At 65.1% G+C, this 105,865-nt stretch carries 125 protein-coding genes and 2 tRNA genes (1 of these 127 cut by a window edge); 64 read left to right on the forward strand and 63 right to left on the reverse strand.

Features of this window, described 5'->3' with window-relative positions; all coding sequences use genetic code 11:
- Window positions 1-45: 45 nt before the first annotated feature.
- On the reverse strand, window positions 46-825 hold the full coding sequence (locus tag AC1DNE_RS02430) for an SDR family oxidoreductase (RefSeq protein WP_476840901.1): 780 nt from the start codon (window positions 823-825) through the stop codon (window positions 46-48).
- Window positions 826-966: 141 nt separating this feature from the next.
- Here AC1DNE_RS02430 and AC1DNE_RS02435 point away from each other — a divergent pair, with 141 nt between their 5' ends.
- Both AC1DNE_RS02435 and AC1DNE_RS02440 read left to right on the forward strand, forming a co-directional pair.
- Window positions 967-1,872, forward strand: a complete 906-nt coding sequence (locus tag AC1DNE_RS02435; protein ID WP_441469570.1) for a UDP-2,3-diacylglucosamine diphosphatase — start codon at window positions 967-969, stop codon at window positions 1,870-1,872.
- Complete coding sequence (locus tag AC1DNE_RS02440) at window positions 1,872-2,975, forward strand: glycosyltransferase family 4 protein (protein WP_476840902.1); 1,104 nt, start codon at window positions 1,872-1,874, stop codon at window positions 2,973-2,975. Before AC1DNE_RS02435 ends, AC1DNE_RS02440 begins: the two co-directional genes overlap by 1 nt.
- On the opposite strand, the gene AC1DNE_RS02445 is transcribed toward AC1DNE_RS02440, so the two are convergent.
- On the reverse strand, window positions 2,911-4,704 hold the full coding sequence (locus AC1DNE_RS02445; RefSeq protein ID WP_441469568.1) for a cation:proton antiporter domain-containing protein: 1,794 nt from the start codon (window positions 4,702-4,704) through the stop codon (window positions 2,911-2,913). The genes AC1DNE_RS02440 and AC1DNE_RS02445 overlap by 65 nt on opposite strands.
- 213 nt (window positions 4,705-4,917) lie before the next feature.
- Between AC1DNE_RS02445 and AC1DNE_RS02450 the strand changes: the two genes are divergently transcribed.
- The gene (locus AC1DNE_RS02450) at window positions 4,918-5,763 is read left to right on the forward strand and encodes an AAA family ATPase (RefSeq protein WP_476765508.1); all 846 of its coding nucleotides are present in this window, start codon (window positions 4,918-4,920) and stop codon (window positions 5,761-5,763) included.
- On the opposite strand, the gene AC1DNE_RS02455 is transcribed toward AC1DNE_RS02450, so the two are convergent.
- Window positions 5,738-6,364, reverse strand: a complete 627-nt coding sequence (locus tag AC1DNE_RS02455; RefSeq protein WP_441469566.1) for a hypothetical protein — start codon at window positions 6,362-6,364, stop codon at window positions 5,738-5,740. The genes AC1DNE_RS02450 and AC1DNE_RS02455 overlap by 26 nt on opposite strands.
- Window positions 6,365-6,460: 96 nt before the next feature.
- Here AC1DNE_RS02455 and AC1DNE_RS02460 point away from each other — a divergent pair, with 96 nt between their 5' ends.
- From AC1DNE_RS02460 to AC1DNE_RS02495, 8 genes are all read left to right on the forward strand, one after another.
- Window positions 6,461-7,018 (forward strand): DUF2975 domain-containing protein, encoded by a 558-nt coding sequence (locus AC1DNE_RS02460; RefSeq protein ID WP_476803721.1) that lies wholly within the window; start codon window positions 6,461-6,463, stop codon window positions 7,016-7,018.
- A 9-nt stretch (window positions 7,019-7,027) separates the two neighbouring features.
- The gene (locus AC1DNE_RS02465; RefSeq protein ID WP_441469564.1) at window positions 7,028-7,252 is read left to right on the forward strand and encodes a helix-turn-helix domain-containing protein; all 225 of its coding nucleotides are present in this window, start codon (window positions 7,028-7,030) and stop codon (window positions 7,250-7,252) included.
- Between the two features lie 38 nt (window positions 7,253-7,290).
- Window positions 7,291-7,818: a SixA phosphatase family protein gene (locus AC1DNE_RS02470; protein WP_441469563.1), complete on the forward strand. Its 528-nt coding sequence runs from the start codon at window positions 7,291-7,293 to the stop codon at window positions 7,816-7,818.
- Between the two features lie 157 nt (window positions 7,819-7,975).
- Window positions 7,976-9,421, forward strand: coding sequence for a YcjX family GTP-binding protein (locus AC1DNE_RS02475; protein ID WP_441469562.1), 1,446 nt, complete (start codon window positions 7,976-7,978; stop codon window positions 9,419-9,421).
- A gap of 27 nt (window positions 9,422-9,448) precedes the next feature.
- Entirely contained in the window at window positions 9,449-10,462 is a 1,014-nt protein-coding gene (locus tag AC1DNE_RS02480; RefSeq protein ID WP_441469561.1) for a YcjF family protein, read from the forward strand.
- Window positions 10,463-10,637: 175 nt separating this feature from the next.
- Window positions 10,638-12,035, forward strand: a complete 1,398-nt coding sequence (locus tag AC1DNE_RS02485; protein WP_441469560.1) for a flagellar hook protein FlgE — start codon at window positions 10,638-10,640, stop codon at window positions 12,033-12,035.
- A 59-nt stretch (window positions 12,036-12,094) separates the two neighbouring features.
- Window positions 12,095-13,966 carry a flagellar hook-associated protein FlgK gene (flgK, locus tag AC1DNE_RS02490; RefSeq protein ID WP_476765505.1) on the forward strand — a complete coding sequence of 624 codons (1,872 nt, stop codon included), beginning with the start codon at window positions 12,095-12,097 and terminating at the stop codon, window positions 13,964-13,966.
- 7 nt (window positions 13,967-13,973) lie between these two features.
- Window positions 13,974-15,491 (forward strand): flagellin, encoded by a 1,518-nt coding sequence (locus tag AC1DNE_RS02495; RefSeq protein ID WP_441469558.1) that lies wholly within the window; start codon window positions 13,974-13,976, stop codon window positions 15,489-15,491.
- Between the two features lie 89 nt (window positions 15,492-15,580).
- Here AC1DNE_RS02495 and flaF read toward each other — a convergent pair whose 3' ends face one another.
- From flaF to AC1DNE_RS02535, 8 genes are all read right to left on the reverse strand, one after another.
- A complete protein-coding gene (gene flaF, locus AC1DNE_RS02500; protein ID WP_441469557.1) occupies window positions 15,581-15,952 on the reverse strand; it encodes a flagellar biosynthesis regulator FlaF in 372 nt (123 codons plus the stop codon).
- Complete coding sequence (gene flbT / locus AC1DNE_RS02505; protein ID WP_441469556.1) at window positions 15,936-16,328, reverse strand: flagellar biosynthesis repressor FlbT; 393 nt, start codon at window positions 16,326-16,328, stop codon at window positions 15,936-15,938. Before flbT ends, flaF begins: the two co-directional genes overlap by 17 nt.
- A gap of 52 nt (window positions 16,329-16,380) precedes the next feature.
- Window positions 16,381-17,772, reverse strand: a complete 1,392-nt coding sequence (locus AC1DNE_RS02510; protein WP_441469555.1) for a flagellin N-terminal helical domain-containing protein — start codon at window positions 17,770-17,772, stop codon at window positions 16,381-16,383.
- Between the two features lie 201 nt (window positions 17,773-17,973).
- Entirely contained in the window at window positions 17,974-19,356 is a 1,383-nt protein-coding gene (locus tag AC1DNE_RS02515) for a flagellin N-terminal helical domain-containing protein (RefSeq protein ID WP_441469554.1), read from the reverse strand.
- Window positions 19,357-19,615: 259 nt separating this feature from the next.
- Complete coding sequence (locus tag AC1DNE_RS02520; protein WP_441469553.1) at window positions 19,616-20,068, reverse strand: hypothetical protein; 453 nt, start codon at window positions 20,066-20,068, stop codon at window positions 19,616-19,618.
- A gap of 199 nt (window positions 20,069-20,267) precedes the next feature.
- The gene (locus AC1DNE_RS02525; protein WP_441469552.1) at window positions 20,268-20,756 is read right to left on the reverse strand and encodes a hypothetical protein; all 489 of its coding nucleotides are present in this window, start codon (window positions 20,754-20,756) and stop codon (window positions 20,268-20,270) included.
- Window positions 20,743-21,099, reverse strand: a complete 357-nt coding sequence (locus AC1DNE_RS02530) for a rod-binding protein (protein WP_441469551.1) — start codon at window positions 21,097-21,099, stop codon at window positions 20,743-20,745. Before AC1DNE_RS02530 ends, AC1DNE_RS02525 begins: the two co-directional genes overlap by 14 nt.
- Window positions 21,099-22,232 (reverse strand): flagellar basal body P-ring protein FlgI, encoded by a 1,134-nt coding sequence (locus tag AC1DNE_RS02535; protein ID WP_441469550.1) that lies wholly within the window; start codon window positions 22,230-22,232, stop codon window positions 21,099-21,101. Before AC1DNE_RS02535 ends, AC1DNE_RS02530 begins: the two co-directional genes overlap by 1 nt.
- A gap of 228 nt (window positions 22,233-22,460) precedes the next feature.
- On the opposite strand from AC1DNE_RS02535, the gene AC1DNE_RS02540 reads away from it, so the two are divergent.
- Complete coding sequence (locus tag AC1DNE_RS02540; RefSeq protein ID WP_441469549.1) at window positions 22,461-22,868, forward strand: flagellar assembly protein FliX; 408 nt, start codon at window positions 22,461-22,463, stop codon at window positions 22,866-22,868.
- Window positions 22,869-22,919: 51 nt separating this feature from the next.
- Here the strand turns inward: AC1DNE_RS02540 and AC1DNE_RS02545 are convergent, their stop codons facing one another.
- The 4 genes from AC1DNE_RS02545 to AC1DNE_RS02560 all read right to left on the reverse strand — a co-directional run bounded on the left by AC1DNE_RS02545 (window position 22,920) and on the right by AC1DNE_RS02560 (window position 26,477).
- A complete protein-coding gene (locus AC1DNE_RS02545; protein ID WP_441469548.1) occupies window positions 22,920-24,092 on the reverse strand; it encodes an alpha/beta fold hydrolase in 1,173 nt (390 codons plus the stop codon).
- Between the two features lie 115 nt (window positions 24,093-24,207).
- Window positions 24,208-24,753: a 2,4'-dihydroxyacetophenone dioxygenase family protein gene (locus AC1DNE_RS02550; RefSeq protein ID WP_441469547.1), complete on the reverse strand. Its 546-nt coding sequence runs from the start codon at window positions 24,751-24,753 to the stop codon at window positions 24,208-24,210.
- Window positions 24,754-24,842: 89 nt separating this feature from the next.
- Window positions 24,843-25,580: an SDR family NAD(P)-dependent oxidoreductase gene (locus tag AC1DNE_RS02555; RefSeq protein ID WP_441469546.1), complete on the reverse strand. Its 738-nt coding sequence runs from the start codon at window positions 25,578-25,580 to the stop codon at window positions 24,843-24,845.
- A 78-nt stretch (window positions 25,581-25,658) separates the two neighbouring features.
- The gene (locus AC1DNE_RS02560) at window positions 25,659-26,477 is read right to left on the reverse strand and encodes a hypothetical protein (RefSeq protein WP_476765503.1); all 819 of its coding nucleotides are present in this window, start codon (window positions 26,475-26,477) and stop codon (window positions 25,659-25,661) included.
- A 217-nt stretch (window positions 26,478-26,694) separates the two neighbouring features.
- Here AC1DNE_RS02560 and AC1DNE_RS02565 point away from each other — a divergent pair, with 217 nt between their 5' ends.
- Together AC1DNE_RS02565 and AC1DNE_RS02570 are read left to right on the forward strand one after the other, a co-directional pair.
- Window positions 26,695-27,909, forward strand: a complete 1,215-nt coding sequence (locus tag AC1DNE_RS02565; RefSeq protein ID WP_441469544.1) for an NADP-dependent isocitrate dehydrogenase — start codon at window positions 26,695-26,697, stop codon at window positions 27,907-27,909.
- Window positions 27,910-28,169: 260 nt separating this feature from the next.
- Window positions 28,170-28,358, forward strand: a complete 189-nt coding sequence (locus tag AC1DNE_RS02570) for a hypothetical protein (RefSeq protein WP_055728979.1) — start codon at window positions 28,170-28,172, stop codon at window positions 28,356-28,358.
- Window positions 28,359-28,407: 49 nt separating this feature from the next.
- On the opposite strand, the gene AC1DNE_RS02575 is transcribed toward AC1DNE_RS02570, so the two are convergent.
- The 3 genes from AC1DNE_RS02575 to recA form a co-directional block, all read right to left on the reverse strand.
- Entirely contained in the window at window positions 28,408-29,052 is a 645-nt protein-coding gene (locus AC1DNE_RS02575; protein WP_476765502.1) for a hypothetical protein, read from the reverse strand.
- Entirely contained in the window at window positions 29,052-31,694 is a 2,643-nt protein-coding gene (gene alaS / locus AC1DNE_RS02580) for an alanine--tRNA ligase (RefSeq protein ID WP_441469542.1), read from the reverse strand. Before alaS ends, AC1DNE_RS02575 begins: the two co-directional genes overlap by 1 nt.
- Before the next feature lie 187 nt (window positions 31,695-31,881).
- Entirely contained in the window at window positions 31,882-32,928 is a 1,047-nt protein-coding gene (gene recA / locus AC1DNE_RS02585; protein WP_441470024.1) for a recombinase RecA, read from the reverse strand.
- Window positions 32,929-33,251: 323 nt separating this feature from the next.
- On the opposite strand from recA, the gene AC1DNE_RS02590 reads away from it, so the two are divergent.
- Complete coding sequence (locus AC1DNE_RS02590) at window positions 33,252-34,565, forward strand: MFS transporter (protein WP_441469541.1); 1,314 nt, start codon at window positions 33,252-33,254, stop codon at window positions 34,563-34,565.
- 165 nt (window positions 34,566-34,730) lie between these two features.
- On the opposite strand, the gene cckA is transcribed toward AC1DNE_RS02590, so the two are convergent.
- The 7 genes from cckA to flgB form a co-directional block, all read right to left on the reverse strand.
- On the reverse strand, window positions 34,731-37,232 hold the full coding sequence (cckA, locus tag AC1DNE_RS02595; protein WP_441469540.1) for a cell cycle histidine kinase CckA: 2,502 nt from the start codon (window positions 37,230-37,232) through the stop codon (window positions 34,731-34,733).
- Between the two features lie 71 nt (window positions 37,233-37,303).
- Entirely contained in the window at window positions 37,304-38,371 is a 1,068-nt protein-coding gene (gene flhB, locus AC1DNE_RS02600; RefSeq protein WP_441469539.1) for a flagellar biosynthesis protein FlhB, read from the reverse strand.
- Between the two features lie 7 nt (window positions 38,372-38,378).
- The gene (gene fliR, locus AC1DNE_RS02605; RefSeq protein ID WP_441470023.1) at window positions 38,379-39,137 is read right to left on the reverse strand and encodes a flagellar biosynthetic protein FliR; all 759 of its coding nucleotides are present in this window, start codon (window positions 39,135-39,137) and stop codon (window positions 38,379-38,381) included.
- 77 nt (window positions 39,138-39,214) lie between these two features.
- Window positions 39,215-39,481 carry a flagellar biosynthesis protein FliQ gene (gene fliQ / locus AC1DNE_RS02610; protein ID WP_441469538.1) on the reverse strand — a complete coding sequence of 89 codons (267 nt, stop codon included), beginning with the start codon at window positions 39,479-39,481 and terminating at the stop codon, window positions 39,215-39,217.
- Between the two features lie 24 nt (window positions 39,482-39,505).
- A complete protein-coding gene (gene fliE, locus AC1DNE_RS02615; protein WP_441469537.1) occupies window positions 39,506-39,829 on the reverse strand; it encodes a flagellar hook-basal body complex protein FliE in 324 nt (107 codons plus the stop codon).
- 32 nt (window positions 39,830-39,861) lie between these two features.
- Window positions 39,862-40,272: a flagellar basal body rod protein FlgC gene (gene flgC, locus AC1DNE_RS02620; RefSeq protein WP_400508392.1), complete on the reverse strand. Its 411-nt coding sequence runs from the start codon at window positions 40,270-40,272 to the stop codon at window positions 39,862-39,864.
- A 17-nt stretch (window positions 40,273-40,289) separates the two neighbouring features.
- Complete coding sequence (gene flgB, locus AC1DNE_RS02625) at window positions 40,290-40,691, reverse strand: flagellar basal body rod protein FlgB (protein WP_441469536.1); 402 nt, start codon at window positions 40,689-40,691, stop codon at window positions 40,290-40,292.
- A gap of 209 nt (window positions 40,692-40,900) precedes the next feature.
- On the opposite strand from flgB, the gene AC1DNE_RS02630 reads away from it, so the two are divergent.
- Together AC1DNE_RS02630 and fliP are read left to right on the forward strand one after the other, a co-directional pair.
- The gene (locus AC1DNE_RS02630) at window positions 40,901-42,289 is read left to right on the forward strand and encodes a hypothetical protein (RefSeq protein ID WP_476840903.1); all 1,389 of its coding nucleotides are present in this window, start codon (window positions 40,901-40,903) and stop codon (window positions 42,287-42,289) included.
- A 148-nt stretch (window positions 42,290-42,437) separates the two neighbouring features.
- Complete coding sequence (fliP, locus tag AC1DNE_RS02635) at window positions 42,438-43,208, forward strand: flagellar type III secretion system pore protein FliP (RefSeq protein WP_441469534.1); 771 nt, start codon at window positions 42,438-42,440, stop codon at window positions 43,206-43,208.
- Between the two features lie 132 nt (window positions 43,209-43,340).
- Here fliP and rnd read toward each other — a convergent pair whose 3' ends face one another.
- On the reverse strand, window positions 43,341-44,480 hold the full coding sequence (rnd, locus tag AC1DNE_RS02640; RefSeq protein WP_441469533.1) for a ribonuclease D: 1,140 nt from the start codon (window positions 44,478-44,480) through the stop codon (window positions 43,341-43,343).
- A gap of 138 nt (window positions 44,481-44,618) precedes the next feature.
- Between rnd and aspS the strand changes: the two genes are divergently transcribed.
- The 5 genes from aspS to AC1DNE_RS02665 all read left to right on the forward strand — a co-directional run bounded on the left by aspS (window position 44,619) and on the right by AC1DNE_RS02665 (window position 49,172).
- On the forward strand, window positions 44,619-46,403 hold the full coding sequence (gene aspS / locus AC1DNE_RS02645; protein WP_441469532.1) for an aspartate--tRNA ligase: 1,785 nt from the start codon (window positions 44,619-44,621) through the stop codon (window positions 46,401-46,403).
- 5 nt (window positions 46,404-46,408) lie between these two features.
- Window positions 46,409-46,780 (forward strand): hypothetical protein, encoded by a 372-nt coding sequence (locus tag AC1DNE_RS02650; protein ID WP_441469531.1) that lies wholly within the window; start codon window positions 46,409-46,411, stop codon window positions 46,778-46,780.
- A 15-nt stretch (window positions 46,781-46,795) separates the two neighbouring features.
- Window positions 46,796-47,098, forward strand: coding sequence for a hypothetical protein (locus AC1DNE_RS02655; protein ID WP_441469530.1), 303 nt, complete (start codon window positions 46,796-46,798; stop codon window positions 47,096-47,098).
- Window positions 47,099-47,241: 143 nt separating this feature from the next.
- Entirely contained in the window at window positions 47,242-48,123 is an 882-nt protein-coding gene (locus AC1DNE_RS02660) for a glycosyltransferase family 2 protein (protein ID WP_441469529.1), read from the forward strand.
- Entirely contained in the window at window positions 48,120-49,172 is a 1,053-nt protein-coding gene (locus tag AC1DNE_RS02665) for an acyltransferase family protein (protein WP_441469528.1), read from the forward strand. Before AC1DNE_RS02660 ends, AC1DNE_RS02665 begins: the two co-directional genes overlap by 4 nt.
- Here the strand turns inward: AC1DNE_RS02665 and AC1DNE_RS02670 are convergent.
- Window positions 49,144-49,857, reverse strand: a complete 714-nt coding sequence (locus AC1DNE_RS02670; protein ID WP_441469527.1) for a CatB-related O-acetyltransferase — start codon at window positions 49,855-49,857, stop codon at window positions 49,144-49,146. The two genes, AC1DNE_RS02665 and AC1DNE_RS02670, sit on opposite strands and share 29 nt — an antisense overlap.
- The gene (locus AC1DNE_RS02675; RefSeq protein WP_476765500.1) at window positions 49,847-51,694 is read right to left on the reverse strand and encodes a hypothetical protein; all 1,848 of its coding nucleotides are present in this window, start codon (window positions 51,692-51,694) and stop codon (window positions 49,847-49,849) included. Before AC1DNE_RS02675 ends, AC1DNE_RS02670 begins: the two co-directional genes overlap by 11 nt.
- A 207-nt stretch (window positions 51,695-51,901) precedes the next feature.
- Between AC1DNE_RS02675 and AC1DNE_RS02680 the strand changes: the two genes are divergently transcribed.
- A complete protein-coding gene (locus AC1DNE_RS02680; RefSeq protein ID WP_441469525.1) occupies window positions 51,902-52,375 on the forward strand; it encodes a DUF192 domain-containing protein in 474 nt (157 codons plus the stop codon).
- Window positions 52,376-52,469: 94 nt separating this feature from the next.
- Here the strand turns inward: AC1DNE_RS02680 and AC1DNE_RS02685 are convergent, their stop codons facing one another.
- Window positions 52,470-52,769: a hypothetical protein gene (locus AC1DNE_RS02685; RefSeq protein ID WP_441469524.1), complete on the reverse strand. Its 300-nt coding sequence runs from the start codon at window positions 52,767-52,769 to the stop codon at window positions 52,470-52,472.
- 491 nt (window positions 52,770-53,260) lie between these two features.
- On the opposite strand from AC1DNE_RS02685, the gene AC1DNE_RS02690 reads away from it, so the two are divergent.
- The 3 genes from AC1DNE_RS02690 (at window position 53,261) to AC1DNE_RS02700 (ending at window position 53,826) form a co-directional block, all read left to right on the forward strand.
- Window positions 53,261-53,337: transfer RNA gene (locus AC1DNE_RS02690), tRNA-Pro, on the forward strand.
- A gap of 68 nt (window positions 53,338-53,405) precedes the next feature.
- Window positions 53,406-53,711 carry an ETC complex I subunit gene (locus tag AC1DNE_RS02695; RefSeq protein ID WP_476765499.1) on the forward strand — a complete coding sequence of 102 codons (306 nt, stop codon included), beginning with the start codon at window positions 53,406-53,408 and terminating at the stop codon, window positions 53,709-53,711.
- A 38-nt stretch (window positions 53,712-53,749) separates the two neighbouring features.
- A tRNA-Arg gene (locus AC1DNE_RS02700) sits at window positions 53,750-53,826 on the forward strand.
- A 394-nt stretch (window positions 53,827-54,220) separates the two neighbouring features.
- On the opposite strand, the gene AC1DNE_RS02705 is transcribed toward AC1DNE_RS02700, so the two are convergent.
- Window positions 54,221-54,442, reverse strand: coding sequence for a hypothetical protein (locus AC1DNE_RS02705; protein ID WP_441471602.1), 222 nt, complete (start codon window positions 54,440-54,442; stop codon window positions 54,221-54,223).
- Between the two features lie 400 nt (window positions 54,443-54,842).
- On the opposite strand from AC1DNE_RS02705, the gene AC1DNE_RS02710 reads away from it, so the two are divergent.
- Window positions 54,843-55,049: a hypothetical protein gene (locus AC1DNE_RS02710; protein WP_476840904.1), complete on the forward strand. Its 207-nt coding sequence runs from the start codon at window positions 54,843-54,845 to the stop codon at window positions 55,047-55,049.
- Window positions 55,050-55,085: 36 nt separating this feature from the next.
- Window positions 55,086-55,193, forward strand: coding sequence for a DUF7696 family protein (locus tag AC1DNE_RS02715; RefSeq protein WP_476765498.1), 108 nt, complete (start codon window positions 55,086-55,088; stop codon window positions 55,191-55,193).
- Between the two features lie 117 nt (window positions 55,194-55,310).
- Here AC1DNE_RS02715 and AC1DNE_RS02720 read toward each other — a convergent pair whose 3' ends face one another.
- Together AC1DNE_RS02720 and AC1DNE_RS02725 are read right to left on the reverse strand one after the other, a co-directional pair.
- Complete coding sequence (locus AC1DNE_RS02720; RefSeq protein WP_441471605.1) at window positions 55,311-55,748, reverse strand: hypothetical protein; 438 nt, start codon at window positions 55,746-55,748, stop codon at window positions 55,311-55,313.
- Window positions 55,749-55,778: 30 nt separating this feature from the next.
- Entirely contained in the window at window positions 55,779-55,955 is a 177-nt protein-coding gene (locus tag AC1DNE_RS02725; RefSeq protein WP_441471606.1) for a DUF4118 domain-containing protein, read from the reverse strand.
- A gap of 238 nt (window positions 55,956-56,193) precedes the next feature.
- Between AC1DNE_RS02725 and AC1DNE_RS02730 the strand changes: the two genes are divergently transcribed.
- From AC1DNE_RS02730 to AC1DNE_RS02740, 3 genes are all read left to right on the forward strand, one after another.
- Window positions 56,194-57,885: an ArnT family glycosyltransferase gene (locus AC1DNE_RS02730; RefSeq protein ID WP_441471607.1), complete on the forward strand. Its 1,692-nt coding sequence runs from the start codon at window positions 56,194-56,196 to the stop codon at window positions 57,883-57,885.
- A 181-nt stretch (window positions 57,886-58,066) separates the two neighbouring features.
- Window positions 58,067-58,810 (forward strand): glycosyltransferase family 2 protein, encoded by a 744-nt coding sequence (locus tag AC1DNE_RS02735; RefSeq protein WP_441471608.1) that lies wholly within the window; start codon window positions 58,067-58,069, stop codon window positions 58,808-58,810.
- Window positions 58,810-59,154 (forward strand): lipid-A-disaccharide synthase N-terminal domain-containing protein, encoded by a 345-nt coding sequence (locus AC1DNE_RS02740; protein ID WP_441471609.1) that lies wholly within the window; start codon window positions 58,810-58,812, stop codon window positions 59,152-59,154. The genes AC1DNE_RS02735 and AC1DNE_RS02740 overlap by 1 nt, the downstream gene beginning before the upstream one ends.
- A 107-nt stretch (window positions 59,155-59,261) precedes the next feature.
- Here AC1DNE_RS02740 and AC1DNE_RS02745 read toward each other — a convergent pair whose 3' ends face one another.
- From AC1DNE_RS02745 to AC1DNE_RS02755, 3 genes are all read right to left on the reverse strand, one after another.
- Window positions 59,262-62,666 (reverse strand): hypothetical protein, encoded by a 3,405-nt coding sequence (locus AC1DNE_RS02745; RefSeq protein ID WP_476765496.1) that lies wholly within the window; start codon window positions 62,664-62,666, stop codon window positions 59,262-59,264.
- A 148-nt stretch (window positions 62,667-62,814) separates the two neighbouring features.
- Window positions 62,815-63,867 (reverse strand): site-specific integrase, encoded by a 1,053-nt coding sequence (locus AC1DNE_RS02750; protein WP_476804177.1) that lies wholly within the window; start codon window positions 63,865-63,867, stop codon window positions 62,815-62,817.
- Window positions 63,833-64,099: a hypothetical protein gene (locus tag AC1DNE_RS02755; protein ID WP_476765494.1), complete on the reverse strand. Its 267-nt coding sequence runs from the start codon at window positions 64,097-64,099 to the stop codon at window positions 63,833-63,835. Before AC1DNE_RS02755 ends, AC1DNE_RS02750 begins: the two co-directional genes overlap by 35 nt.
- 350 nt (window positions 64,100-64,449) lie before the next feature.
- On the opposite strand from AC1DNE_RS02755, the gene AC1DNE_RS02760 reads away from it, so the two are divergent.
- Window positions 64,450-64,728: a DUF1488 family protein gene (locus AC1DNE_RS02760; RefSeq protein WP_476765493.1), complete on the forward strand. Its 279-nt coding sequence runs from the start codon at window positions 64,450-64,452 to the stop codon at window positions 64,726-64,728.
- A 20-nt stretch (window positions 64,729-64,748) separates the two neighbouring features.
- On the opposite strand, the gene AC1DNE_RS02765 is transcribed toward AC1DNE_RS02760, so the two are convergent.
- Complete coding sequence (locus tag AC1DNE_RS02765; RefSeq protein WP_476765492.1) at window positions 64,749-65,015, reverse strand: hypothetical protein; 267 nt, start codon at window positions 65,013-65,015, stop codon at window positions 64,749-64,751.
- An 83-nt stretch (window positions 65,016-65,098) separates the two neighbouring features.
- Here AC1DNE_RS02765 and AC1DNE_RS02770 point away from each other — a divergent pair, with 83 nt between their 5' ends.
- Window positions 65,099-65,377: a DUF1488 family protein gene (locus tag AC1DNE_RS02770; protein WP_476765491.1), complete on the forward strand. Its 279-nt coding sequence runs from the start codon at window positions 65,099-65,101 to the stop codon at window positions 65,375-65,377.
- A 3-nt stretch (window positions 65,378-65,380) separates the two neighbouring features.
- On the opposite strand, the gene AC1DNE_RS02775 is transcribed toward AC1DNE_RS02770, so the two are convergent.
- From AC1DNE_RS02775 to AC1DNE_RS02805, 7 genes are read right to left on the reverse strand one after another with little or no spacing between them, the layout of a single operon-like run.
- A complete protein-coding gene (locus AC1DNE_RS02775) occupies window positions 65,381-65,557 on the reverse strand; it encodes a hypothetical protein (protein WP_476765490.1) in 177 nt (58 codons plus the stop codon).
- A 50-nt stretch (window positions 65,558-65,607) separates the two neighbouring features.
- Complete coding sequence (locus AC1DNE_RS02780) at window positions 65,608-65,757, reverse strand: hypothetical protein (RefSeq protein WP_476765489.1); 150 nt, start codon at window positions 65,755-65,757, stop codon at window positions 65,608-65,610.
- On the reverse strand, window positions 65,754-66,092 hold the full coding sequence (locus AC1DNE_RS02785; RefSeq protein ID WP_476765488.1) for an HNH endonuclease: 339 nt from the start codon (window positions 66,090-66,092) through the stop codon (window positions 65,754-65,756). The genes AC1DNE_RS02780 and AC1DNE_RS02785 overlap by 4 nt, the downstream gene beginning before the upstream one ends.
- Window positions 66,089-66,592 (reverse strand): hypothetical protein, encoded by a 504-nt coding sequence (locus AC1DNE_RS02790; RefSeq protein WP_476765487.1) that lies wholly within the window; start codon window positions 66,590-66,592, stop codon window positions 66,089-66,091. Before AC1DNE_RS02790 ends, AC1DNE_RS02785 begins: the two co-directional genes overlap by 4 nt.
- Window positions 66,592-67,569 (reverse strand): phage recombination protein Bet, encoded by a 978-nt coding sequence (gene bet, locus AC1DNE_RS02795; protein WP_476765486.1) that lies wholly within the window; start codon window positions 67,567-67,569, stop codon window positions 66,592-66,594. The genes AC1DNE_RS02790 and bet overlap by 1 nt, the downstream gene beginning before the upstream one ends.
- Before the next feature lie 2 nt (window positions 67,570-67,571).
- Entirely contained in the window at window positions 67,572-68,087 is a 516-nt protein-coding gene (locus AC1DNE_RS02800; RefSeq protein WP_476765485.1) for a siphovirus Gp157 family protein, read from the reverse strand.
- Complete coding sequence (locus AC1DNE_RS02805; RefSeq protein ID WP_476765484.1) at window positions 68,084-68,344, reverse strand: hypothetical protein; 261 nt, start codon at window positions 68,342-68,344, stop codon at window positions 68,084-68,086. The genes AC1DNE_RS02800 and AC1DNE_RS02805 overlap by 4 nt, the downstream gene beginning before the upstream one ends.
- A gap of 252 nt (window positions 68,345-68,596) precedes the next feature.
- Between AC1DNE_RS02805 and AC1DNE_RS02810 the strand changes: the two genes are divergently transcribed.
- The 4 genes from AC1DNE_RS02810 to AC1DNE_RS02825 all read left to right on the forward strand — a co-directional run bounded on the left by AC1DNE_RS02810 (window position 68,597) and on the right by AC1DNE_RS02825 (window position 70,620).
- The gene (locus AC1DNE_RS02810; protein WP_476765474.1) at window positions 68,597-69,322 is read left to right on the forward strand and encodes a DUF2312 domain-containing protein; all 726 of its coding nucleotides are present in this window, start codon (window positions 68,597-68,599) and stop codon (window positions 69,320-69,322) included.
- A complete protein-coding gene (locus AC1DNE_RS02815; protein WP_476765473.1) occupies window positions 69,319-69,858 on the forward strand; it encodes a GcrA family cell cycle regulator in 540 nt (179 codons plus the stop codon). The genes AC1DNE_RS02810 and AC1DNE_RS02815 overlap by 4 nt, the downstream gene beginning before the upstream one ends.
- 271 nt (window positions 69,859-70,129) lie before the next feature.
- A complete protein-coding gene (locus AC1DNE_RS02820; protein ID WP_476765472.1) occupies window positions 70,130-70,396 on the forward strand; it encodes a hypothetical protein in 267 nt (88 codons plus the stop codon).
- On the forward strand, window positions 70,396-70,620 hold the full coding sequence (locus AC1DNE_RS02825) for a hypothetical protein (RefSeq protein WP_476765471.1): 225 nt from the start codon (window positions 70,396-70,398) through the stop codon (window positions 70,618-70,620). Before AC1DNE_RS02820 ends, AC1DNE_RS02825 begins: the two co-directional genes overlap by 1 nt.
- 11 nt (window positions 70,621-70,631) lie before the next feature.
- On the opposite strand, the gene AC1DNE_RS02830 is transcribed toward AC1DNE_RS02825, so the two are convergent.
- Window positions 70,632-71,360 carry a hypothetical protein gene (locus AC1DNE_RS02830; RefSeq protein ID WP_476765470.1) on the reverse strand — a complete coding sequence of 243 codons (729 nt, stop codon included), beginning with the start codon at window positions 71,358-71,360 and terminating at the stop codon, window positions 70,632-70,634.
- Window positions 71,361-71,434: 74 nt separating this feature from the next.
- Between AC1DNE_RS02830 and AC1DNE_RS02835 the strand changes: the two genes are divergently transcribed.
- The 4 genes from AC1DNE_RS02835 to AC1DNE_RS02850 all read left to right on the forward strand — a co-directional run bounded on the left by AC1DNE_RS02835 (window position 71,435) and on the right by AC1DNE_RS02850 (window position 74,078).
- Window positions 71,435-71,971, forward strand: coding sequence for an HNH endonuclease (locus tag AC1DNE_RS02835; RefSeq protein ID WP_476765469.1), 537 nt, complete (start codon window positions 71,435-71,437; stop codon window positions 71,969-71,971).
- A gap of 29 nt (window positions 71,972-72,000) precedes the next feature.
- Window positions 72,001-72,873 (forward strand): hypothetical protein, encoded by an 873-nt coding sequence (locus AC1DNE_RS02840; RefSeq protein WP_476765468.1) that lies wholly within the window; start codon window positions 72,001-72,003, stop codon window positions 72,871-72,873.
- Window positions 72,870-73,547, forward strand: a complete 678-nt coding sequence (nusG, locus tag AC1DNE_RS02845) for a transcription termination/antitermination protein NusG (protein WP_476765467.1) — start codon at window positions 72,870-72,872, stop codon at window positions 73,545-73,547. Before AC1DNE_RS02840 ends, nusG begins: the two co-directional genes overlap by 4 nt.
- 177 nt (window positions 73,548-73,724) lie before the next feature.
- Window positions 73,725-74,078: a hypothetical protein gene (locus AC1DNE_RS02850; RefSeq protein ID WP_476765466.1), complete on the forward strand. Its 354-nt coding sequence runs from the start codon at window positions 73,725-73,727 to the stop codon at window positions 74,076-74,078.
- Window positions 74,079-74,424: 346 nt separating this feature from the next.
- On the opposite strand, the gene AC1DNE_RS02855 is transcribed toward AC1DNE_RS02850, so the two are convergent.
- Complete coding sequence (locus AC1DNE_RS02855; protein WP_476765465.1) at window positions 74,425-74,754, reverse strand: nucleotidyltransferase family protein; 330 nt, start codon at window positions 74,752-74,754, stop codon at window positions 74,425-74,427.
- A 37-nt stretch (window positions 74,755-74,791) separates the two neighbouring features.
- On the opposite strand from AC1DNE_RS02855, the gene AC1DNE_RS02860 reads away from it, so the two are divergent.
- Genes AC1DNE_RS02860 through AC1DNE_RS02875 form a run of 4 tightly spaced genes read left to right on the forward strand, consistent with a single transcriptional unit; the run spans window position 74,792 to window position 78,889 of the window.
- The gene (locus AC1DNE_RS02860; RefSeq protein WP_476765464.1) at window positions 74,792-75,337 is read left to right on the forward strand and encodes a terminase small subunit; all 546 of its coding nucleotides are present in this window, start codon (window positions 74,792-74,794) and stop codon (window positions 75,335-75,337) included.
- The gene (gene terL / locus AC1DNE_RS02865) at window positions 75,324-76,742 is read left to right on the forward strand and encodes a phage terminase large subunit (RefSeq protein WP_476840905.1); all 1,419 of its coding nucleotides are present in this window, start codon (window positions 75,324-75,326) and stop codon (window positions 76,740-76,742) included. The genes AC1DNE_RS02860 and terL overlap by 14 nt, the downstream gene beginning before the upstream one ends.
- The gene (locus AC1DNE_RS02870) at window positions 76,735-78,228 is read left to right on the forward strand and encodes a DUF1073 domain-containing protein (RefSeq protein ID WP_476840906.1); all 1,494 of its coding nucleotides are present in this window, start codon (window positions 76,735-76,737) and stop codon (window positions 78,226-78,228) included. The genes terL and AC1DNE_RS02870 overlap by 8 nt, the downstream gene beginning before the upstream one ends.
- Window positions 78,149-78,889: a phage head morphogenesis protein gene (locus AC1DNE_RS02875; RefSeq protein ID WP_476765462.1), complete on the forward strand. Its 741-nt coding sequence runs from the start codon at window positions 78,149-78,151 to the stop codon at window positions 78,887-78,889. Before AC1DNE_RS02870 ends, AC1DNE_RS02875 begins: the two co-directional genes overlap by 80 nt.
- Here AC1DNE_RS02875 and AC1DNE_RS02880 read toward each other — a convergent pair.
- On the reverse strand, window positions 78,886-79,110 hold the full coding sequence (locus tag AC1DNE_RS02880; RefSeq protein WP_476765461.1) for a hypothetical protein: 225 nt from the start codon (window positions 79,108-79,110) through the stop codon (window positions 78,886-78,888). The genes AC1DNE_RS02875 and AC1DNE_RS02880 overlap by 4 nt on opposite strands.
- A 55-nt stretch (window positions 79,111-79,165) precedes the next feature.
- Between AC1DNE_RS02880 and AC1DNE_RS02885 the strand changes: the two genes are divergently transcribed.
- The 5 genes from AC1DNE_RS02885 to AC1DNE_RS02905 all read left to right on the forward strand — a co-directional run bounded on the left by AC1DNE_RS02885 (window position 79,166) and on the right by AC1DNE_RS02905 (window position 82,902).
- On the forward strand, window positions 79,166-79,540 hold the full coding sequence (locus AC1DNE_RS02885) for a hypothetical protein (RefSeq protein ID WP_476765460.1): 375 nt from the start codon (window positions 79,166-79,168) through the stop codon (window positions 79,538-79,540).
- Window positions 79,524-80,843: a DUF2213 domain-containing protein gene (locus tag AC1DNE_RS02890; protein ID WP_476765459.1), complete on the forward strand. Its 1,320-nt coding sequence runs from the start codon at window positions 79,524-79,526 to the stop codon at window positions 80,841-80,843. The genes AC1DNE_RS02885 and AC1DNE_RS02890 overlap by 17 nt, the downstream gene beginning before the upstream one ends.
- 30 nt (window positions 80,844-80,873) lie before the next feature.
- Window positions 80,874-81,365: a structural cement protein Gp24 gene (locus AC1DNE_RS02895; protein ID WP_476765458.1), complete on the forward strand. Its 492-nt coding sequence runs from the start codon at window positions 80,874-80,876 to the stop codon at window positions 81,363-81,365.
- Between the two features lie 234 nt (window positions 81,366-81,599).
- Window positions 81,600-81,857: a hypothetical protein gene (locus tag AC1DNE_RS02900; protein ID WP_476840907.1), complete on the forward strand. Its 258-nt coding sequence runs from the start codon at window positions 81,600-81,602 to the stop codon at window positions 81,855-81,857.
- A gap of 31 nt (window positions 81,858-81,888) precedes the next feature.
- A complete protein-coding gene (locus tag AC1DNE_RS02905) occupies window positions 81,889-82,902 on the forward strand; it encodes an acyltransferase family protein (protein WP_476765431.1) in 1,014 nt (337 codons plus the stop codon).
- A 60-nt stretch (window positions 82,903-82,962) separates the two neighbouring features.
- On the opposite strand, the gene AC1DNE_RS02910 is transcribed toward AC1DNE_RS02905, so the two are convergent.
- Complete coding sequence (locus AC1DNE_RS02910; RefSeq protein WP_476765430.1) at window positions 82,963-84,771, reverse strand: acyltransferase family protein; 1,809 nt, start codon at window positions 84,769-84,771, stop codon at window positions 82,963-82,965.
- Window positions 84,772-84,855: 84 nt separating this feature from the next.
- Between AC1DNE_RS02910 and AC1DNE_RS02915 the strand changes: the two genes are divergently transcribed.
- From AC1DNE_RS02915 to AC1DNE_RS02930, 4 genes are read left to right on the forward strand one after another with little or no spacing between them, the layout of a single operon-like run.
- Window positions 84,856-85,656, forward strand: a complete 801-nt coding sequence (locus AC1DNE_RS02915) for a peptidoglycan-binding protein (RefSeq protein WP_476765429.1) — start codon at window positions 84,856-84,858, stop codon at window positions 85,654-85,656.
- A 47-nt stretch (window positions 85,657-85,703) separates the two neighbouring features.
- The gene (locus tag AC1DNE_RS02920; protein ID WP_476765428.1) at window positions 85,704-86,066 is read left to right on the forward strand and encodes a hypothetical protein; all 363 of its coding nucleotides are present in this window, start codon (window positions 85,704-85,706) and stop codon (window positions 86,064-86,066) included.
- A gap of 26 nt (window positions 86,067-86,092) precedes the next feature.
- Entirely contained in the window at window positions 86,093-86,266 is a 174-nt protein-coding gene (locus AC1DNE_RS02925) for a Pam3-gp28 family putative phage holin (protein WP_476765427.1), read from the forward strand.
- 28 nt (window positions 86,267-86,294) lie between these two features.
- Window positions 86,295-86,633, forward strand: coding sequence for a hypothetical protein (locus tag AC1DNE_RS02930; protein ID WP_476765426.1), 339 nt, complete (start codon window positions 86,295-86,297; stop codon window positions 86,631-86,633).
- A gap of 183 nt (window positions 86,634-86,816) precedes the next feature.
- On the opposite strand, the gene AC1DNE_RS02935 is transcribed toward AC1DNE_RS02930, so the two are convergent.
- The 3 genes from AC1DNE_RS02935 to ku (AC1DNE_RS02945) all read right to left on the reverse strand — a co-directional run bounded on the left by AC1DNE_RS02935 (window position 86,817) and on the right by ku (AC1DNE_RS02945) (window position 89,216).
- The gene (locus tag AC1DNE_RS02935) at window positions 86,817-87,197 is read right to left on the reverse strand and encodes an SHOCT domain-containing protein (protein WP_441469518.1); all 381 of its coding nucleotides are present in this window, start codon (window positions 87,195-87,197) and stop codon (window positions 86,817-86,819) included.
- A 668-nt stretch (window positions 87,198-87,865) separates the two neighbouring features.
- Window positions 87,866-88,204 (reverse strand): DUF7696 family protein, encoded by a 339-nt coding sequence (locus AC1DNE_RS02940; protein ID WP_476767370.1) that lies wholly within the window; start codon window positions 88,202-88,204, stop codon window positions 87,866-87,868.
- Between the two features lie 211 nt (window positions 88,205-88,415).
- Window positions 88,416-89,216, reverse strand: coding sequence for a non-homologous end joining protein Ku (gene ku, locus AC1DNE_RS02945; RefSeq protein WP_441473987.1), 801 nt, complete (start codon window positions 89,214-89,216; stop codon window positions 88,416-88,418).
- A gap of 122 nt (window positions 89,217-89,338) precedes the next feature.
- On the opposite strand from ku (AC1DNE_RS02945), the gene ku (AC1DNE_RS02950) reads away from it, so the two are divergent.
- On the forward strand, window positions 89,339-90,160 hold the full coding sequence (gene ku, locus AC1DNE_RS02950) for a non-homologous end joining protein Ku (RefSeq protein WP_476804193.1): 822 nt from the start codon (window positions 89,339-89,341) through the stop codon (window positions 90,158-90,160).
- A gap of 324 nt (window positions 90,161-90,484) precedes the next feature.
- Here the strand turns inward: ku (AC1DNE_RS02950) and AC1DNE_RS02955 are convergent, their stop codons facing one another.
- Window positions 90,485-90,727 carry a hypothetical protein gene (locus AC1DNE_RS02955; protein WP_441473983.1) on the reverse strand — a complete coding sequence of 81 codons (243 nt, stop codon included), beginning with the start codon at window positions 90,725-90,727 and terminating at the stop codon, window positions 90,485-90,487.
- A gap of 276 nt (window positions 90,728-91,003) precedes the next feature.
- Here AC1DNE_RS02955 and AC1DNE_RS02960 point away from each other — a divergent pair, with 276 nt between their 5' ends.
- The 6 genes from AC1DNE_RS02960 (at window position 91,004) to AC1DNE_RS02985 (ending at window position 95,062) form a co-directional block, all read left to right on the forward strand.
- Complete coding sequence (locus tag AC1DNE_RS02960) at window positions 91,004-92,041, forward strand: hypothetical protein (RefSeq protein ID WP_476767369.1); 1,038 nt, start codon at window positions 91,004-91,006, stop codon at window positions 92,039-92,041.
- A 239-nt stretch (window positions 92,042-92,280) separates the two neighbouring features.
- On the forward strand, window positions 92,281-92,556 hold the full coding sequence (locus AC1DNE_RS02965) for a type II toxin-antitoxin system HicB family antitoxin (RefSeq protein WP_441473981.1): 276 nt from the start codon (window positions 92,281-92,283) through the stop codon (window positions 92,554-92,556).
- Between the two features lie 869 nt (window positions 92,557-93,425).
- Complete coding sequence (locus tag AC1DNE_RS02970; protein WP_441473979.1) at window positions 93,426-93,635, forward strand: hypothetical protein; 210 nt, start codon at window positions 93,426-93,428, stop codon at window positions 93,633-93,635.
- 57 nt (window positions 93,636-93,692) lie between these two features.
- Window positions 93,693-93,914 carry a hypothetical protein gene (locus AC1DNE_RS02975; RefSeq protein WP_441473978.1) on the forward strand — a complete coding sequence of 74 codons (222 nt, stop codon included), beginning with the start codon at window positions 93,693-93,695 and terminating at the stop codon, window positions 93,912-93,914.
- A gap of 42 nt (window positions 93,915-93,956) precedes the next feature.
- Window positions 93,957-94,715, forward strand: a complete 759-nt coding sequence (locus tag AC1DNE_RS02980) for an SOS response-associated peptidase family protein (RefSeq protein WP_441471592.1) — start codon at window positions 93,957-93,959, stop codon at window positions 94,713-94,715.
- 182 nt (window positions 94,716-94,897) lie between these two features.
- Entirely contained in the window at window positions 94,898-95,062 is a 165-nt protein-coding gene (locus AC1DNE_RS02985) for a hypothetical protein (protein ID WP_441471593.1), read from the forward strand.
- Window positions 95,063-95,335: 273 nt separating this feature from the next.
- On the opposite strand, the gene AC1DNE_RS02990 is transcribed toward AC1DNE_RS02985, so the two are convergent.
- Together AC1DNE_RS02990 and AC1DNE_RS02995 are read right to left on the reverse strand one after the other, a co-directional pair.
- Entirely contained in the window at window positions 95,336-95,785 is a 450-nt protein-coding gene (locus tag AC1DNE_RS02990; RefSeq protein ID WP_441471594.1) for an NUDIX domain-containing protein, read from the reverse strand.
- A 37-nt stretch (window positions 95,786-95,822) separates the two neighbouring features.
- Window positions 95,823-96,005: a hypothetical protein gene (locus AC1DNE_RS02995; protein ID WP_441471595.1), complete on the reverse strand. Its 183-nt coding sequence runs from the start codon at window positions 96,003-96,005 to the stop codon at window positions 95,823-95,825.
- A gap of 319 nt (window positions 96,006-96,324) precedes the next feature.
- Between AC1DNE_RS02995 and AC1DNE_RS03000 the strand changes: the two genes are divergently transcribed.
- Entirely contained in the window at window positions 96,325-96,687 is a 363-nt protein-coding gene (locus tag AC1DNE_RS03000; protein WP_441471596.1) for a hypothetical protein, read from the forward strand.
- A 209-nt stretch (window positions 96,688-96,896) separates the two neighbouring features.
- Here AC1DNE_RS03000 and AC1DNE_RS03005 read toward each other — a convergent pair whose 3' ends face one another.
- From AC1DNE_RS03005 to AC1DNE_RS03050, 10 genes are all read right to left on the reverse strand, one after another.
- On the reverse strand, window positions 96,897-97,142 hold the full coding sequence (locus tag AC1DNE_RS03005) for a hypothetical protein (RefSeq protein ID WP_476766862.1): 246 nt from the start codon (window positions 97,140-97,142) through the stop codon (window positions 96,897-96,899).
- Window positions 97,143-97,662: 520 nt separating this feature from the next.
- The gene (locus AC1DNE_RS03010) at window positions 97,663-98,145 is read right to left on the reverse strand and encodes a hypothetical protein (RefSeq protein WP_476766861.1); all 483 of its coding nucleotides are present in this window, start codon (window positions 98,143-98,145) and stop codon (window positions 97,663-97,665) included.
- Window positions 98,142-98,378, reverse strand: coding sequence for a hypothetical protein (locus AC1DNE_RS03015; RefSeq protein ID WP_476766860.1), 237 nt, complete (start codon window positions 98,376-98,378; stop codon window positions 98,142-98,144). The genes AC1DNE_RS03010 and AC1DNE_RS03015 overlap by 4 nt, the downstream gene beginning before the upstream one ends.
- Window positions 98,375-98,851, reverse strand: coding sequence for a hypothetical protein (locus AC1DNE_RS03020; RefSeq protein WP_476766859.1), 477 nt, complete (start codon window positions 98,849-98,851; stop codon window positions 98,375-98,377). The genes AC1DNE_RS03015 and AC1DNE_RS03020 overlap by 4 nt, the downstream gene beginning before the upstream one ends.
- Before the next feature lie 2 nt (window positions 98,852-98,853).
- Window positions 98,854-99,684, reverse strand: coding sequence for a phosphoadenosine phosphosulfate reductase domain-containing protein (locus AC1DNE_RS03025; protein WP_476766858.1), 831 nt, complete (start codon window positions 99,682-99,684; stop codon window positions 98,854-98,856).
- Between the two features lie 708 nt (window positions 99,685-100,392).
- The gene (locus AC1DNE_RS03030) at window positions 100,393-100,728 is read right to left on the reverse strand and encodes a hypothetical protein (RefSeq protein ID WP_476766857.1); all 336 of its coding nucleotides are present in this window, start codon (window positions 100,726-100,728) and stop codon (window positions 100,393-100,395) included.
- A gap of 335 nt (window positions 100,729-101,063) precedes the next feature.
- Window positions 101,064-101,897, reverse strand: a complete 834-nt coding sequence (locus tag AC1DNE_RS03035) for a MotE family protein (RefSeq protein WP_441471611.1) — start codon at window positions 101,895-101,897, stop codon at window positions 101,064-101,066.
- Window positions 101,894-102,355, reverse strand: coding sequence for a DUF6468 domain-containing protein (locus tag AC1DNE_RS03040; RefSeq protein WP_441471612.1), 462 nt, complete (start codon window positions 102,353-102,355; stop codon window positions 101,894-101,896). The genes AC1DNE_RS03035 and AC1DNE_RS03040 overlap by 4 nt, the downstream gene beginning before the upstream one ends.
- 11 nt (window positions 102,356-102,366) lie before the next feature.
- Window positions 102,367-103,494, reverse strand: coding sequence for a flagellar motor switch protein FliM (gene fliM / locus AC1DNE_RS03045; RefSeq protein ID WP_441471613.1), 1,128 nt, complete (start codon window positions 103,492-103,494; stop codon window positions 102,367-102,369).
- A 43-nt stretch (window positions 103,495-103,537) separates the two neighbouring features.
- On the reverse strand, window positions 103,538-104,035 hold the full coding sequence (locus AC1DNE_RS03050) for a flagellar basal body-associated FliL family protein (RefSeq protein WP_441471614.1): 498 nt from the start codon (window positions 104,033-104,035) through the stop codon (window positions 103,538-103,540).
- A gap of 283 nt (window positions 104,036-104,318) precedes the next feature.
- Here AC1DNE_RS03050 and flgF point away from each other — a divergent pair, with 283 nt between their 5' ends.
- Both flgF and flgG read left to right on the forward strand, forming a co-directional pair.
- Complete coding sequence (flgF, locus tag AC1DNE_RS03055; RefSeq protein ID WP_441471615.1) at window positions 104,319-105,062, forward strand: flagellar basal-body rod protein FlgF; 744 nt, start codon at window positions 104,319-104,321, stop codon at window positions 105,060-105,062.
- A gap of 21 nt (window positions 105,063-105,083) precedes the next feature.
- Window positions 105,084-105,865, forward strand: the 5' portion of a protein-coding gene (gene flgG / locus AC1DNE_RS03060) for a flagellar basal-body rod protein FlgG (RefSeq protein WP_441471616.1). Its footprint extends 10 nt past the window's final position; the window shows 782 of its 792 coding nt (coding positions 1-782); its start codon is at window positions 105,084-105,086; its stop codon lies off the right edge, out of view.

A 105,865-nucleotide genomic window follows, 5' to 3' on the forward strand; every position in this document is an offset into this window, starting at 1 on the left:
GCGAAGCGTGAACTCTGCAACCCCGTCAGGCCGGCGACGCGCGGCTCAGAAGGTGCCGCGGAAGGCTCCGCCGTCGATCAGGAAATTCTGGCCGGTGATGTAGCCGGCAGAGGTGCTGGCGAGGAAGGCGCAGAGCTTGCCGAACTCGTCGGGCGTGCCGAGGCGGCCGGCGGGCACGGCGGCGAGCCGCCGTTTGGTCGCTTCCTCGATGCTGATGCCCTGCATTTCGGCGACCTTGTTGGTCGCTGTCTTGATCCGGTCGGTGTCGAACACACCCGGCAGGATGTTGTTGATGGTGACGTTGGCATGCGCCACCTCGCGGGCCACGCCCGAGAGGAAGGCGGTGAGGCCCGCGCGCGCGGCCGAGGAAACGTCGAGGCCGGTCAGTGGCGTGACGACGCTCGCCGAGGTGATGTTGATGATGCGGCCGAAGCGACGCTCGATCATGCCGTCGATGACGCGCTGAACCAGCTCCAGCGGCGTCGCCATGTTCTGCACCACGCCTTCCAGCAGGCCTTCACGCGTCACCTGGCGGAAGGGCTTCGGCGGCGGGCCGCCATTGTTGTTGACGAGAATGTCGGGATTGGGAGCGGCCGCCAGCAGAGCGTCCTGCCCGGCCTTGGTCGAAACGTCGGCGACGACGGCGATGACCGTTGCGCCCGTGGCCGCGCGGATGGCGCTGGCGGTGGCCTCGAGCGTCGTGGCGTCGCGGCCGTTGATGACGACGGTGCAGCCGGCCTTGGCCAGGGCCTCGGCGCAGCCGCGGCCAAGCCCCTTGCTGGAGGCGCAGACGATGGCGGTGCGGCCGGAAATTCCAAGATCCATCACGTTTCTCCGTAAGCTCGGCAAGGCGCCTTCGGCCCATGCGTATCGGCAAGCCTGACCATGGATTGGACGCGCCGTCATCAAAGCGCAACGCAAATCAGACACACGCCCGGAGCATCGCAACAGCGGGGGCTCTCCGGAATGGCCGACGAGGACGACGCGAAGCAGGTTCGCAGCATCTTCATCTCGGATCTGCATCTGGGGACGCGCGGAGCGCAGGCCGACCTCGTCCTGGAGTTCCTGCGCGCCTATGATGCGCCGACCATCTACCTCGTCGGCGATATTATCGACGGCTGGCGGCTGAAGAGCGGCTGGTACTTCCCGCAGGCGCATAACGACGTGGTCCAGAAGCTGCTGCGCAAGGTGCGCAAGGGCTCAAAGCTGATCTACGTCACCGGAAATCACGATGATTTCCTGCGGGACTTCACGGGGCTGCAGTTCGGCGGCATCACGCTGGTCGACGACATCGTCCATGAGACGGCGGACGGCAAGCGGCTGGTCGTCATCCATGGCGACCTGTTCGATCTCGTGGTGCGCAACGCCAAATGGCTCGCCCTGCTCGGCGACTGGGCCTACACGGTCGCGCTCGGGCTCAACATGGTGATCAACAAGGTCCGGCGCTTCCTGCGGCTGCCGCACTGGTCGCTCTCGGCCTGGGCCAAGCACAAGGTCAAGAACGCCGTGAACTATATCGGCGAGTTCGAGACCTGCCTTGCCAGCGAAGCGCGACGGCACAATGCCGACGGTGTGATCTGCGGCCACATCCACCATGCTGCCTATCGCGAGATCGAGGGGCTGACCTATATCAACACCGGCGACTGGGTCGAAAGCTGCACGGCCTTCGTCGAGCACCATGACGGGCGCTTCGAGTTGATCCGCTGGCCGCAAGGCCGCCTGAAGGGCGAAACGGCGGTGCCGGTCGTCGTGCCTACCCACCCAGTCGCCGTGCCGGAACTGGCCGAGGCGGCCCGGAGCAAGCTCCGGCCCTTTGAGCTGGCGCGCATTCTTGGCGTTCAGCCGGAAACGGCTGAGCGGAAAGCGCACTGATGCGCGTCCTCGTCGCAACGGATGCCTGGCGCCCGCAGATCAACGGGGTCGTGCGCTCGCTGGAGCGGATGATCGCGGCGGCGCCGGATTTCGGCGTGACCGCACAGGCGCTGACGCCGGAAGGTTTCCACCAGATCGGCCTGCCGAGCTATCCGGATATCCGCCTGGCTCTGGCGACGCGCCGTGCGCTGGCGGCGCGCGTTGCCGAATTCGGGCCGGACCATATCCATATCGCGACGGAAGGGCCGATCGGCTGGCTGACGCGCGCCGTCTGCCTTGCCCAGAAGCGCCCGTTCACGACCAGCTATCATACGCGCTTCCCGCAATATATCGCCGCCCGCTGGCCGATTCCGGAGAGCTGGAGCTATCGGCTGCTGCGCCGCTTCCATGATCCTGCCGCCGCCGTGATGGTCTCCACGGCGACAGTGGAGGACGAACTGCGCCAGCATGGCTTCCAGAATCTGGTGCGCTGGGGGCGCGGCGTCGACCTCGGCCTGTTTCATCCGCGCCCGCAGAGCGTGCTCGATCTGCCGCGGCCGATCTTTCTCAGCGTCGGGCGCGTAGCGGTGGAGAAGAATCTCGACGCCTTCCTGTCGCTGCGGCTGCCGGGCAGCAAGGTCGTGGTCGGCGATGGGCCGGCGCGCAGCGATCTCCAGCGCGCCTATCCCGACGTTCATTTTCTGGGGGTGAAGGAAGGCGAGGAACTGGCGGCGATCTATGCCTCTTCGGATGTCTTCATCTTCCCGAGCCTGACGGACACCTTCGGCATCGTGCTGCTGGAAGCGGCGGCGAGCGGCCTGCCGGTCGCCGCCTTCCCCGTTCAGGGACCGCGCGATGTCTTCGCCGGCAGTGGCGCGGCGGTGCTCGACGACGATTTACGCAGCGCCGCCATGCAGGCGCTCAGGGTGCCGCACGAGACCTGCCTCGAACTGGCTGGCCGGCACAGCTGGGCGAGCAGCGCGGCGCAGTTCTACGGCCATATCAGGCGCGTGGCGCAGCAGGCCGGCTATCTGCCGCGCGAGGCGGGAGCCGCCAGCTTCACAACCTTCGCGAGCGGGCGTGGCGCGGAACGGCAGGGGCTTTCGCGGCGCCTGCCGGCTTGAGCTGAGCGCGGAAGCCGTCGCGCCGCTCATGGACCGAGGCGATGACGAGACCCATCGGCACGCCGAGACCGACCAGCGCCGCTTCCGATAACTGCAGGCTCGCCTCGATCGTCTCAGGCACGGCATCGTTGACGCCGATCTCGTAGAGATGGCGGGCATGGGCCGCATCGCGGGCGCGGGCGACAATGACGATATCGTGGCTTAGCGTGCGGGCGGCCTGGACGATGGCGTCGACAGCGCGCGAATTGTCGATCGTCACGATCAAGGCCGTTGCTTCCTCCAGGCCGCAGAGACGCAGGAATTCCGGCTTGCTCGCATCGCCGTAGAAGGCCGGGCGGCCGGCGCGGCGCTGGGCGGTGATCAGCGCGGCATCCGAATCGACGACGATGTGGGACTTGCCGTGCTCGTCGAGCATCGAGGCGACGAGCCGGCCGACGCGCCCGCCGCCGACCACGATCGCGCGTGGTGCATGGTCGGTGGGAGGCAGCACCGCCGCCTCGTCGGGCAAGATGACGGGGGGCGCCAGCTTCTGCGCGAGATGGCGGGCTACCCGGGCAAGCAGCGGCAATGCGACCATGGTCAGCGACACGGCGGCGAGCACAATGCTGGTTGCCCGATGGTCGATGAGCCCCGTGCCGGTCGCGGCATTGAGCAGGACGAAGGCGAACTCGCCGCCTGGCGCGACCATGATCGCGGTTTCGAGCGCCGTCGCGGCCGACAGCCGGAAGCGGCGGGCGAGGATGAAGATGATCGCGGCCTTGGCCAGCAGCAGCCCGACCGCGACAGCGATGATGGCGCCGGGATTGGCCGCGATCTCGGCCGGGTTCACGCCCATGCCGACGGTGAGGAAGAAGACGCCGATCAGCAGCGACTTGAACGGGTCGATGGTGACCTCGATGGCGCGGCGGAATTCCGTCTCGGCGAGCAGCAGCCCGGCGATGAAGGCGCCGAGCCCCATCGACAAGCCGGCCGCCGCCGCGATCAGCCCAGTGCCGAGCGCGGTCAAAAGCGTCGCTGCCATGAAGCTCTCGGTCGACTCGGTCGAGGCGACCAGGCGGAAGAGCGGGCGCAGCGCCAACCGGCCGATGACGATGATGGTGGCGATGGCGGCGAAAGCCTGGACGAAGGCCTGCGCCAGGCCCACGAGCAGCGAGCCTGAGCCGTTCTGCGCGTCGAGCACGCTGATCAGGAAAAGCAGAGGGATGACCGCGAGGTCCTGGCACAGCAGGATCGCGAAGCTGGTGCGGCCCGCCGAGGTCGTCATGCGCCTCTTGGCGGCGAGCAGCTCGACCACCATCGCGGTCGAGGAGAGAGCGAGGCCAAAGCCGATGATGAGGGAGGCCGCCGCCGGCTGGCCGGCGGCATAGGCGGCAAGGCCGATGGCTGCGGCGCTCAGCCCGACCTGGCCGAGGCCGAGCCCGAAGACGAGGCGCTTCATCGTCATCAGGCGCTCGAAGGAGAGTTCGAGCCCGATGACGAAGAGCAGGAAGGCGACGCCGAGCTCCGCCGGGCCGGCCAGCGCCTCGGCATTCGAGACCGTGACCGTGCTCAGCAGGGGAAGCTTGGCCGCGAGGCCGCCCAGACCATAGGGGCCGACCAGGGCTCCGCAGGCGATGAAGGCGATGATCGAATTGACCTTCAGGCTCTTGGCCAGCGGCACGATCACCCCTGCCGTCGCGAGCACGACGACGGCGTCCTTGTAGAAGGAGGGATCGACTGTTCCGGCCAAAGGGCGATCCTGCGATTCGAGCGAGCGGAATTGGTCCGGCAATTCTTGCGTTTCGCCGCGGCGCAACACAACCTTGGAATCGCTATGGCGGTGAGGAATTTGCCTTACCTGCCGAGCCCTTACGCAAGAGGGTTCAGGTCGCCCCGCGAAAAGCCGTTTCCGCCGCCGACTGGGATGGGGTAGCGTCCGCCGGTTCGTTTAGAAGGACTGTCCATGCGCTTTGCCGGCACCGAGAACTATGTCGCGACCGAGGATCTCACCGTCGCGGTCAATGCCGCGATCCGGCTCGAGCGCCCGCTGCTGGTGAAGGGTGAGCCGGGAACCGGCAAGACCGTGCTGGCGGAGGAGGTGGCGGCGGCGCTCGGGGCGCCGCTCATCACCTGGCACATCAAGTCGACGACCAAGGCGCAGCAGGGTCTTTACGAATACGATGCGGTGAGCCGCCTGCGCGACAGCCAGCTCGGCGACAGCAGGGTCTCGGACATCGCCAACTACATCAAGCGCGGCAAGCTCTGGGAAGCTTTCGTCTCGCCGGCCAGGCCCGTGTTGCTGATCGACGAGATCGATAAAGCCGACATCGAGTTCCCGAACGACCTCTTGCTCGAGCTCGATCGCATGGAGTTCCATGTCTACGAGACGGGCGAGACCATCAGGGCGGCGCAGCGGCCGGTGATGATCATCACCTCCAACAACGAGAAGGAGCTGCCGGACGCCTTCCTGCGGCGCTGCTTCTTCCACTACATCCGCTTCCCCGATGCCGAGACGATGCAGGCGATCGTCGAGGTGCATTTCCCTGGCATCAAGAAGCGGCTGATGGAGGAGGCGCTGCGCCTGTTCTTCGAGGTGCGCGAGGTGCCCGGTATCAAGAAGAAGCCCTCGACCTCGGAACTGCTCGACTGGCTGAAGCTGCTCGTCGCCGAGGATATCGGGCCGGAGGTGCTGCGCGAGCGCGACCCGCGCAAGCTGATCCCGCCGCTGCACGGCGCGCTGCTCAAGAACGAGCAGGACGTCTCGCTGTTCGAGAAACTCGCCTTCATGGCGCGGCGCGAGAGCCGCTGAGGCCGGCGACCGCATCGCAGGGCGGGATCGCCGTCGCCAGATCGAGCTTGGGATCGACCGAGCGGACGGCCTCGCCCAGATCGACATCGCGGGTCAGCAGGACATAGTCCTGCGTCTCGGATGTCTTCAGATAGCTCGTCATCGGGATCGGCTTGCCCAAGAGGTCGCCGAGCCGGCAGGCCTTTTCGGCCATCAGGGCCAGGCTGCCGCGATTGCCGCTGTTCTGCGGTCCGACGAACATTTCCTCCCGGAATGCACTGATGCGGGCGGCGTCGCCGTCGCTCAGCCTGAACACGGTGAAGCGGCGCCCGGGAGCCGCTAGGACCGGTAGCTTCGCGAGCTCGTTCGCGTCCCGCACTTCCTCCAGTACGACCTTGCGTTCATGACGGCCGCCGTCCTTGGGCAAGGCGACAATCGTCATGGTGACGCCGCCCGGAAGCGGACGGATGTCGGCGGGCAGGCTGATACCGGCGCGCAGGTCGGTGAGTTGCGTCGTCCGGATATCGATCTTCGACAGTTTCGGCAGCGACGTCAGCGGGACGTGGCCGCAGGCGGCCAGCAGGCCTGCAAGGACGAGGCAGACGGGCGGGGCGATACGCATGATGTCCTTCTGATATTGGCTTTGACATTCAAAAATTCATCTATTAGTTTAATTTTGTCAATCGAGGGAATAATCGTGCCGACATCATCCCTGCCTATGACCGCATTTTCCCGGCAGGCGGCCGGCCGCCTGCGCAGTGTCAGCCTGTGGGCACGCGCCTTCAGCTATGCCGCAGGATTGCTCATGCTCTTCGGTCTCATCTGGCTGTGGACCGATGCGGAAGCGCTCACTCGCCATGCCCGGAGTACGATCGGGATCGGGATCGACAATGCTCCGGTCGCCCCTTCGGCGAGAGGCTACTGGACGGCGTTCGCTCTCGCCTGGATCCCGGCCGGGCTCTTCATTCTGGCGATGCTGCGGCTGGGGAGGCTGTTTCGGGCGTTCGGCGAGGGGAGGGTTCTCGTCGAGGAGAACGCTGCAGGGCTGCTGAGCGTCGGCTGGCTTCTGGCTGGCTTCGGCGCCGCGACCCCGATCGTCCGCGCGGTGCAGAGCATGGCGCTCACCTTCGACAACCCCGCAGGCCACAGGCAGATTGCGGTCATGCTCGATCCCGGCATCTTCGCCGCGCTGGCTGCTGGAGCAACGCTCATCGCCTTCGGCCATGTGCTGCGGGAAGCGATCCGGCTGTCGGACGAGAATCAAAGTTTCGTGTAAGCCGGCGCCATGCCCGTCGTCGTCGAACTCGATGTCATGCTGGCGCGTCGCAAGATGCGCTCGAAGGAACTCGCCCAGCGGATCGGCCTGACCGAGCAGCAGGTCTCGCAGCTGAAATCGGGAAAGGTCCGCGGCATGCGCTTCGATACGCTGTCGCGCATCTGCGCCGTGCTGCAATGCCAGCCGGGCGATCTGCTGCGCTACGAGCCGGGAGAGGAAATCGAGGGCGATTGACCCTCGCAAATCATCGACGGCATCGCTAGGTTCTTCCCATGCGACGCCTCATGCTTCTGCGCCACGCCAAGTCCAACTGGCCCGCCGGTGTGGCCGACCGCGACCGCCCCCTTGCTGCGCGCGGCCGGGAGGCCGCCCCCGTGATGGGGCGCTATCTCGCCGATGAGCTGCTGCTGCCGGACCTCGTGCTGATCTCACCTGCCAAGCGCACGGTCGAGACCTGGGAGCTGGTGGCGCCGATGCTGCCGGAGAAGCCTGCGACGCACTACGAGCCGCGCATTTACGAAGCCAAGGTGGAGCGCCTCCTCGATGTCGTGCAGGACGTCGAAGGCGATGTCCGCACTCTGCTGATGGTCGGTCACAATCCTGGCTTCGCCGAACTTGCGACGCTTCTGACCGGCCATGGCGACCGCTATGCAGCGGCGCGGATGAGCCAGAAATACCCGACCTGCGGCCTTGCCGTGCTCGACTTCGCCGTCGAGGATTGGCGCGACGTGGCCGAGCGCGGCGGCAGGCTCGACCGCTTTGTCACTCCGGCCTCGCTCGGCGAAGGTCCCGACGAGTGAGAGAATACCCGGTACTTCTACTGACGCGACCGTACAGCGCGGCTGCCTGTGTTTCCTGTGCCCGCGGACTCATGTCCGTTCCGCTCCGGCACTCGGCAACCGCGCCGGCCGGCTTGCCTCGGCGAAGCCTCGGGCGCTCTCTCCGCGCCTCCTCTTCATGAGCGAAACCTCCTATCTCGACAGTGCCCGCAATGCGGCGCTCGCCTTTGGCGACAGCCTGCTCGGGCTGGCGCGGCCGCGTTTGCGGATCGGCGTCACCGGCCTGTCGCGCTCGGGCAAGACGGTCTTCACCACGGCGCTGATCCAGAACCTGATGGAAGGGGCAAGGCTGCCGGTACTGAAGGCAGCCTCGGAAGGCCGCATCGCCCGCGTGCGCCTGGTGCCGCAGCCCGACCCGGACGTGCCGCGCTTTCCTTACGAGGCGCATCGCGCCGCTATGACCGGGGCCGACAGGCGCTGGCCGGACTCGACGAAGCGCATCGCGGAGCTGCGCGTCGAGATCGACTATGAGCGCGCCTCCGGGTGGTTCAAAGGCCCGGCGACGCTGACGCTCGACATCGTCGACTATCCCGGCGAGTGGCTGCTCGACCTTGCCCTGATCGGACAGGACTACAAGACATGGTCGGCGCAGGCCGTGGCGGATGCGCGCAAGGCGCACCGGCGCGCTGCCGCCGAGGCCTGGCTCACCGATCTCCCGGCGCGCGATCCGGACGGGCCGCCGGACGAGCTCGTGGCCGAGGCGGCGAGCGACCTGTTCAAAAGCTATCTCGCGCGCCTCCGGGCCGATCCCGAGGCGGTGGCGGTGACGCCGCCGGGGCGCTTCCTGATGCCGGGCGATCTCGAAGGCTCGCCGGCGCTGACCTTCGCGCCGCTCGATCTCGGTCATGATCGCGAGCCCAGGGCCGGCACGCTCGCCGGCCTGATGGCGGAGCGTTTCGAGGCCTATAAGCGCGTCGTCGTCACCCCATTCTTCCGCGATCACTTCGCCCGGCTCGACCGGCAGATCGTGCTGGTCGACGTGCTGGCGGCGCTCGATGCCGGCGCCCCCGCGCTGGCCGATCTCGAGACCGCGTTGGGGCAGGCGCTCGCCGCCTTCTCGGTCGGCCGCAATTCCTGGCTGTCGAGCCTGTTCGCGCCGCGCATCGAGCGCGTGCTCTTCGCTGCGACCAAGGCAGACCACATCCATCACAGCAGTCATGACCGGCTGGCGGCGGTGATGGCGCATCTGGTCGGGCGGGCGCTTTCGCGGGCGCAGGGTGCGGGCGCAAGGGTCGAGTCGATGGCGCTTGCGGCGGTGCGCGCGACGGACGAGGTCAGGATCAAGCAGGGCCGCGAGGAGCTGCCGGCGATCGCCGGCGTGCCGGAGGCGGGCGAGGAGATCGACGGACAGGTTTTCGACGGCGTCGCGGAAGCGGCGATCTTTCCGGGCGATCTGCCGGAGCGGCCGGAGGCGATCTTCGACCCCAAGGCGCATTGGCAGGTGAGGGCGCCCCGCTTCCGGCCCCCGCTGGTCGCGCCCGATGCGGGCGGGCGATCGAAGCCGCCGCCGCAGATTCGCCTCGACCGCGCGCTGGAATTCCTGATCGGCGACAGGCTGGCATAGGGAGGCTGTCATGAGCAGATTCCGGCCATGACCAAGGCACCGCGCGCGATCCGCCTCGACCAACCGGGGCAGGAGCAAGTCGTCGGCGAGAGCGCCATTCGGCGCGGCGATGTCGCGATCCTGCCGGAGAGCGAGCCGATCGACACCATCGTGCCGGTGGCCGCCCCGGCGGCGAAGCGCGGCTTCTCCTGGGGCTCGCTGTTCGTCGCGGGGCTCTCCGGCTTCCTGGCATTGGCGGCGGGCGTCTGGGTCGAGAACACGATCTCGGCGCTGATGAGCCAGAATCCGGTGCTCGGCTATGCGGCGCTGGTCTGCGCCGCCATCGCCGCGCTGGCGCTGCTCGTCATGCTGGCGCGGGTTCTGCGCGACATCCTGCGCGAACGGAAGGTCGAGGCCCTGCGCGAGCGCGCGACACTGGCGCTCGCGGGCGGGACTCCGGACGAGGGCCGAGCAATCACGGAAGAGCTCGTTGGTCTCTACAAGGCCCGGCCGCAGACGGCGCAGGGCCGGGCGGCGCTGCAGGAGGCGCTGCCGCAGCTCTTCGCGGCGCGCGACATGCTGACGGTGGCGGAACGCAACCTGCTCGTGCCGCTCGACGCGATGGCCCAGGCGCAGATTGCGCAGGCAGCGCGGCGGGTTTCGCTGGTCACGGCGGTCAGCCCGCGGGCGCTGGTCGATGTCGTCTTCGTGCTGGTCGCCTGCGCCCGCCTGCTGCGTTCGATCGCCGGCATCTATGCGGGGCGGCCCGGCACGCTCGGCCTGCTCAGGCTGGCGCGGCAGGTGATGAACCATCTCGTCCTGACCGGCGGCATCGCAGCGGGCGATGCGGTGATTCAGCAGGTCGTCGGGCAGGGGCTCGCGGCGCGGCTCTCGGCCAAGCTCGGCGAGGGCGTGATCAACGGCATGCTGACCGCCCGCATCGGGCTTGCTGCGCTCGAGGTCTGTCGGCCGCTGCCCTTCGTCGAGGCGAAGCCGCCGACGCTCGCCGAAGTTGCGGGCGATCTCGCTTCCTGGCGCGCTGGCAAGAACAACGAGGCCTGAGCCCGGCAAATTCTGCCGGCCGCAGGCGAATCTGCCCGGTCAGGACTGCCGGAAAACCCTTCGTAAACGATGTAACCCTCTGAAATAAAACGAATACACCTATGGCATGCGCCATGCAGATCAAGCCTCGAGTTGTGGGCTGCCCTTGGGGGGCGCCGGTCGAGGTGAGGGTTCCATGGGTGTTTTCAGTGCGCTGACGACAGCGGTTTCGGGGATGACGGCGCAGTCCTATGCGCTCGAGAACATCTCCGGAAACATCGCCAATTCGCGGACGGCTGGCTACAAGCGCGTCGATACCAGCTTCGCCGATCTGGTGCCCGATGCTGCGCTCAACCGGCAGATCGCCGGTTCGGTCGCGGCCTACAGCCGGGCGACCAACTCGATCCAGGGCGACCTGAACCCGACCCGCATCGACACTAACGTCGCCATCAACGGCGATGGCTTCTTCGTGGTCGATCAACGCTCGAGCGGCGTGGGCGCCAACACGCAGTTCGCCAACAAGAACCTCTATACCCGCCGCGGCGACTTCGACTTCGACGCCAACGGCTATCTGGTCAACGGCGCGGGCTACTACCTCAAGGGCCTGAAGATCGACCAGGTGACCGGCCAGCTCATCGGCACCCAGCCGGACGTGCTGCGCATCACCAAGGAGCAGTTCCCGGCCAAGGCGACGACTTCGATCGAGTATCGCGCCAACATCCCGGCCTATCCGAAGACCAACAAGGCCGACAGCACGGTTCCGGGCTCGGAGTTGCTGAGCCCGGCGGGTTTCACGTCCAACCCACTCTCGACCACCCAGGGCGGCGCCGGCGTCGTCATCGGCAGCGACATGACGAGCTTCCTGAGCCAGTCGATCCCTGGCGGGTCCGTGACGGTCTACGACACGCTCGGCAAGGCGACGAGCGTGGAGCTGCGCTGGGCCAAGACCACGAATGCTTCGGCCGGCCCGCCGGCGACGACCGATACCTGGAACCTGTTCGTCGCCGAGAACACCGGGGCGGCCGGCGCCGCAGTCGCCTATCGCAACGCCAACACCTCGATCACCTTCGATGCGACAGGGCAGATGACGAATCCGGCCGGTGGCAATATCGCGCTGCCGACGATGACGATCGGCGGGACGACCGTCACCGGCATCAACCTCACCACCGGTGGCAACGGCCTGACACAGAACGGCGACGTCAGCGGCCAGATCGATGCGCGCAGCATCCGTCAGGACGGCTACACCGCCGGCACGCTGGATCGCGTCTCGGTTTCGGCCGAGGGGCAGGTGATCGGGACGTTCAGCAACGGTCAGGTCGTTGCGCTCGCCCAGCTCTCGGTGGCGCGCTTCAACGCCGACAACTCCCTGAAGCGGCTCGATGGCGGTGCCTTCGAGGAGACGATCGAATCCGGCCCGCCGATCATCGGCCTCGGCACTTCGCAGCTCGTTGGCGGCTCGGTCGAGCAGTCCAACACGGACATCGCCGATGAGTTCTCGAAGATGATCGTCACCCAGCAGGCCTATTCGGCCAACACCAAGGTCATCACCACCGCGCAGGAGATGCTGACCTCCGTGTTCAACATCATCCGGTGAGCAGCACATCCGGGTTGAGAGCGGCCCAGAAGGGCCGCGGCTAGCGACAGGAGTTGGCGATGGGTCTGAGTACTTCCCTCAACACGGCGATCGGCGGGCTCAATGCCACGCAGGTCGGCATCGGCGTCGTCTCGCAAAACGTCGCCAATGCCGGGACGACGGGCTATGTCCGGCGGTCGGTATCGACTGCCGACAGCCTGTCCGGGCTCACGATCGGTGTGCAGAACACGCAGGTCCAGCGCCTGCTCGACAAGATCGTCCAGCATCAGCTCTGGCAGGAAGCCTCGGGCGCCGCCTACACCTCAACGCGGGCGAGCGCGCTATCGAACCTCGACAAGCTCTACGGCGCGCCGGGCAGCTCGACAGCGCTCGACACGATCTTCAGCAAGTTCACCGGCGCGCTGCAGTCGTTGCAGAACGACCCGTCATCCTACAGCCTGCGCTCGCAGGTGATCGACAATGCGACGCAGCTGGCCCGGCAGCTCAACACGCTCTCGAACGGCGTGCAGGCCCTGCGCGCCCAGGCCGAGAACGGCATCGCCAATGCCGTCACCAAGGTGAACGACCTGCTCGGCGCGCTGACCAAGGTCAACTCCCGCATCGTCGCGGCGCCGAACAACAGCTCGACGGCCACTCTGAAAGATCAGCGCGATCTGATCCTGTCCGAGCTCTCGCAATACGTCGACATCAAGACGACGGAGGATGCGCGGGGCTCGGTCTCGGTCGTCACCGGATCGGGCACGCAGCTCTTCGACGGCCAGCCCTCCGTCACCTTCGGCTTCGACGAGCATAGCGGGCTCGGCCCTGATGACCAGTGGAACGCCGACCCGGCAAAGCGCGGCGTCGGCACGATCACGATGAAGGATTCGTCCGGCAACGTCTCGGACGCGATCGCCAACCGCATCTTCCGCTCGGGCGAGATCGCGGCGAACATCGAATTGCGCGACAAGACGCTGGTGCAGGCGCAGGCCCAGCTCGACGAGATCGCGGCGCAGATGTCGAAGGCGCTCTCGGACCGCGAGATCGCCGGCACGGCCGTGACGGCCGGCGCGGCCTCCGGCCTCGAGGTCGACATGGCCGGGTTGCAGTCCGGCAACACGATGACGCTCGACTACAAGGTGACGCCGGGCGGCCAGACCCAGCGTTTCACCTTCGTTCGCGTCGATTCCGCCTCCTCGCTGCCTTTGCCGGCCTCGGCTGGTGGCGATGCCAACAACCGCGTGGTCGGCATCGATTTCTCCGGCGGTCCGGCCTCGGTCGCGGCTCAGATCCAGGCGGCCGTCGGCCCCGGCTTCACGGTCTCCAACACCGGCTCGGTGCTGAGCATCGTCGACGATGGTGCTGCGGGCACGCGTGACGTGATCGGCCTGACGTCGCGGCCGACCAACACGGCGCTGTCCTCGGCAGGCGGCACGCCGGAACTGCCCTTCTTCGTCGATGGCTCGGCGGGCGTCCCCTTCACCGGCTCTTATGAAGGCGGCTCGCAGACCGTCGGCTTCGCATCGCGGATCGCGGTCAATCCGGCGCTCGTCGCGGATCGCTCGCTGCTCGCGGTCTACAGCACGTCGCCGGCGACGGCGCAGGGCGATGTCACCCGGCCGAAGCTGATGCTGGACCGGCTGACGCAGAGCCAGCGTTCCTTCACCAACACGGTCGGTCTCGACGGCAACGGCGCGACCTCGAACACGACGATCGGCAATTTCGTTCAGCGCGTGGTCTCGTCCCAGGGACAGGCTGTCGAGGCCGCCAAGCGCCTCGATGAAGGCCAGCAGGTCGCGCTCGCCTCGATCCAGAGTCGCTTCCAGGAGACCGCACAGGTCAATGTCGATCAGGAAATGTCGATGCTGATCGAGCTGCAGACCGCCTACGCCGCCAATGCCCGCATCATCTCCACCGTGAAGGAGATGATGGACGTGCTGCTGAGAGTGTGAGCCCGCCATGACCATCACCGCCTATGGAACCGGTGCCTATCGCGCGGCCAAGCCCAACGAATTCGTCTCGACCCGCGCCCAGTTCGACGATCTCCAGCGCCAGCTCGACACCAAGCAGCGCAGCACGAGCTATGGCGACCTCGGCATCGATCGGCGCGTCAGCCTCGATCTCAATGCCAAGATCTCCACCCTCAACTCCTGGCTGAGCGGCATCGATCTGAGCAATGTGAACGTGAAGCTGCAGACGACGTCGGTCGAGAACTTCGCGAAACTCACCAGCGAGACGCGCAACGACACGCGCTCCAACAGCTATGTGCCGAGCGCCAGCGGGCGGTCCTCGCCGCAGGTGCTGGCGGAGGAGAAGTTCAAGCAGACGCTCGACCTGCTGAACATTTCGGTCAACGGCCGCTACCTCTTCTCCGGCAAGACCTCGGACACGCAGCCCGCCGCCGGCTTCGACGAGATCATCAATGGCGACGGTGCCGGCAAGGCCGGGCTGAAGCAGCTGATCGACGAGCGCCGGCAGGCCGATTTCGGTTCCGGGCTCGGGCGGCTGACGGCCGGCGGCGCCGGCACGACGGCGACCATCGCCGAAGAGGCGACCGTTCATCCCTATGGTTTCAAGATCGCCGGCATTTCCGGCAGCTCCGCAGCGCTGGCGACGACGTTCAATCCCGGGCCGCCGGCGGATGTCTCCGTCAACGTCGCGTCGCAGCCGGTGGCGGGCGACACGGTGCGGCTCAAGCTCAACCTGCCGGACGGGACGCAGGAGGAAATCGTCCTCACGGCCCGCGCCACGGGAACGACCGGCTCGGATACCGATTCCTTCGAGATCGGCGCCGATCCCAACGCCACAGCGGCCAATCTGCGCAACTCGATCAACGCGGCTCTCGGCAAGGAGGCGAAGACGACGCTCTCGGCCGCCTCCTCGCAGGTTGCGGCCCAGGATTTCTTCGCGGGCAGCCTCAACAATCCGCCCAAGCGGGTACCGGGACCGCCCTTCGACACGGCCACAGCTGCGCCGACCAATGCGGGTGCCGCGGCGACGACCGTGATCTGGTATCGCGGCGATGACGGCGCTGATCCGGCGCGCAGCACCTCGACGGTCCAGATCGACCAGGGGCAAACGGTCGGGACAGGCGCCCGGGCGAATGAGGAGGCGTTCCGCGTCGGCCTCGCGCAGTTCGCGATCATGGCGGTCGAGAACTTCCCGGCCGGCGACGCCAATTCGCAGGCGCGCTACGAGGCGATGACGTCCCGCGTCAGCGAGAAGCTGGGTTTTGGGGGCAGCACCCAGAAGCCGGCGGAGATCATCACCGAGCTGGGCTCCGCCCAGACGGCGCTCGCCAGCGCCAAGGAGCGCCACCAGAGCACGAAGGATTACCTGACGACGACGCTCTCGGGCATCGAGAACGTCTCGACCGAGGACGTCGCGACGCAGATCCTGTCGCTGCAGACGCAGCTTCAGGCGAGCTATCAGGTGACCTCGATGCTCTCGAAGCTGTCGCTCACGAACTTCCTCTGAACGCCGCACTCGCCTGGCTACAAGCGAAAACGCCGCCCCTTCGGGCGGCGTTTTCGCTTGCGATCTCGTGAGCTGCTTTGGGTAACCCGTCAGCGGCCGCGCAGGCCGGCCGCGATGTCGCGGTTGATGTTGATCAGGATGCCGACACCTTGAGGCTGCGGATCGGCCGCGAGCTTGAAGGTGTGGTTGAAGATGAAATTGGCGAGGCTGAGGATGTTCTGCTTGATGCCGACCGGCAGCGGATTGTCCTCTGCGATCACGGCCGAGACGAGCAGCGTCCAGAGCCTGCGGTTATAGGTCAGGGCTTCGTCGAGCTCGCGCTCGCGCGCGGCCCAGTCGTCGGCGACGATCTGGAGGCGGGTAGCGGCCTTGATCAGGAGGGAGGCTTCGAGCTCGCGGGGTGAAACGACGGATTGGGCGGTCTTGGCGGCGGCGGCGTAGGCGTTAAACCCGTTTTGCATGCTCGATCAGTTCCGCTTCGTAGGCGATCAGCTTCTTGGCTGCCTTGAGAGCCTTATAGAGATCCCCGCTTAAGATGCAGTTATTGATCTCGTGAATATGCGGCAGAGCGCTGGGTGCGGCCTGGGCGAAATCGCGCACGAGCTCGAAGAAGATCTCGTGCTGGTGCGTCGGGTCTTGCGCCAGATACATCAGCTGGATGGCGAAGTAGATCTTCTTGGCCGGGCTGTCGGCGGTTGCTGCGGTCAGGATGTCCTTCTCCCGCAGGATCGGCGCGTCGCCTTCGATGAAGAAGCGCGTGCGCTGCTCGTCGTTGCGGATCACCACCTGTCCGATGATGATCCGTTCGCGCGGCTTGAGCTCGACCTTGAGAGCCATGTCTGTCCTGCCTTCTGGCGGAGGGGAGGGGGGCGAACCTGACCCGAAGGCGTCAGCCGAAGAGGCGCAGCACGCCCTGGTCGGCCTGGTTCGCCAGCGAGAGCGCGGTCTGCGAGAGCTGCTGGCGGGTGTTGAGCGCCAGGAGGCTCGCGCCTTCCTCGTTCGGGTCGGCCAGGACGAGGTTCCCCGCACCGGTCGTCAGAAGGTTGGACAGCTCCTTGGTGAAGTCCTGCCGGGTCTGCGCGACCGAGAGGTTGGAGCCCAGCGTCGAGGAGAGCGACTTCAGCGAGGTGAGGGCGCCGGTCAGGGACTGGGTGGCCTTGTCCAGGTCGGCATCGTTCTGGAAATTGACGAAGCCCGTGAGCTGTGTGTTGACGGCCTTCGGAATGCCGAGATTGTCCGAGGTCAGGTTGGAGCCCTGGATGTCGAGCTTGGTCTGGTTCTTGCCGGTCTTCTCGTTGAACTGGATGGTCAGACGGTCGCCGGCCAGCAGGTTGATGCCGTTGAAGCTCGAGTCCTTGGCGAGGTCGTCGATCTTGTTACGCAGGTCGTTGAACTGATCGATCAGGTTCGAGCGCACCGCGGAGGTGATGCTGGCTCCGACGATCGTGGTGCCGGCGGCGGTATTGTCGGTCAGCGCGAAGCCGAAATCGGTGTTGTCGCTGGCGACGCCGGAGGCCGTGGTCAGGGCTGTGGCGCCGGCCCCGGCGATTTCAGCCGCGGTCGGGGCGCCGGGCGCGGCCGGTGTGAAGGTCGCGGTGCCGATACCGAACTGAACCTTTTCGGAGCCAACGCCCTTGACGTTGAGCTGGCCCTTCTCGTCGACGAAGGCGGTCGCGATGCCCGACTTGTTGATCTCGTTGACGACGTCGCGAACGGTGGCGTTCGTGCTGAGGAAGCTGGCGGTATAGGTCGTCGAGCCCGAGGTCAGCGTGATTGAGGTCGTCGCCTCGTCGCCCGCGGCGAGAACCGGACCGCCGACATTACCGGAATACGTAGCGGTTGCGGCATTGGCGCCGGCGCCGTTGTCGTCGACCACGCGCTTGTCGAGGGCGATGTCCTTGAGGCTCTTGCTCGTCACCGCCGCTTCGGTCGCCGTGGCGAGAGTCGTGCCGGCCTTCGTCGGACGGTTCTGCGCGGCATCGGCCTGGGCCTGCTTGACCGTAGACTGCAGCGACTGGACGAGCTTGGTGATGCCGTCGATGCCCTTGGAGGCTGCCTGGATGGTCTGAATGCCGTTCGAGATGCCGTCGAGCAAGCCGGTGAGCTGGCTGGAGCGATCGTTCAGTGACAGGGCGGTGAAGTAGTTCACCGGGTTGTCGATCGCCGAGTTGACCTTCTTGCCGGTGGCGAGGCGGTTCTGGATGACGCTCTGCTGGGCCGTGGTCTGCTGCAGCGTCAGCAGGTTGTTGCGGACACCGCTGGAAAGGATCGTGCTGGCCATCTTCGGTCCCCTGAACGCGCGACTCCGGCGCGATGCAACCTGATTTCAGGGGTGATCATCCCGCGTTAGGGATAACAAAAGGTTAATCGCGGCGCCGATCCCGTTGCCGCGCCCAAACGAAAAAGCGGCGGAGCCGAAGCTCCGCCGCTCTTTGACTTCGCCCCGCGTTCTGCGGGCTGATCCGCTTCTGCGGACCGAAGATCAGAACAGGCGCAGGACCGCCTGGTCGCTCTGGTTCGAAAGCGACAGCGCCGTCTGCGAGAGCTGCTGACGGGTCTGCAGCGCGAGCAGGTTGGCGGCTTCCGAGTTGGCGTCGACGTTAACCAGATTGGAGGCGCCGGTGCTCAGCACGTCCGCCATGTCCTTGGTGAAGTCCTGACGGGTCTGCGCGACCGAGAGGCTGGCACCGAGGCTGGACGACAGCGACTTCAGCGAGGTCAGGGCGCCGGTGAGAGCCTTGGTCGCGGATTCGAGGTCGGAGTCGTTCTGGAAGTTGACCTGGCCGGCGAGCTGGGTGTTGCCAGCCTGGGCGATACCCAGGTTGTCGGAGGTGACGTCCGACCCCTGAATGTCGAGCTTGGTCTGGTTCTTGCCGGCCTTCTCGTTGAACTGGATCGACAGACGGTCACCCTTCAGCAGGTTGATGCCGTTGAAGCTCGAGTCCTTGGCGAGATCGTCGATCTTGCCGCGCAGGTCGTTGTACTGGTCGATCAGGTTCGAGCGCACCGCCGAGGTGATGCTCTGCCCCTTGATCGCGCCGGCGGTGGTGGCGTCAGCGGCCAGGAAGCCGATGGCGGTGTTGCTGGTGCCGGTACCGGCGGCGGTGATAGCGGCAGTGTTGGCCGTATCGATTTCCGCCGACGTGGGATTACCAGCGGAAGCCGCCGTCACGGCGGCGGTGCCGAAGCCGAACTCGACATCATCCGAGCCGGTGCCCTTGACGTTGAGCTGGCCCTTCTCGTCGACGAAGGCGGTGGCGACGCCCGACTTGTTGATCTCGTTGACGACGTCACGAACCGAGGCGTTCTTGGCGTCGAAGGAGGCGGTGTAGGTCGTAGACCCCGCCTTGATCGAGATAGCAGCGCGCACGCCGTCGGCGTCGTCGGCGATGCCCACGTCACCCGAGCTGGTTGCGGTCGCAGCGTCGGCGGTGGCGGCAGTGCCGCCGGTCACGTCGACAAGCTTCTTGTCGAGCGCGACGTCCTTGAGGCTCTTCGAGGTCGCGACCTGCTCGCCGGCCGTTGCGAGGGCCGTGCCGGCCTTGGTCGGGCGGTTCTGAGCCGCGTCCGACTGCGCCTGCTTGATGGTCGACTGCAGGGAGCTCACCAGCTTGGTGATGCCGTCGATGCCCTTGGAGGCCGCCTGGATGGTCTGGATGCCGTTCGACATGCCGTCGAGCAAGCCGGTGAGCTGGCTGGAACGGTCATTGAGCGAAGCGGCGGTGAAGTAGTTGACGGGATTGTCGACTGCCGAGTTCACCTTCTTGCCCGTCGCCAGCTTGAACTGGGAAGCCTGGGCCTGGGCGGTGATCGACTGCAGCGACGAGAGCGCGTTGCGCACGCCCGCATTGAGAGAGACGGCCATCTGTTTTTACCTTCTGGTAGGATGCCTTCTGGCGTCCGGGCCGTTCTGGCCAGGACGGGGCGACCCTGGAGCGCCAGCCCGTAACAACCGGTAAATTTCCCTCCGCAAATTGAGCGCAAGGCGGGGCTCGTCGGACCATGGTTAAGCAGGCGCTAATGGTCTCGGAACGCCTGAACAGGCGGCGGTGCGCCGACGCAAAAACGCCCGCGCGGGGCGCGGGCGACATGCCGTCGGCAATCGGGATGGAACGAGCGAGACGTCAGGCCGTGCGTTCGACCTGGTGGCGTTCTTCCTCGGTCTCGCGCGCCCGATCGCTGAGTTCGCGGGAATAGGCGCGCAGCTTCAGCAGGACCTCGTCGGGCAGCTGCGAGATCGTCTCGCCCGTGTCGCGATCCTTCTTCTGCAGCACGACCGCCCGGGTCTGCGGGTCGATGACGAGCTTGCGTTCCACGGTCTCGTCGACGGTGCGGTTGGCGGTGCGTCCATTTTGGTCATTGAAGAAGGCGCGGCGTTCGCCGTTTGCACGGCTCTGCGCATCGCGAGCCTCCGCACGAACCTCGACATTCACCGCTGCGCCGGCTGAAGCGGATTGGACGGTCTTCTCGGGCGGAAGGTCGACAGCGACGCTGCCCGGCTGCGCGGTAACGTCGGAGCGGGTAACCGGCGGGCCGGCGGTCGGCGCCACGATTCTGGGTGCGTTGCCGAATTCCATGACCACTCCTTCTGGAGCCGTTCGCGGCGCCGTTGCGCCGGTCTTCTCGGTTGCCGGAAGCAGGACACACCTGCCCGACACTGCCGATCGTGACAGAAAAGATTGAATCTGCCGTTAGGGAATTAGGTAAATATTGAGGGCTTCCGGCGCAGCCGCGCCGGATACGCAAGGCGAGTTACCGCCTGGAGCGAACTGCGTCTCACAGGCTCCGCGAGACGACGAGCGGGCCGGAGTTCGGCCGGGCGAAGGCGCCGGCGCCGACGGAGGCGGCGGGGCCATAGCCATTCGCGCGCATGGGCCTGTTGGCGTCGGCGGCCAGGTCGCGGATGACGGATTCCGAAACGGCACGAGCTGTCGCCAGCACGATCTGGTTGGTCTCGATCAGGTTCTGGAAGGCGAGGTGGGCGTTCTTCAGGCGCTTGACCTGATCGGGCGCGAAGCGGGCGAGAGCGACCGCGTTGAGCTTCACCTGCTCGACGCCGCGCATATAGATGCCGGCGAGCTCGGTCTTGCGCGGCTCGCGGGTCATCGCCTCCGGCAGGCGGCCTGCGCGGACGAGTTCAGTCTCTTCGCCGACGAGATGCGACAAGGCTCCGAGCGCCTCCAGCACGGCCTCGATCAGCGCACGCGCACTCAGCGCATCGGCGATGCGCGGCCTCTCATCCAGGATCAGGTTAGCCACTGACATTCTGTGCTCCGGACGCGGACTGCTCCTGAAGATTGATCAGGTCGCGCATGATCTGGTCGGAAAGGCCGACGCCGCCGGCCTTCTGGATCTGCTTGGCGTATTGCTGGCTGAGCTGCGAGCGCCAGATGCCGCCGCCGGTACCGTTCTCGCCGAGCGGCCCTTCGGTGCCGTCGCTCGCCGTCAGGCGGTCGGTCATCTGCTCGAGGAACATCGTCTCGAAATCATCCGCCTGTTTCTTGAGCTTGGCCTTGGCCGGGTCGAGCGCGTCGGCGATGCCGTTGGCGACTTTCCCGGCGATGCCGAGCGCGAGATTGGCGGCGGGGAGGGCGAGAGCGGCGGTCATCACATCACCTCGATTTCGGCCTGCAGGGCGCCTGCCGACTTGATGGCCTGGAGAATGGAGATCAGGTCGCGCGGGCCGATGCCGAGCGCGTTCAACCCGTCGACGAGCTCGGCCAGGGTCACGCTTTCCTTGACGAGGGCGAGCTTGTTGCCACCGCCGGTGTCGACCTTGACGCTGGTCTGCGGCGTCACGACAGTGCGGCCGCGGGCGAATTCGTTGGGCTGGCTGACCTGCGGCGTTTCGCTGATCGTGACGGTGAGGTTGCCCTGAGCGACCGCGACGGTTGAGACGCGCACGTCCTTGCCCATGACGATGATGCCGGAGCGCTCGTCGATGACGATGCGGGCGAGCTGGTCGGGCTCGATGCGCAGCTGCTCGATGTCGGTGAGCAGCCGGATCATGTTGCCCTTGAAGCGGGGCGGGATCTGCAGGACGACGGTCGAGGGGTCGGTCGGCTCGGCGGAGTCGCCGCCGACGAAGTCGTTGATCGCGGCGGCCATGCGGCGGGCCGTGGTCAGGTCGGGGTTGCGCAGCGACAGGCGCAGCGTCGAGAGCTTGTTCAGGGCGAAGTCGATCTCGCGCTCGACCACGCCGCCATTGGCGATGCGGCCGACGGTCGGCACGCCGCGGGTGATCTTGCTGGCCTCGCCTTCAGCGGAGAAGCCGGAGATCGCCACAGGTCCCTGCGACACCGCATAGACCTCGCCGTCGGCGCCGAGCAGCGGGGTGACAAGCAGCGTGCCGCCCTGCAGCGACTTGGCATCGCCCATGGCCGAGACGGTGACGTCGACGCGGGTGCCCTGAGTGGAGAAGGGGGGCAGGTTGGCGGTCACCATCACGGCGGCGACGTTGGCGGTGCGCATGTTGGCGCCGCGCGTGTTGACGCCGAGGCGCTCGAGCATCGCCTGCAGCGACTGCTTGGTGAAGGGGGTATTGTTGAGCGTGTCGCCGGTGCCGTTGAGGCCGACGACGATGCCGTAGCCGAGCAGCTGGTTGGTGCGCACGCCCTCGACCGCGGCGAGATCCTTGATGCGCGAGAGCGCGAACACCGGCTGCGACGACAAGCCGATCGCCACGGCCAGCAGGGCGGCCAGCGGCTTCAGCAGAGTCGACAGGGCGGAGTTGCGGAACATGCTGCGGCACCAGGGGACAGTTCTAAAGTCCGTCGGCCCTTGCGAGCGGCGTGCCAGTCAGCTCAAAATTGAAAAGCCTTGTTTGTCAGTCATTTGGAGTTATGCGCCATTGTCGGCTTCGACTTGCCGACGCTGCGCTTCCTGCCGGGGCGGCAGTTTCTGCCGGGCAATTTACCGGCTGTTAACCATGCCGGGCGAGGTTGGGAATTCCATTACACGAGGCCGCCGATGATCAGGATCGACCAGCGCGCGCCCGTTTCGAACGCCGGCCCGGCCAGTTCCGCAAGGCGCTCGAGCGGCGCTTCCTTCGCGCTTCCGACGCAGGATTCCGCCACGGCGAGCCGCAGCAGCGGGGTCGGCGCGACTGGGCCGCTCGATACGCTGCTGGCGGTGCAGGCGCAGGAGGATACGCAGGAGCGCAAGCGCCGGCAGGCCCGGCGCGGGCACGATCTGCTCGACGGGCTCGACCGGCTGAAGGCGGCGCTGCTCGCCGGCCGGGTGCTGCCTTCCGAGCTGGAGAGGCTGCGCACGGCGCTGGCGCTCCGGCGCGAGACGACCGACGATCCGCGGCTCGACGAGGTGCTGGCCCATATCGAGCTGCGTGCCGCGGTGGAACTCGCCAAGCTCAGCCGGTAGCCGGCTTCGCCGGATTGCCCGAGACGGAGCATCGCGGCAGAGCGCGAATCCTCATTTGAGCGGGGTGCAGTCGCTCGGTGGCGGCGCGCCTTTGAAGCGCTGTTCCATCCAGTCCACCGCAGCGGCGGCACTGTCCTGGGCTGCCGGCAGATGGCCCACGCCCTGCAGGGCCTCGAACCGCACCGCACTTCCGGCGGCGCAGAGCTTGTCTGCATAGTTGCGCGTGACCTGCGGTCTGACCAGCGTGTCCTCCGTGCCCTGCGCGAGAAAGACTGGGATGCCGCGCGGCACGAGACCGGGCGAATTCCGGTCGAGAAGAGAGTGCCAGGGCTGGCGGGCGGCAAAGTCTTCGTCAATGAGGAACTTGCGCTCCAGCGCCTTGGTCGGGCGCAACCGGCTCAGGATGTCGGGCAGGCTTTCGATGCAGTCCGCGGCGAGCGTGTCGACGACCGGGATCGCCTGCTCGTAGATGATCTTCGTCAGGGGGGCCTTGTAGACGCGCGTCCATGACCAGAGGGTCATCGCGGTCAGATTGCGGCCGCCATCGGTGTCGATGTCGTCGGCCAGGAGCGGGCCGAGCTCGGTCGCAGGGGCGGCGGCCGCGACGCCGACCAGATTGAGTTCGGGGGCCAGGCGTTTCGCCAGAATGCCGGTGAACAGCGCCGCGTGTCCCCCCTGCGAATGACCCCAGACGGCGAAGCGTCGCCCGGCGGAGGCGCCGGCAAGCTGACGGGCCGCCCGCACCGAGTCGATCACGGACCGGCCCTCGCTCTCACCGACCAGATAGGGATGTGTCCCCGGCGCGCCGAGGCCCGGATAGTCCGTCGCCGCGACGATGTATCCGCGCGCGATCATCGCGCGCAGGCCCTGGATGGACTGGAAGATGTCGCCGGCGCGCGATGGTCCGCATTGCGGCTGGACGCCGGTCGTCGGATGAGCCCAGGCCACGATCGGACGGCCCCCCGGCGGAACCGGGCCTGAGGGGACGATCGCGACGCCGGACACGGCGATCGGCTTTCCGTCGAGCCCGAGCGAGCGATAGAGCATCCGATAGGCGGTTGCGCCCTCAGGCGTTCCGTTCAGGGTTTCCGTCCGGATCACCGTTCCGGGGCGCCCACCGGCGATTTCGGCGGTCGTCGGCGTGTAGAAATCCGACTGTGCCCCGGCCGGGGAGGTGGAGAAGGCAGCCGACATCGAGATCAGTAGGGCGATGACGAGCCGCATAAATGTTTCTCCGTCGAGCGGGCGCAGACTTCAGCTTCTCCGGTGACTAGCCCAGATATCGTTTAGCAATTGCTTCAGCGGCCGGGCATCGGTCGCAGCCGGGCGCCGGCGCCGCTCACCGGATGAACTGGTCTGCGTATTCGGCGCCCAGCCCATTGCCCGCGTAGTGCGCCCTGCATTTGTCGATGCGGGTGAAGACGTCGTCATAGCCCAGGCACTTGCCGTCCGGGTCGACATAGATCATCGCGCCGTTGACCTGGAACATGGTGATCATCTCCTCGACATCGGGATCGACCACCAGCGTATGCGTCTCGCCCGGCGCCTCGTAGACATAGGCGCCTTCGGTCGCGACCCAGTCATGCTCGAGGTAGCGCCACTTGCCCTTGAGCACATAGCCATGGACCGGCAGTGGGTGACGATGGCGCGAGAGCACGCCGGCGCGGCGCACCTTGAGCAGGTTCATCCAGTATCCCCGCGAGACGCAAAAGAGGAGGGGACGGAACCAGACATTGTCGTCCACCGGCACCCAGACGCGGTCGTCGGTGGGGATCACATTGGGGACGATCAGCTCCGGCGGCGATTCCTTCGGTTGCGGGTGGCGATAGGGCGTCCAGCGCTCCTCCTGCGTGGCCGCGACGGGCATCGGGCTCGTCGTGTTCATGGCGTCTCTCCCGTGCTGATGTTCTGCTTCAAGTGGTGCTCAATCCGATTCAACGCTTCCATCCAAGCTATTGAGACGGAAACGCTTTTCTAGACTGCGAGATAGCCGCCATCGACCGGCAGGATCGCGCCGGTGACGAATTGCGCCGCATCGGACAACAAGAAGGCGATGGCGCCGCCGACATCGCCCGGCTTGCCCCAGCGACCCATTGGCGTCCGCGCGAGGATCGGGGCGGAGCGCTCGGCGTCCTCGACCAGCGGCCGGGTCAATTCGGTCTCGATCCAGCCCGGCGCCACCGCGTTGACGCGGATGCCCTCCGGTGCCCAGGCGGCAGCGAGCGATTTGGTGAGCTGGCCGATGCCGCCCTTGGAGGCCGCATAGCCGGGGGCGAAGGGCGAGCCGTGGAAGGTCAGCATCGAGGCGATGTTGACAATGGCGCCGCCGGCCTTGTCCGCGCCATTGGCGGCGAGCTTGTCCTTGGCGGCGATGCACATCCGCATCGTGCCGTTGAGGTTGACCTCTATGGTCAGGCGGAAGGCGTCGATCTCGAATTCCTTGCCGCCGCGCTGGATCATGCCGGCGCAGTTCACCAGCGCGTCAAGGCGCGGACAGGTCGCGACGATGGCAGCGACCTGGTCGTCGCTGGTCACGTCGAGCCGGGCGTGGCGGATGGCCGGGTGGGCCGGCGACGCCACGACTTCCTCCTCGGTCAGGCCCGTGGCGAGAACGTCGTAGCCGGCCTGGGCCAAAGCGAGGGCGGCGCCTGCGCCGATGCCCCCCGTGCCGCCGGTGACGAGAGCGAATTTGGTCGAGGTCGATTGTGTCATGGACCGAAGGCTAGTGCGGCCTTCGGCAACGGGAAAGGCGGCCCCGTGCAGGCCGCCATGCAATGGCGGCCGGGCCGGCTACTGGAGCTTGTATTTGAGGGAGAGCATGGCCTGGCCACGCGTCTCGTAGTCGGAGGCGACGAGCGGAAGCTTGCGCGCCAGCGTCACATCGAAGGAGGTCTGCCAGGGCAGGTCGGCGAGCTTGGCGAGATCGATCGAGAGCTTCATCTCCGGCGTCAATGCCGTGTGGAGACCGTCGCCGGCGGCGAAGACGTAGTTGCCGGCCATCGCGAGCTGGGAGGTCAGGGTGAGGTGGGGGAGCAACTCCTGTCGATAGCCGATCAGCGCTTCGCCGATCTGCTCGGGATTGCCGTAGAGCGAGCCGCCGCCACCGGTGGCAACGCCCCAGATGAATCCCGGCCCCGTGCCGATAGGCTGGGCGAGCCGCCAGTTCAGCCGCGCATCACGCGTTGCACCGGCGCTTGCCGGAGCGGAGAGCGTGGTCGAGAGCGAGAAGACATCCTGGCCAAGCTTGAAGCCGACAGACCGGTCCTGGGCGGCGCTCATCGTATCCTGCCGCGCCGCGAAGCCGTTGCGGATGATGTCGACCGGGATCGGAGCCCGGGCACGCAGGTGAGCGCCGGAGTTGGCGTTGGCGCGGCCGAGCGCCGCGAGTGCCGGATTGAAGAGGACCGCATCGCTGCTGGAGTCGGCCGTGACGGCGGCTTCCATCTCCGCGGCATCGGGATCCTGCAGGGCTGCGCGTGGGATCGGCAACTGCACGGCAGCTTCCTGCAGAGCGTCCTGAGCCGGCGCCGGAGCGGGAGAGAGTGAGGTGGCAAGGAGCAGGGCCGCCGGTTTCCAGGCAGCACTGCGGGCAGATATGAAGCGAAACACGTCGTTCGTCCTGTCGCTATGACGAGCGGCAGATCAGGTTAGGCTGGGAAGGTGCCGATTTTGCGGCGGTGCAACATGACCGGCAGGGGGGCGACAGATTGCCCGAAAGCTGCGCTTCCCCCGCCGGCCCGAACCCGCTAGGAAGCGACCAGCCGGGGACCGTGGCCGAAAGCCGCAGTTTCGGATCGTTCTATCTGGAGAGAACAGGGGTCATCGCATGAGCAAGATCAAGGTCGCCAACCCGGTCGTCGACATGGACGGCGACGAGATGACCCGGATCATCTGGCAGAAGATCAAGGACACGCTGATCTTCCCGTATCTCGACCTCGAGCTCGACTACTACGACCTCTCCGTCGAGAACCGCGACGCCACCAACGACCAGGTCACGATCGACGCGGCCAACGCCACGAAGAAGCACGGCGTCGCCGTGAAGTGCGCGACCATCACGCCGGACGAGGCGCGCGTGGAGGAATTCAAGCTCAAGCAGATGTGGAAGTCGCCGAACGGCACGATCCGCAACATCCTCGGCGGCGTGATCTTCCGCGAGCCGATCATCTGCAAGAACGTGCCGCGCCTCGTGCCGGGCTGGACCCAGCCGATCGTGATCGGCCGCCACGCCTATGGCGACCAGTACCGCGCCACCGACTTCAAGTTTCCGGGCAAGGGCACGCTTTCGATCAAGTTCGTCGGCGAGGACGGCGCGGTGATCGAGAAGGAAGTCTTCAAGGCCCCGGACGCCGGCGTCGCCATGGCGATGTACAATCTCGACGATTCGATCCGCGACTTCGCGCGGGCGTCGCTGAACTACGGCCTGATCCGCAAGTACCCGGTCTATCTCTCGACCAAGAACACCATCCTCAAGACCTATGACGGCCGCTTCAAGGACATCTTCCAGGAGATCTACGAGAAGGAGTTCAAGGCCGAATTCGACAAGCTCGGCATCACCTACGAGCACCGCCTGATCGACGACATGGTGGCGTCGGCGATGAAGTGGTCCGGGGGCTATGTCTGGGCCTGCAAGAACTACGACGGCGACGTGCAGTCCGACACCGTGGCGCAGGGCTTCGGTTCGCTCGGTCTGATGACCTCGGTGCTGATGACGCCTGACGGCAAGACCGTCGAGGCCGAGGCCGCGCATGGCACGGTGACCCGCCACTACCGCGAGCACCAGAAGGGCCGCGAGACCTCGACCAATTCGATCGCCTCGATCTTCGCCTGGACGCGTGGCCTCGCCCACCGTGCCAAGCTCGACAACAACGCCGAGCTCGCGAAGTTCGCCTCGCTGCTCGAGAAGGTCACGGTCGACACCGTCGAGGCAGGCGACATGACCAAGGATCTCGCCCTGCTCGTCGGCGCCGAGCAGAAGTGGCTCTCGACCACCGGCTTCCTCGAGAAGGTCAGCGAGAACATGAAGAAGGCGATGGCGGCCTGAGACTGCCTCCCCGCGTACGTCATCAAGCCCGGCCGAAAGGCCGGGCTTTTTCGTTGGCGCCTTGCGCAACGGATGGAACGCGCGGGCCCTCCGGGCGTTCTCGACCGCCGGACGACGTGACCGCTTGCTCTTATATCGATATGATGAGCGCCGATGCGGATAGGCGCCTCGTGCACAGGGATGGCGAGCCCTATCCCGCGGGCGAGGGGCGCTGACTGTCGCCGCATTCTGAAGAAGACTGGCCGATACGGAGAGCTGGGATGCCTGAGAACGCTTCGCAGATGGAGCTCGATGAGCGGATCGCCATTGCCCGGAGGAATATCGCCGAGCTGATGGAGCAGGCGACGGGCGTGTCAGGCGCCGCCGCCGAGGAGCGCCTGGCGACGCGGCTCAACGAGCAGCAGGATCTGCTCAACGAGCTGCTCAAGAAGCGCGAAGCGATGGGCTGAGGCGCCCGCCGAACGGCTGCTGCTGCCGAGTGCCTTATGGCAGTCCGCGTCACTCCACGATGACGCGATGGCGGGCGAGGATGCGCGGTCCGCTGATCGGGGCGTTCATCACATAGCGCAGCTCGTAGGGGCCGGACTGCTCCGGCGCCTCCAGCACCGCCTCGACATTCTCCGCCGGAAAGAAGCGGGGCCCTTCCGCTTCGGCGGGAGCGCCGGCGGGAACCAGCACGACACGATCCTGCTCGCCGTTCGGCCCGATGCCGCGGACCGGGAGCGTCTGGCCGCGGCCGACGCGGGCGGGGGCGGCGAGCGTCGCGCTGGGCTCGGTGGTGACGAGCGGCTGACGCAGCAGGATGACCGGCGCCCCGTCCTTCTCGACGGTCAGGCGCAGCTCATAGGTTCCGGCCAGGCCGGGCGTGGGCAGGGCAGGGACCGTGTTCCGCGGCTCGACCACGACGATGGCGGTGCTTGCGGCATCGTCGGGGCGGGCGATGGCGAGGCGTGCACCCTGCGGTGGTCGGGTGAGGAAGACGCTGAGCGGTGCGCCGGCAACGATGGTCCGAGCCGCCGACATGGCGGGCTCGGCCGCGGGCGCCGGCATCTTCTTCTGCGCCAAGGCAGCGGCCGGCCAGAGGCCGGCAGCCAGCAGCAAAGCGCGGCGGGAGAGCGCCTGGCCTGTCCCGCCGATCGTCATCAGCCCATCGCGGCCGCGACGGCGTCGAGCGCAGCCTGCGCCTTGCTGCCGTCCGGGCCGCCGGCCTGGGCCATGTCGCGCCGGCCGCCGCCGCCCTTGCCGCCGAGCTGCTCGGAGGCCGCGCGCACCAGCGCCACCGCATCGAAGCGCTCGGTCAGATCGGGGGTGACGCCGACGACGACGCCGGCCTTGCCGTCATCGGCGACGCCGACGATGGCGACGACGCCGGAGCCGACACGCGCCTTGGCCTCGTCGGCGAGGCTCTTGAGATCCTTCATCTCGATGCCGGTGACGGCGCGGGCGAGCAACTTCGCGCCCGCGATCTCGCGCACCGGATCCTCGGCCGCGCCGCCGCCGCCCATGGCGAGCTTCTTGCGGGCTTCGGTGAGCTCGCGGTCGAGCTTGCGGCGCTCCTCGATCAGCGCGGCGAGCCGGTTGCCGGCCTCGGAGGCCGGGACCTTGAGGAGGCCCGCCAGTCCTTCGAGCAGGCGCGATTCCTCGTTGAGGCGCAGGCGTGCGCCATTGCCGGTCATGGCCTCGAGGCGGCGCACGCCAGCCGCGACGGCGCCTTCGCCGACGATGCTGACCAGGCCGATATCGCCGGTGCGGGTGGCATGGGTGCCGCCGCAAAGCTCGACCGAATAGGCCCGGCCGGCCGGATTCGTGCCCATCGCGACGACGCGGACCTCATCGCCGTACTTCTCGCCGAAGAGGGCGCGAGCGCCGGAGGCGATGGCCTCGTCGACGCTCATCAGGCGGGTCGTCACCGGCTCGTTCTTCAGCACGATCGCGTTGGCGATCTCCTCGACCTCGCGCAGCTCCTCCTCGCTGATCGGCTTGGGGTGCGAGAAGTCGAAGCGCAGACGATCGGGCGAGACCAGCGAGCCCTTCTGCGCGACATGGTCGCCGAGGACGAGGCGCAGCGCCTCGTGCAGCAGGTGTGTCGCCGAGTGATTGGCGCGGATCGCGGTGCGGCGCTCATGGTCGACGATCAGCTCGACGGCCGCACCGAGCTTGAGCTCGCCTTGCTTGACCGTGACGCTGTGGGCGAAGACATCGCCGAGCTTCTTCTGGACGTCGCTGACCTCGACCACCGTGTCCGGCGCCTTGACCAGACCGGCATCGCCGACCTGGCCGCCGGATTCGCCGTAGAACGGCGTCTGGTTGACCAGCATGAAGCCGCTCTCGCCGGCCTTCAGGGACTGGACCTCGGCATTGTCGCGGATCAGCGCGGTGACAACGCCCTCCGCGGTCTCGGTGTCGTAGCCGAGGAATTCGGTGGCGCCGAGCTTGTCGCGCAGCGGGAACCAGAGGGTTTCGGTCGCGGCCTCGCCGGAGCCGGCCCAGGCGGCGCGCGCCTTGGCCTTCTGCTGCTGCATGGCGGCGTCGAAGCCCTCCGTATCGACCGTGATCTCGCGGGCGCGCAGCGCGTCCTGCGTCAGGTCGAGCGGGAAGCCGTAGGTGTCGTAGAGCGTGAAGGCGACGTCGCCCTTGAGGCTCTGGCCGGCGCTCAGGTCCTTCGAGGCGTCGTCGAGCAGGGTGAGGCCGCGCGCCAGCGTGGTGCGGAAGCGGGTCTCCTCCAGCTTCAGCGTCTCGGTGATCAGCGCCTCGGCGCGGAGCAATTCGGGATAGGCGCGGCCCATCTCGCGGGTCAGCGCCGGGACGAGCTTGTAGAGCAGGGGTTCCTTGGCGCCGAGGAGCTGCGCATGGCGCATGCCGCGGCGCATGATCCGGCGCAGCACATAGCCGCGGCCCTCGTTGGAGGGCAGTACGCCGTCGGCGATCAGGAAGGACGAGCAGCGCAGATGGTCGGCGATGACGCGATGGCTCGCCTTCATCGGCCCGTCGGCATCGACCGAGGTCAGGTCGGCGATGGCGCCGATCAGGGCGCGGAACAGGTCGATATTGTAATTGTCATGCGTGCCCTGGAGCACGGCGGCGATGCGCTCCAAGCCCATGCCGGTGTCGATCGAGGGGCGGGGCAGGTCGGTCCTGATGCCGCCCGCGGCCTCCTCATACTGCATGAAGACGAGGTTCCAGATCTCGATGAAGCGGTCGCCGTCCTCTTCGGGCGAGCCGGGCGGGCCGCCCCAGATATGGTCGCCGTGATCGAAGAAGATCTCCGAGCAGGGGCCGCAGGGGCCGGTGTCGCCCATGCGCCAGAAATTGGCCGAAGTCGGGATGCGGATGATCTTGTCGTCGGTCAGGCCGGCGATCTTCTTCCAGAGGCCATGCGCCTCGTCGTCCTCGGAGTAGACCGTGACGAGGAGCTTGTCCTTGGGCAGGCCGAACTCGCGCGTGACCAGGGTCCAGGCGTGGTGGATCGCCTGCTCCTTGAAATAGTCGCCGAAGGAGAAGTTCCCCAGCATCTCGAAGAAGGTGTGGTGGCGTGCGGTGTAGCCGACATTGTCGAGGTCGTTGTGCTTGCCGCCGGCGCGCACGCATTTCTGGGCGGTGGTGGCCCGGGAATAGGGACGCTTCTCCTGCCCGGTGAAGACGTTCTTGAACTGCACCATGCCCGAATTGGCGAACATCAGCGTCGGGTCGTTGCGCGGCACGAGCGGGCTCGACGGCACGACTTCATGGCCGTTGGACTTGAAGTAGTCGAGGAAGGTCGACCTGATATCGTTGACGCCGCTCATCGCTGTTTGCGCTCTGAATCTTGGGCAGGAGACCGGGCGCGCCCGGCGGGAAGGTCCGGTTCTAGTCAGGCGGCTCGCCGCTGTCCAGAAAGCTTGATGCAGCGCACACCCGGCAAGGCCTTATTCTCAAACGAAAAGGGCGGCCCGAAGGCCGCCCTTGCATCGTTCCGTGCCGGAGCGCTCAGGCTCAGGCCTCACCCTCGTCGAGATCGTCGTCGGTCGGTTCCGCCTGGTCGAGGATACGGTCGGCAACGAGGCCGGAATTCTGGCGGATCGTGGCCTCGATCTTGGCGGCCATGTCAGGGTTGTTCTTGAGGAAGGTCTTGGCGTTCTCGCGGCCCTGGCCGAGGCGCTGGCTGTCGAAGGAGAACCAGGCGCCGGATTTCTCGACCATGCCGGCCTTGACGCCGAGATCGATCAATTCGCCAACCTTCGAGATGCCCTCACCGAACATGATGTCGAACTCGACCTGCTTGAAGGGCGGCGCGACCTTGTTCTTGACGACCTTGACGCGAACCTGGTTGCCGGTCGCCTCGTCGCGCTCCTTGAGCGTCGAGACGCGGCGGATGTCGAGGCGCACCGAGGCGTAGAACTTGAGCGCGTTGCCGCCGGTGGTGGTCTCCGGCGAGCCGTACATCACGCCGATCTTCATGCGGATCTGGTTGATGAAGATCACCATGCAGTTCGAGCGCGAGATCGAGGCGGTGAGCTTGCGCAGGGCCTGGCTCATCAGGCGGGCCTGGAGGCCCGGCTGGACATCGCCCATCTCGCCCTCGATCTCGGCGCGCGGCGTCAGCGCGGCGACGGAATCGACCACGAGCACGTCGATCGCGCCGGAGCGGACGAGCGTGTCGGTGATCTCCAGCGCCTGCTCGCCGGTATCGGGTTGCGAGATCAGGAGGTCGTCGAGATTGACGCCGAGCTTACGGGCATAGACCGGATCGAGCGCGTGCTCGGCATCGACGAAGGCGCAGACGCCGCCCTTCTTCTGGGCCTCGGCGATGGTGTGGAGCGCGAGCGTGGTCTTGCCCGAGGATTCCGGTCCGTAGATCTCGATGACGCGGCCCCTGGGGAGGCCGCCGACGCCGAGCGCGATGTCGAGACCGAGCGAACCGGTCGAAATCGTCTCGATCTCGATTGAGGGCGAATTCTTGCCGAGCCGCATGATCGAACCCTTGCCGAAGGCGCGTTCGATCTGGGAGAGCGCTGCATCGAGCGCCTTGGCCTTATCCATCGAGGAGCCTTCCACGAGTTTGAGATTCGCCTGATTCACGGTTCGGGCTCCTTATGGCAGGGCGAGGGGGACATCTCAATGCGTCTTGACATGAGGATGGTCACGCTTTGTTCTGGCCGGCAAGTTCTTTTTTTGTTCCAGGTGTCAGCTTGTGTCAGGAGGGGCTTTTATGTTTCTAGTCATGCTATTTTATCGGTTTGAATTTCGTTGAATCGTTCTTGCATGCGCTATGTGCATATCAAGGCGCTGCGTTTCCCATCCCGGCGCCTGCTGTTTCCTGTTATTGCGCCCGGAATCTCCATTTGTTTTCGAAAGTTGCCAACGTGTCCTTCGCCCCCGCCCAAAAGGCCCCGAACTCGCCGCGCCGTATCCTGCTGGCCAGCCTGATCGGCACGACGATCGAGTTCTTCGACTTCTACATCTATGCGACGGCTGCGGTGATCGTGTTCCCGAAGCTGTTCTTCCCGGGCGGCGATCCTACCTCCGCGATGCTCCAGTCCTTCGCGACCTTCGCGATCGCCTTCTTCGCGCGGCCGATCGGCGCCGCCATCTTCGGCCATTTCGGCGATCGGATCGGCCGCAAGGCGACGCTCGTCGCGGCGCTGATGACGATGGGGCTCTCGACCGTCGCCATCGGCATGCTGCCGACCTATGCCGCCGTCGGCGTACTCGCGCCGCTGCTGCTGGCGCTCTGCCGGCTCGGGCAGGGGCTGGGACTCGGCGGCGAGTGGGGCGGAGCAGTGCTGCTGGCGACCGAGAACGCCCCTCCGGGCAAGTCCGCCTGGTACGGCATGTTCCCGCAGCTCGGCGCGCCCGTGGGGTTCATCCTTGCGACCGGCAGCTTCCTTGCGCTCGATGCGCTCCTGACCGACGAGCAGTTCTTCAGCTTCGGCTGGCGTATCCCGTTCATCGCCAGCGCGCTGCTGGTCTTCATGGGGCTCTATGTCCGCCTTCGCATCAGCGAGACCCCGGCCTTCCGCAAGGCGATGGACAAGCATGAGCGGGTGCGCGTGCCCTTCATCAGCATCTTCGCTGAACACAAGCTCGCGCTGCTCTGCGGCACCTTCGCGGCGCTCGCGACCTTCGTGCTGTTCTACCTGATGACCGTGTTCTCGCTGAGCTGGGGCACGACCAAGCTCGGCTTCTCGCGCGACCAGTTCCTGCCGCTGCAGATGATCGGCGTCGTGTTCTTCGGCTTGACCATCCCGGTCTCGGCCGTGCTCGCCGATCGCTTCGGCCGGCGCCAGACCCTCCTGGCGACGACGCTCGGCATTGCCATCTTCGGCTTCTTGCTGGCGCCGCTCTTCGGCTCTGGCAGCACGCTCGGTGTGCTCGCCTTCTTCGTCGTCGGGCTGTCGCTGATGGGCTTCACCTACGGACCGCTCGGCACGGCGCTGGCCGAGATGTTCCCGACGGCCGTGCGCTACACGGGCGCCTCGCTCACCTTCAACCTGGGTGGGATCGTCGGCGCCTCGCTCGCTCCTTACGTGGCGACCTGGCTCGCGACCGAGAAGGGCCTGCCCTTCGTCGGTTACTATCTCAGCCTCTCGGCCGTGGTGACGATCCTGGCGCTGATCGGGGTGAGTGCGCTGGCTTCGCGCCAGGACGATGAGGCCGGCGCGGTTCCGGCGCGCTGAAGCCCGCTTCGCGTCATGGTCGGGCTTGTCCCGACCATCCACGTCTTCGCTGGGTAAGCGCCGTGTTCGCCACAAGGGCGAGCATGACGGCGTCCTGAACATCGTCGCGCTCGTCGATCCCGGGCTCAGGCCACCGGCCTGCTCCGGAGATGACGACCGGCGCCTTCAGCCCATCGCCGCCTTCACCGTCTCGACGAGCTGCTTCATCGTGAACGGCTTGGGCAGGAAGTGGAAGTCTTCGCCTTCCGGCAGATTTTTGCGGAAGGCCTCTTCGGCATAGCCGGAGACGAAGACGACCTTCGTGTTCGGGTTGCGCTTGCGCAGCTCGCCGAGCAGCGTCGGGCCGTCCATCTCGGGCATGACGACGTCGGAGACGACCAGGTCGATCTGGCCGTCATTCTTCAGGAAGAGATCGAGAGCCTCGACGCCGGATGCGGCTTCGTGGACGGTGTAGCCACGCGAGACCAGCATGCGGGCGTTCAGCGCGCGCACTGCATCCTCGTCCTCGACCAGCAGGATGACGCCGGCGCCGGTATGGTCGGCGGCGAGCTTCTTCGGTGCCTCCTTGGCGGCGACCTCGGCAGCGATTTCCTCCTGGCTCGGGACGTGGCGCGGCAGGAAGATCTGGAAGGCCGTGCCCTTGCCGATGGTGGAATCGACGAAGACATAGCCGCCGGTCTGCTTGACGATGCCGTAGACCATCGAAAGACCGAGACCCGTGCCCTTGCCGACCTCCTTGGTGGTGAAGAACGGTTCGAAGATCTTGTCGAGATGCTCCTGCGGGATGCCGGTGCCGGTGTCCTCGACCTCGAGCAGGACATAGTCGTCCGCGGGAAGGCCGGCGTGGCTGAAGCTCACGCAGTCCTCGCGGGCGACGTTGCGGGTGCGGACCGTCAGCTTGCCGCCATCAGGCATGGCGTCGCGGGCGTTGACGGCGAGGTTGACGATGACCTGCTCTAGCTGCCCCAGATCCGCCTTGACCGGCCAGAGGTCGCGACCCTGGCGGACGTCGAGCGTCACCTTGTCGGCGACGACGCGCTTCAGCATCAGCGAGAGGTCGGAGAGCACCTCGCCGAGCTCCAGCACCTGCGGGCGCAGGGTCTGGCGGCGCGAGAAGGCGAGCAGCTGCCGCACCAGCGCAGCGGCGCGGTAGGCGTTCTGCTTGATCTGCATGATGTCCGGGAAGGACGGGTCGGTCGGCCGGTGGCTCGCGAGCAGGAACTCGGAGGCGTTGATGATGACCTGCAGCACGTTGTTGAAATCGTGCGCGATGCCGCCGGCGAGCTGGCCGACGGCCTGCATCTTGCCGGCCTGGTCCATGTTGTCGCGCAGTTTGCGCTCGGCCGTGGTCTCCAGCGCATAGACGATGGCACGCTCGCCGTCGCCGTCCTCGGAGGCGGAGACCGGCGCGAGGTAGAGCTTGGCGGAGCGCCCGTCCTCGCCGGCGAGGGCGAGATCCAGCGGGCTCACTGCGGAGCTGCCCTCCACGACTTCGGCAACGCCGCGTTCGAGGCCGGAATGGGGCGCGACGAGATCGTAGATCGTCCGAAGCGGCGTACCGGACGGCGCGAGCCGGGCGAAGGCGGCGTTGGAGCGCAGGATCGCCCCGCTCTTGTCGACGGTGGCGATGGCCATAGGCGTCGAGTGGAAGAAGCGGGCGAAGCGGACTTCGGCATCGCTGCCGTGATCGGCGCCGGCCTCGCCGGGCGCGCGGTTGAGGACCAGCGTTCGGGAAGGGCCGGCGCGGCCGTCCTGCCCGAATGCGACCTGATGGTGCAGCCGCACGGGCAGCGGGTTGCCATTGCGGCGCTTGAGGTCGACGTCGAGCACCTCGACGCGGACATCGCCGGGCTGGCCGCGGATCGCCTGGAGCAGCGCGGCAGCGGCCGGCGTGCAGATGTCGTCGAGTTGCAGGCCGCCGGAGCCGAAGCGGGCTAGGTCGAAGTCGAGCCAGCTCGACAACGTGGCGTTGAGATAGGAGACCTCGCCGTCGGCGTCGATCGAGATGAAGCCGGCCGGCGCATGGTCGAGATAGTCGATCGCGTGCTGGAGCTCCTGGAAGGCGTTTTCCTGCCGCTCGCGCTCGGGCGTGATGTCGGTCACCGACCAGAGCGTGGCGTTGCCGGTCTCGCGGCGCACCGGCGTGACGCGCACGCGATACCAGCCGACCTCGCCGCGCCCACCGAGAGCAGGCTCGAGACGGACCTCCTCGACCAGCCGGCGGTTCTCGCGGGCGGCTGCGGCGAGCCTGTAGATCGCCTCCGAGACGTCGGCGCGGCCAGTCAGGAGACGCCCGACCGGCTTGAGGTCGTTCGCACCTGTGGCGCCCGCGAGCGCGAGATAGGCCTCGTTGGCGTAGACGATCTCGTTCTCGCCCTCGGTTACGACGATGCCTTCGTCCGCACTGTCGACGATCGTCTTGGTCAGGTCGTTGCGGGCGGCGCGGCCTGAGAACTGGACGAGGCCGATGGCGAAGGCGAAGAGACCGAAGACGCCGATGACCGAAAGAAGGGCCAGCAACCCAAGGATCAGCGGCTGCGCCCATTCATTGGCGAGGAAGCCGAGCGCGATGGCCGCGCCGACGAGCAGACCCGCGACCAGCAGGATGATGCCGATATGGCCGGGCTTGTCGGAGCGATCAATTGTGGTCGCCGTGGTGCCGCTCATGCGGTGAAGTCCGTTCGCTGCTGGGCCGCATCGGGAACGTTGCGGCCATCCTTCTTCGCATCGCTGCCGAGTTAGGCGCGCCGGCCCTTCAGGCGCAAGACGTAACCGATGACTTCGGCCACCGCCTGATAGTGTTCGACAGGAATTTCTTGGTCGATGTCGACCGTGGCGTAGAGCGCGCGCGCCAGCGGCGGGTTCTCGACGATCGGCACGCGATGCTCGCCGGCGACTTCGCGGATCTTCAGGGCCATGGTGTCGACGCCTTTCGCCAGGCAGAGGGGCGCCGCCATGCCAGGCTCGTATTGCAGGGCGACGGCGAAGTGGGTCGGGTTGGTGATGATCACCGTCGCCTTCGGCACCGCGGCCATCATGCGCTTGCGCACGCGTTGGGCGCGGATCTGGCGCAGCTTCGCCTTGACCTCGGGATTGCCTTCGGAGTTCTTGAACTCCTCCTTGATTTCCTGCTTCGTCATCTTCTGGCGCTGGTACCAGCTGAAGCGCTGCCAGGCGAAATCGCCGATGGCGACGATGGCGAAGAGGGCGAGCACCGCGCCCATCAGCTTAATGGCGAGCGAGAGTGTCGCCGGCATCAGGGCGGAAACGTTCATCTGCACGAAGGCTTCGAGCCGGTCGTGCTGGTTCCAGAGCGTGATCCAGACCACCGCGCCGATCAGCGCCGTCTTGGCGAGGCCCTTGGCGAAATTGACCCAGGCCTCCTTGCCGAACATGCGCTTGGCGCCTGCCATCGGGGAGATGCGGTCGAATTTCGGCATCAGCGGCTCGAAGGTCCAGAGCGGCTTGTGCTGGAGCAGGGCGCCGGCGAGCCCGGCGCAGAGGATGAAGGCGAAGGGCAGGCCCAGCGCCATGAAGCCGGTCAGCACGCCCTGCCGTGTGACATGCATGAAGGCAGCGCCGTCCTGCGGCACCTGATGGGCGTTCATCAGGAAGGAGCGCAGCGAGAGCATGGCATCGCGCGCCGACCAGCCCGCGGCGACCAGCAACGCAAGCGTGAAGCCACAAAGCACGAAGAAGGTGCCGATCTCCTGCGATCGGGGGACGTCGCCTTTCTCGGTGGCCTCGTCCAGCTTTCGCTGGGTCGGGTCCTCTGTCCTGTCCTCGTTCTCGGTATCTTCGGCCATGGCGTGCTCAGCCCCCCGTGAACTGACGCAGGAAGGCGCCGAGATCGTTGAGGAAGACGCTCATCATCACGCCGACCACGACGAGCAGGACAAGCATGCCGCCTAGGATCGAGGCAGGCACTGCGAGGAAGAAGACCTGGAGCTGCGGCATCATCCGCGCCAGCACGCCGAGACCGAGATTGAAAAGGAGGCCGAAGACGAGGAAGGGCGCCGAGATCTGCACGGCGAGGGCGAAGCCGCGCGCTGCCGACTGTACGGCGAGCGTCAGGATATCCGGCATCTCGGGCACGCCGCCGGGCGGCAGCAGGCGGTAGCTCTCATGGATCGCCGCGATTGCGATGTGGTGCAGATCGGTCGTCAGGATCAGCGTGGTCCCGAGCATGGTCAGGAAATTGCCGATCGACGGGTTCTGCAGGCCGCCGGTCGGATCGACCGTCATGGCGAAGCCGAGGCCCATCGTCTGGGCGACGAGCGTGCCGGCCGTCTGCAGACACGCCATCACCAGCCGGGCGCAGACGCCGATGATCAGGCCGATCAGCAACTCGCCGATGAGCAGCGCGACGATACCGGAGACATCGGGCGGGATGCGCAGGGAAGGGCGGGCGACCGGCACGATCATCAGGGCGATGAAAAAGGCGAGCGACAGCCGCGATCGCGAAAAGATAAAGCGCTCGCCGATGCCGGGCATCAGCATGACGAGCGTGCCGACCCGCGCGAAGACGAGCACAAAAAGGGCGCTGATCTCGGGCAGGATCGCGATCTGCATCGTGCCGCAGGCACCTTTCCGCCAGCGCGGGTGCCGCGGGCCTGCGCCGGCAAAGGCCGGCTGCAGTCGCGACAGGCTCATCCGCCCGTGGCGATTCGGGCGGCGACTCGCCCCATATAACCCGCCAGCGCGTCACCCATGAACGGCAGAAACAGCATCAGCGCGGCGAAGACGGCAACGATCTTCGGGACGAAGACGAGTGTCTGTTCCTGGATCTGGGTCAGCGCTTGTACCAGCGAGACGGCGAGGCCGACGACGAGCGCGATCACCATCAGCGGCCCGCCGACCTTGAGGAAGACGACGATACCGTCGCGGGCGACGTCGAGAATGGCTCCGGAGGTCATGATCTTATCTCGATCCCTTGGCCGTCAGACCGGCATCCGCATGATTTCTTCATAGGCGGCGATAACGCGGTCGCGCACGGCGACCAGCGTCTCGATCGCAGCCTCGCTTTCCGCGACCGCGGTGACGACATTGACGATGTCGGCCCGGCCGCCGGCGACGGTGGCGGTCTGGGTATCGGCCTTGCGGCCGGCCTCGGCCGTGGCGTCCAGCGCCTTGCCGAGCAGGGCGGAGAAGTCCGGCCCGCCTGATTCCGTGCCGCTTGTGGCGAGCGGCTTGCGCATCAGATTGCCGGCGCCCACCCCCTGGATGGAGGCGTAGGCGCCCGCAGCGAAACCCGGAGTAGCCATGGCGGTTCAGTCCCCTTCTGGAGCCGCGCGGTTCAGGCGCGCAGGATATCGATGGTGCGCTGGATCATCCGGCGCGTCGAAGAGATCAGGTTGAGGTTGGCCTCGTAGCTGCGCTGGGCCTCGCGCATGTCGACCATCTCGACCAGCGAATTGACGTTGGGCATCTGCACGTCGCCCTTGGCGTCCGCTGCCGGATTGCCCGGCTCATGCTTGACCTTGAAGGCGCTCTGGTCGCGCTGGACCTTGCCGAGCGCGACCAGCTGCGCGTCGAGCTCGCGGTCGAAATGGCGCTGGAAGGTCGGGACCTTGCGACGATAGGGCTCGGCGCCGGCGCGCTCGGGGCCGGAATCGGCGTTGGCGATGTTCTCCGAGATGACGCGCATGCGGCCGGACTGGCTGCGCAGGCCCGAAGCGGCGACGGCGATGCTCTTGATCAGATCCATGATCAGCGCCCCATCCTTTAGCGTCCCTTGCCGATGGCGATCTTCATCAGGCCGAGACCCTTGCTGTAGAGCGAGGCGGCCAGCTGGTAGTCCGACTGGTTCTGCGCGACCTTGAGCATCTCGTCCTCGAGGTTCACCGCATTGCCGTTCGGGGTCGTCTCGAAGCGCGGGGCGCCGGTGCCGTCGAAGCCGCCATTGCCGGTGGACAGGCTCATATGGCCGGCGCTGGTGCGGGCGAGGGCCACGCCGGCGCGGGCCGGGTCGACGCTCGGCTGCTTCAGGTCGACCGGGCGGAAGCCCGGGCTGTCGGCATTGGCGACGTTCTCGGCCAGAATCTTCTGGCGCGACTGCTGGTACTGCATGCGCAGCTTCAGCGCCTGCATCAGGCCGCCGCCGATGCTCAAGCCGTCATTCGCCATGGCCCAGCCCCTCGCTGCACTGCCGGATACTAGGCAAATCCTGCCGGGCTCATGGTTAACAACCGGTTAAGTCTGCGGCATTTCATAGGTCGCGTTAACCACGCGTTCACCATGTTTCCCGATGGTGAAAGCGTTATGCTATAGCTAAGGTGTTGAACCTCGTGCGGAACTTCGGCCGCCCGGGGCCGTCTTCGCAGATGAGGCAGACCTTGCAGAGCTTGTTCGGATTGGAACTCTCGACCGCACAGAAGGTGATCGTCGCCTCTGTCGTCATCCTTGTGCTTCTCGCCCTGCTCGGACTTTTCGTGCGGCAGATCCAGGGCGGGCGGTTGCGGCTGCGCGGCCAGGCCGGGGGGCGCCAGCGCCAGCCTCGCCTCGGTGTCGTCGACAGCTACGATCTCGACCGCCAGCGCCAGCTCGTTCTGATCAGGCGCGACAATGTCGAACACCTCGTCATGATCGGCGGTGCCTCCGACGTCGTGGTCGAAGCCAATATCATGCGCAGCGGTAGCCGCGCGGTCGCGCCGAACTACAATGAGACGGCGCTGCCCGACCGCCCGCTGCCGCCTTTCGAGACGCTGGTTCCGCCGGCCGAACCGCCTGCGCGCCCCGGCGACGAACTGCGCAGGACGCCTGCTGTCGCCGAGGCTCCCGACGTTCTGCCGCCGTTGCCGACGCGTTCGGGGCCGACGCATGGCGAGGTCGCCGCTGCTGCCGCCGCGAGCGCGGGAGTTGCAGCTGCGCTCGGCCTTGGTGGCGGCGAGACACAGCCGGCGCCGAAACCTGTCGTTCCGCCGGCGCCGCCAGCTCCGATTCCGCCCCTCACAACGGGCCCAGCCCCGAGTTTCGCACGCGAACATGCGCCGCCGCCGGCTGTCAGCGCGGGCGAGCTCGACGACATGACGCGCCAGCTCGAGGAGGCGCTGAAGCGCCCCTTCTCTGCGGTGCGCCCCGCCAATCTGCCGGGCGAAGCGGTGCAGGAAAGCGCTGCCCCGCCGGTGAAGCCGCCCGTGCCGCCGGTCAGGCCCTTCGAGAAGCCGGTTGCGGAAGCGCCGAAGCCGCCCGCCGAGCCGGTCGAGCCGCCACCGCCGCTTCCGCCGCCACCGGCGCCCGAGCCGAAGGTCGCGCTGAAGCCTGAACCGGCCCCGGTCCCGGCCGCGCCGCCGCGCCAGCCGGTGCTCCCGAGCGATGTCGAGGCGGAGCTTGCGGCCGCGCTGGGGCTGACGCCGGAGCGTACGGCTCCCAAGCCTGCCGCCGCCCCGGCGCCTGCTCCTGCGCCCGCCGTGAAGGCTCCCGAGCCGAAGCCGGTCGAGATGAAGGCGCCGGAGCCGCCACCGCCGGTTGCGCATCCCAAGCCGAGCGAGCCCACGCCGGTGATCGACGAGGACGAGTTCGAGGAGGCTTTCGCAGCCGTCGCCAAGCCGGAGCCCGAGCGGGAGGCCAAACCCGAGGCCGTGCCCGAGCCCGAGCCCGAGGTGAAGCCCAAGGCCGACAAGCCGGCTGAGCCCGAGACGAAGGAGCTCGATCCCTTCTCGGTCGATGCCATCGAGGCGGAATTCGCCCGCCTGCTCGGACGCGACCCCAAGGCGAAGTCCTGAACGATCTCGGTTGATGCCGCTGCCGGCGGCCATCAACAGGAATGTCGGCCCTCCGGTCCTGAGGCGCCGCGCACCGGTTGCGCGGCGCTTTGCCGTGACTAGCCTCGTGCGGTCCGATCGCGTGAGTCGGGCGTAGCGGCAGCCGCGTGTGACATCGAGTTCCAGACCAGCGAGACGCTATCGTTTCGGGCGCGCCCTGCTGGCCGCCGCGCTGCTGCTCGCGCTGCAGGCGACACCGGCGCTGCCGCAGACATTGTCGCTCGATCTGGGGCAGGGTGGCGGCGTCGCCGAGCGGGCGCTGCAGCTCATCGCCGTCATCACGGTGCTGTCGCTGGCGCCTTCGATCCTGATCATGGTGACGTCGTTCACCCGGATCGTGGTGGTGCTGTCGCTGCTGCGCTCGGCGCTGGGCACGCAGACCGCGCCGCCCAATGCCGTGATCATCGGGCTTTCGCTATTCCTCACCGGATTCGTCATGGCGCCGACGCTGCGGGAGGCCTACACCAACGCCGTGCAGCCGCTTGTCGCGGGGCAGATCCAGCCGCAGGAGGCCTATAACCGCGGCGTCGTGCCCTTCAAGACCTTCATGCTCAGGCATGTCCGCGAGAAGGATCTGGCGCTCTTCCTCGACATGTCGCAGGGGCCGCGCCCGCAGCAGCCGCAGGACGTCGGCGTCGAGGTGCTGGTTCCTGCCTTCATGATCTCGGAGCTGCGACGTGCCTTCGAGATCGGCTTCCTGCTGTTCGTGCCCTTCCTGATCATCGACCTCGTGGTGGCCTCGATCCTGATGTCAGTGGGCATGATGATGCTGCCGCCGGTGACGGTGGCGCTGCCATTCAAGCTGATCTTCTTCGTGCTGGTCGACGGCTGGGGGCTCGTCACCGGCTCGCTGGTGAAGAGCTACGGGGTCGGGGGCTGAGGAAGTCGCTCGTCATGCTCGGGCTTGACCCGGGCATCTCGTGACGCGTGGCCGCGGGAGCCTCGACCGGAAGGAGATTCTCGGGTCTGCGCTTCGCTTCGCCCGAGAATGACGGTGCGGCTCCCGTAAGCTTCAGCTCACCACGACCCGGCCGCGCTGGATGCGCAGGCTGAGCGAACCGTTCTTCAGTGCCAGGGCCTTCTCGCCGAAGACTTCCCGCCGCCAGCCCTTGAGCGCCGGCACGTCGGAGAGCTCGTCCGAGGCAATGGCTTCGAGATCGTCGCTCGAGGCGATGATCTTCGGTGCGACGCGCTCGGCATCGGCCACCGCCTTGAGCAGCACCTTGAGCAAGTCGAGCACGGCGCCGTTGGCCGGCCGGCCGCGTTCGCGCTCCAGCCTGGGCAAGGTCTTTGGATCGATCGCGGCCGAGCGCTCGATCGCGGCGAGAACCTCGGCACCGTTGCGCGAGCGCTCGAAGCCGTTGGGGACCGAGCGCAACTCGGCAAGGGCTTCGACCGTGCGTGGGCCGCGCTGGACGATGTCCATTAGCGCGTCGTCCTTGAGAACACGCTGACGCGGCACGTCACGGCCCTGAGCCTCACGCTCGCGCCAGGCGGCAACCTCCATCAGGATCGGCAGTTCGCGCGGCTTGCGGACACGCCCCTTCAGCCGCTGCCAGGCATTCTCCGGCTTGACCTCGTAGGTCCCGGGCGAGGTCAGCACCGCCATTTCCTCGGCGACCCAGCTCTCGCGGCCGCTCGCATCGAGATCGGCCTTCAGCGCGAGATAGATCTGGCGCAGATAGGTGACATCCGATTCGGCATAGGCGAGCTGTGCTTCGGTGAGCGGGCGGCGCGACCAGTCGGTGAAGCGGGAGGACTTGTCGATGCGGGCCTTGGCGAGATCGTTGGCGAGCTGCTCGTAGCCGACCGAGTCGCCGTAGCCGCAGACCATGGCGGCGACCTGAGTATCGAAAAGCGGCGCCGGCAGCACGCGCCCGAGCAGCCAAACGATTTCCAGATCCTGCCGGGCGGCGTGGAAGACCTTTACCACGGACGCGTTGACCATCAGCCCGAAGAACGGGGCGAGGTCGAGATCGGGCGCCAGCGGATCAACCAGAACGGCCTCGTCCGGCGAGGCGAGCTGGATCAGGCAGAGCTTCGGATAATAGGTCGTCTCGCGCAGGAACTCGGTATCGACCGTCACGAAAGGGTGGGCGGCGAGGCGGTCGCAGGCGGCGGCGAGCTCGGCGGTATCAGTGATCAGATGCATGGCCTTCGGCTCTTAGCAGAGTCCGGGGCCGGATGTCGCGGCCGTTCTTGACATTTTAGGCGCGCGCGTGTGGTTAGCCCGCAAGCTGCGGCCGGCCCGATTTGGCCGGCTTCCATTGCCTTTCCGAAAGACAGTGCCGTGACCCTCCATCGCTACCGTTCCCACACCTGCGGCGCGCTCCGCGAGAGCGACATCGGTCAGACCGTTCGCCTCTCCGGCTGGTGCCACCGCATCCGCGACCATGGCGGCGTGCTCTTCATCGACCTGCGCGACCATTACGGCATGACGCAGGTAGTGGTGGATCCGGATTCGCCGGCCTTTGCGGATGCCGAGACGCTGCGCTCGGAATGGGTCGTGCGCATCGACGGCAAGGTCAAGCCCCGTCTCGCCGGCACCGAGAACGCCAACCTGCCGACCGGTGCGGTCGAGGTCTTCGCGACAGGCATCGAGGTGCTCGGTCCCTCGGCCGAATTGCCGCTGCCGGTCTTCGGCGATCTCGAATATCCCGAGGATACCCGCCTCAAGTACCGCTTCCTCGACCTGCGTCGCGAGAAGCTGCACAACAACATCATGCTGCGCACCAAGGTCATCGACTCGATGCGCCGCCGCATGAAGGATTCGGGCTTCTCGGAGTTCCAGACGCCGATCCTGACCGCGTCCTCGCCGGAAGGCGCGCGCGACTTCCTGGTGCCGAGCCGCCTGCATCCGGGCAAGTTCTACGCGCTACCGCAGGCGCCGCAGCAGTACAAGCAGCTCCTGATGATGGCGGGCTTCGACCGCTATTTCCAGATCGCGCCCTGCTTCCGCGACGAGGATCCGCGCGCCGACCGCCTGCCGGGGGAGTTCTACCAGCTCGACGTCGAGATGAGCTTCGTCGAGCAGGAGGACGTGTTCGCGACGATGGAGCCGGTGATCACCGGCGTGTTCGAGGAATTCGCCGAGGGCCGCACCGTCCAGAAGAACTGGCCGCGCATTCCCTATGCCGAGTCGATCGCCAAATACGGCTCCGACAAGCCCGACCTGCGCAACCCGCTGGTGATGCAGGATGTCTCCGAGCATTTCCGCGGCTCGGGCTTCAAGGTCTTCGCGCGCATCCTCGAGGGCGAGAAGAACCGCGTCTGGGCGATCCCTGCGCCGGGCGGCGGTTCGCGCGCCTTCTGCGACCGGATGAACTCCTGGGCGCAGGGCGAGGGCCAGCCCGGCCTCGGCTACCTGATGGTCAAGGAAGACGGCGAGGGCCAGGGGCCGATCGCCAACAACATCGGGCCTGAGCGCGTCGCCGCGATCATCAAGCAGATGGGGCTGAAGGGCGGCGACGCCTGCTTCTTCGTCGCGGGCGATCCGGACAAGTTCTACAAGTTCGCCGGCAGCGCCCGGAACAAGGTCGGCCAGGAGCTCAACCTGATCGACGAGAACGTCTTCGCCTTCGCCTGGATCGTCGATTTCCCGATGTTCGAGTACAACGAGGACGAGAAGAAGGTCGATTTCTCGCACAACCCCTTCTCGATGCCGCAGGGCGGTCTGAAGGCGCTGACCGAGGAAGACCCGCTCTCGCTCAAGGCCTTCCAGTACGACATCGCCTGCAACGGCTTCGAGCTGGCCTCCGGCGGCATCCGCAACCACCGCCCCGAGGCAATGGTGAAGGCCTTCGAGATCGCCGGCTATGGCGAGGAGACGGTGATCGAGCGCTTCGGCGGCATGTATCGCGCGTTCCAGTACGGCGCCCCGCCGCATGGCGGCATGGCGGCGGGCGTGGACCGCATCATCATGTTGCTGGCGCGCGCGACGAACCTGCGCGAGGTCGCGCTGTTCCCGATGAACCAGCAGGCGGTCGACCTGCTGATGGGCGCGCCGGCCGAGGCGACGCCGAAGCAGCTGCGCGAGGCGCATCTGCGCGTCAACCTGCCCGAGAAGAACGGCTGACCACCATGCCTTCGCTGCCTGCCGGGCGAGCCCTGTCGCTCGCCTGCCTTCTTGCGCTGCCGCTCGGCGCCTGCGTCGCCGGCGAAGCCGATACCAGCGCCGGGCGTGCCTCGGCGCTGGCCACGACCGTCTCGCGCGCGACGGCCTGCAAGGCGGCCAAGCCGCAGCGCGGCACGCTCGATCGCTTCCTCGCCGCGGAGAAGGCGCGCGGGGCGAGTGACGAACAGCTTGCCGCTGCCCGTTCTGCCTATGTCAGCGTGTCCGAGGCCGAGACCGTCAACCAGGGTATCCGCCCCGAGCCTTGCACGGTCGAGGAGCGGGGGCAGCTCAAGGAACGGATGGGCCGCATCCGCGGCGGGAACTTCGACGCCTCCTGAGCGGCTGCCGATTTCATGACCACTGCCAAGCTGTTCGCCGCGGGGCTGATGCTCCTCGGGATTGCCGGGTGCACCAGCGTGGCCGGCCCGCCGCCAGGCACCGTGGAGTATGCCGCCGCGACGGTCTCGCGCGCCTATGATTGCGGCCTGCGCGTCGACCGCGGCCGCATCATCGCCCGGCTCGACCGGCAGGACCGCCAGCGCTTCATCGAGGCCAATGCCGGCTACGCGGTGAAATCCTACAAGGCGCCGCACCGCTGCGACACGGCGGAGCGCGAGCGCGTGCAAGGCGAGATCGGCGCGCTCGCCCGGCGCTAGATCGCCGTGCGTCATGCCGAACGCAGCGCGGCAACTAGCTCTTTGTGAAAGCAACGGATTCCTCCGAAAGCCGGATTCCGCTTTTCGGTCCGATGCTGTGAATTCGCTTGCGTCCCGCGCAGTGTCGAGGCCACAAGGCCGCAATGCCCGCCGCCGCCATCACCGCCATCGTCGTCAGCTACGACAGCGCCGAGGTTCTGCCCGCCTGCCTTGATGCGCTGGCGGCCGAGGGCGTGCCGGCGATCGTCGTCGACAATGCCAGCCAGGACGAAAGCCGCAGCGTCGCCGCGGCGAAGGGCGCAAGAGTGATCGCGAACGCCCGCAACGAGGGCTACGGACGCGGCAACAATATCGGTATCGCCGCGGCCGACACGCCGTATGTGCTGATCGTCAATCCCGATCTGGAACTACGCCCGGGCGCGGCCACAGCGCTGCTGGAAGCGGCCGGGCGCTATCCCGATGCCGGGATGCTGGCGCCGCGTATCATCGAGCCTTCGGGCCGGGTCTTCCTGCAGCCACGTTCGCTGCTCTCGCCTGATCATCTCAACCGCAGCGGTGGCATGGTCGTGCCGGAAGGCGACGCCTGCCTGCCCTTCCTCTCCGGCGCCTGCCTGCTGATCCGGCGCGAGCTGTTCGTCGCGCTGGGCGGCTTCGACCCGGCGATCTTCCTGTTCTACGAGGATGACGACCTGTGCCGGCGCATGCGCGATGCCGGCCATGCGCTGATCCATGTCCATCGTGCCGAGGCGCGGCATGGCCGCGGTCGCTCGAGCGCGCCATCGCCGCAGCGCCGGTTCAAGGCACGCTGGCATCTGGCCTGGTCGGAAGGCTATATCGCCCGCAAATACCGCCTGCCGGAGCCGGGCCCGATCCGCACGCTGGAGAATTTCGGCAAGGCGATCGGCTACGGCCTTCTGCTCAACCGCGAGAAGATGAGCGCCCATGCCGGCTCGGTCGCGGGGGCGCGGGCCTGGCGTCGCGGCAGGACGGCGCTGGCGCATGAGGGGCTGGAGGTTTCGCCATGATCGGGCGTGCGCCGCGTGTCGCGAAAGCGCTCGCCAATCCGCACAACAATTTCGGCGTGCTGCGCTTGGTCATGGCCGTGGCCGTGGTGATCTCGCACGCCTTCAGCGTCACCGACGGGCGGCTCGAGCAGGAGCCCTGGTTCGCGACGACGGGCTTCACGCTGGGCGAGCATGCCGTCAACGGCTTCTTCGCGATCTCCGGCTTCCTCGTCACGATGAGCTTCCTGCGACGTGGCTGGCGCGACTATGTGCTGGCGCGGGTGCTGCGCATCGCGCCCGGCCTGATTGCGGCGACGCTGATCGTGGCCCTCGTGCTCGGCGCGCTGATGACGAACCTCGACCGGGCGGCGTATTTCAGCGATCCGCGGCTGTGGCGCTTCATCAGCGCGACGCTGACCAGCTTCAAGAGCGCAGCCGCCCTGCCGGGCGTGTTCGAGGGCAATCCGCTGCAATTCCCGATGGGGACGGTCTGGACGCTGAAATACGAGACGCTCTGCTATCTCGGGGTTCTGGTCGCGGGTCTCGCCGGCCTGCTCGCCAGGCCGCGGCTGGCCCTGGCCGCGCTTGCTGCCCTCACCATGGCGGTGGTCCTGCGCGAGGTGCTGATGCCCCACGGACCGAAGGGCACGGAGACGGCCCTGCGCCTGCCGCTGATCTTCCTCGCCGGCGGCGTCATCTATCTCTATCGCGAGCGGGTGACGCTCTCGCTGCCGCTGCTGGCGCTCGCGCTTCTCGCGCTGGTGCCGCTCGCTTACACGCCGTTCTACAAGGCGGCGCTTTATCTCGTCACGGCCTGGGGCGTTCTCGTGATCGCACTCGCCCCGGCGTTGACGCGCCGCTCGGTAGAGCCGCCGGCAGACCTGTCCTACGGCGTCTATCTCTATGGCTGGCCGGTGCAGCAGGCTCTGCACGCGCTGTTTCCGGCCCTTGGCGCGGTTGCGCTGCTGTGGCCCTCTATGGTTGCGACCTTCGTGATCGCGGCCTTGTCCTGGTTCCTGGTCGAGAAGCCGGCGCTCAACCTCAAGCGCCGGTTGCTGCGCGCGTCCTGACCGCGGCGACGAACTCCCCGATCCGCTCGCTCATGAGGAGCGGAAGGAGGGGGGCGAGCCGTTCGCGCGGAAGCTCCCACCAGCGGCTCTCGAGAAGTGCCGCGACAGTTGCCTCGCCGAAGCGCAGCCTGACGACGCGGGCCGGATTGCCCGCGACGATCGCATAGGGCGGCACGTCGCGCGTCACGACGGCCCGGGCCGCCACCACGGCGCCATGGCCGATGCGGAGGCCGGACAGGATCATGCATTGCGAGCCGAGCCAGACATCGTGGCCGATGACGACGTCGCCACGCGTGGTGTCGTGGCCGCTCACGCCCGCCGTCTCCGGCCAGAGGCGAGGCAGCGCGGGGAAGGGGTAGGTCGTCGCCCAGTCGAGCCGGTGATTGCCGCCCAGCAGGATCTCGACGCCGTCGGCGATCGAGCCGTAGCGGCCGATGGCGAGCCTCGCCCCGCTTTCGGGGAAGCGCACCTTCGGGCGGCCATAGGTGTAGCGGCCGAAGACGAATTGCCCCGGCCGCCGTGCAAGGAGATGCGCCAAGTGTAGCCGGGTCTGGTTGTTCGGGTTCAGCCGTTTGCGCAGCCAGCCGCGCGGGACGGCGGGCAGTCCTGCCCACCATCCTTGCAGGCGCGAGGGGCGCCAGTCGCGATCCTCGGCAGCGATGACGCCCTCCAGATCAGAGGGCATCGGCCTTCAGGTCGATCTTGTCGAAGATTTCCGTCGGCTCGGTCATGGTGATGACGTCGGCGAGGCCGAGGCCGGTCTGCGACTTGGCGCTGGCCTGGACGTTGAGCGTGCCGGGCTTCGCGACGAAGCGCGAGACCGCCGCGGTCAGCGTCTTGGCGGCGTCGGAGGGGCCGAGGATCGCGGCAAGGCCGAGGCTTGCGATCATCGCATACTGCTGGCGGACTTCCTCGACCTTGCGCTTCGACTTGCGGGCCTCGTTCTCGATCATCTTCTCGACCAGGCCGAAATTCTGCAGCTTGACCTGCAGATTGCGCGCGGTGGCGCCGAGCGCGGCGACCTGGGCGAGGGCGAGATCGCTGGAGAACAGGTCCTTCGTGACGTTGCCGAGCGTGCCGGAGGCGTCAAGCTGGACGAGGCCGGCGCTGCCCAGCGACAGGCTGCGGATGGCGAGCTCGTTCTTCGCCGCCTCCCAGGCCAAGTCGAGCTTGGCCGAAAGATCGAGCGAGCGGATGCCCATCGCGATCATGTCCTTGGCGGCCGGGTTGCCGGCCGTGTCGACGATCGGGGTCACCAGCTTGTCGATGGTCAGCGCGAGGCTGGTCGGGATGCCGTTGAGCTGCTCGCCGGCCTTGAGCTCGAAGGTGCCGAGCGCGATCTTGATCGCGTCCTTGCCGGTGATGGCCGGCGGCGCGTCGATCGAGATCCCGGCGAGGCGCACCGTGCCGATGGTCGGGATGAAGCGGCGGAAGTCGAGCTCTTCGATCGGCTTGTCAGGCTCCGTCAGCGCTGCGCGCAACTCGCGGAAGACCGGCGCGAAGGAGAAGCCGGAATAGCTGATCGTGTCGATGCCGCCCTTGGCGGGGCCGGAGCTGAAGCGGAAACCTTCGAGAGCGAAGCCCGACTTGGCCGGCGTATTCTCGCCAAAGGCCATGCGGGCGATCTTGATGTCGACCGCATCCGGCTTGGTGTCCGATTGCGGCGGGGCAGAAACGGTCATGGCGAAGTCGCGAGCCTCGCCGCTGCCATATTCGAACATGTCGAAGAGCGAGAGCATGGACAGACCGAGTCGCTTCTCGGCGTCGCTCTTCTGCGCGGATTTCTCCTCGCTCTGCTCGGCCTTGCCGTCCTTCTTGCCGGCCTCTTTCTTCTCGACCTCCTCGGAGGCGGCGGCGAGCTGGTTGACGACGTCGAGCAGTGGCTCGGGGCCGACCTTGGCGGCGAAACCGCGCGCAGTGGTCTTGCCCAGCGACGCCTTGCCGGCCTTGCCCATGTCAAGGGTGTAGCCGTCCTGCTCGAAGCTGCCGATCAGCGGCGACATCTTCTCCTCGACGCCCGGCGCAGCCTTCTCGGTCAGCACCCGCGCGCTCTGGCGCAGGTCGAAGGCGTCGAAGGCCGTGCGCTTCAGCTCGCCCTTGATCGGGCCGGTGGCGCCACCGTCGCCGACGATCGTTCCGCTGGCGGATTCACCGTGGCCGATCCTGCCTTCGCGGATGTCGGTGAGGCGGATGTCGCGATAGGTCGTCGTCTGCTTCTGATCGCCGAAATTCTGCACCATGGTCAGCTCGGGTGCGCTGATCTCGGTCGCATTCAGCCGGCCCGCGCGCGCCGCCGCCGAATCACCGGCGGTGCTGGTGAACAGGGCGAGGAAGACATCCTTCTCCAGCGTAGAGCCTTTGACGGTGATCTTCGGCGCATTGATCACCATCCGGCCGAGATCGATCTTGACGTTGTCGATCTGGAAATCGGCGGCCCAGACGGGAGACGCAAAGGCGATGAGGACGGCCGTCAAGGCCGTGCCGGTGAGATGCGTCGGCCGACGAAGGCGCGCGATCGACATAAGGGACTCCTGCTTCATTGGCCGGGCGAAACTGCCGCGAGCGGATAGCGAAAGAAAGCCGCCGAACTCTGGGAGGCAGCGTCCTGCATTCATATGACGAGGAAAGGCTTGACCGGAAGATGGCGGACACGGCCATCTGCCGAAGATTCGCCATCCGCCGCTTCTAAAGCATGAGAATGGCGATGGCCGCCATGGAGTTGGGACGCGATGCACGCCTTCAAGACCGCTTTCGCCGCAATCGTTCTCGTCCTGATGGCGCTGATGCCCGCCGCCGCCCAGAGCCAGCCTGCCTCAGCCGGCGCCGGGCTCGAACCGCTCGTGATCGTGAGCGGCGGCACGCGGCATGCCTTCCAGGTCGAGGTGATGCGCACGCCCGACCAGCGCGCGAAGGGGCTGATGTTCCGCAACTACATGCCGGCCGATCGGGGTATGTTGTTCGACTTCGGCGCCAGCGAGCCGGTGGCGATGTGGATGCAGAACACCTACATCTCGCTCGACATGCTGTTCATTCGAGCGGACGGCACCATCGCGCGCATCGCGGAGCGGACGGAGCCGCTTTCGACGCGCACGATTCCCGCCGGCGAGCCGGTGCTGTCGGTGCTCGAGATCAATGGCGGCGTCAGCAAGCAGCTTGGCCTCAAGCCTGGAGACAAGGTCGAGCATCCGCTGTTCAAACGCTGAGAGGCGGCGAGGCGGGGGCTGCTGGCGAATAAAGCCCGCTTCGTGACGGCCGCCCGCAAAACTTCGTGAACGGCCGGCCAGGCTTCGGGTTGCGCTACCGTGCGGGGACGAAGGCGAAGATCACGTTCTCCCACGACGAGGCGGGGACGACGCCCGGGATGCGCCAGCGCAGCGAACGCGGCAGCTCCCGGCGAACGTGGGATCCGTCCGCTTCCGCTGTCAGGGCCTGCCGCGGCTTCTCCGATTCGTCGTTCTCGTCCCTGTTCGACGGGTCGACCTCCCGCACAAGGTGCGGCTTGGGGAAGTGCTTCTCGCGCTCTCTTCTGGCCTCTTCCTGCTCGCGCCTCGTCTTTGCCAGGCGCGCAGCGCGCGAGAGCGGATTTCCTCGTTTCATGGCGCGTTCCTTCAGGGCTTTGCAGCTATGAGAAGCTGGTGGAGATGCAGGGCTGCACGCGCGATGTACGCAGCCAGGACGAGCACAACGAGCACTCTGATCCAGGCGTTGATCGGTGAGGCTTCGGCAGGACCCCGGCTGTGCCGGAACGGTGCGACCTGTTTCATATCGGCGCGTTCCTTGTGGCGTGGAGCCGAGCGCTTCAAGGAGTGCGCCACCGGCGCCCGCCGAAGGCCGCCGCCTTCCGCAAGAGGCGAGCCGCTTCTCGAGCGGCGATAGCGTCGGCCGCCGGGTTACATGGGAGGGGAGCGATGCTCGTTCCCAAGAGCGATGGAGGGACGAGACAAACGGCCGGAAAACATCGCTGGGCGTTAATGGGAACTTCCTGTTCCCAAACCGTCCCGACGATGCTATTTCGTTCCGCGTTGCGGCAGGTGGTTTTGGAACTGTCGTGATGGTTTTGCGAGTGATACGATACACTTGCGGACTGTCGGGGTATAGCGCAGCCCGGTAGCGCATCTGCTTTGGGAGCAGAGGGTCCCAGGTTCGAATCCTGGTGCCCCGACCATTCCAGACCGGTACAATACGGCCCGGCTCCCGGGCCGGAGCAAATCTGGTGACGGCCGAGCGCTATTCATGACCGCACGTATCTACCGACCGGCCCGTACGGCCATGCAGTCCGGCACCGCCAAAACCGAGCGCTGGCTGCTCGAATACGAGCCGGAGCGGCCGCGCGAGATCGAGCCTCTTATGGGTTGGACCTCTTCGTCGGACATGAAGAGCCAGCTCAGGCTCTGGTTCGACAACGAGGCGGAAGCCGTCGCCTATGCCACGCGCAATGGCATTCCTTTCCGCGTCGAGCAGCCGCATGATCCGAAGCGCCGCTCGGTCTCCTACTCGGACAATTTCAAGTATACGCGCGTCGGTCAGTGGACGCATTGACGCGATGACGACAGGCGAGGGGCCCTCCCTTCGCTTTCGGGCCCGTAGCTCAGTTGGATAGAGCAATAGCCTTCTAAGCTATCGGTCGCAGGTTCGAATCCTGCCGGGCTCGCCATTCTCCTAAAAACTCCTTTCCTTTTAAGGGGTTAGATCCGCCGATTTGACTAGCCGGTTTCTCGTTAGTCAAATCCTGATCGAATGCCGCGGCGGATTTCGCCATGGCGGCTCTGGCCAGCACCTTCCGCTGGGCTTCACGGCAATACTGCTCGATCTCCCGGATACAAGCTGGCGGAGGTCTGGTGTAACGACTGTGTTCGCTATGCTGAGATCAGCCTGTACGGGCTGCCTGGCGATCTGCCGATCCCGGACATCTGCCTGCGCTATCGCTGCTCCAAGTGCGGCGGCACAATCTCTCGTCTCGCGGGAGAATCAGCGAACACTACGAGAAAGCCGAAGAGCGCCGTGACAAGTCGACGAGGAGCCCGCCGGCAATCGTCGGCGGGCGTGGCTCAGCTGAGCACTGAATGATTGTAATGAAGCAGGACGTTCTGCTTCAGATCCTCCTCGTCGAGCGCCAAGGGCGCAAAACCGGCGACGAGGCAGGCGATTCTGGTCCGCTCCCTTTCATGCTCCGGCTCGGGAATGGACCTCTTGACCTCGTCCCAGACGGCCTCCAGTGCGGCATAGGCCCGAGCGAGATCGGCAGGATCGGTCAATGATAAAAACGGCATGACTCCTTTCCCCTAGAAGTGAACCGTGGGGAAAAATTTAGGTGCTGAGGAGCGGTTCGCAAGAGCTTTCACACCAGTGCGGAACCCCGCCCCGATCGATCAGGTTGAACCCTCAAAAGAGCGTTGTGGGAGGTGAAAAATGGTTGCGTTGCGAAAGCCTGCAGGGCCGTCCGCGCGCGGGGGCGATGCCGCCTGAGTGTGAGCTTTATCGAGAGTGCTGCCAGGATGAGTATGGCAGCCGCCATATCGTCATTGTCTGGCGCGAGTGGCCCGGCCTCCCAACGACATCTTACACGCTCAAGGACGGCACACCGGTTCACTATGAAGATGAGTGCCGCTTCTCACTTCCATCGGGGAAAATGCTAATCCGGTGCGAGCACTAACGTCGATGGATGCTCCGGTGACGACCAAACCGCTGAAGCTCGAGCTGCGCGATATCACTCATCTTGCTGTCACAGTAGAACCGGGAGGGGCCGCGGTCATTGTTGGACGCGGATTCGACGATAGCGAAATCGAAATCCTGCTGGCGCCTGAAGCGCTAACGAAGCTCGAGGCTTTCCTGGGGCAAGCGAATCTGGAACAGGCTAAGCTTCGTTCCAAGCACTGATTTGCGCCGATGTCCTACCCACCCGACAACCCGCCCATGACCTTCTCCATCCTCGCCGGCCGCGAGGTTTCGGCCTGGTCGGAGGAATGGAAGCACGAGTGCGAGGTGCGGTCTCTGGCCGAGGTCGATCACCAACGGCTGTAGATTGATCCAAGACTTGCCGGATCGGCTATGGCGAATTGACGAGTATTGTCGGCGTTTTCGGGCTTATAAGACGGTTTGACATCGCCCGCCCTCTCGTCAGCTGAGGCGGCACGGCGATTATACTTTCGCCCAAGCAGTTCGCGCTGTTGCGCGCCCTCGCCGCCGCTCCTCCAGGATCTGCGACAGCCCCAGCCGTTCCAGCGAGCGATTTCCCTCGGCGAGCACGAGCCCGACGCGCTCCAGCCCTGCGGCATGGGCCGCGTCGTCGGCGGTATCGACCTCGATCGCGACGATCGCGCGGGCGTCATCAGTCCCGGTGAGCCGACAGAGAAGCCAGTGCCCTCGTTGCGGCAACGTGAAGGTCGCCGCCGCGAACGGAGCGGCCGAGTCCAGCAAGATCGGCCGGGCGCGGCCGGCGAGGGCTTCCGTGACATCGCGGGAAAAGGGCGAATGGACCGTCGCCAGCTGCCCCGGCCCCGCCATGGCGAACAGCGCCGCCGGACGGCCGAGTGCCTGCGACAATTGCTCGGCCACAATGCGGTAGACCGAGTCCACACCGGTTGCAGCTGCGAGCGCGCTGCTGACTTAGTAGATGCGCCGTATGGTCCGCTCGCCTTCCGTCGCCTGAACCATCTGCCGCCTGAGCTTGCCGGCGAGCTGCCCCACGGCGAGGGCGACGACGAGTGAGGTGATCAGGTCGACGATCTGCGGCGGCTCGAAGACCAGCGCACTGAAGAGCGGCGGATAGAACAGCGTCGTCATCAGCGCGCCGAGCGCGCGGCAGCCATATGCTTCGATAGCGTTCCGCGGGGATACCCGCCACAATTTCACGGGCCGGGCGGCGATCATGCGTCGTCCTCGCGCTTGCCCGCTCGCGCCCCGCAGCGTAAACCGCGCGCGGCTTCGCCTTGATCGTGCCCGAAAGGCCCGGCAAGCGTGCGGCGTTCCAGCGCGACCGGCTTTCAGCACAGGCGCGGCCCGGCGGTCGCGAGGATGGATGATGTTTTCGCTCACGCCAGCGATCGATCGGCTGACGAGTGTCCTGGCGGCCAGCCATGCGCGCGTTTGCGCCTTTCTGGTTCTTCTGTCGCTCGCCGCTTTTCTGCCCGGCTTCAGCACGCTCCAGCCGCTCGACCGCGACGAGCCGCGCTTCGCCCAGGCCAGCAAGCAGATGCTTGAGACCGGCGATTTCGTCGACATCCGCTTCCAGGATGAAGCCCGGCACAAGAAGCCGGTCGGCATCTACTGGCTGCAGAGCGCGGCGGTGAAGGCGGGCGAGGCGCTCGGCGTGCCGCAGGCGCGCACGCAGATCTGGCTCTACCGCATCCCCTCGCTGCTCGGTGCTATCGCGACGGTGCTGCTGACCTACTGGGCGCTGCTGGCCTTCCTGGCGCGGCGCTATGCGCTGCTCGGCGCCTCGCTGATGGCGGCTGCGGTGCTGCTCGGCGTCGAAGCCCGTATCGCCAAGACGGATGCCGTGCTCGCAGCCTGCGCGGTTGCCAGCATGGGCGCGCTGGCACGGGCCTGGTTCGACTGGACGCGCTCGCTCGCTTTCGTGCCGGACCGGCGCAATTGGCTGGTGTTCTGGGGCGCGACCGCGATCGGGCTCCTGATCAAAGGGCCGATCGTGCCGATGGTCTGGGGCCTCGCCATCCTGGTGCTGAGCGCGAGCCAGCGTTCCTTCCGCTGGCTGAAGCCCTTGCGCTTCGGGCCGGGGCTGCTGCTTTGCCTCATCGTGGCGCTGCCCTGGTTCGTCGCGATCATGCTCAAGACCGGCGGCAGCTTCTTCGCTGAGAGCGTCGGGCAGGACATGCTGGGCAAGGTCGCGGAGGGGCAGGAGAAGCATTGGGGGCCGCCTGGGTTCTACCTCCTGGTCTTCTTCGCGACCTACTGGCCGGCGGCGGCCTTCGCCGCGATGGCGGTGCCCTTCGCCTGGATCAGGCGCAAGGAGCCGCAGATCCTGTTCCTCATCGCCTGGATCGTGCCGAGCTGGCTCGTCTTCGAGGCGGTGCCGACCAAGCTGCCGCACTACGTGCTGCCGCTCTATCCCGCGATCACCGCGCTTCTGCTGCTGGCGATGATCAACGGCGGCATCGATCGTTATCGGCGCGGCGCGGTGGCAACCGCCTGCCTCGTGCTGATCGTCCCGCTTGCGCTCATGGGCGTGATCCTCTTCGGCAATTGGAAGCTCGACCAGACCCTGCCCTGGCTGGCTCTGCCCGGCTTCGCGCTGGTGCTCCTCGCTGCTGCCGGCGTCATTGCCGCCTTCCGGCGTCTCGACCTTGAAGGCGCGCTCTGGCGCTGCGTGCTCGCGAGCTTGCTGCTGACGGCCTCGGTCTACCCCTTCGCCATCGAGAGCCTGCGCTCGTTGAAGCTTTCGCCGCGGCTCGCCGAGGCGGCGCGGGCGGCCTGTCCAGACCCTGCCGTGCAGACGCTGGGCTATCGCGAGCCGAGCCTGGTCTTCCTGACCGGCACGAATCTCGGCATGGCCGCGAGCGGCCAGCAGGCGGCCGATTTCCTCAGCCTGCCCGGATGCCGCGTCGCCTTCGTCGAAAAGCGCTTCGCCGACGAGTTCCAGGCCGCGCTCGCGAACCAGCCGGTCAAGCCGCGCCTGTTCACGACGATCCGCGGCTTCAACCTCAATGGCGGCCGCCTCCTCGAAATCGCCGTCTTCGTCAGGGAGCCGGGTTGATAAATGCTTGCCCCCGGTCGCGTCGCATTTTGACGGAACTGTCAAAATGGGAAAAAAGCGTGATCGTTTCCTGTCGCTTGGAGCATTGCTTTAAGCGAAAAACCGGTTCCCACTTTTTTGCGCAATGCTCTATGGGCTGCGCTGACGCAGTTTGCGGGCCATTTTGCCGGAAGATGCCGTTTTGACCGAAACCTCCTCCCATCCCCTGCTCAGCGTCGTCGTGCCCGTGCGCAATGAGGCCGGCAACATCGCGCCGCTCGTCGCCGATATCGAGAAGGCCTGCGCGATGATCGGCCCATTCGAGGTGGTCTACGTCAATGACGGCTCGACCGACGGCACGGCCGAAAAACTCGCGGAGCTGGCGGCGACGCGGCCTTGGCTGCGGGTCGTGACCCATGGCCAATCCTGCGGGCAGAGTGCGGCGGTGCGCAGCGGCGTGCGCCATGCGCGTTCCGCCATCGTCGCGACGCTCGACGGCGACGGCCAGAACGACCCCGTGTTCCTGCCGGAAATGGTGGAGACCCTGCAGAAGGGCGGCCTCCATGCCGGGCTCGTGCAGGGCCAGCGGGTCGGCCGCAAGGACACCGGCTTCAAGCGCTGGCAGTCGAAGGTCGCCAACGGCGTGCGCGGGCGGGTGCTGAAGGACGATACACGCGACACCGGCTGCGGGCTGAAGTGCTTCCGGCGCGAGGCCTATCTGGCGCTGCCCTATTTCGACGCGCTGCACCGCTTCATGCCGGCACTGATGGCGCGCGAGGGCTACAAGGTGCTGCATGTCGACGTGCGCGACCGGCCGCGTCTGACCGGCGTCTCGAACTACGGTTTCTTCGACCGGCTCTGGGTCGGTATCCTCGACCTGGCCGGCGTCTGGTGGCTGATCCGGCGGCGCAAGCGCGTGCCCCAGATCGTCTCGGAGACGATGTGATGCTGATCGACCTGCAACAAACTATCGGCAACTACTTCCACGACGTCTTCGTCAACAACATCGACTGGTGGGTGCTGCTCGGCGTCGTGGCGCAGGGGCTCTTCACCATGCGCTTCGTCGTGCAGTGGCTGGCGAGCGAGAAGGCCGGTCGTTCCGTCGTGCCGATGACCTTCTGGTGGTTCTCGATCGGCGGCGGTGCGCTGCTGCTGATGTACGCGCTCTACCGGCGCGACCCGGTCTTCATCCTCGGGCAGGGCTTCGGCGTCTTCGTCTACATCCGCAACCTGCAATTCGTGCTGCGCGCCAAGGCGCGCGGCGAGGATACGAATTCCGGGCCGGGCTAGGCAAAGGGCGTCATTCTCGGGCTTGACCCGAGAAACGCCGGCAGGACAAAGCGCAGGAGCCTCGTTCCTCACAAGATGCTCGGGTCAGGCCCGAGCATGACCGACGCTCAGCTGCGCTGTGGCGTTGACGGTTCGGCGGTCGCGCCTTGCGCCGGCGAGGGCAGGGGGTCTGTTGGCTGCTGCGGCTTGCGCATGGAGGTCGACAGGCCGGGATAGCGCTCGCGATAGGCCTTCAGGAATTCCGAGACGCTGTCGGCATTCGCGGTCGCGCGTGCCATCTCCCGGATATCGGCCGCGCGGGAACGGTTGGCGCCGGTGACGAAGGCGAAGGTGCGGGCATCGGCGCTGCGCGCCATTTTCGTCGCGAACTTGCTGCGCAGACGGTCCAGCGACAGGGCTTCGTTCGCCATCACATAGGAGACGCCGGCGCGCATCACGTCGGCTCGCTCGGCATCGGTCAGGGGCGCGTCACCGCGCCAGCTCTCGTCGAGGATACGCTCATAGGCCTCGCCGGCCTCGCGCCAGCGCCGCCCGGTCCAGTAGATGTCGGCGCGCAACCGGTCGACCTCGGCGCCGCGCTCGCCCTCCAGCATCTCCAGCGCCTGGTCGGTCCGTGAGAGATCGGAGAGCGCCTTGGCCTCCAGCAGCAGCCGGGCACGCTTGACGTCGGCGGGCAATTCGACGAGCCGGGTCGCGTTGATCGCGCGGACCGCCTCGGCCGGCTTGCCATTCATCAGGTCGATCATGGCGAGGCGGGCGGCGACCGTGGAGCGGGCCGCGCCGGTCAGGCGGCGATCCATCTGGTAGCGCAGGATCTCGGCGCTTTGATCCAGCAGGTCGAGTTCGACCAACCGGTCGGCGAGGAGGCGGGTGATCTCGTCGCCGCGCCGGCCGATCGGCAGGAATTCCTTGAAGTCGTAGAACAGCGCCAGCGCCTCGATGCGCGGCAGGGTACCAAGGCCTGAGCCGGTGAAGAGCTCGGCGAAGCGCTGAGCCGTTTCATCATGCATCCGGCGGGTCAGCGGATCGTCGGGGAAGTTCTCATTGGCCCGGCGCGCAATCAGGAAGGCGTCGCGCCAGCGCTGCTGGTCGGCATAGAGCCGGCCGAGCTCGGCAAGCGCCTCAATCTCGAGCCGCCCACCGCGCCAGATCACTGAGACGGTCTCCAGGCGGGCAATGGCCTCTTCCGGCTTGAGGTCCGTCCGTTTCTCGGCGTCGGCGAGCTTGACGGCGCGCAGCTGCGCCTCGGCGGCGACGGGCCGGCTCTTCGCCTCGAACAGCGCCTTGTAGCCGTTCATTGCCGCCTCGGGGCGGCCGCTGGCGTCGTCGAGCCGTGCCTGCAGCAGGGCGAGGTGCTCCTGGTCGAAGCTGCCGCGCGGCATGTCCGTGAGCGCCTGCACCTGCCGCTCGGCTACGCCCATGTCCTGCGTGGCGAACGCGGCGCGCGCCATCGCCTCCCGGAACTCGCCCTGAAGATCGACGGGGTAACGGTCGAGCACCGCTTCGGCTCGGCGGAAGCCGACCATCGCCTGAGCGTTCCGGTTCAAACGCTGTTCGACCAGAGCGCGCCAGAGGCCTGTCTCGATGTCGTCCTTGATGGCCTCGGCGTTGAAGGCGGCGACCGCATCCTGATCGCGGTGCATTTGGGTTGCGATGACGCCCCGCAGGAAGAGAGCTTCCCGGTTGCCGCGCATGGCCGGGTCGTCCGCCATCATCGCGCGGAGGGGGCCGGCGGCTTCCGGCATCAGGCCGTTGGCGGCGTAGAAGCGGGCGAGCGCCAGGCGCGCATCCGATTTGCGGCCGCGCGAGGCGTCGGTCACGTCGAGCATCAGCGTCCGGGCGCGGTCGCGCAGGTTGCCGAGCCTGAGTTTCGCCCAGGCATCGCCGTCGAGCAGCGGCGGGGGGGCGCTCTTCTCGGCCTGTGCCTCGGCCTGCTGCTTGTTCGGCTCGGCAACATCTAGCGAAACAGTGAGGCCGCCGGTGCGGCCGATGCGCACCTGCTCGGTGCCGGCGCGCACCGCGATATCGTCCGAGCGCGGCTGGACAGCGAGACCTTGCGCGGTCTGGAGCAAGCCGAATTCGACGAACTGATACGGCTTGGGCGTGACAAGCACCGGCCCGGTTGCCGTGGCGACCGCGATCGGCAGGCCTGCGGGCCCCACTTCCAGCCAGTGGATGCCGGTGAGCCCGGCGAGTGGAACGGCAAGGATGGTCTGACCGCGCTCATCCATGCTGCGCTGTGGCTTGATCACGGCGGCAGGCTTGCCCGCATCCTCGCCGAGATCGAGCGACCAGCCATTGCCATCATCGAAGAAACGGGCGAGCGGCTGACCGGCCAGGCGCAAGCGGACGAGCGTCACGCGGCCCTCGCGCGTCACCGAACTCTCCGCGATGAGCTTCGGCAGCAGGCCGGCGAGGCGGGCGGGGTCGATGGTGTCGCGCGTGTCGAAGACCAGCGTCATCACGCCCGCATCGAGGAAGGCGGCGGCGCCGGTCTGGCGCGGAAAGCGGAAATCGAGGCGCGTCTCGGCAGCGGAGATAGCGACCGGGCCGGGCGGCGGTTCCTGGGCTGGCGCTACAGCGGCAGGCTGCGCGGGCGTGGCCGGCTGCACGGCCGGCTGAGGGGCGGCAGGTTTGGTCGGCTCTGCGGCGGCCGGTGCGGGCGTCGGCGTGGCCGGCGGCTGCGGCTTGTCGGTACCGGGCAGCGAGAGCGCGTCGATCTTGGCAGGCCGCAACAGGTCAACGACCAGCCCTGTTTCGTCGTTGAAGCTGCGGGCCTGCCAGTCCTTTGGCAGGGCCAGCGTCAGGGTGAGCGCATCCTTGCCGGCGTCGAGCCCGGACAGCGCGACGTCGGCCGGGAGTGCGTTGCGGATTTCGGCCGCCTCGACGTTCATCGGCTTGTTGAAGACGAGCTTGAGCATGCCGTCCGAGAGGTCGCTGGAGAGCTTCGTCTCGGCGGGGGCCTTGAAGATCAGGCGCTCCAGCGTCGGCAGGCTGGCCGAGCGCATCGTCAGCACCGCAGGCGGAGCGGCCTGCTGGCGGGCGGCTTCGCGGGCCTTCGCTTCGGCGACGCGCAGCCGTTCGGTCAATTCCGCGATGGCTTCCGGCGGCGGGCCGGGCATCACGCCCGCCCAGTTCTGCGGCAGGAGATCGATGAAGGCCTTGTCGCCGGCCTCGATCAGGTTCGCCTTGTACGATTGGGTCAGCGCGAAGCGCATGCCGCGTCCATCGGGGTCGACGCGCGCAACCGAGACGTAATTGGGCAATTCGCGGGCGATGCGTGCGATATCGACGCGGACCGGGCTGCCAAAGGCGACGATCAGCACGCCGTTGGCGACGCGGATGCGGGTCTGGATCGGTTCGTCGAAGGCGAGCGAGACGCGGCCGAAGCCGGCCTGCATGGCCTCGCCGCGCATCGTGGCGCTGGCGGCCCATGCAGGCGCGTTCAGGCCGGCGGCGAGCGCGAGAGCGGCCAGCCCGATACCGAAGGCGAGGGAACGCGACAGAGGCAAACGGAATACTCGACCCAACGCGACTATGGCCTTTGCATCACGCAGACGCGGCGGCCCTCGGGCACGCTAGCGCGTCAACCATAATGCCGTCTTAACGGGGCCATCTTCAAAACCTCAATATTTGCGGGGTTTTTGGCGGAAATGTTTTTCACTCGGTAGCGTTTTTTGCATTCGGCTGTTCTGCAGGCGTTCCGCGCGCGGCCAAACGCTGGTCGATATGGCGGCTGTATTTCATCACCATCTCGACCGACATGCCGACGATTGCCGCGATCTGCTGGTGCGTCCGGCCCCTGATCCGCTCGTCGCAAACCTTGGTCGCGCGCAGGTCGTGCGGGGTGAAGCCGCGTAGCGCCGAGCCGGCTTCCGTCGCGGCATAAGCGTTCCACTCGTCGCGGAAGCTGTGCGGCGAGAACGCCCGGCCATTCTTGCGCGCCACATAGAGCGCTGCCTTGAACACCGGCCAGCCATCGATCGTCGCGGCCTCTTCTGGCCGCAGCGGGCACCAGTGCGGCTTGTCTCGCAGTTTGGTGATCGTCAGCATGATCCCGTCCTCGTCCCGGTTGGCGGGCCGAAGCGGCAGCACATCCGATATCCGCTGTCCGATGGCGCGGGCTAGCACAGCGTAGCGGCGCAGAAATTCTGGGGCATCGTCGGACGTGAGTGCCTGCCACGCCTCCACGGTCAGCGGCTTGGCTTCGTCAGGCTCCTCCTCGAACCCGTCGACTTCGCGGGCAGGATTGTCCTTCCGCTTGCCCGTCTGGACAGCGAGCTTCATCAGCGCGCGGATCTGCGACAGCACGAGATTGCCCATCGCCGGCCTATCGCTGAACTGCGTCCGCATGGCGATGATATGTGCGACGGTCAGGGCGGCGGGATCGTGCGGCCCCCAAGCAGCATCAATCACCGCGAGAGCCCGCTCATAGGCTGAGACGGTGTTGGGCCGGTGCTTCTGCCATTCCGGCTGCAGCTTGTAGTCGTCGATCAGCGCCTTGATCGTATCGCCGGAAGGCTGCTTCGACTCGCCTGTGATCTTGGCGATTGCCGCCCAGAAATCAGGCGTGCCGAACTCCGGGAGCCGCGTGCGCGGTCCAGCATTCTCCTTCCCGCGCCGATCCTGGTGATACCAGTAGACGACGCCGTTACGCCCGATGACGCGAGTGACGCCTTTAGGCAGCGGCATGACGACGGCCCTTCTGGACATTCTTCAAGCCCTCCATGAAAGGGTCATGGTGCTTCGCGTGCGTCTCGCCGGCAAGGTGCTGCTCCAAGGTCGGCCAGTGCCAGCGGATAATCTGACCGCGGTCGATCTGCGGGCCGGGGATGAAGCCGGCGCGCAGCCAAGTGTCGAACGTGTCGACACTGATCATCAGCATCTCCGCCGCAGCCTTGCGATCGACGAAGACGGGCTGGAGCGTCGCGCGCGCCATCGTCATGCCCTCCTCAGCACGTTGCCGGAGGAGACCATGCGGAAGCCGTCTTCGAACTCGAGGCCCACGGAATTCATCGTGCCGCGGGCAAAGACGCGGCAACGCTGGCCCTTCCGGCCGCAGCGATCCCACCGATAGATATAGGGGAATGTGCCAATCCCGCGCCCGGACAAGTCTTCGTGAGCGGGGCCAATAAATTGCTTGCCTGTCACGATTGGGTCAGCCTTCGACAATAGCGTCCTGGGCTCCAATTCGCCCAAACTGGCGCTGTTGGACTTGGGACGCCGGCCCGAGAGATTCCTGCCCCGGCGCGCCTTTCGAGAAAGATCCCCACATTCGAGTTGATGAGGCTGTCCATGGCTTTCGTTTTCGATGAGAGAACCGCACCTGATCTCGCGAACTGGCGTCAGAGCGTCAGATTCTGGATGGTGGATGGATCCAAACGAGCGCCCTGCCAGATAGGCTTTTCCACGCTGCGCGAACTCGGTCCTGAGCGGCTCGAAAACGACAGGCAATGTCTCGCCCAGTTCTACCTTCACTGCGCTGTGATCGCGACGGCCGCCGGGCGTCTGCTCGCAGCAGGCGCTTCTGACGGCAATTCGATCGTGCAGATCATGCTCGCGAACCTTGCCTGAGAGGCGGCAGCGGGCATCCATCACAGTAGCCTCCCTGCTTGGTCCTCGGCCTCCGCACGCTGGCGGAATTCTGCCTCCATCTCTTCGAAGATGCCGATCTGAAACGCGGCTTCGGCTTCGTTCATGGAGCCGGCAGCGACGCGGGTCGCATAGACGCGGCGGCGGAGGCCGAGCTCGCGGGCTAGGGCCTGCTGCTTCTGGCGGGCGGTAAAGCGATCAGCCATGGCTGCGCTCCCCAACAATCCCGTTGCGCTTTGGAACCAGGCCGTTGCCGCGGCATTGAACATTGCGAGCGTTCCGCGTCGGCGATCTGCCAGCAGCGCTTACCACCGCCTCTTTCCTCGCCCTCAAATTCATGGGGCAAAGAGCTATGTCTTTCATTTTCGACGAACGAACCGCGCCCGATTTCGAGCACGGGGGGAAGAGCATCCGGTTCTGCATGGTCAACGGTAACGAGCGGGCGACCTGCCAGATCGGACGCGCGACCCTGAACGAACTAGGTCCCAAGCCGATCGAATCCGACAACGAGTGCCTGGATCGGTTTTTCCAATATCGCGGCCGGATCGCCGCCGCCGCTACGCGCCTGCTCAGGATCGGAGTGCATAGGGGCGGCACGATCATACAGATCTTGCGGGCTAATATGGGGTGAGGGTCAGCCATTCGCCCCTCCATTCGCCTCATAGGCGAGCATGCGGGACTGGTGGCCGGGCTTGTCACCCTTGCGCAGCCACCTGAGGTGACGTCCTTCGTGGCCAATGCGCCAGATGAAGACGGAGAAGTCCTTGGTGTCGGGACAGTCGAAGAACGCAGCGGCGAGATCCGCACGCATGAGAGCCGGCCATGCGCCATGGGGCGGGAACCGAGCTGTCTGAGCCCGCGTCACTTGCGCCTCCATTCGTGCGGCCAGTCTCCGTGCGGCTTCGCTTGCGGGTCGGCGCCGTAGATGCGGCAATCGAGAGCCCGCCAGATCAGCCAGCCGATTCCGATCAGCACGATGAGCGCCGCGGCAATGTGATCGTATTCGCTCATCGTCTCACCCATTGGCCTGAGAGCTTCTGTTTCCAGCCGGAGGCTCTGGAGCCGGGCAGGGGACGGCGCGACGGCGCCTTGAGGCCGCGATAGTTGGCCTCGCGGCGGCGGGCTCGCGCGATGTCCGTGGCGTCGCCCGAGGTCTTCAGGCGATGGCAGGGCTTGCAGAGCGGGCGCAGGTTCTCTTCCGTGTCATCCCCGCTGATCGCCAACGGGATGTGGTGATCGAATTCGACGCCTTTGATGTCGGTCGGGCGGAAGCACATCTGGCAGGTCTTGTTGAACCGCTCCCAAATGCGAGTGCGCTCCTTTGTTCCGATGTGGCGCCGGATCACGCTGCGGCCCTCCCGAGCTCGACCGGGTCGGTCCCGATCATCGCGGCCAAGAGGCTCAGGACAGCATCCTTGCTCTCCTGGAAGCGCTGCTTGCCCATCGCTTTCATCGACTGGCTCTCGGCCGTGTAGACGGTGACGACGCTGTCGCGGACGGTGACGACGGCGTAGGTATCCATCGGCTTGACGAAGGCGGCGAGGCGCTGGGCTTCGGCCTTGCTGGAAGCGACGATGTCCCGGTGCTGGTGATAGCCCGCGCGGATCAGGCACCACTTGCGAAGATGCTCGCTCGTCGGGAACTGCTCGACGAGGTTCTCCGGCAGGTTCTGCCAAGCCTCGTTGACGGAGGCGAAGAAGTGGGCGTGCGACTTCGCCGAACGCTGCTCGATGGCTTCGAGGTTGTAGACTTCGCCATAGACGTATTCGGCGTCACAGCGCTTCGCGAAGCCAGGGAGCGGCACCATCATATCGCCGTTCCAACGGAAGGGGATGACGGCGTTCATCACGCCACCTGCTCGGCGCCGCGCATGGCGCCTTCCATCATCTTCTTGACCTCCAGAGCATCCCCTGGCGATCGCGCCCAGAATTCCCGGAGCGAGTGACGGTTGCGGCTCTCGAAGAGGCCGATTGCCGAGACTTCCTCGCGGTTGCGGTCGATGAAGGCTGCGACGCGATCGGCAACCTGGCCCACCGGAACCGGCTCAAGCTGTCCCTCAGGCTCGAACTGAAACATGATCGATTGCCCCTGGCCGATAGCCGCCAGGCGCTTCTCCGCGGAGCCGGCCTCGGCCGCTTCCCAAGCGGTTATCTCGGCCGCGCGACTGCGGTCGACCTCCTCGGCGGCATAGACGTTGCTGAAGTCATCCGGCCATGCCTTACGGAGCGCCAGAGCCTCCGCGACCTTGGCCAACATGAGCCGGGGCATCTTCCCCCAGTTGCCAGTGGTATCTAGCTTGGCGCGAACGTCTCCGATCGGCACCTTCTTCTTCTTCGGCTTGCCGCTGTCCGGCCAAGTCTCGCCCGTGTCGACCCACTCGTAGTCGTCGGCACTCCGCTTGATCGGCGCATACTCGTCCCAGTAGGCGGAGGCCGTGACCTTGTGCCACGCGCCATGCGAGTGCTTCCAGACGCGTACCGTCGCCTTCACCAACCCGATCGGATTGGTGTCGGGGTTGATCGCGGCGGGATCGATTTCGTAAGTCGGCTCGTCCTCATCCGGGCGGTAGGCGCCGGTGCGGTCTGCGATCGCGCGGAAGCCGTCGATCGCGACGATGATCGACATGCGTCGCTTCTCGGCGTCAGTCTTGGAGAACACGAACGCATAGATCTGCCGGCGCAGCGGGTCGAGCCGGAGATGCCGGGCGGTATGGACGAACAGATCGAATTCGTCCTGGTTGGTATCCGCGGCTACTGTCTTGCGGATCAGTGCGAGCTGCGCGTTGCTGAAATCGGCCGGGCGCAGGGAAACGACAGCGTTCATCGTCACGACCTCCGAATGCTGATGGTGTTGCCGCCATTGGACAGCGTGGCGCCCTTGACTTCGCGGCCCTCACGGAGCGCAGCGGACAGGGCGGTCTGGTCGAGCTTCGGCGGCTGGGGCTTGAAGAACTCGGCCGGGATGTCGGCCTCCTCGGTCACGATGGCCTTCGCCTTCACCGCCGAGAGCGTGACCGTTCCGACATCAAGCTCCATCGTCTTGCGCCCGGCGATCTCCAGCGCCGTGCAGATCAGCGAGCGCTTGAGCTTGGCGCGGTTGGCGAGGCGCTGCTTGCGCGCGGCGAGCTCCGCCTCATAGCCCTCGATGCCCTTCGCGAGCGCCTCGTCCTCTCCGATCTCGCCGAGAAGCTTCGAGACGATCCACTCGAAGTCCATCTCGCCTTCGAGCGTGTCGCGGATGAAATCCTCGTCGCCTTGGGCGAGGTCGGCGATCTGCTCGCGGAGCACCTTGGCGGCGTCCAGCTCACGCTGAACCTTGGCGATATCGCTGTGCGCGTTCATGCCGATTTCCTTTCGGGGACAGTGCGGCCTTGCTCGCGAGCGAGGTTGGCGATGACGTGGTCGTGCAACTGGCGGCGAAGAGGCTCGACCTTGCGGTGACACCGCGAATGCTCGGCGATCTTCTCCCGCAGGCTCACGATCTCCGGGCTGGTGACGCGGAGACGGCGATCGATGCGGGCGGCTTCCTTCGCTTTGCGTCGCTTGGCGAGCATCGACCGGAAGGAGGCGAGCGCCTGACGGGCGAGACGGCGGATCATGCCAAGGTGCTCCACCCGACCAGCCAGCACCCGCCGATGACGAGCAGTAGCGCGGCGGCGAGGTTGCCAAGGCCATCGACGATGCGGGCGACAGGAAAAGGCATTCCAGAATGAAGCTACGGCTCTTGAGGCGCGTCTTGCGCGTGTTGAGGCGGCGTTGCTCGCGCTCGACCCGGATTTCCATAGCGGGTCGGTTGATGCGCTTCGGCGCGCTCAACGTCCGGCTCGGCAAGTTGCTGGCGAGGTGAGGCGATGAGTGACGATCAGGTCAAATCCATCATCGAACGCGTCCAGCGTCTCCAGGAGGAGAAGCGCACGATCGAGGACGACATCAAGGAGGTCTACGCCGAGGCCCGCTCGAACGGCTACGACGTGAAGGTGCTGCGCGCCGTCGTGAAGCACCTCGGCAAGGATCAGGAGGAGGTCGCCGAGTTCGATGCGATCTTCGATCTGTATCTGCAATCCTATCTGAATGCCGATAAGCCCTCACGTGCGCACGTGGCGCGCGACGCGGGTGCGCATACACGTGCGACCCATCCGAATGCACAGCAGAGGCCCTCTAACCGCGATCTAAGCGCGGTCGACGAGCCATCCTCGGAGGCAGGTCCGCAAGCCGAAGCCTCCCTTGCCGGCACAGGTAGCGAGACGCTTGCGGGTCGAGAGGGCCACACCGAGGAGCATCCGGGCTCTATGCCGGAGATGGGCGTGCGAACCGCCCAGCCAAATTCCGAGCAGCCATCCGGGGCAGGTACCGGAAGTGCCGTGAGAGCCGGCGCGCCAGAGCCCGGATGGAAACTCCCACCTGCGAAGCCGCTGCGGCCGCACTGCCAGCGACCGGATTCCTGCGGCAGCTACGGCTCCAAGCACTGCGGTGAGTGTGAGCGGGCGGCGAAGGACCAGGGCGACGGAGACGAAGCCGGCGTTCCGGCCTTCATCCGCAAACCCCACGATCACCATTCCTTCGGAGATCAGGCATGAGCGCGGTTTTCGACTGGTCGACCGTAAGTGACCACAGCCTTGCCCAGCTCGCCCGCGAATTCAGCGCGTCGCAGATCGCCGAACAGCTCGGGTGCTCTCGGAATGCCGTGATCGGCCGCTGTGCTCGCCGCGGCATTCGCCTGAGCCGTTATCTCGCGCCGCGCGTCGAGCCGATCGTCCGCGCTGCCACGAGACGCGCGACAGACCGTCAGAGATACCATGCCAAGCGCGCGAAGGTGTTCGGCTTGCCGCCCGCTGCGGAGCTGATGGGCGTTCCGGTCGCGCCTGCTCCGGTCCTGGAACCCATCGCCAAACCGGAAACCGCTGGCGTCAGCATCATGGGTCTCCGCGACGGCCTATGCCGCTGGCCTCTCTGGGAAACCGACGCCCCGTCGGCGGAAAAGCGCTACTGCGGCTCCAAAACTGAAGAGGGCCGGGTCTACTGCGCCCACTGCGCGACGATCGCATATTCCCCGCGGCGGACCGAAAGCCTCGACAAGAAGCTCGGCATCTTCAGACTCCCGAGGGCGGCATGAACGAGGCCGCCACAAACTTCAGCCTCCGTCCGCTTCGGCTTCAAACGGCCCGCCCGCTGATGCTGATCGGGACTGGCCTCCCGGCTCGGCACGATGAGTTAGACGGTATCGGCGCGGCCGCCGCTCTTAGCCTGTTCCGCTCTGGCCTCGACAACGTCGATATAGCCTGGCGCCTCGAATGCACTCCCGCCGCAGCGGCCAACGCCATCGCTCGCGCTCGCGATGAAGAGCGCCAATCACAATGACCGTCACGCTGCAGATAGGAGACCACATGAACGACGACGTTCAGATGCTGAAGCTCCGCGTCAGCAAGTTCCCCCCCCGAATTTTGAAGGACCCGGAGGCGGCAGAACTCGCCCTCAAGAACACTGGCTGGAACTGCGATCTTCTTCAGACGCACCTACAAGATGCGATCGCATTCGCCGTTCAGACGCGCCGCGATTGGCTCGCCGCGCGCCGTGCGCGACGGAAGGCGGAACGCGAAGCAGACAAGGCTTGGCGCGTGCAGCATTTAGCAAGAGCATCTGAGGCCGCCTGATGACCGCCAAGCGGAAGCCAGAGCCGAAGCCGATGCAGCGCGACCCGATCATCGGCCGCCGCGTGCGCGTTCTCCGCGGCCCCTGCGCCGGCAAGACAGGAAAGGCCGTCAACTCCTTCCGCCAGCGCATAGCCACGCCTGACAGGGTGATGATCCAGATCGATGGCGGCTTGCCCGGCTGGCTGATTTCGGCCGTGCCTGAGGATATTGAGGTGCTGCCATGAGCAGCGCTTCATTACTGCTCGAAGTTATCTGCGGAAAGCGCAGCGATCATCTGTTCCTTTTGTTCGATCTCCAGCGTCGCCTGCCGCGTCAACTGAGAGCCTCGCTCGATCTCCGACGGGATCTGTTTCCAAAAATCATTCAGCCACGCCCTTGCAACAGCATTTGCGGATGGGCCCGCAGGAAGGTTGTTCAAGTGCATTTGCGCCAAGCTACGAGCTTCCGCCAGCTTTTGAGCCCAGATCGCGTAGTCATTGCTGGCTTTCGATTGTTGAAGCATCGCCAGTCCGATCGAGCTAGGAGGCGTCGAGCGGACGAAGGCGCGCACTGGGGCAAAATTCGTGTCTGTTGGCAGGTTTTTCATCTCCTCACTGAAGCTGCGGATCCGCTCTTTAAAAGCTGCAAGCGTTTCAATCTCTTGTCGGAGGCGTTGCATCTGAAAATTGCGCTGTTGGCGAGCCTGGTCGCGTGCTGCCCGACCATCTCTCGTGATCTGAATCTGGATGGAGTGCCAAGCTATCCAGGCGGCTGCAAGAGCGACGCTGGCGCCGATAAGCCCGGCCCATGCGGTCTGATAGCGGTTGATCCAGAACTCGGTGCAGGACGGCCCGCTCACAGCCATTATGCCTTTCCATGCCGTCTGCTCACAGGCATCGGCCATCCATGGCAGAATGTGAACGCCGGCCACGAAAATCAACGCGATCACGTAGGTGACCAGCTCGGTTCTGCTCGGAGTTTGCATCGGCTGACGCTGCTGCCGCGCACGCTCTCGCGCAAGTTGCGGGCGTCAGAGTTCCACAGCTTTACGAGGGCAGCATGAGCCTCGGGTCAGACACAAATGACCTGTTCCTGAAGGCTGCCCTGCTATTCGACCCAAGGGTGCAGATTCTTGAGCCGATCGAACTGCAGGCGCTCCTCCGGATCGTTTCGGCCTATGCTGCGACGCTAGTTTGGACCTACACCCCGCCGTCCTCCGAGGGATTACCCGACGATGACCGACGCCTAGCGCGGACGGCAGGGCTAAGTCTCGCGGAATGGCTGAGCGTGCGGGCGACAGTCGCACGGTTCTTTTCGATCACCGATGCGCGTTGGCGATTGCGCGAAGATTGGCTGCAGGTAACGCCTCAGCTTGGTACCAAACGGCCAGCGATTAGCGCGGCCAAAAGAGCATCTGTCCTCGCCACGTCGAACTATCGCTGCGGCTATTGCGGCACCGCGGACGGTCCGTTCGATCTCGACCACGTCATTCCGGTTTCTCAGGGTGGATCGAATGACGAAGAGAACCTGATAGCGGCCTGCTGGCGCTGCAACCGTTCCAAGGGCGGACGTACGCCCGAGGAGTGGTTGTCATGACACGCTGGTATCGTGCCTATGCCGGGACGGTGAAGGACGACAAGCTAGCCGAGGCGGCGATCGTTGCCGGGTGCTCACGCTCGGTCGCCATCGCCGTATGGCACGCGCTGCTTGAGAGCGCCGCGGAGACTGCTGACGGCGGGCGCTTCGAAACGACCCCGCGCCGCGTAGCAGCTATCCTAGGTGAGCCCGCAGCCAGCATCGAGGCGGCGTTTGCCGCCATGGCTGAGATTGGAATGATCGAGGCGGACGCGATCGCGGCCTGGAAGCGGCGCCAGTACGAGAGCGACAACAGCACGGAACGTTCTCGGAAGCACCGTGAGGCGAAGCGCAACGTCTCATCTGCTCACGGCAACGGCCATGCAACGTTGCAGGGACGTTTCGCAACGCCCCCAGATACAGAGACAGAGACAGATAGGTTCTTACCTGAATCCAAGAGCTCTACGACCAACGTTCGGTCGGTCGGCAAGCCGACGCGACCAGCCGCGGAGGAGAAATTCGAGGAATTCTGGAAGGCCTATCCCCATCGCGGCGAGGCGTCCGATCCGAAGAAACCTGCTCGGGAGAAGTTCGATCGCGCCGTGAAGCGCGGGGTCGACCCGGATGTCATCATCGGTGGTGCCAAGCGCTTCGGCGAAATCGAGCGAAGGGCAAACCGCGCCGGTACCGAGAAATGCGCCCAGGCCGTCACCTGGCTCAACCAAGAGCGCTGGCAGGACTACCAGCTGCCCCCGGACGATCAGCCGCCGGCATCCGTCTTCGTCGCCAGAGGCAGCGAGGAATGGGCCGCATGGTCTCGCCATCGCGGCAAGGAGCCAATCTCGAAATTCTATCCCGAGCACCGAACCGAGGGTTGGTACTTCCCCTCCCGCCTGCCTCCATCGATCGAGAGAGCCGCATGAGCAAGAGAAACCGCCGGCAGGACAAGGCCAAGAAGGCGACCGTGAAGGCTGCGGCCAAGCCGCCAGGCCCGAAGGAGCGGCGCGAGGTCATCACCCTCAATCCGGCGCCGACTGACTTGGACCTGTCTCCCGAGAGGAAGTGGTTCCTCGTCTACACGGGGCCGCGGTGCGAGGCGCGCGCTGCCGCAGGGCTAGAGGAGGCGGGATGCCAGACATTTTGGCCAAGTAGCCATAAAGTGGTGACGATCGGCGCGCGCGCGACGTTTGACGGGGATGTCGCGACCTTCGTGCGGTACCTCTTCGCTTCCGGCCCGCTGCTAACTGGTGAGGGCGAACCTCAACGCTTCATCGTGAAAGGGAAGCCGATCAGCAGCGTGTTCGACATCGACGGGGTTCAGGAGATCGCGAGCAACAGCCGAGGCTGGCTCCGCGTACCAAACGCTGTTCTCAAGGCGATTGCTGAGTATCAGAACAACATCGCACCCGAGAAGCCTAGGGCACCGGAAGCCAATTTCAAACCAGGCGACGAGGCCACCATTATCGACGGACCGTTCATGGCATTTCAGGCCACGATCGTCGAGGCTATCGGTCTTCACAGCGCAAAGGTGCTGATACGGTCGTTTGGCAATGAGATCCCGGCGACAATGAGCGTGGCGTCACTACAGGCGGCGTGACACGATCGCGTCAATCGCGTTCGCCCAAGAAACTCGCGAGGCCTTGTGGTTGGCGCCCGGAGGAGCGAGCGCCCGCGCGCCGATGACCAGCCGATCCGAGACTATGGAGACCTGCGCAGCCCTGTGCTGCGCCTTCCCGCCGAATAGAACTACCGTGGCAGAAGGCATGAGCTCAAGTTGACGCCGAAGATACAGCGGCGCGCACAACCTATCATTGAACGCGCCAATCTCCCGGTCGATGCTACAGAGCCTGCCTTCAGTGATCCAAACCCTTCGCAACTGCTCGTCGAATTCGCCGGGCCAGAGTTGGTCCATGACCCAGCGCATATTGCGATGGAACTGGTCTATGCCGTTTCGGTAACAGTTGTAGGTGTGCCCAACTGCTTCCTGCAGCAGTTGGCCGGCCGATGCGCCATCAGGATACGTCTCGCTCGGACCCGGGTGCCCCGGCTCCGCAACAACGAATATCGCTTCGACATCGCAGAGATCCCCGCTCGCACCCAAAAAGCCACGCGGGATGTGCCCAACTGATGGACGAAACTTCGCTTGCTTGCATGAGCCAAAATGCGGACAGCAATATGCCTCGCGCAGAACTTCGATTAGCGCATCATTCGGCAGTCGCATCTTCGCCCCCCCGGTGAACGTGAATTGCTACAGCCTATTTCGCAAGGAGCCGCGCAGCGTCAGTTGACAGCGTGTCGCAAATCAGCGAGAACAACTTTCATGGTTTGTTCGGTGTGTGTGCTCGCTTCGGCTGATGCTCCCCGAACCCCGCGCCGTCTTCCAGCGGCTCAAGCGAAGCTTTGCCCGGCGACTGCGGATGTATCAGCGCCAAGGGTAACAGGAGCCCGGCCTTAGCAGGTCGGGCTTTCTCGTATCAGCGACGACGGTAGATGAGGATGTTCCCGGTTTCCCGGCAGTAGCGCCTTATGCGGCATGGCTTGCCAACATCGGTGATGCGAACATCCACGGGCGTTCCGATCAGGCCGGACAGATGCTTTCCCCATTCGGGGGCGTTGAACATCCAGATTGTCGCCCGCGTGTAACGAAGGTCTTCGTTCACCGAGACCGCTAGGTCGATGTCACTATCAGGGCGGTTCGTCCCCTTGGCTCGGCTGCCGAACAGGCGGATCGCTCTCACGCGGTCCTGGGTCTTCGCCCAAGCGCGAATGGCTTCGATGTGTGCACGGTCCAGCGGAATTACCAACCCAATAACCTCTCACCCTTTGTCGCGAGTAGAGTAGGTGCCTGTCCTCTCCAATCCAAAACATGAGCGGTTCGCTCAGGAATTGGCCAAGGGTCTAAGCGCCTCTGCCGCATACGTCGCAGCAGGGTATGCGAAGAGCGACAGCAATGCATCGCGACTGAGCGGAAATGAGAAGGTCCGTTCACGCGTCGATGAGCTGTTGGGCGAATGCGCTGAGAAGGCCGGTGTCACGATCGAGCGCATCGTCGCTGAGCTCGCCAAGGTCGGCTTCGCCAACATGGGCGATTATCTGCATGCCACGAGCGGCGGCGACCCGTTCTTCGTGTATGCCGACCTGACCGACGATCAGAAGGCCGCGCTCGCAGAGGTGACGGTCGAGGACTTCAAGGAAGGGCGCGGCGACGATGCCCGTGACGTTCGACGCATCAAGTTCAAGCTGCACGACAAGCTGGGAGCGCTTGAAAAGCTCGGCAAGCATCTCGGCATGTTTAAGGACAAGGTCGAGCTGACCGGTAAGGATGGAAAGGATTTGCCGGTCACGCCGGTGACGATCTTCCAGCTACCCGACAATGGCCGAGGCTGAGCGCGGGCAGGGCGCCCCGAAGGTCATCAGGCCGCAGCCGGGACCGCAGACGCAGTTTCTCGCGAGCCCCGCGGACATCGCGATCTACGGTGGTGAGGCGGGTGGTGGTAAGACCTGGGCGCTCCTGATGGAGCCGCTGCGCCACATCGCCAACCCCGACTTCGGCGCGGTGTTCTTTCGCCGCTCGCTGGTCCAGGTCCGAAACGAGGGCGGCCTCTGGGACGAGAGCGAGAAGCTCTATCCCGATCTTAGGGCAAACCCGCGCAGCGCGCCGGACTTGCAGTGGAAGTTCCCGAGCGGATGCACGGTGAGCTTCGGCCACCTCGAGCACGACAAGACGGTCCTGAATTGGCAGGGCTCGCAGATCCCCCTGATCTGTTTCGATGAGCTGACGCATTTCAGCGCGAAGCAGTTCTGGTACATGGTCAGCCGCAACCGCTCGATGAGCGGTGTTCGGCCCTACATCAGAGCGACCTGCAACCCCGACGCTGATAGTTGGGTCGCCGAGTTCATATCGTGGTGGATCGACCAGAACACCGGCTTTGCCATTCCGGGGCGTGCCGGCGTTCTGCGCTGGTTCGTCCGCATTGGCGACAAGATCCTCTGGGCCGATCGGCCTGAGGATTTAGCCGAGCACACCGCGCCCGACGAGAACGGCGAAGAAAAGCCAATCCCGCCGAAGTCGGTCACCTTCATCCCGGCCAAGCTGAGCGACAATCGCGCGCTCATGGCTGCCGACCCCGGCTATGTCGCCAACCTCATGGCGCTGCCGACGGTCGAGCGCGAGCGCCTCCTCGGCGGAAACTGGAAGATCAGGCCTGCATCCGGGCTGCTGTTTAAACGGGGATGGTGCGAGGTCGTCGATGCTGTTCCGGCGAATGTGGTTCGCTGGGTGAGAGGCTGGGATCTGGGGGCGACGCCAAAGACGGAAGGCAACGATCCGGACGCCACCGCCGGCACAAGGATCGGCCGTCTCGATGATGGCAGGTACATTGTCGCGCACCACGTCGCTGATCACCTATCGCCGTCTGGCGTTGAAGCGCTAATCAAAAAGACCGCTTCGGCAGATAGCCGTGTCACCCACATTTCCCTGCCTCAGGACCCAGGCCAGGCCGGCAAATCGCAGGTGCAAAACCTGACGAAGCTGCTCAGCGGCTTCGTTGTTCGAGCCACGCCCGAATCCGGCGACAAGGTCACCAGGTTCAGCCCATTCTCTGCCCAGGCTGAAGCCGGAAATGTCTTGGTCCTGCGGGGGCTATGGAACGAGCAGTGGTTTTCCTCGTTGGAGGCGTTTCCAGAGGCGGCCCACGACGATGACGCGGACAGCACCAGCAGGGCATTCAACGCTCTCCTCGATTCAACGTTCGATCCAATGATCTGGGCAAAGGCCTTCGGCAATGGTTGAGAAGATGCGGGTCCGGGTCCCCGCCGGACGATCCGCATCGCCGACGAAGGATTCGTTCCAGAACGTAGCCGCAAGGCTCGGCATCGGTTCCGGCGTCGACAATCTCGCTTCGGGCGCGACCTACACTCTGAACCCGATCACCCGCCAGCGCGCGCAGTTGGAGTGGATGTATCGCGGGTCGTGGATCATCGGCCAAGCAGTTGATTGCGTCGCAGAGGACATGACGCGGGCCGGTATCGACATCTCGTCTGATATCGCACCTGACCAAATCGACCTGCTCCAGAAGGAGGTGGATCGTCTCGGCATCTGGCCGGTGCTGACCGAGGTCATCAAGTGGAGCCGGCTGTACGGTGGCGCAATCGGTGTGCTTCTGGTCGACGGCCAGGATGTCGAAACGCCGCTTCGTCCAGAGGCGGTCTCGAAGGGACAGTTCCGCGGCGTATTGTGCCTTGACCGTTGGGTTGTCGTCCCCGCGATCGACGAAACGGTCCAGGAGCTCGGGCCGCATCTCGGCAAGCCGGCTTTCTACGATGTGATGGTCAGCGCCCCAGCCTTCGGTGGGAAGCGCATCCACTACAGCCGGGTGATCCGCATGGAGGGCATTGACCTCCCGTATTGGCAAAAGGTCGCCGAGTACGGTTGGGGCCTCTCTGTCGTCGAGCGCATCTATGACCGTCTAGTCGCGTTCGACTCCACGACGCAGGGCACCGCTCAGCTCGTCTACAAGGCGCACCTGCGCACCGTGAAGGTGAAGAACCTTCGCGATATTCTCGCTGCCGGCGGCCCGGCCGAAGAAGCCCTGATCAAGATGTTCGACATGATCAGGAAGTTCCAGTCCTCCGAAGGGTTGTCTCTGGTTGACGCCGAAGACGAGTTCACCACGCACAGCTACACCTTCTCGGGGCTGTCGGATGTGCTGCTGCAGTTCGCGCAGCAGATTTCCGGGTCGTTACAGATCCCTCTGGTCCGCCTGTTCGGGCAAAGCCCGGCGGGACTCAATGCCACCGGCGAAAGCGATATCCGGTTCTATTACGACCTGATCAAGCAACAGCAGGAGGCGCGGCTTCGCTGGGCCTTCGAGATGATCCTCGGCCTGATCTACCGCTCCAAGATCGGGGGCGATCCGCCAGAAGACCTAAACTTCGAGTTCAATAGCCTCTGGCAGACGTCCGATCTGGAAAAGGCGCAGATCGCGGTCGGCATCACGAATGCCGTCACCCAGGCCTACGATTCCGGGCTCGTTTCGAAGCCGTCGGCGATGAAGGAACTGCGGCAGTCTGCGGATGTGACGGGCGTCTGGTCAAACATCTCAGACGACGACATCGCCGAAGCCGAAGAGGAGCCCCCGGCTCCGGAGGATGCCGATGTGCCGCCACTGTCAGGAAATGGCGCTTCCCGCGCTGACGATGGACAGGAAGCCGACGGGCGCGAAGGCGAACTGGCAGCGGGCCCGCAAGGTCGAAGCCAGCTACGCCAGACAGCTTAGGCGGGTCGCGAAGCATATTGGGGACATTGTCTCAGGCTTTGCCTTCGATCCGGTCGGGCAGGCGACCGCCATCGAGAAGGCCCTGGCCGCCTACGCTCGCCTGATCGAGCCATGGGCGGCGGCCGTCGGCCAGCGTATGGTCACGGAAGTCGCTGCGCGGGAACGCGCCGCGTGGATGGAAGCGGCCCGCGAGATGGGCGCAGCCATGCGAAAGCAGATCGCGAATGCCCCCACAGGACTCGTGATGCGGCAATCGCTCGCAGAACAGGTCAAGCTCATCACCAGCCTCCCGACCGATGCGGCGGAGCGGGTTCATAAGCTCTCGCAGGAAGCCGTCATCCAGGGCGGTCGCGCGAACGAGATCGCGGCCGAGATCATGCGGTCCGGCGATGTGTCGAGATCACGCGCCGATACGATCGCTCGGACAGAGGTTTCGAGGACACAAGTCGAACTCGCCAAGGCGAATGCCACGAGCGTCGGCTCGACGCACTTCATCTGGCGCACGGTTGGTGACAACCGGGTCCGCGAAACGCATAGGGGGCTGAACGGCCAATCGTTCCGATGGGATGAGCCGCCGGAATGCGACCCCGGCCACCGAGCATTGCCCGGAGGCATTTGGAACTGCCGCTGTTGGGCGGAACCGGTGATCCCTGATGACTAGGAGCCGGCGTCGAGGGCATCGCGGGCAATCTCCGCAGGATCCTCGGTGCCAGTAGCGATTGCTTCGAGAGCCTTCGCGAACCGCCGAATAGTCGAAGCGCCGGCCCACTCGACCGTGTCTTCGATCGTCATCGGAGCGAGACCGATAGCCCTCTCCAAAGGCTCGCGGCCTTCGGCGAGCTCATCGCGCGTGATTTCGGCCTGCTCAAGCAGGTCTTCCACCACCTCTTCCCAATGGATCGGGGCGGCTTCCGCCTCGTGCTGAGGATCATTCGCCATGGCTTATTTGTACAAGGGTTGGATCGGTTTCGCCAAGGCGTACATCGGTCGCTTTCTCTATCAGAGCTGCGAGGACGGCATCACGGCGGCTGCCGGAGGTGGGCAAGCCGGCGCCTATCAGCTCACAGCCACAATTAGCCGAGTGGCAACGGTGGCGACGGCCGCGGACAGCGTCAAGCTCCCGCCCAGCGAGGCCGCCATGGTGATCCATGTCGTTAACGGCCACGCATCCAACTCACTGCAGGTCTTTGGCGCCGGTACCGACACCATCAATGATGTCGCCACTGCGACCGGCGTCGCTCAGGCTGCGGGCAAGTCTGCCACCTACGTCTGCCCGGTCGTCGGGAAGTGGTACCGTGTCTTCAGCGCCTAATGCCGGCGAGACTATCGACCGGGCTGCTGATGTCCTGGTCGATGAGCAGATTGGACGCACGCGGTATCTGACGCCGGAAGGGTATCTGTTCTGCGAGGGCGCTCGCGTCGCTCGCATCGGGCCGATGCTCTACCGGCAAGACGAAGTGCCGGACATCGAGCCGTCCGGCCCCGGCATGATCACCATTACCCGCGATGCGGATGTGCTGTTCGCCCCGGAGACAATCTCTTCGTTCGTCGGGAAGCCGGTAACGAACAACCATCCGCCAGATTTCGTCAAGCCTGAGACGTTCCGCACCTATTGCGTTGGCGTCACTCTCAATCCGCGGCGAGGCGATGGGATAGAGTCGGATTATCTGCTGGCCGACCTCCTGATCACTGACGAAGACGCCATTGCAGAAGTTCTCGCCAGCAAGCGCGAGCTTTCGCCCGGCTACAGCGCTCCGCGAGAGCAAGTCAGGCCCGGCCTCGGCCGACAGACGCAGATCATCGGCAATCACGTTGCCTTGGTGGAACGGGGGCGCGGCGGTCCGGCCTGCGCCATTCAGGATGGTTTGCCGGACGATCCCCCATCGAAAACAAAGGAGGCCGGAATGGCCAAGAAGCGCTCGGTCTGGGACCGACTGACGACGGCCTTCAAGGCCAATGACGAAGCCGCCTTCAACGAAGAGCTGGAGGCCGCGAAGGACGAGCTGGAGGGTGAAGAGCCCCAAAAGATCGTCATCGAAGTCAAGCAGCCGGAGACCGGAGAGCCGGAGAAGCCCGTGGCACAGGACGAGAATGATCCGCTCGCGAAGATCACCGCAGCGCTCGACGACATCGGCACTCGTCTCGCCAAGCTCGAGGCCGGCCGCGAAGGGACTTCGGACGAGGATCCCGAGAAGGAGAAGAAGGAGGAGGCAACCTCCGACGATGACGGCGGGACCGAGCCCGTCACGATGGACGCCTTCGCCGACGCGCGCGCCCGTGCCGAGATCCTGAACCCCGGCATCAAACTCCCGACCTTCGATGCGAAGGCGGAGCCGAAGGCGGCCCATGCTGCGCTGCGCGACCTCCAGGTCCGCGCGCTGACCGGCGCGGCGGCAGACCAGAGCCGGAAGGCTCATGTCGAGACCGTCCTCGCCGGGCGTAAGGCCGATTTCGGCAAGATGACCGCCGACAGCGTGGCGGCGATCTTCACCGCAGCCTCTGAGCTGGCCAAGGCGGCCAATCGCCCGGCCGGCCGAACCGCCACCTTCCCGCAGGGCCCCATGACCCCGGCACGCTACGCCGAGCTGCTCAAGGCCCGCCGGTCCAACGCCTGATCAACCCGACCCGCAACAGGAGCACATCCGATGGTCGCTTATGTCACCCGTGTGCCGGCGGGCTTCGCCGGTTCGGTTTCTCGCTCGGACAGCCTGACGATCGAGCAGGAGCTGATCGATTCCAACACGCCGCCGACGGCCTATGGCCAGGCGGTCAAGATCGTCTCGGGCAAGCTGCAGCCCTTGGGCTCCGGCGATGCCGGAACGGTCTGCTCCGGCTGGCTTGTCCGCCCCTATCCGGCCCAGTCGTCGAGCAATGGCCTGGGCGTTGCGACGCCCCCGGCGATCGGAATCGCCGATCGCCTTCGCCGCGGCTTCATCACCGTCCCGCTCAAGCTCGGCACCGCCGCGAAGGATGGGCAGGTCTTTGTTGTCACCACTGCCGGTGGCACGGTCGCGGTGGGAGATGTCGTGACTTCGGCTTCGCCGGCCGGAGGCGGTACCGGCGTCGCAATCACCAACGCGTTCTTCACCGGCCCCGCCGACGCCAACGGCATCGTTGAGATCGCCTACAAGATCTAACGCCTCAGCCTATCTCTTCGCCCTTGGGCAAGGCGTTCCCGTCCTCATGGAGCAATCCGAAATGTCTTTCATCTCGCATCGCGTTGCGGGGCCGGTGACGCCTGTCTCGGCCCCGACATCGGTGGCCTATGCCATGGAGACTTTTACTCAGCCTGCCCGACGATCCGTTACGTTGAAAACGGATATTATCTCGTTTCCTACATGTGGAACAATGGTGGGTCATTCGAGAGCGTTATGGGGCGCACGAATGACTTCTGTGCCATTGAAGACTTCCACGGACGACCCGGCCTTGATGCCTATCACAACCTGATGTCGCCAGATGCGGGTGAGGGCACAAACAACTCCGATGTCGATTTCATCGAATGGAATGGGAAGGTCTATTTCACCTATCTCACGGGTGACCAATCGACTTGGTGCTTCGCGAACGATGCATGGTTCGACGGGACGCTCATCGACCTGCACCGGATGTATTGGCCTGCGCCTTTGCCTTAGGCCCACGGCATGATACGGCCAGCGGATGGGAGTGCTGCGCTTTCTTTTAGCTATGTCGGTGGTCTTCAGGCACACGGCCTGGGGAGCCAGCGGCCCGATGATCAGCGCGTCTTTAGCGGTGCAGGTGTTCTTCATCCTGTCCGGTTTCTATATGTCGCTGGTTCTGACAGGGAAGTATCGCCTACCGTCAGGAAAAGCCGACCTCGGAGCCTTTTGGAGTGCGCGGCTGTTTCGCCTAATGCCAGGCTATTGGGTGGCGCTTGGAGTCACCCTACTGGTCATGGGCGGTTCGGTGTTCGCTGTTGCCCAAGGCTTGCCCACTTGGGTGCAGGTTTGGGCGTTCCTGTCCAACATATTCATTGTTGGTCTGGATGGTCTTCTCTTTATTCAGAACGTCGGCGGCGTGATTTCAGCGCGTGAGGCATTCGCGGCAGCCGACTATCAGCCGCATCATCTCATGGTGATTCCTGTTGCGTGGACGCTAAGCTTGGAGATCGCCTTCTACGCTATGGCTCCGTGGCTGGTCCGGTGGCGAACGACTTGGTTGCTGGCGGCGTGCGGGGGAGCGGTCTTGGCTCGTGTCTTTGCCGCGCAGATGGGGTTGTGGAATGACCCATGGGCCTATCGCTTCTTGCCGTTTGAGATGGTCTTCTTCCTGCTAGGCATACTCATTCATCGGCTTTATGCGAGCCGAGTATTTCTTCCGAAATGGGCTTCGCTCGGTCTGTTCTCCTTATTGTTCCTTTTCCCTATCCTGCCGTCGCTGTCGATCTTCGGGGTGGATTGGCGGACGCTGGCTCTATTCGGATTGACCGCTGCAACGGTTCCGACACTGTTCAACTTGACGAAGGATTCGTCAGCGGACAGGGCGATCGGGGAGCTTTCCTACCCGATCTATCTGATCCATTACGCCGTGATTTTGGTAATGCCGGCTTGGCATCCTTTTGTGGTTGCGGGGTGCGCTATATTGGCCGGCATCGCGTTGCGTGTCGGCATTGAAATGCCAATCGAAAAACTGAAGTCGGTCCGGCTGGCCAGAACTTAGAGCGACCAGCGCTCGACCCGCCTTGGCTCGCGTTATTCTATTGCATCGACGCGGCGGCGTTCATCCTGTTTCGACTAGGCCGCGAATTGCTTTTGCCCAAACAGCATATCCTGCTGCATTCAAATGGATACCGTCATAGGTGAGGTTCTCCGCCAGAGCGCCGTCCTTGCCCCTCAACAGCACCCCTATGTCGAGCCATTCGGCACCGCTGATTTTAGCCTCATGCTGGGCCTGCTCGTTATACGAACGGATCCGGTCATTTGAAAGAAGGCCATCGCCGGGAAGAGCTTGAAACGGCGGCCCGCGCCGCGTTGGGATCGCGCTCTGCACGAATACCTTAGTTTGAGGCAGGTCGGATTTCAGCCTCGACAGGATAGCGCCTAGACGACGTGCCGCCACGCTCGGTTCGGCCCCGAAGAAGATGTCGTTCGTCCCGATCATGAGAAAGATCGCGCGAGGCTTGCGAGCGGTGACCTCGTCGAGCCGGGCGTTCACGCCGACAGTCGTATCGCCGCTGATGCCGCGGTTCAGGATCGCGGTTCCGGGGAAATACTCGTTCCACGCGCCCAGGTCAGTAATGCTGTCGCCAAGCATGACTATCGCATTGTCGACCTGAGGTCGGCCGTGGAAGTTCTCGACCTTGCTCTTATATGTCCCGTCTTGAAGCACCGAAGCGGATTGGTCGGGAGAAGGCTGGGGAGCAGACGACTCTTGAGTGGCCGGGACTGCTCGGGCCGGCTCGGTGGATGGCCACAGGGCAGCGGCGGCGGCCGCCGCCGTTACAGCGCCACCCAACCGGGCGAAGTTGGGGCGGTTGGTTTCGAGAAGAAATAGTTTGCGGATCGGAATGGTCGGGAACTCGATGTAGCGGTAGGTGACAGCCGAGAGGAACAGCAACGCCAGCCAGAACGATAGCTGCATGCGCAAATCGAACGGCGTTCCTTGGATTTGCGGGGACAGCAGCAGGGCATGCCAACAGTAGATTGAAAAGCACATCGCCCCGAGTATCCGCAGCGGCCAGACGCTCAAGATCTCTGCAAAGCGGCCGCGGATGTTCAGCGCCGATACGATCAGTATCGCGATGCCAATTTGTTGGATGACATTGAAGCCAGCGGTTAGACCGCGCGGCATCAATTGTTGAACTCTCAGGTCCCATAGGAAGCCGGCGAAGGCCATCGTCACCAAGCCAATAGCTACGTGCCGAAGTCCTAATGCTGGGAGCTTGCCGCGTGCGAAAGCCCAAGCGAGCACCGCTCCAACAGCGAAGTCATCCATCCTGGCAAAGACGGAATCTTTGACCGGATTGATATGCACGTTGATGAACGGGACATATGCCCCGACGCAGCGAACAACGAACGCAGCGAGCGCGATGGCAGCCAGCGCGCGGAGTGGCCCATGCTTTCTCATCGACCAGATCAGAACGGGCAGAAAGGGCGTGAACCAGATTTCGATCCCTAGCGACCAGAACGGCCCGTTGATCGTCGGGAAGAACTCGGACGGGATCAGCAGGTTCAGCGTCGAGGCTGTAACCAGAAACGAAAAGATGTCCGGCGCGCCCTTGTGAAGGGTGAAGGCGAAGCTGACCACGCACATGATMAGGAATAGGGGCAACAGGCGCTTCGCTCGGTGACGAACGAAGCCCCAAAACTCCAAGGGCCTGTCGCTCGCGAAGAACGGCAGCGCCAGCACGAAACCAGAGAGGATGAAGAACAGTCCGACGCCCATCCAGCCGTTGCCAATAACCCAGGGATAGGTGCCGAAGCGCGATCGAACGGCGTCCATGACCGCCCCCGCGAACAAGTGCTGGTAGATCACCAATAGAATGGCGATGCCTCTAAGGCCGTCGATAGCCGGAATCCGTGCGCTCATGCGTGACGCACTAGCACGCCTCTAGCCGCAACAGAACGTTCACTTGCCAGCCTCGCGCGGGCTTTTTCACATCTGGAGCATTTCATGGACACGACCGCAGTTCAGCGGGCGCTGGTCGCGCTCGGCTATTCGCTTGGTGTGGACGGCAAGCCTGGCCCGAAGACGAAGGCGGCCGTTCAGGCGTTCCAGATTTCGCACGGCCTGCATGTCGACGGCATCGTCGGGCCAAGGACCGAGGCCGCGCTGATGGCGGCTATCGCGGACAAGCCGCATTCGAAGCCGGCCGTAGACATCGACCGTTCGAAGTTCTTTGGCTTCCTACGATCCGGCAAGGCGCCGATGTTCGGCACGTCGCTGTCCGCCGGTCAGGTCAAGGGCATCGAGGGCATTCTCGACGGCTTCGCGAAGACCGGCGACGGTCGCGACAAGACGCTGGCCTATGGTCTGGCGACTGCGCGCCGCGAGGTCGGCGCCGGCATGGTGCCGGTGCGCGAGGGCTTCAAGAAGTCCGATGCCGAAGCTCGCGCCTATGTCGCCAAGCACTATCCGAACAAGGGCTATTCGAAGCCGGCCGGACCGTGGGGCCATGTCTACTACGGGCGCGGCATCGTCCAGCTCACGTGGTTCGACAACTACGATCGCGAGGGGATCGCGGCAGATCCTGATCGCGCCCTGGATCCTGTCTTCGCCGCCGAGCTGATGTTTGTCGGCCTGCTGGACGGCCGCTGGAACGGGCAGGGCAGGGGCTTGGCCTTCTACCTGCCAACAGGCGGCCCTGACGACCTGATGAACGCGCGCCGTACGGTCAACATCACCGACCACTGGGAAGAGATCGCCGGCTTCTACCAGCAGTTCATGGCGGCGATCGCAGCAGCTCGACCCTGATCCCGCAGCGGCCGGGTTCGCCGCTTCCCTCACATCGGAGCACCATCATGAAACGTACCGTCCTGGCGCTCGTCGCCCTGGGCGCGCTGGCGCTCGCCGGCTGCCAGACCTCTCAGACCTCGGCCACCGGCTGGGGGCAGATCGCCACCGGCGTCGGCGCCATCGTCGGCGAGACCAAAATTGATCCGCAGATCGAGAAGATCAGCGCCAAGCTCGCGACCTACTGCGGAGAGGTGCAGACGGCCGCGCTCGCCGTCGGTCTCCTGGCTCCCGAGAAGGCTCAGCAGGCCGCGAAGGATGCTCGCATCGTCGTCGCGACCTTCTGTGCTTCGCCTCCGAACAGTGTCGCCACCGCGATCACCTCTCTCGCTGCCGCCTATGCGGCGATCGAGGCCGCCAAGCGCGGATGATCCATCTCAGAACCACGGAGATCGATATGAACTGGGATTCTGCACAGCAGCTCCTGCGCATCCTCCTCCAGATTGGCGCCGGCGCGCTGGTCTCGAAGGGCATCCTCACTGAGGAGATGGCCGCGACGGCAACCGGCGCGGTGCTCTCGCTGGCCGGCGTAGCGTGGTGGGCCTTCTGGAACCGCAAACGGGCGGCCTGACATAGGCATGGCCGGCCAGCGTAGCGCCTTGGAGCGCATCACCGCCCTCGAGGAGCGCGTCGACGGGCTGAAAGGCACGATCGACGTCCTCACCGAGAAAATCGACCTCCTGCTCGACCAAGGCTCGCAGCGTGGCGAGGCCATGACGGAGATGCGCTCCGATATCACCCGCCTCAGAACGAGTGTGGCTGGGCTCAAGACCGATACAGCGATCATCCGCAACGGCGTCATGCTCGCCCGCGTCGGCGGTCGGCTAGGTCGCTTCCTGATTTGGGTCGCTCCAATCGCTGTGGGAGCGTTCGTCTGGCTGGGAGATCGCTGGGACCTGCTTGTTAGCTTCGTCCGAGGATCAGGTCGAAGCCCATGAGGAACTCGAGCGGCTGAACGCCGCAAGATGGACTTGCCGGCCTAACCGGCTGCCTTCGGACGTTTCCTCCCTAACCTTGGCCCGGTCTCCGAAAGGGGGCCGGGCCTTTTCGCTTCGACGGCGTAAGCTACGACCAAAGCGCCAACCGAAAACCGTTCACCGACCGCTGCTAGATGCCGAACGTCAGGAAACGAGCTGGCGCCTCAGGCTCGCGTATTCAGCTTCAGTTATGGTCCCCGCTGCCTTCAACTTGATGAGCTTCTCAATCTCGTCGGCAGCGCTAAAGCCGACGACCTTCCGAAGTTCCTCGCGTGCATGCTGCGCTCGCTCTAAGTTACGCTCGGCCATGCCTCGTCCCTGAGTAAGCAAGTACGCGAACACACCAAAGTAAGGCAATACGATTAGCGCGATGATCCAAAGGACTTTGCTCAGGCCAGATACGTCGTGACGCCGAAAGAGGTCGCTCGCTACGGTTATGAAGAGCCAGAACCAGAGGATAAACATAAAAACAGCGAATGCGTCGACGACAAAATTCGCAAACGTAAAACCGCCCTCGAATAGCATTGATCATCTCCTAAGCGAACTGCGGTGCTGCAGCAGTCGTGCGACGTCAGAGACGGCATTAGTCCAGGCCCACGATGAGGCCAATCTGCAGAGAATCCCGCTTCGTGACGCTGCGTCCCAAAGCGGCCTTTTGATGCAGTCGGGCAGGGTGCTTCCGATCCCACTACCGCAGCAAATTTGACAGCATCAGTTCAGACACGGCCCCGTCCGCTCCGGCTGGAGGGGCCTTTTGCTGTTCAGGCTGCCTCAGGGCTTTCCCGCCCTGTGACCGCGAGATACCGATCGCTGGAATGCATCACGGCGACAAGTATCTGCTTGCCGTCATCGCATATCACGCGCAGCCGGTAGAAGAGCTCGGCGGGATCGATCTCTGAAATATCGCAGAAGAGGTATCCGGCGCGCGTGTCGTCGCAGTCGCCTGCCGCTTTCGAGCGCCGATGATTTCCCTCAAAGGCGATTCTGGTCCCCTCTCGAAGCGGCAGGGGGCCGTCCAGGCCGGCTTCCTGATTTCGGCCCCGCTGGCTTCGACTGGCGGGGCCTTTTTCGTTTCAGCTGATGCGAGCAAGCAGGTCGACGATTTGCAGCGTCAACGATTTGCAGCGTCAACCAGAGCAGGTCGATCATGTTCTTGATCGTGAGCGAAAGTGCTGGCCGATGGTTATTGCGCTTTACCCGGCCTTCGCCTTTAGCGCCGCATAGCGGTCGATCTCAGCACGGAGGTAGGCCACAGCTTTGTCGCCGCGGTGGCCTTTGATGCCCTTGGAGCCGTCCTTCACGCCATCGAGGACTTCATTGCGATCGGCGAGCTTCATCCCGGCGAGGTAGCGAACTTCACATTCGTGCTGCCACTCGTTCGACCAGGTCGAAACCTCGCGGCCGAAGAGGACGGAGAACTTCATGGGCGGGTTGTCAGGCGGATAGGACATGCGCCGGCCGTGACAGATTCCCGTGCTGTCCGAAATGGTCTGAGCCGTCAGTACAGGCACCGGGTGATCAATTTTCCCCATGGAAGGGCGAAGCAGCGCTCATCTTCGTAGTGGAGAGGTGTCCCGTCCTCCAGCGAGTATGAGACGGTCGAGAGCCCCGGCTTGTTCTGCCAAGCGATCACCGTGTAGCGGTTACCTTCATCGTCCTGGCAGGGCTCTCGATAGAGTTCTCGCCTGCTGCTGTAGGTCCGGCGTACCGGGAATATGGAGGTTTGCGCTGTGACCATGGCGATTAGCTCCGAAGCGACTTGTCGGCCTGGAGGCTCTTCTTCAGTGCGTCGAAGAGGTTGATGACATTCGCCGGCCGCCCGTCCTCGCGAGTGGCAGAAACCCGCGCGCCCTTCCGGCGCTTCTTCGACGCGATCAACTTAAGCAGGTGTTCCTGCACCGGATCCTTGACCATCTCCGGCGACCAGTCTGCGGTCTTCGACTTGATGAATTTCTGCGCCAGATCGAGCAGTTCGGGTTCAGGCTTCTCCTGCTCAATACCGGAGAAATACGCCTTCTCATCGCGGACCTCGTCGCCGTAGCGCAGCGTCCAGAGCACGATGCCGCGGTCGCGGGCTTCGAGCATGACCGCGCGCTCCCGGCGATACAGAACGACGCGAGAGATGCCGGCCATCTTTGACGCGGCCATAGCGTCGCGGATCACCGAGAAGGCTTCTTCGCCGACATCGCCGTCCGGCACCAAGTAATGGGGACTATCGAGGTAGAGCCACGGGATCGAGTCGCGCGGCACGAACTTGTCGATGTCGATCGTGCGGACGGTGTCGAGCCGGACGGCCTCAAGCTCCTCATCCTCTATGACGACGAAGCGGCCGGCTTCGGCCTCGTAGCCCTTAGCCTGGTGATCGGGCTTGACGGGTTTGCCGCTGTCGGCGTCAACGTAGCGGCTGACGATCCGGTTGCCGGTTTCGCGGTTCAGTGTGTGGAACCGGACCTTCTCGCTTTCCGACGTCGCCGGCGACATCGCGACCGGGCAGGTCACCAGCGACAGTTTGAGATAGCCCTTCCAATAGGTCCGTTCAGCCATGCAACGCAACTCCGGCAACGAAACTGCGGACTCAATGCCGGGCAAACGAATCAGTTCCGCGAGGCGGGAACATGCGCGGCGGCCCGGCATTGAATCGTGTTGTTGCGTATGGGGTGAGTGTCATGGTCGCGGCGCGTGCGAACTGGAAAGGCTATCTGAAGTTCGGCGAGATCAGTTGTCCGGTTGCGCTCTATACCGGGGCCAGCACATCGGAGCGCATTTCGTTCCACACGATCAATCGCGACACCGGTCATCGGGTGCGCCGCGAGTTCGTCGATCCAGTCACGGATGAGCCAGTCGATCGCGAACACCAGATTAAGGGCTTCGAGATCGACAAGGACCGCTACGTCGAGGTTGAGCCCGAGGAAATCGCAAAGGCGGTTCCAGAGAGCAACAAAACCCTTGCCGTCGCCGCCTTCATCCCCTGTGGCGACATCGACACGATCTATTTCGACAAGCCCTATTACCTGGCGCCGGACGGCAAGATTGCCGATGATGCCTTCGCCGTGATCAGGGAAGCGCTTCGGGCCAGCAAGGTCGGCGCCCTCGCGCACGCTGTGCTGTTTCGCCGCTATCGCGCACTGCTGATCCGAGCCCAGGGGCTCGGCCTCGTCGCCCATACTCTCAACTTCGACTATGAGGTGCGTTCGGCATCGGAAGCCTTCGACGGCATCCCGAAGCTGAAGATCCAGAAGGAGATGCTGGATCTCGCCAAGCACATCATCGACACCAAACGCGGAACGTTCGACCCGTCAACCTTCGATGATCGCTATGAGGCCGCGGTCGCTGAACTAGTGAAGGCGAAGCTCGCCGGCAAGGCGCTTCCGGTCGCGAAGAAGGCCAAGCAGCCCAAGGTCGTCGATCTGATGGCGGCCTTGCGCGCCAGCGCCGGTCAGGCTGCCCCTCCGCCCGTAAAGCGCAAAGCGTCGCGGAAAGCAGCTTAGCCTGCCAGCCTCGTTCGGGTCCGGAAATTTCCGCCAGTCGATCCCGCTTCGTCGAGTCAGGAGCCTTTCACTCTGGAACTAACGTCGCTAGGTCGCGTTCTCAAGCCGGATTGAGAGAGGTGCTCGATCTCAGCTCGAGCAATGGGCTGGAGGCCCAAGTGAACCCCGCCACCGCCGTGGCGGGGTTTGCTGTTTTGGGTGAACGCCGACATTGCCCATCGTTCATCATTTGCAGCCAAGCTCTTGAAGCGCCTTCGATGCGGCGTGGCGCCGAGCTGCCGTCTTTCCCCTCCCATGGCGTGTGTGGCTCGGCGTCTTTTCCCGCTATCCGGCGAGGGCGGCCGCGATGTCGTGTTCAAGTTCGATCAGGATGCGCCGATAGTCTGCCGCGATAACTACCGCCGCCGGTTCCGCTTTCTGAGACCACCGGATGTGAGCGAGCGACGCTAGCTCGTAGCTTTCATAGAGGTCGAGAATCGAACCGTGGGCGGCTCGCTCAAGCTCGCCCCGCCGCTCGGGCCAGCGGAGCATCAGCCGCGCTAGCCCTGATTTCTGTTCTGGCGTCATAGCGACCGCTGCGATCAAAGGCGTAAGTTAATCCCTCTTTGGACCCGCAAATATTGTCCTTGATGTCTAGGTTTTCGCGCCTTCGCAGCGGGGAAATGCAATCCCATCCATGAACTCCGCGTCGAGGCCCCGAGGGGAGGGCGCGCATGCGGCTTTATTGGAGGGCAGAACTGGATCGCCTCCAGTGGGATTTGGCGTTGGCGTTCAACCCTGGATGGGGCTACCGTAGCGTTCAGACTGTCAGTTTTGTTGCGCCTTGCGTTCTTGGAGGCGGTCGTGGAAGCTTCAGAACAGTCAAGCCACGATGGCGCAGTCACTGCGTTTCCCGGTGCCGATGCAGTCAGGTCTCAGCTGGATCGTATCGCCGGAAGCAAGGATTTCATTGTCCCGGAACGCATCACGGCGTTTCTCCAATTCATTGTCGATGAGACGCTTTGCGGGCGACAGCGCCAACTGAAAGCCTACACGATTGCGATTGCTGTGTTTGGCCGATGTGAAGACTTCGACGCAATGAACGACCCAGTTGTGCGGATTGAGGCAGCCCGCCTGAGGCGCGCTTTGGAACGGTATTATTTGCTCGACGGGAAACGGGATCCGGTCGTTATCGAGGTGGCAAAGGGAAGCTACGTTCCGACATTCCGCTGGCAGCATGCAACGCCGCGGCAGCAGTTTCAGACTGAGCCGCTAAAGGTAACCATCCAAAGCAGAGGCATCGGGCTTGCGGCACTCGCCAACCATCCTTGGTCTTTGGCCTGCGCTCTGTTTCTCGCGTTGGCACTGAGCCTGACCGTTGTCATGCAGGCGATGCCCCTGCAATCGGCTGCGCAGCCATCGACTTCCGAAAAGATGGTTGACCCGGAGGTGATCGTAAAGCCCTTCGCTAGTCTGTCAGCGTCGTCGGAATGCGTAACATTCGCCGCAGCGCTTTCCGAGGAAGTTCTGAATCGCCTCTCACAGCTGAAGCGACTAAAGGTCTTCGGTAAGGGCGGGCCGACCGGTGTATCGACTGCATCGCTCGGTGACCCAATCGTGCCTCGATACATTCTCGAAGGCAGTGTTCGTCAGTCCGGCGACACGTTCCGCATCATCGCGCGCTTGGTTGACAGCCGAACTGCAGCTATCAAATGGGCGTATTCGATGGACCGCGATCCACGTACGGCATCGAATATGGAAGCGGCTTCTGCGGCAGAGCTGGCTGATCTGGTAGCCCTTCAAGCGACCAAACCGTTTTCAGCGACTGATGCGCCAGCGCGCAGCGCAAAGGCGCTCCTGTTGTCAAAGACAGCAGGGCCGGATGCCCCGGCATTGCGCTGAGGCTGGTCGCAAGTTGACTGGGCTCGGCCGTTAAGACGTCGGCAGTGGACCTGCTGGCAACGACGATTTTCAATGACCCACGAAATTCGACGGAACTCGCTACGATGAGGAGCGTTTCCGCCTCCGATTTCGTTTCTTTAGGCGTGATTTCTCGTCGAGCTTCAGAGATCGAGATCGGCTGATCGCATGGTTTTCAGGATAGATTCACCGCAAGAATTCCCAGATCGGGACGCTGAGGTATGCATTTTGTAGCCGTCATCGAAAAAGAACCTCAAACGCTTTACGGCGGATGGTTTCCCGACGTTCCAGGTGCCATCTCCGCCGGTAGGACGCTGGACGAATGCGTCGCATCGGCGCGAACGTGCCTGCGCGAATGGGCCGCTGAGACCCTGGCTCATGGCGAGCACTTGCCCCCGGCTCGTGCTCTTCAGGAAATTCAGGCCGATCGTGACGTCAGAGCAGCACGCCGGCGCGGTGCTGTGTTTGTTGCTGTGCCATTGAAACTATGGGGCTAGCGCCGGCAAACCGTTTCAAGGAACCGGTCCATACCTTCCTTGCCGCTTCCCAGCTCGTGCTTTCACTGCCGGCTGCGCTCCGTTTTCGGACGCCGATGCGGCTTCCGACTTGCGCACCCGCGGTGGTGCTGATCACGCGGTGGACCAACTCGAGGCCACAGGGCCAACCTTGAGTCCTATCGTCAAACCGGACGCTGAGCCGCACACCTGGCGCGGCCTAGTCCTCGCACCGGGTTATCATTTTTCCCGATGGAAGCGAGAAGCTGCACTCGTCTTCATAGTGAACCGGCGTGCCGTCCTTGAGCGTGTAGGATGTCGTTAGGAGGCCGGGCCACTCGCGCCAGACAATGACGATATAGTGGTTGCCATACTCATCCTGGCAGCGCTCCCGATAGAGTTCGCGCTTAGGTGGCATGGGCCGGCGCGCCGACGGCCCTGCAGGTTTTCGCAACGCAACCATCGCAAACCTCACACAACGCTATTGCCAACGATTCAACTGCGGCGGGAGGCGGCTGTTCCGATCGCCACGATTGCCGGCGGGCTCCGCATCGACTTGCCCCGGCTCTCCTGGGCCTTCTCGTAGTGTTCGCTTATGCTCCCGCGAGACGAGAGATTTTTGCCGCCGCACTTGGAGCAGCGATAACGCAGGCAGATGTCCGGGATCGGCAGATCGTCAGGCAGCCCGTACAGGCTGACCTCAGCATAGCGAACACAGTCGTTGCACCAGACCTCAGCCAGCTTGCATCCGCGGGCGCGTTCCGATCCGACCGTCGCCGGCTGGATCTCCTTCCCGTCCTTGTCGTAGGCGCGGCGCGGATTTCGCTTCATAGCGCTCGGATCTGCTCCTCGAATTCCTCCGGGATGGCCCCGTGACGCGCGAGGACGTCGATCGACGCAACTTCACCTGTCTCATCATCCGCGACGACATGGACGACGGCGACGCCCTCTGCAGAGCGCCCGAGCCGCTCCCCTTCGTTCAGCGCGTGATGCTTGGTTTTCGCCGGGACGCGCTGCGCCGGGACGAGCTTCTTCCGATGCGTCTTGGAAGGGCTGAAGGAAGAAGGTGTCGACGTTCATAGCTTGACTCCTAGGCGCGGTTTGTTCTCATTATGTTCTCATACTCGAGGACGCAAGCCATGTCACCCGAACCCGCACCAGAACCCGACTTGGCGAATGAAATTGAGTGCGAAATCAACGATCTTGTCGCTGAGCATGGCAGCGAGCGGCCGCGCTACGGGCAGTTCTGCACGATTTCAACGTTCTGCTCGCCGACGCCGATCGTTCCGTCTCGCGCGGGTATCTGCGCGGGCTGTTCTCACAGGGAGCGCGGCCTGTTCGCGAACCCGAATGACCAATGAAACAGCCGAACGACCAGCGCAGGCGCAGGGTTGGCGGTGACGATGTGTAATCTCTACAGCCACACGCGAAACGTCGAGGCGATGCGCAAGCTGTTCGCCCGGTTCGACGTTGCGGCGCAGATTGTCCAGCAACCCGGCATCTTCCCCGACTATACCGCTCCTGTGATCCGCAATCCGGTGGGCGGTGGCCTCCCTGAGCTCGCCATGGCGCGCTGGGGCATGCCGTCTCCATTCTTCGTCATCGAGAAAGCGGCGAAGCTGCGGGCAGACAAACTCGCGGCGAAGGGCAAGGCCGTCGACATGGCTCAGATGATCCGCATGGAGCCGAGCGCCGGCAACACGAACATCCGGGATACGAAATACTCGCACTGGCAGAAATTTCTGGGGGTCGGGCATCGCTGCCTGGTGCCGTTCACATCCTTCTCCGAATTCAACAAGGACGCTGGCGGCGACATCTGGTTCGCGTTCGGGGAGGAGCGCCCAACCGCGTTCTTCGCCGGGGTGTGGACGCCTCAATGGCGGAGTGTGCGGAAGGTCAAGGAGGGTGAGGTGACGGCCGATCTCTATGCCTTCCTCACCACCGATCCGAATGCCGAGGTGAAGGCGATCCATCCCAAGGCGATGCCGGTCATCCTCACGACACCGGAGGAGTGCGAAACCTGGATGACGGCGCCGTGGGAACAGGCGTGGGCGCTGCAGCGACCGTTGCCGGATGGCTCGTTGAGCATCGTAGCCCGCGGTATGAAAACGGATGGCGGAGACCCGGAGGTTGAGCGGCCGGCGCAGGCCTTCTTGATCTGACGGCCCTCCGCCGCGACGCAGAGCTTTGCGGACGGTAGCGAACGCGCCGTCGTATCCTGAACGTTGGCAGGGTCGGTGCTTGGAAACGAAGGCGTGCCCCGACATGTTCGTGGCCCTCGCCCAATTTTCGATGGAACCGGCGCCATTGCCAAACGTTAGCGCCTCCAAAAATGGAGGCGGAAATGTGGCGTTTTTCGTTTCTATCGACGTTGTTTTCAGTAGCGGGCATCACGACGGTTGTCGCGTCTCCGACGATTCCAGCGACGTGGATGGGGGACGCCATCTGGCTCGTCGTCGCGGGTGCATCAGCCCTTGCTGTGATGGCCTTTGAGGGCGAAAACGGCTGACTTCGATGATGTCGCAAGGCTCGATATCGATCACGACTAAAGTCGGCCCCGAGGGATACTTTCGCGTGGATCTCCCGTTGGATCCGGCCACGCTAAACGAGCAGTTATTCGAAGTTGGTAGGTGGCTCGTGGAGTGGAATATTCCTCACCAAGCGCGGATCAAAATGGACCCCCCTTCAGGAAGCGTGCAAGTGAGTTTTTCCGACGAACGCCATGCTCGCGCATTTCAAGCACAGTTCGGCGGACAGTGCCGCCACCGGTGAAATGGCCAAATTAGAGATACGTGGCCTTCAACACCCTGATAATGCTGTTGTGGTCTGCGTAGAGGGCAGGGATGTCATTCCCCGCGAACCACTCAGCAGCGACGGCGTCGTCGCCGGCTTGGAGAGGTGGCCGGCCGTGGTCCAACGAGAGTTCAAAAAGGACTGCTCCCGAGATGATGCGGCTCCGCGGATCGCGGTCGATCGCATCGAAGGCAATAGGCGGGTAGGTGGCGATAATCAGACCCGGCGAAGCCTGGAGGTTCACTCCGGCCTCCTCCTCGAATTCGCGTAAGGCGCAAGCTCCGAAGGTCTCGCCTTGGTCAAGAAAGCCACCGGGAAGGGCCCAGTGGCCGCCCTTCTTGCGGCGGATCAGGGCGACTTCGTCTCCGCGAAAAACCACCGCATCGGCCGTTAGGTGAGGGCCCCTGCCATATTTGGCTTCATAGTCGGGATCAGGCATCTCTTAACCTCCACCCCGGTCTACGCTGGAGAAAACCCTATTCTCCAGGGCCGGCGGCCGGTTTCTCGACAGGCTTCGCCTGTGGTTCTTTACTGGTGTCCTTGCCGGCGTTCGGATCGATCGAAATGCCGCTGACTGAATCCCGACCTGGTGCGCCCTGTATCGAGCGTATTTTCTGCTGTTCTTCGGGTGAAAGCTTATTGCCTTGTCCGTCCCGCATGAGAGCCTCCGGTATTGCCCCCTGTCGGTGAACGGGTAGTTCGAAAAAGGGTTCCACCACTCCACTAAACGTTCGACGGCAGCTTGGCTCGGAGGGCCCAGAACTAACGGAGTTGTGAGCCAGCCGGATTCGCTTCCCTCCGCTAAAAGGCGCAATGCTCCCTTGCCGCGCGTACCTAATGCGCGTGTTGCTGGCGAAGGGTGGCCATCATCCCGCCAGGTAGGCCGCGAGATTTTCCCGCTTTTGAAACGACCCGGCTCAGTCATGAGCTGCCGCGTGGAATCGTACCATGCGGTCGATACACACGGAGGTCGGCCTAATGCATGCACTCACGCTCGTAGTGGCTGGCCTCACTCTCGCCGTGGTCGGCGCCAGCGCGCAGGAATTGAATGAATCGTCGCTGGAACGGCAGCTGCCTGACCCTACAAGCCCATCTGGCTCCCTGAAAAGCCAACCAATCGCAATTGTTGACATCAGCTTGCTGCCGAAGGCGAAGCAAGTGCAGATCCATCGTCGTGTTGCGGAGAAGGGTGAGGCCGAACTTCAGAAACTTAGGAGTGCGATTGAGGCTGTACCGAGCATTGTCTCCGCGCTTCGGGCAAAGCAGTTGTCGCCAACGAATGTTCTATCGGCAGAGACCAGCCCCCGCGGACGTTTAACACTCCTGATTGCAAGACGATAACCCTAGCCTGCCGCTCGCCTGGAACCGCAGGCTCAACGGGCAAGGCCGGTGGACTGGCCTGTTCAGCCGACTGCGGCAAGCTCGTCTGATCACCGCCAAGCCCCGCTCAGCCATCCATAGACCGCGACGAAGACCAGCGCCATGAAGGCAAGGGCGATGGTGAAGCCGTTGGCGCGGATCATGGGTGCCCCCGGCATCCGGAAATGCGTTCAACGATCCTGGCCGGTGAGTCCGGAAGCGATGCCCTGAGACGGGTTGGGAGACGCGCTGACAATTCCCTGAGCACGGGGCTCCATGCCCTTGGATTGAGCTGACTGTATCACAGCAGGTACGACGGCACTGGCGATGCGAAAGACGGTGGTCATTATGCTCGAAGCGGAGACCCCGCCATTGACGGCTTCGAGATCCTGGTCATCCAAAGCATCAGCAGGGCGGGTTTCGGCATTGTCAGTCATAGATGCAATCCTCAGGAAGTGGCGGGGCGCGGTTACCCAATGACTGTAACCCCGAAGTTTGAAGCAATGCGCCACTGCGCCGTGTAAAATTCAAACGGCTGGCATCACTCCCATCTCACTCTCCCTGCGACCGGACGCCTGCGGCAGCTACGGCTCCAAGCACTGCGGTGAGTGTGAGCGGGCGGCGAAGGACCAGGGCGACGGAGACGAAGCCGGCGTTCCGGCCTTCGTCCGCCAGACCCACGAGCATCCGTCCTTCGGAGACCAGGCATGAGCGCGGTTTTCGACTGGTCGACCGTAAGCGACCACAGCCTTGCCCAGCTCGCCCGCGAATTCAGCGCATCGCAGATCGCCCAGCAGCTCGGGTGCTCTCGGAATGCCGTGATCGGCCGCTGTGCTCGCCGCGGCATTCGGCTGAGCCGTTATCTCGCGCCGCGGGTCGTGCCGGCGCCATGTGACCTCGTAAGGTGCGGACCAATCAGGGCAGGCGGCCAAGCACGCCAGTTGCGCCTTCGTCAGCTTACCCATCGGAGCGGCCCTCCGAGGCGAGCGCAGAGCGGATGCGGGCATCATGGCGCACCTGCATTGCGGCTTGCGCAGCTTCCAGAGAGCCGAATTTCCCGAGACGCTCTCCGCGCTCGTAAAGCCAATATCGATCGGTCGACCAATTCGTGCCGTTGTCCTCGATGCGATACCACTCCTCAAAAGCCAGCCAGCCGTATGTGACGCGGTGCCACTCCAGCTCCTTCACCCCCACGCTCGCCCCGGTCTCCGCAGAGGTTGCGGGGGTGGCGTCGCTGGCGAGGGAGGCGTCTCTCGCATCGCGCAACCACTTCACACCGGGGAACTTGCGGTCGAAAGCTTTCCAGTTCTCTTCGTGCGTCCGTTCGTGCGACCACGTCTCCTGCCAGAGATTGTTGAGCAACGCGGAGGCCGCACGAACGAGTTCCGCCTCTCGGCTCCCGCTCGGAGCCGGCGCTGGGGCGTCGTTGGTCGTGGTCATGGGCGGGGCCTCAGCAGGTTCGAGATTTCGGAACGCAGGTCGTTATTGCCGAGAGCGTAGGCTGCTAGCAGTGCATCACGGAGTATTTTTGCCTCGTCCCGGCTTGCGCATAGTATTTCACTGCCGTTTGCGATGATCGGGGCAGCAACGATCCACCCCTTCTCAGGGTGATGCCCCATCGTGATTTGGAGGTGCCCGTCTATGCTGGCGGGTCGCTTCGGTTCGATGCTCATGTCCGATCCTCCTGCACTGGGGCAGAGGTAAGGGCGGCGGGGATCATCGGCGGGTCGTCGAATAGCGCGAGAGCGGCCATGACCTGATCGCGCGTCTGGTGCTCTGCCGATGTTGGCCGGCGGAAGTGCTTCAGCGTCGCCATGAGCGCCTGCCGCATCTGCTGAACCTCGGGGTAGAGATGAGCGAGGTTCATGAGGCTCGGCTTGGCGATGGCCCCGGCCAGCATGTTGCGGTGGACTGCGATCGGATCGGACAGGGTCGCCTCCACCCCGCTCGCCGGCAAGGCTTCAGGGGAAGGGGCTGCTGCGAGCATGGCGCGATAGATGTCACCGCAAATCTTCGGCCAGATCGCTTGGAAGGCAGACGCGTGCGACGCAGGCGCTGCGTTCATCATCGCTTCGGTCGGCTCGATGGGCACCAGCTTCCAGCCGGCCACCGTCCCCTGCGCGGCGGGGGGTGAGAGAGGGGTCATGCTCACGATCCGCACCATTCGCCTAGGCCGCAGCCAGTGGCGCTTTCTTCATCGGGTTGAGGGGCTTCGTATTTGCCGTGCGGCGAGTTGGACCAATCGACGATCTGTCTGATGCCGGTCGCGCCGCGGAATTTGTTCGGGCGGAACATCGTCCGAGGCTTGCCCTTCGACGTGAATCCAAGCTCCTTCTCGATCCGCTCGATTTCGGCGATGTCAGCTTCGTCGTATCGGCGGATATCGGCCTTGCTCGAATTTATGCAGCGGCACTCTTCCGAGCGATGCGCCAAGGGCTCGACGCCAGCTCGTGCAAGCAGATCGTTACGCTGGTCTTCGTTCATCTCAACCAGCGGCGCAATCATGGTCCGTCCGCCGTCGTTGGGGCTATTGAGCCGATAGTGTGGGGCGTTCCGTCTGTGCTCGCTTTCCTCTCGGCGAAGCCCAACAAGGATGACGGCGCGCCGATCAGGGTCGTTCTCCTCCAGCCACGCCATCGATGGCCGGATCTTCAGTTCAGTCGTGCAGAACTGGGCCAGCCGCATCGGCCAGCCTTTATGATCGCGAACGATCCTTTCCATGCCGGGGGACTTGGTGCGAGCGGCTGTGAAGCCGAGAGACCGCACCCAATCCTCAAGCTGCGGGACACGTTCGGTCTGCCACCAACGGCGCGCCCAGCCGGTATCGCTGTAGAGGACCGTGACGCCATCAAGTTGTTGCTCGTGCGCCCACTGGATCAGGGCGACACTGTCATTGCCGTAGCTTGACCTGAGGACGAACCGGAGCGCGCCGGAATTGTGCCGGATACCGGGGAGTTCGGTTTGAGCCGAGACGATCATACGCCCGCCTCCCTCTGTTCCGTCCCTGGATCTTTTTTTGTGGCATCCGCGAGGTTCGGGCCAGAGCCTTGAGGCTGCGGCACAAGCGGCATCCAATGGGTGGGTTTAGCTTGCCCCTCGACGTCGGAGACCAGTTGCTCCGCGAAGGCCCAGAACCCAGCTTCGCCTAACTCTGCCGCGTCATCGGCATCATAGGCTTGCCAAAGCATCGCGGACGGCCATGGCTCCATCGGAGCGGTGCCAAGGAAGACCTCTCCTGTCTTCGGTGCCGTATCGATCGGCTGCCAAGGTTCTTGAGGACAGCGCGCGGATGCCAACTCCTGAGAAAGCCTTTCCCCCCTCTCTTCGGAGGCTTTGAGGGCGGCTAGGGCTTCGTCAAGAGCGAGCCTTGCGCCAAGCTCTGGGCAGCCCATCGCGTCGTCAGCACGATCGCAGCCGGGGAACCCGCTAGCGCACTTTGCCCATTCGTCCTTGGGCAGCGAGCAATATGCGCACGGCTGATCCGATTGCGCCAAGGCCGCGCGAAGTCGTGTGTTCTCCCCCTCCTTCTCGCTCAGGGCGCGGGAGGTCGACTCTAGGGCGGCGAGAAGGGCCTCCTTGGCAGTCTCGGCACGTTCGATAGCAGCGCGACGTTCCGGGCCAGGGTGCGAGTGGCACCGGAGCGAAACGGCACGCACCAAATCCGACACCAGCTCTGTGTTCCGCCCCTCAGACATCGGAGGCCTCCCCGGTGGGGGTGGCTTTGGCGAGAACATCCAGCAGATCGTTCACGCGAAGCTTGAGCTCGCTGGCCGGATCTCCCTCGATGATGGCAAGGAGAAGCATCTCGGCTTGCGAGCGGGCCTCCTCGATCGCCTCGAACATGTCGGGGGCCGCCACGATCAGGCGGGCGTTGGCGGTGGCCTCAGCACTATGCTCCCCCCAGACGCCAAAGCCGGCATCCGCAACGGCATAGCCATCGCTCTGTCGACCGATGCCGACGACCTTGCCGGTCGGCGTTTCGAAGACCTTCCACGGCCCCGGAGTGTGCGCCCGCTCACCCACGGCCGTCCCTCCTCGCGGGGGAGGGGAGGGTCGAAACCGTTTTGCACTGGCTACGGTTCGTTCCGGTTGCGTCCCGCTTTGTTCCAGTGCGGGGTGAAAAACAGAAAGCCGTGCTGCGCGGGCTTTTCGTGGATTTTCGGTAATGCCGTCTTAACGGGAGCGGCATGGGCATTTTCGCAGCTGGAGTGCGTTGCATTTTGAGGGAACCGCGCGGTCATTCCGGGCAAGCTGCAGCTGGCGGGGCCGATCCGGAAACCATCGGAGGGTTCGGCGCTCTGTGATGGATTCCGGGTCAAGCCTTGAATGGCGCCGCCTTCTAGCCGAGCACAGCAGTTCTACCGCAGCGGGGCGGGCGCAATCGCTGGCAGTTCGTTGCCGGGCAGCGAAGCCTCGTTCGCCACCCGTTCGAAGCCCGGCATCCGGCCGCTGGTCGCCAGCGCGACGGTCAGCTTTTCGGCGCGCTCCGGCGACATGGCGGCGAGCACCTCGGACATCTTGCGCGGATTCATCTGCTGCACCACCGGCACGAGCACGTCGAGGCCGAGGCGGTCGAACACGCGGGCGGCGTCCTTCGGCTTCATCGCCTCGTACATGATGACGAGATTCTTGATCGCCTTCGCCTCGTCGGCGGAGGCCTTGGCGGCTGGACTGACCTTCTCTTCCAGGGTCTTGAGATCGCCGACGCGGCCGTCGAGTTTCTTCTCGGCCGAATCCAGCAGGCGCTCGCGCATTTCCAGCTCGCGCATCCGGCCTTCGAGCTCGTCGCGGCGTTCGCCGAGGCGTTCGAGAATGGCCTTCTCCGCCGGCGAGAGCGGCTTGGCCGTGCCGTTCATGACGCCGGCCTTGTTGTTAGGGTTGGCGGCGCGGGCAGCCTCGGCCTTCGCCTCGGCTTCCTTCTTTTCCTGCTCCTTCTTTGGGTCGGGAGCGGGCACGGAGCCGGTCGTCTCGGGATCGAAGAAGTCCGGCGCTTGGGCGCGCGCGATGATCTTCGCCTGGCCCCAGACGTCCTTCTCGGCAACGGCCTTGCCGGCGGGGGCCTTCGCGAAGAACGGCGCGTCAGGGGGAATCTTGCCGGGGGCGGGGTCCGCCGTCCAGGCGAGCAGCTTCAGCGCCAGGAGACCCATGGCGCCGAGGATAACTGCCGGCAGGAGGCGGGGTCTTTCGATCACGCAGCCTGTTCCTCGAGGCGGCGGGCGGCGCGGGCGCGGATGGCTGCAGCCGATTGGGCGGCGCTTTCAAGGCGGGACACCGGCGCGGGCTCGGCAATCGGAGCGGCATCCGCCGCCGGCGGCTTGGCGCCGACCAGGGTGGCGGCGCTGACGATCTGGCCGATGCGCTCCATCACCGCCTGGCCGGCCTCGACCTGGGCGGCGAGATCGGCGGCATAGCGCTCGGCAGTGCGCAGACGCTCCTCAAGCGTGCGGTCGCAATCGCCAAGCGTGAGCTTGAGGCCGGCGATGGCGCGCTCGGCATTGTCGGTGGCGGTGATGAGGGCGCCGACCGTCTGACGCATGCCGGCCTCGTCGGCCTTGAGGCGCTCGATGCGCTTGGTCAGGACGAAGCAGGTGATGATGGTGGCGACCAGCAGGCTGGCGACCAGCACGTCGGCAATGAGATTGATCGTCATGGCATCCTGCTTCAGGTCGTGGCGCCGAGATGGCTGGCAAGGCTGTCGAAGGCCGCGAGGGTGGTCTTCGAGCGCCGGAGCGGCGCGACCACCTGGACGGCGATCTTGTCGTCGACGCGTCCGATCCGTCCTTCGGTGACGATGAAGTCGCCGCAGCGCAGCGACACGGTGGAGTCGGGGCGGGTGTCAAACATCAGCGTGTCGCCGATCTCGAGCTTCATGACGCGCTTCAGCGGCATCTGCGTCTCGTGCAGCACGCAGGTGACGTCGACATCGGCCTGCCAGACCTCGGTCGCGAGATGGTTCTCCCAGATCGGGTCGCGCCCCAGCTTCTCGCCCATGAAGCTTTCGAGCAGCAATTCGCGGATCGGCTCGATGGAGGCGTAGGGCAGGAGGATATGCAGCGCACCGCCGCGGCCTTCCATGTCGAACTTGAGTTCGACGCGGATCGCGGCGTTGGCCGGGCGGGAGATCGAGACGAAGCGCGGGTTGGACTCGACGCGGTCGACCGTGAAGGTCACCGGCGAGAGCGGCCTGAAGGCAGCCTCGGCATCGCCCAGCACCAGCTCGATGACGCGGCGGACCATGCGGATTTCGATCGAGGTGAAGGGGCGGCCGTCGATGCGCGGAGCCGGCTGGCCGCGCTTGCCGCCGAACATGGCGTCGAGCACCGAATAGGTCAGCGCCGACTCGATGGTGACGAGGCCGAAATTATCCCATTCCTCGGCCTTGAACACCGAGAGCAGCGCCGGCTGCGAGATCGAGTTGATGTAGTCGCCGAAGCGCACCGAGCGGATGCTCTCGAGCGTGACCTCGACGTTGTCGGTGAAGAAGTTGCGCAGGCTCGTCGAGAGCAGGCGCACCAGACGCTCGAAGATGATCTCGAGCATCGGCAGGCGTTCATAGGCGACCGAGCCCGAATCGACGATCGCCTGGATGCCGTTGCGGGACGCGCCGTCGTCGCTGCTGGAGAAACCGAGCATCGTGTCGATTTCGTCTTGCGACATCAGGCGGTCTACGCCGCCTTCCGCTTCGCCGTCCTCTTCGATGATGTCCGGCATCGCGGCCCAGCCGGCCGCCATGCCTTCCGGCGTCAGCGGCTCGTCGGTCGGTGCGGGGTTGTCGCGCTCGGTGCTCATCGTTCCGCCGTCATCTCGTTCCGGGGCTCAGGGATACCCCGGCTCACTGCACCAGCAGTTCCTTGAATAGCACTGCGTCGACCTTGGCCGGATAGACCGTCAGGTTGACGCGGCGCAGAAGCTCTTCCTTCAGCCGATACATGCCGGCCGAGCCTTCGAGGTCGGAGGGGCGCAGCTCACGCATGAAGACCTGGAAGGCGTCCTCGACGCGCGGCAACAGCGGCTTCACCTCTTCGGAGACCTTCGCATCGGCGATCTCGAGCACGACCTTGATCTTCATGACGGGCTGACGGTCCTGCTGGCCGCCATTGGACATGCCGATCATCATGTCCTTCATTTCGAGGAAGGTGGCGGGCTTCTTCGCCTTGGCCGCCTCGGTCGCGGCGATCTGCTCCGGCGTCGGCTTCTTCAGGAAGAACCAGCCGCCGGCGCCGGCAGCCGCCAGCAGCACGACGCCGCCGATGATGAAGAGCTTCTTCTTGCTCTTCGGCGCATCCGGACCCGACGCGCTTCCCTCTTCCGTCTTGGCTTTCTTCGCCATCTCGTCTGCGCCCCGGCCGCCGGGCCGCGTTCTGCCGCCCATGTACGCACCTTCGCCAATTACGGTTAACGCGTCGTTAAGGACGGCAGAATTTGCCGGGTCGTTCTTGCCGCTTTTGCCGTTCGTGCCGGGTTGTGGCGAGCAATCGGAATGAGAATAAAACAAATAATATCAGTGCTTTACGAAAATTAACCATGCTGGCACGGCGATTGCGGGGAATGGGCCGTGGCGACTGCGCTGGGGAGCGTCGAGGTCGCCGCGGGACATGATCGGGAGTTGAGCCGTGGAGAACGCGCTTCTCATCGGCCTGTCGCGCCAGGTTGCCCTGGCGCGCGAGCTGGACGTCATCGCCAACAACATGGCGAATGTCGGCACCAATGGATTCAAGGCGCGCAGTGCGCGCTTCAACGAATTCATCATGCCGGTCGCCAAGGCCGACGCCTTCAAGCCGTCCGACCGGCCGCTGTCCTATGTCATCGACAACGGCACGCCGATCGACCTGTCGCAGGGCACGATCGAGATGACCGGCAATCCGCTGGATGTGGCGCTGAAAGGCGACAACTACCTCGTCGTGCAGACGCCGAGCGGCGAGCGCTATACCCGGGCGGGATCGCTGACCGTCGACCGGCAAGGCCGCCTCGTGACCCAGACCGGACTGCCGGTGATGGGCGATTCCGGGCCGATCAGCTTCGGCTCCAGCGAATATGCGATGCGAATCGCGGCCGACGGCACGGTGAGCAGCGACCAGGGCACGCGCGGCAAGCTGCGTCAGGTCCGCATCTCCGACGCGACCAAGCTCGTCAGCGAGGGCACCAACCTGTTCTCGGCGACGGCCGGCGTCCAGCCTGCCGGCCCCGAGGCGCGGCTCGAGCCTGGCGCGATCGAGCGTTCGAACGTCAAGGCCGTGGTCGAGCTGACCCGGCTCATGGAGGTGCAGCGCAACTACCAGAGCGTCGCCAACATGATCACCAAATCCGACGAGCTGCGCAGCCGGGCGATCTCGCGCCTGGCGGACCAGCAAGCCTGATAGCGGAAAGGAGCGACTCCCATGCGCGCCATGCAGACAGCCGCGACCGGCATGATGGCCCAGGAGATGAACGTCCAGGTCATCTCCAACAACATCGCCAACGTCCGGACCACCGGCTACAAGCGCCAGCAGGTCCATTTCCAGGACCTGCTCTACGAAAATTTCCGGCGCGCCGGCTCGGCCACTTCCGACCAGAACACGCAGGCTCCGGCCGGCACCTTCATCGGCTCCGGCGTCAAGACGGTCTCGACCGGTCGCGTGATGACGCAGGGCAATATCAGCCCGACCGAAAAGCCCTACGACCTCGCCATCCGCGGCGAGGGCTTCTTCCGCGTCCGCATGCCGGACGGCCGCACCACCTATAGTCGCGACGGCTCCTTCGACCTCGACTCGCAAGGGCAGCTCGTGACCCGCGACGGCTATCAGGTCGAGCCCGGCATCACCGTGCCCAACAACGCCACCAGCGTCAGCATCAACGCGCAGGGCATCGTCGAGGCCATGCTGCCGGGGCAGACTGCGCCGCAGCAGCTCGGCCAGATCCAGCTGGTGCGCTTCGTCAACAAGGTCGGCCTCGAGTCGATCGGAGACAACCTCTATGTCGAGACCGCCGCTTCAGGGCAGCCGATCGACGGTTTCGGCGGCGGCGAGGGCTTCGGCACGCTGCAGCAGAACTATCTCGAAGAGGGCAACGTGCAGGCCGTGACGGAGCTTTCTTCTCTCATCGCGGCGCAGCGCGCCTATGAGATGAACTCCAAGGTCATCACGGCCGCCGACCAGATGATGTCGGCGACGACCCAGATGTT

It is taken from the genome of Allobosea sp. 05L423 (assembly GCF_056397745.1).

What these genes read in the sequence shown, in the direction of transcription:
- AC1DNE_RS02520 (WP_441469553.1), bottom strand. Translation starts at nt 20,068, where the DNA reads ATGGAATTCGGCAACGCACCCAGAATCGTGGCGCCGACCGCCGGCCCG.
- AC1DNE_RS02770 (WP_476765491.1), top strand. Translation starts at nt 65,099, where the DNA reads ATGTCTTTCATTTTCGACGAACGAACCGCGCCCGATTTCGAGCACGGG.
- AC1DNE_RS02515 (WP_441469554.1), bottom strand. Translation starts at nt 19,356, where the DNA reads ATGGCCGTCTCTCTCAATGCGGGCGTGCGCAACGCGCTCTCGTCGCTG.
- nusG (WP_476765467.1), top strand. Translation starts at nt 72,870, where the DNA reads ATGAGCAAGAGAAACCGCCGGCAGGACAAGGCCAAGAAGGCGACCGTG.
- AC1DNE_RS02435 (WP_441469570.1), top strand. Translation starts at nt 967, where the DNA reads ATGGCCGACGAGGACGACGCGAAGCAGGTTCGCAGCATCTTCATCTCG.
- AC1DNE_RS03050 (WP_441471614.1), bottom strand. Translation starts at nt 104,035, where the DNA reads ATGGCGAAGAAAGCCAAGACGGAAGAGGGAAGCGCGTCGGGTCCGGAT.
- bet (WP_476765486.1), bottom strand. Translation starts at nt 67,569, where the DNA reads ATGAACGCTGTCGTTTCCCTGCGCCCGGCCGATTTCAGCAACGCGCAG.
- flhB (WP_441469539.1), bottom strand. Translation starts at nt 38,371, where the DNA reads ATGGCCGAAGATACCGAGAACGAGGACAGGACAGAGGACCCGACCCAG.
- AC1DNE_RS03020 (WP_476766859.1), bottom strand. Translation starts at nt 98,851, where the DNA reads ATGACCCCTCTCTCACCCCCCGCCGCGCAGGGGACGGTGGCCGGCTGG.
- AC1DNE_RS02725 (WP_441471606.1), bottom strand. Translation starts at nt 55,955, where the DNA reads ATGACGACGCTGTTCTATCCGCCGCTCTTCAGTGCGCTGGTCTTCGAG.
- AC1DNE_RS02805 (WP_476765484.1), bottom strand. Translation starts at nt 68,344, where the DNA reads ATGATCCGCCGTCTCGCCCGTCAGGCGCTCGCCTCCTTCCGGTCGATG.
- cckA (WP_441469540.1), bottom strand. Translation starts at nt 37,232, where the DNA reads ATGAGCGGCACCACGGCGACCACAATTGATCGCTCCGACAAGCCCGGC.
- flaF (WP_441469557.1), bottom strand. Translation starts at nt 15,952, where the DNA reads ATGCAAAACGGGTTTAACGCCTACGCCGCCGCCGCCAAGACCGCCCAA.
- terL (WP_476840905.1), top strand. Translation starts at nt 75,324, where the DNA reads ATGGCCGAGGCTGAGCGCGGGCAGGGCGCCCCGAAGGTCATCAGGCCG.
- AC1DNE_RS02980 (WP_441471592.1), top strand. Translation starts at nt 93,957, where the DNA reads ATGTGTAATCTCTACAGCCACACGCGAAACGTCGAGGCGATGCGCAAG.
- AC1DNE_RS02530 (WP_441469551.1), bottom strand. Translation starts at nt 21,099, where the DNA reads ATGACCGCCGCTCTCGCCCTCCCCGCCGCCAATCTCGCGCTCGGCATC.
- AC1DNE_RS02570 (WP_055728979.1), top strand. Translation starts at nt 28,170, where the DNA reads ATGCCTGAGAACGCTTCGCAGATGGAGCTCGATGAGCGGATCGCCATT.
- AC1DNE_RS02565 (WP_441469544.1), top strand. Translation starts at nt 26,695, where the DNA reads ATGAGCAAGATCAAGGTCGCCAACCCGGTCGTCGACATGGACGGCGAC.
- AC1DNE_RS02790 (WP_476765487.1), bottom strand. Translation starts at nt 66,592, where the DNA reads ATGAACGCCGTCATCCCCTTCCGTTGGAACGGCGATATGATGGTGCCG.
- fliM (WP_441471613.1), bottom strand. Translation starts at nt 103,494, where the DNA reads ATGAGCACCGAGCGCGACAACCCCGCACCGACCGACGAGCCGCTGACG.
- AC1DNE_RS02665 (WP_441469528.1), top strand. Translation starts at nt 48,120, where the DNA reads ATGATCGGGCGTGCGCCGCGTGTCGCGAAAGCGCTCGCCAATCCGCAC.
- AC1DNE_RS02575 (WP_476765502.1), bottom strand. Translation starts at nt 29,052, where the DNA reads ATGACGATCGGCGGGACAGGCCAGGCGCTCTCCCGCCGCGCTTTGCTG.
- AC1DNE_RS02705 (WP_441471602.1), bottom strand. Translation starts at nt 54,442, where the DNA reads ATGCCGTTTTTATCATTGACCGATCCTGCCGATCTCGCTCGGGCCTAT.
- AC1DNE_RS02820 (WP_476765472.1), top strand. Translation starts at nt 70,130, where the DNA reads ATGAACGACGACGTTCAGATGCTGAAGCTCCGCGTCAGCAAGTTCCCC.
- flbT (WP_441469556.1), bottom strand. Translation starts at nt 16,328, where the DNA reads ATGGCTCTCAAGGTCGAGCTCAAGCCGCGCGAACGGATCATCATCGGA.
- fliE (WP_441469537.1), bottom strand. Translation starts at nt 39,829, where the DNA reads ATGGCTACTCCGGGTTTCGCTGCGGGCGCCTACGCCTCCATCCAGGGG.
- AC1DNE_RS02660 (WP_441469529.1), top strand. Translation starts at nt 47,242, where the DNA reads ATGCCCGCCGCCGCCATCACCGCCATCGTCGTCAGCTACGACAGCGCC.
- AC1DNE_RS02740 (WP_441471609.1), top strand. Translation starts at nt 58,810, where the DNA reads ATGCTGATCGACCTGCAACAAACTATCGGCAACTACTTCCACGACGTC.
- alaS (WP_441469542.1), bottom strand. Translation starts at nt 31,694, where the DNA reads ATGAGCGGCGTCAACGATATCAGGTCGACCTTCCTCGACTACTTCAAG.
- AC1DNE_RS02915 (WP_476765429.1), top strand. Translation starts at nt 84,856, where the DNA reads ATGGACACGACCGCAGTTCAGCGGGCGCTGGTCGCGCTCGGCTATTCG.
- AC1DNE_RS02475 (WP_441469562.1), top strand. Translation starts at nt 7,976, where the DNA reads ATGAGCGAAACCTCCTATCTCGACAGTGCCCGCAATGCGGCGCTCGCC.
- AC1DNE_RS02460 (WP_476803721.1), top strand. Translation starts at nt 6,461, where the DNA reads ATGACCGCATTTTCCCGGCAGGCGGCCGGCCGCCTGCGCAGTGTCAGC.
- AC1DNE_RS02780 (WP_476765489.1), bottom strand. Translation starts at nt 65,757, where the DNA reads ATGAGCGAATACGATCACATTGCCGCGGCGCTCATCGTGCTGATCGGA.
- AC1DNE_RS03040 (WP_441471612.1), bottom strand. Translation starts at nt 102,355, where the DNA reads ATGACGATCAATCTCATTGCCGACGTGCTGGTCGCCAGCCTGCTGGTC.
- AC1DNE_RS02730 (WP_441471607.1), top strand. Translation starts at nt 56,194, where the DNA reads ATGTTTTCGCTCACGCCAGCGATCGATCGGCTGACGAGTGTCCTGGCG.
- AC1DNE_RS02715 (WP_476765498.1), top strand. Translation starts at nt 55,086, where the DNA reads ATGACCTTCTCCATCCTCGCCGGCCGCGAGGTTTCGGCCTGGTCGGAG.
- AC1DNE_RS02535 (WP_441469550.1), bottom strand. Translation starts at nt 22,232, where the DNA reads ATGTTCCGCAACTCCGCCCTGTCGACTCTGCTGAAGCCGCTGGCCGCC.
- AC1DNE_RS02815 (WP_476765473.1), top strand. Translation starts at nt 69,319, where the DNA reads ATGAGCGCGGTTTTCGACTGGTCGACCGTAAGTGACCACAGCCTTGCC.
- AC1DNE_RS02755 (WP_476765494.1), bottom strand. Translation starts at nt 64,099, where the DNA reads ATGACGATGGCGCGCGCGACGCTCCAGCCCGTCTTCGTCGATCGCAAG.
- AC1DNE_RS02925 (WP_476765427.1), top strand. Translation starts at nt 86,093, where the DNA reads ATGAACTGGGATTCTGCACAGCAGCTCCTGCGCATCCTCCTCCAGATT.
- AC1DNE_RS02485 (WP_441469560.1), top strand. Translation starts at nt 10,638, where the DNA reads ATGGGTGTTTTCAGTGCGCTGACGACAGCGGTTTCGGGGATGACGGCG.
- flgC (WP_400508392.1), bottom strand. Translation starts at nt 40,272, where the DNA reads ATGGATCTGATCAAGAGCATCGCCGTCGCCGCTTCGGGCCTGCGCAGC.
- AC1DNE_RS02455 (WP_441469566.1), bottom strand. Translation starts at nt 6,364, where the DNA reads ATGCGTATCGCCCCGCCCGTCTGCCTCGTCCTTGCAGGCCTGCTGGCC.
- AC1DNE_RS02650 (WP_441469531.1), top strand. Translation starts at nt 46,409, where the DNA reads ATGCCTTCGCTGCCTGCCGGGCGAGCCCTGTCGCTCGCCTGCCTTCTT.
- AC1DNE_RS02900 (WP_476840907.1), top strand. Translation starts at nt 81,600, where the DNA reads ATGGGGCGCACGAATGACTTCTGTGCCATTGAAGACTTCCACGGACGA.
- AC1DNE_RS02835 (WP_476765469.1), top strand. Translation starts at nt 71,435, where the DNA reads ATGAGCCTCGGGTCAGACACAAATGACCTGTTCCTGAAGGCTGCCCTG.
- AC1DNE_RS02920 (WP_476765428.1), top strand. Translation starts at nt 85,704, where the DNA reads ATGAAACGTACCGTCCTGGCGCTCGTCGCCCTGGGCGCGCTGGCGCTC.
- AC1DNE_RS02800 (WP_476765485.1), bottom strand. Translation starts at nt 68,087, where the DNA reads ATGAACGCGCACAGCGATATCGCCAAGGTTCAGCGTGAGCTGGACGCC.
- AC1DNE_RS03000 (WP_441471596.1), top strand. Translation starts at nt 96,325, where the DNA reads ATGCATGCACTCACGCTCGTAGTGGCTGGCCTCACTCTCGCCGTGGTC.
- AC1DNE_RS03005 (WP_476766862.1), bottom strand. Translation starts at nt 97,142, where the DNA reads ATGACTGACAATGCCGAAACCCGCCCTGCTGATGCTTTGGATGACCAG.
- AC1DNE_RS02870 (WP_476840906.1), top strand. Translation starts at nt 76,735, where the DNA reads ATGGTTGAGAAGATGCGGGTCCGGGTCCCCGCCGGACGATCCGCATCG.
- AC1DNE_RS02540 (WP_441469549.1), top strand. Translation starts at nt 22,461, where the DNA reads ATGATCAGGATCGACCAGCGCGCGCCCGTTTCGAACGCCGGCCCGGCC.
- AC1DNE_RS02990 (WP_441471594.1), bottom strand. Translation starts at nt 95,785, where the DNA reads ATGCCTGATCCCGACTATGAAGCCAAATATGGCAGGGGCCCTCACCTA.
- AC1DNE_RS02495 (WP_441469558.1), top strand. Translation starts at nt 13,974, where the DNA reads ATGACCATCACCGCCTATGGAACCGGTGCCTATCGCGCGGCCAAGCCC.
- AC1DNE_RS02680 (WP_441469525.1), top strand. Translation starts at nt 51,902, where the DNA reads ATGCACGCCTTCAAGACCGCTTTCGCCGCAATCGTTCTCGTCCTGATG.
- AC1DNE_RS02995 (WP_441471595.1), bottom strand. Translation starts at nt 96,005, where the DNA reads ATGCGGGACGGACAAGGCAATAAGCTTTCACCCGAAGAACAGCAGAAA.
- AC1DNE_RS02440 (WP_476840902.1), top strand. Translation starts at nt 1,872, where the DNA reads ATGCGCGTCCTCGTCGCAACGGATGCCTGGCGCCCGCAGATCAACGGG.
- AC1DNE_RS02775 (WP_476765490.1), bottom strand. Translation starts at nt 65,557, where the DNA reads ATGCGTGCGGATCTCGCCGCTGCGTTCTTCGACTGTCCCGACACCAAG.
- AC1DNE_RS02685 (WP_441469524.1), bottom strand. Translation starts at nt 52,769, where the DNA reads ATGAAACGAGGAAATCCGCTCTCGCGCGCTGCGCGCCTGGCAAAGACG.
- AC1DNE_RS03025 (WP_476766858.1), bottom strand. Translation starts at nt 99,684, where the DNA reads ATGATCGTCTCGGCTCAAACCGAACTCCCCGGTATCCGGCACAATTCC.
- AC1DNE_RS02450 (WP_476765508.1), top strand. Translation starts at nt 4,918, where the DNA reads ATGCGCTTTGCCGGCACCGAGAACTATGTCGCGACCGAGGATCTCACC.
- recA (WP_441470024.1), bottom strand. Translation starts at nt 32,928, where the DNA reads ATGGATAAGGCCAAGGCGCTCGATGCAGCGCTCTCCCAGATCGAACGC.
- AC1DNE_RS02670 (WP_441469527.1), bottom strand. Translation starts at nt 49,857, where the DNA reads ATGCCCTCTGATCTGGAGGGCGTCATCGCTGCCGAGGATCGCGACTGG.
- AC1DNE_RS02760 (WP_476765493.1), top strand. Translation starts at nt 64,450, where the DNA reads ATGGCTTTCGTTTTCGATGAGAGAACCGCACCTGATCTCGCGAACTGG.
- flgB (WP_441469536.1), bottom strand. Translation starts at nt 40,691, where the DNA reads ATGGCGAATGACGGCTTGAGCATCGGCGGCGGCCTGATGCAGGCGCTG.
- flgK (WP_476765505.1), top strand. Translation starts at nt 12,095, where the DNA reads ATGGGTCTGAGTACTTCCCTCAACACGGCGATCGGCGGGCTCAATGCC.
- AC1DNE_RS02695 (WP_476765499.1), top strand. Translation starts at nt 53,406, where the DNA reads ATGACCGCACGTATCTACCGACCGGCCCGTACGGCCATGCAGTCCGGC.
- fliR (WP_441470023.1), bottom strand. Translation starts at nt 39,137, where the DNA reads ATGCAGATCGCGATCCTGCCCGAGATCAGCGCCCTTTTTGTGCTCGTC.
- AC1DNE_RS02480 (WP_441469561.1), top strand. Translation starts at nt 9,449, where the DNA reads ATGACCAAGGCACCGCGCGCGATCCGCCTCGACCAACCGGGGCAGGAG.
- AC1DNE_RS02545 (WP_441469548.1), bottom strand. Translation starts at nt 24,092, where the DNA reads ATGCGGCTCGTCATCGCCCTACTGATCTCGATGTCGGCTGCCTTCTCC.
- ku (WP_441473987.1), bottom strand. Translation starts at nt 89,216, where the DNA reads ATGGCTGAACGGACCTATTGGAAGGGCTATCTCAAACTGTCGCTGGTG.
- AC1DNE_RS02655 (WP_441469530.1), top strand. Translation starts at nt 46,796, where the DNA reads ATGACCACTGCCAAGCTGTTCGCCGCGGGGCTGATGCTCCTCGGGATT.
- AC1DNE_RS02895 (WP_476765458.1), top strand. Translation starts at nt 80,874, where the DNA reads ATGGTCGCTTATGTCACCCGTGTGCCGGCGGGCTTCGCCGGTTCGGTT.
- AC1DNE_RS02470 (WP_441469563.1), top strand. Translation starts at nt 7,291, where the DNA reads ATGCGACGCCTCATGCTTCTGCGCCACGCCAAGTCCAACTGGCCCGCC.
- AC1DNE_RS02940 (WP_476767370.1), bottom strand. Translation starts at nt 88,204, where the DNA reads ATGGGGAAAATTGATCACCCGGTGCCTGTACTGACGGCTCAGACCATT.
- AC1DNE_RS02955 (WP_441473983.1), bottom strand. Translation starts at nt 90,727, where the DNA reads ATGACGCCAGAACAGAAATCAGGGCTAGCGCGGCTGATGCTCCGCTGG.
- AC1DNE_RS02965 (WP_441473981.1), top strand. Translation starts at nt 92,281, where the DNA reads ATGCATTTTGTAGCCGTCATCGAAAAAGAACCTCAAACGCTTTACGGC.
- AC1DNE_RS02885 (WP_476765460.1), top strand. Translation starts at nt 79,166, where the DNA reads ATGGCTTATTTGTACAAGGGTTGGATCGGTTTCGCCAAGGCGTACATC.
- AC1DNE_RS02935 (WP_441469518.1), bottom strand. Translation starts at nt 87,197, where the DNA reads ATGCTATTCGAGGGCGGTTTTACGTTTGCGAATTTTGTCGTCGACGCA.
- AC1DNE_RS02810 (WP_476765474.1), top strand. Translation starts at nt 68,597, where the DNA reads ATGAGTGACGATCAGGTCAAATCCATCATCGAACGCGTCCAGCGTCTC.
- AC1DNE_RS02830 (WP_476765470.1), bottom strand. Translation starts at nt 71,360, where the DNA reads ATGCAAACTCCGAGCAGAACCGAGCTGGTCACCTACGTGATCGCGTTG.
- AC1DNE_RS03010 (WP_476766861.1), bottom strand. Translation starts at nt 98,145, where the DNA reads ATGACCACGACCAACGACGCCCCAGCGCCGGCTCCGAGCGGGAGCCGA.
- AC1DNE_RS02825 (WP_476765471.1), top strand. Translation starts at nt 70,396, where the DNA reads ATGACCGCCAAGCGGAAGCCAGAGCCGAAGCCGATGCAGCGCGACCCG.
- ku (WP_476804193.1), top strand. Translation starts at nt 89,339, where the DNA reads ATGGTCGCGGCGCGTGCGAACTGGAAAGGCTATCTGAAGTTCGGCGAG.
- AC1DNE_RS02510 (WP_441469555.1), bottom strand. Translation starts at nt 17,772, where the DNA reads ATGGCCAGCACGATCCTTTCCAGCGGTGTCCGCAACAACCTGCTGACG.
- fliQ (WP_441469538.1), bottom strand. Translation starts at nt 39,481, where the DNA reads ATGACCTCCGGAGCCATTCTCGACGTCGCCCGCGACGGTATCGTCGTC.
- AC1DNE_RS02430 (WP_476840901.1), bottom strand. Translation starts at nt 825, where the DNA reads ATGGATCTTGGAATTTCCGGCCGCACCGCCATCGTCTGCGCCTCCAGC.
- AC1DNE_RS02875 (WP_476765462.1), top strand. Translation starts at nt 78,149, where the DNA reads ATGGACAGGAAGCCGACGGGCGCGAAGGCGAACTGGCAGCGGGCCCGC.
- AC1DNE_RS02465 (WP_441469564.1), top strand. Translation starts at nt 7,028, where the DNA reads ATGCCCGTCGTCGTCGAACTCGATGTCATGCTGGCGCGTCGCAAGATG.
- AC1DNE_RS02765 (WP_476765492.1), bottom strand. Translation starts at nt 65,015, where the DNA reads ATGTTCAATGCCGCGGCAACGGCCTGGTTCCAAAGCGCAACGGGATTG.
- AC1DNE_RS03015 (WP_476766860.1), bottom strand. Translation starts at nt 98,378, where the DNA reads ATGAGCATCGAACCGAAGCGACCCGCCAGCATAGACGGGCACCTCCAA.
- rnd (WP_441469533.1), bottom strand. Translation starts at nt 44,480, where the DNA reads ATGCATCTGATCACTGATACCGCCGAGCTCGCCGCCGCCTGCGACCGC.
- AC1DNE_RS02675 (WP_476765500.1), bottom strand. Translation starts at nt 51,694, where the DNA reads ATGTCGATCGCGCGCCTTCGTCGGCCGACGCATCTCACCGGCACGGCC.
- AC1DNE_RS02975 (WP_441473978.1), top strand. Translation starts at nt 93,693, where the DNA reads ATGTCACCCGAACCCGCACCAGAACCCGACTTGGCGAATGAAATTGAG.
- AC1DNE_RS02555 (WP_441469546.1), bottom strand. Translation starts at nt 25,580, where the DNA reads ATGACACAATCGACCTCGACCAAATTCGCTCTCGTCACCGGCGGCACG.
- AC1DNE_RS02750 (WP_476804177.1), bottom strand. Translation starts at nt 63,867, where the DNA reads ATGTCCAGAAGGGCCGTCGTCATGCCGCTGCCTAAAGGCGTCACTCGC.
- AC1DNE_RS02550 (WP_441469547.1), bottom strand. Translation starts at nt 24,753, where the DNA reads ATGAACACGACGAGCCCGATGCCCGTCGCGGCCACGCAGGAGGAGCGC.
- AC1DNE_RS02525 (WP_441469552.1), bottom strand. Translation starts at nt 20,756, where the DNA reads ATGTCAGTGGCTAACCTGATCCTGGATGAGAGGCCGCGCATCGCCGAT.
- AC1DNE_RS02985 (WP_441471593.1), top strand. Translation starts at nt 94,898, where the DNA reads ATGTGGCGTTTTTCGTTTCTATCGACGTTGTTTTCAGTAGCGGGCATC.